The organism is Microbacterium sp. A8/3-1, assembly GCF_040267695.1.
Taxonomy (GTDB): Bacteria; Actinomycetota; Actinomycetes; order Actinomycetales; family Microbacteriaceae; genus Microbacterium; species Microbacterium luteolum.
Genome location: NZ_CP158357.1, coordinates 2,430,942 through 2,543,525, shown reverse-complemented (window position 1 = coordinate 2,543,525; position 112,584 = coordinate 2,430,942). Strand labels below are relative to the sequence as shown.

109 protein-coding genes and 1 pseudogene (2 of these 110 running past the window's edge) are annotated in these 112,584 nt (G+C 69.6%); 70 read left to right on the top strand and 40 right to left on the bottom strand.

The window, feature by feature from the left end; genetic code table 11:
* From fdhD to ABS642_RS12450, 4 genes are all read left to right on the top strand, one after another.
* Positions 1-510, top strand: partial view of a formate dehydrogenase accessory sulfurtransferase FdhD gene (gene fdhD / locus ABS642_RS12465; protein ID WP_350350309.1) — the 3' portion only. The gene continues 459 nt to the left of window position 1, outside the view; 510 of the gene's 969 nt are visible here — the last part of the coding sequence; its start codon lies beyond the left edge, outside the window; the stop codon is at positions 508-510.
* A gap of 219 nt (positions 511-729) precedes the next feature.
* Entirely contained in the window at positions 730-2,316 is a 1,587-nt protein-coding gene (locus tag ABS642_RS12460; protein WP_350350308.1) for a molybdopterin-dependent oxidoreductase, read from the top strand.
* Between the two features lie 40 nt (positions 2,317-2,356).
* Positions 2,357-2,845 (top strand): MogA/MoaB family molybdenum cofactor biosynthesis protein, encoded by a 489-nt coding sequence (locus tag ABS642_RS12455; protein WP_350350307.1) that lies wholly within the window; start codon positions 2,357-2,359, stop codon positions 2,843-2,845.
* Entirely contained in the window at positions 2,842-3,270 is a 429-nt protein-coding gene (locus tag ABS642_RS12450) for a molybdenum cofactor biosynthesis protein MoaE (RefSeq protein ID WP_282214882.1), read from the top strand. The genes ABS642_RS12455 and ABS642_RS12450 overlap by 4 nt, the downstream gene beginning before the upstream one ends.
* Before the next feature lie 12 nt (positions 3,271-3,282).
* Here the strand turns inward: ABS642_RS12450 and ABS642_RS12445 are convergent, their stop codons facing one another.
* From ABS642_RS12445 to ABS642_RS12430, 4 genes are read right to left on the bottom strand one after another with little or no spacing between them, the layout of a single operon-like run.
* A complete protein-coding gene (locus ABS642_RS12445; protein ID WP_282214881.1) occupies positions 3,283-3,516 on the bottom strand; it encodes a MoaD/ThiS family protein in 234 nt (77 codons plus the stop codon).
* Entirely contained in the window at positions 3,513-4,007 is a 495-nt protein-coding gene (moaC, locus tag ABS642_RS12440) for a cyclic pyranopterin monophosphate synthase MoaC (protein ID WP_350350306.1), read from the bottom strand. The genes ABS642_RS12445 and moaC overlap by 4 nt, the downstream gene beginning before the upstream one ends.
* On the bottom strand, positions 4,004-5,239 hold the full coding sequence (gene glp, locus ABS642_RS12435; protein ID WP_350350305.1) for a gephyrin-like molybdotransferase Glp: 1,236 nt from the start codon (positions 5,237-5,239) through the stop codon (positions 4,004-4,006). The genes moaC and glp overlap by 4 nt, the downstream gene beginning before the upstream one ends.
* A complete protein-coding gene (locus ABS642_RS12430; RefSeq protein WP_350350304.1) occupies positions 5,236-6,021 on the bottom strand; it encodes a HesA/MoeB/ThiF family protein in 786 nt (261 codons plus the stop codon). Before ABS642_RS12430 ends, glp begins: the two co-directional genes overlap by 4 nt.
* 88 nt (positions 6,022-6,109) lie before the next feature.
* Here ABS642_RS12430 and ABS642_RS12425 point away from each other — a divergent pair, with 88 nt between their 5' ends.
* The 7 genes from ABS642_RS12425 (at position 6,110) to ABS642_RS12395 (ending at position 11,601) form a co-directional block, all read left to right on the top strand.
* A complete protein-coding gene (locus ABS642_RS12425) occupies positions 6,110-6,844 on the top strand; it encodes an SDR family NAD(P)-dependent oxidoreductase (RefSeq protein ID WP_350350303.1) in 735 nt (244 codons plus the stop codon).
* A gap of 209 nt (positions 6,845-7,053) precedes the next feature.
* Positions 7,054-7,446, top strand: a complete 393-nt coding sequence (locus ABS642_RS12420) for a TOBE domain-containing protein (protein WP_350350302.1) — start codon at positions 7,054-7,056, stop codon at positions 7,444-7,446.
* 3 nt (positions 7,447-7,449) lie between these two features.
* On the top strand, positions 7,450-8,238 hold the full coding sequence (gene modA / locus ABS642_RS12415; RefSeq protein WP_350350301.1) for a molybdate ABC transporter substrate-binding protein: 789 nt from the start codon (positions 7,450-7,452) through the stop codon (positions 8,236-8,238).
* Entirely contained in the window at positions 8,235-9,023 is a 789-nt protein-coding gene (modB, locus tag ABS642_RS12410) for a molybdate ABC transporter permease subunit (RefSeq protein WP_350350300.1), read from the top strand. The genes modA and modB overlap by 4 nt, the downstream gene beginning before the upstream one ends.
* On the top strand, positions 9,020-10,180 hold the full coding sequence (locus tag ABS642_RS12405) for an ABC transporter ATP-binding protein (protein ID WP_350350299.1): 1,161 nt from the start codon (positions 9,020-9,022) through the stop codon (positions 10,178-10,180). The genes modB and ABS642_RS12405 overlap by 4 nt, the downstream gene beginning before the upstream one ends.
* A gap of 19 nt (positions 10,181-10,199) precedes the next feature.
* Complete coding sequence (moaA, locus tag ABS642_RS12400; RefSeq protein ID WP_282214871.1) at positions 10,200-11,282, top strand: GTP 3',8-cyclase MoaA; 1,083 nt, start codon at positions 10,200-10,202, stop codon at positions 11,280-11,282.
* Positions 11,283-11,337: 55 nt separating this feature from the next.
* Positions 11,338-11,601: a hypothetical protein gene (locus ABS642_RS12395; protein ID WP_282214868.1), complete on the top strand. Its 264-nt coding sequence runs from the start codon at positions 11,338-11,340 to the stop codon at positions 11,599-11,601.
* Positions 11,602-11,607: 6 nt separating this feature from the next.
* Here the strand turns inward: ABS642_RS12395 and ABS642_RS12390 are convergent.
* Both ABS642_RS12390 and ABS642_RS12385 read right to left on the bottom strand, forming a co-directional pair.
* Positions 11,608-12,821, bottom strand: a pseudogene (locus tag ABS642_RS12390) (amidohydrolase).
* A 133-nt stretch (positions 12,822-12,954) separates the two neighbouring features.
* Positions 12,955-13,596 (bottom strand): TetR/AcrR family transcriptional regulator, encoded by a 642-nt coding sequence (locus ABS642_RS12385; RefSeq protein WP_350350298.1) that lies wholly within the window; start codon positions 13,594-13,596, stop codon positions 12,955-12,957.
* A 128-nt stretch (positions 13,597-13,724) separates the two neighbouring features.
* On the opposite strand from ABS642_RS12385, the gene ABS642_RS12380 reads away from it, so the two are divergent.
* The 10 genes from ABS642_RS12380 to ABS642_RS12335 all read left to right on the top strand — a co-directional run bounded on the left by ABS642_RS12380 (position 13,725) and on the right by ABS642_RS12335 (position 24,508).
* On the top strand, positions 13,725-15,389 hold the full coding sequence (locus ABS642_RS12380) for an ABC transporter substrate-binding protein (protein ID WP_350350297.1): 1,665 nt from the start codon (positions 13,725-13,727) through the stop codon (positions 15,387-15,389).
* A gap of 131 nt (positions 15,390-15,520) precedes the next feature.
* Entirely contained in the window at positions 15,521-16,345 is an 825-nt protein-coding gene (locus ABS642_RS12375) for an ABC transporter ATP-binding protein (protein ID WP_350350296.1), read from the top strand.
* Positions 16,342-17,139 (top strand): ATP-binding cassette domain-containing protein, encoded by a 798-nt coding sequence (locus ABS642_RS12370; RefSeq protein ID WP_350350295.1) that lies wholly within the window; start codon positions 16,342-16,344, stop codon positions 17,137-17,139. The genes ABS642_RS12375 and ABS642_RS12370 overlap by 4 nt, the downstream gene beginning before the upstream one ends.
* The gene (locus ABS642_RS12365) at positions 17,136-18,221 is read left to right on the top strand and encodes an ABC transporter permease (RefSeq protein WP_350350294.1); all 1,086 of its coding nucleotides are present in this window, start codon (positions 17,136-17,138) and stop codon (positions 18,219-18,221) included. The genes ABS642_RS12370 and ABS642_RS12365 overlap by 4 nt, the downstream gene beginning before the upstream one ends.
* Position 18,222: 1 nt before the next feature.
* Complete coding sequence (locus tag ABS642_RS12360) at positions 18,223-19,299, top strand: ABC transporter permease (protein WP_350350293.1); 1,077 nt, start codon at positions 18,223-18,225, stop codon at positions 19,297-19,299.
* The gene (locus ABS642_RS12355; RefSeq protein ID WP_350350292.1) at positions 19,299-21,545 is read left to right on the top strand and encodes a glycoside hydrolase family 3 N-terminal domain-containing protein; all 2,247 of its coding nucleotides are present in this window, start codon (positions 19,299-19,301) and stop codon (positions 21,543-21,545) included. The genes ABS642_RS12360 and ABS642_RS12355 overlap by 1 nt, the downstream gene beginning before the upstream one ends.
* Positions 21,546-21,672: 127 nt before the next feature.
* Positions 21,673-21,999 carry a ferredoxin gene (gene fdxA, locus ABS642_RS12350; protein WP_350350291.1) on the top strand — a complete coding sequence of 109 codons (327 nt, stop codon included), beginning with the start codon at positions 21,673-21,675 and terminating at the stop codon, positions 21,997-21,999.
* The gene (locus ABS642_RS12345; RefSeq protein WP_350350290.1) at positions 21,996-23,360 is read left to right on the top strand and encodes an FAD-dependent oxidoreductase; all 1,365 of its coding nucleotides are present in this window, start codon (positions 21,996-21,998) and stop codon (positions 23,358-23,360) included. Before fdxA ends, ABS642_RS12345 begins: the two co-directional genes overlap by 4 nt.
* Positions 23,357-23,866 carry a flavin reductase family protein gene (locus ABS642_RS12340; RefSeq protein WP_350350289.1) on the top strand — a complete coding sequence of 170 codons (510 nt, stop codon included), beginning with the start codon at positions 23,357-23,359 and terminating at the stop codon, positions 23,864-23,866. The genes ABS642_RS12345 and ABS642_RS12340 overlap by 4 nt, the downstream gene beginning before the upstream one ends.
* A 12-nt stretch (positions 23,867-23,878) precedes the next feature.
* Positions 23,879-24,508, top strand: a complete 630-nt coding sequence (locus tag ABS642_RS12335; RefSeq protein WP_350350288.1) for a superoxide dismutase — start codon at positions 23,879-23,881, stop codon at positions 24,506-24,508.
* 103 nt (positions 24,509-24,611) lie between these two features.
* On the opposite strand, the gene ABS642_RS12330 is transcribed toward ABS642_RS12335, so the two are convergent.
* Positions 24,612-25,619 (bottom strand): LacI family DNA-binding transcriptional regulator, encoded by a 1,008-nt coding sequence (locus tag ABS642_RS12330; RefSeq protein ID WP_350350287.1) that lies wholly within the window; start codon positions 25,617-25,619, stop codon positions 24,612-24,614.
* Between the two features lie 92 nt (positions 25,620-25,711).
* Complete coding sequence (locus ABS642_RS12325) at positions 25,712-27,373, bottom strand: glycoside hydrolase family 13 protein (protein WP_350350286.1); 1,662 nt, start codon at positions 27,371-27,373, stop codon at positions 25,712-25,714.
* A 150-nt stretch (positions 27,374-27,523) separates the two neighbouring features.
* Here ABS642_RS12325 and ABS642_RS12320 point away from each other — a divergent pair, with 150 nt between their 5' ends.
* Together ABS642_RS12320 and ABS642_RS12315 are read left to right on the top strand one after the other, a co-directional pair.
* Positions 27,524-27,952 (top strand): DUF1761 domain-containing protein, encoded by a 429-nt coding sequence (locus ABS642_RS12320; RefSeq protein WP_350350285.1) that lies wholly within the window; start codon positions 27,524-27,526, stop codon positions 27,950-27,952.
* 119 nt (positions 27,953-28,071) lie between these two features.
* Positions 28,072-29,337 (top strand): hypothetical protein, encoded by a 1,266-nt coding sequence (locus ABS642_RS12315; RefSeq protein WP_350350284.1) that lies wholly within the window; start codon positions 28,072-28,074, stop codon positions 29,335-29,337.
* 7 nt (positions 29,338-29,344) lie between these two features.
* On the opposite strand, the gene purQ is transcribed toward ABS642_RS12315, so the two are convergent.
* From purQ to ABS642_RS12300, 3 genes are all read right to left on the bottom strand, one after another.
* Positions 29,345-30,052 (bottom strand): phosphoribosylformylglycinamidine synthase subunit PurQ, encoded by a 708-nt coding sequence (gene purQ, locus ABS642_RS12310; protein WP_282214852.1) that lies wholly within the window; start codon positions 30,050-30,052, stop codon positions 29,345-29,347.
* Positions 30,049-30,306: a phosphoribosylformylglycinamidine synthase subunit PurS gene (gene purS / locus ABS642_RS12305; protein ID WP_350350283.1), complete on the bottom strand. Its 258-nt coding sequence runs from the start codon at positions 30,304-30,306 to the stop codon at positions 30,049-30,051. The genes purQ and purS overlap by 4 nt, the downstream gene beginning before the upstream one ends.
* Positions 30,307-30,463: 157 nt before the next feature.
* Positions 30,464-31,003 carry an adenine phosphoribosyltransferase gene (locus tag ABS642_RS12300; protein WP_282214850.1) on the bottom strand — a complete coding sequence of 180 codons (540 nt, stop codon included), beginning with the start codon at positions 31,001-31,003 and terminating at the stop codon, positions 30,464-30,466.
* A 240-nt stretch (positions 31,004-31,243) separates the two neighbouring features.
* Between ABS642_RS12300 and ABS642_RS12295 the strand changes: the two genes are divergently transcribed.
* The 5 genes from ABS642_RS12295 (at position 31,244) to ABS642_RS12275 (ending at position 37,136) form a co-directional block, all read left to right on the top strand.
* The gene (locus ABS642_RS12295) at positions 31,244-32,554 is read left to right on the top strand and encodes an ABC transporter substrate-binding protein (protein ID WP_350350282.1); all 1,311 of its coding nucleotides are present in this window, start codon (positions 31,244-31,246) and stop codon (positions 32,552-32,554) included.
* A 90-nt stretch (positions 32,555-32,644) separates the two neighbouring features.
* Entirely contained in the window at positions 32,645-33,685 is a 1,041-nt protein-coding gene (locus ABS642_RS12290) for a sugar ABC transporter permease (RefSeq protein ID WP_350350281.1), read from the top strand.
* Positions 33,682-34,569 carry a carbohydrate ABC transporter permease gene (locus tag ABS642_RS12285; RefSeq protein WP_350350280.1) on the top strand — a complete coding sequence of 296 codons (888 nt, stop codon included), beginning with the start codon at positions 33,682-33,684 and terminating at the stop codon, positions 34,567-34,569. Before ABS642_RS12290 ends, ABS642_RS12285 begins: the two co-directional genes overlap by 4 nt.
* 5 nt (positions 34,570-34,574) lie before the next feature.
* Entirely contained in the window at positions 34,575-36,005 is a 1,431-nt protein-coding gene (locus ABS642_RS12280) for a GH1 family beta-glucosidase (protein ID WP_350350279.1), read from the top strand.
* Positions 36,006-36,140: 135 nt separating this feature from the next.
* On the top strand, positions 36,141-37,136 hold the full coding sequence (locus tag ABS642_RS12275) for a LacI family DNA-binding transcriptional regulator (RefSeq protein ID WP_350353435.1): 996 nt from the start codon (positions 36,141-36,143) through the stop codon (positions 37,134-37,136).
* Between the two features lie 164 nt (positions 37,137-37,300).
* Here ABS642_RS12275 and ABS642_RS12270 read toward each other — a convergent pair whose 3' ends face one another.
* Complete coding sequence (locus tag ABS642_RS12270; protein WP_350350278.1) at positions 37,301-38,365, bottom strand: hypothetical protein; 1,065 nt, start codon at positions 38,363-38,365, stop codon at positions 37,301-37,303.
* Positions 38,338-39,210: a DUF1266 domain-containing protein gene (locus ABS642_RS12265; protein ID WP_350350277.1), complete on the bottom strand. Its 873-nt coding sequence runs from the start codon at positions 39,208-39,210 to the stop codon at positions 38,338-38,340. Before ABS642_RS12265 ends, ABS642_RS12270 begins: the two co-directional genes overlap by 28 nt.
* A gap of 123 nt (positions 39,211-39,333) precedes the next feature.
* On the opposite strand from ABS642_RS12265, the gene ABS642_RS12260 reads away from it, so the two are divergent.
* Positions 39,334-40,002, top strand: coding sequence for a TetR/AcrR family transcriptional regulator (locus ABS642_RS12260; RefSeq protein WP_350350276.1), 669 nt, complete (start codon positions 39,334-39,336; stop codon positions 40,000-40,002).
* On the opposite strand, the gene ABS642_RS12255 is transcribed toward ABS642_RS12260, so the two are convergent.
* Positions 39,999-41,327 carry a solute carrier family 23 protein gene (locus ABS642_RS12255; protein WP_350350275.1) on the bottom strand — a complete coding sequence of 443 codons (1,329 nt, stop codon included), beginning with the start codon at positions 41,325-41,327 and terminating at the stop codon, positions 39,999-40,001. The genes ABS642_RS12260 and ABS642_RS12255 overlap by 4 nt on opposite strands.
* Before the next feature lie 195 nt (positions 41,328-41,522).
* Positions 41,523-42,410, bottom strand: coding sequence for a phosphoribosylaminoimidazolesuccinocarboxamide synthase (locus ABS642_RS12250; RefSeq protein ID WP_350350274.1), 888 nt, complete (start codon positions 42,408-42,410; stop codon positions 41,523-41,525).
* A 50-nt stretch (positions 42,411-42,460) separates the two neighbouring features.
* Here ABS642_RS12250 and ABS642_RS12245 point away from each other — a divergent pair, with 50 nt between their 5' ends.
* The 8 genes from ABS642_RS12245 to ABS642_RS12210 all read left to right on the top strand — a co-directional run bounded on the left by ABS642_RS12245 (position 42,461) and on the right by ABS642_RS12210 (position 48,728).
* Positions 42,461-43,009, top strand: a complete 549-nt coding sequence (locus ABS642_RS12245; RefSeq protein WP_350350273.1) for a GNAT family N-acetyltransferase — start codon at positions 42,461-42,463, stop codon at positions 43,007-43,009.
* A gap of 72 nt (positions 43,010-43,081) precedes the next feature.
* The gene (locus ABS642_RS12240) at positions 43,082-43,705 is read left to right on the top strand and encodes a PadR family transcriptional regulator (protein WP_350350272.1); all 624 of its coding nucleotides are present in this window, start codon (positions 43,082-43,084) and stop codon (positions 43,703-43,705) included.
* A gap of 104 nt (positions 43,706-43,809) precedes the next feature.
* Positions 43,810-45,252 carry a DHA2 family efflux MFS transporter permease subunit gene (locus ABS642_RS12235; RefSeq protein ID WP_350353434.1) on the top strand — a complete coding sequence of 481 codons (1,443 nt, stop codon included), beginning with the start codon at positions 43,810-43,812 and terminating at the stop codon, positions 45,250-45,252.
* Between the two features lie 173 nt (positions 45,253-45,425).
* On the top strand, positions 45,426-45,659 hold the full coding sequence (locus ABS642_RS12230; RefSeq protein ID WP_350350271.1) for a DUF4160 domain-containing protein: 234 nt from the start codon (positions 45,426-45,428) through the stop codon (positions 45,657-45,659).
* Positions 45,643-45,879, top strand: a complete 237-nt coding sequence (locus ABS642_RS12225; RefSeq protein WP_282214835.1) for a DUF2442 domain-containing protein — start codon at positions 45,643-45,645, stop codon at positions 45,877-45,879. Before ABS642_RS12230 ends, ABS642_RS12225 begins: the two co-directional genes overlap by 17 nt.
* Before the next feature lie 41 nt (positions 45,880-45,920).
* Positions 45,921-46,463, top strand: a complete 543-nt coding sequence (locus ABS642_RS12220) for a GNAT family N-acetyltransferase (protein WP_350350270.1) — start codon at positions 45,921-45,923, stop codon at positions 46,461-46,463.
* A 70-nt stretch (positions 46,464-46,533) separates the two neighbouring features.
* Positions 46,534-48,003 carry an amino acid ABC transporter substrate-binding protein/permease gene (locus tag ABS642_RS12215; protein ID WP_282214833.1) on the top strand — a complete coding sequence of 490 codons (1,470 nt, stop codon included), beginning with the start codon at positions 46,534-46,536 and terminating at the stop codon, positions 48,001-48,003.
* Complete coding sequence (locus ABS642_RS12210) at positions 48,000-48,728, top strand: amino acid ABC transporter ATP-binding protein (RefSeq protein WP_350350269.1); 729 nt, start codon at positions 48,000-48,002, stop codon at positions 48,726-48,728. Before ABS642_RS12215 ends, ABS642_RS12210 begins: the two co-directional genes overlap by 4 nt.
* Positions 48,729-48,916: 188 nt before the next feature.
* On the opposite strand, the gene ABS642_RS12205 is transcribed toward ABS642_RS12210, so the two are convergent.
* From ABS642_RS12205 to ABS642_RS12190, 4 genes are all read right to left on the bottom strand, one after another.
* A complete protein-coding gene (locus ABS642_RS12205) occupies positions 48,917-50,263 on the bottom strand; it encodes an MFS transporter (protein WP_350353433.1) in 1,347 nt (448 codons plus the stop codon).
* 11 nt (positions 50,264-50,274) lie between these two features.
* On the bottom strand, positions 50,275-50,748 hold the full coding sequence (locus ABS642_RS12200; RefSeq protein ID WP_350350268.1) for a helix-turn-helix domain-containing protein: 474 nt from the start codon (positions 50,746-50,748) through the stop codon (positions 50,275-50,277).
* Positions 50,749-50,897: 149 nt separating this feature from the next.
* On the bottom strand, positions 50,898-52,175 hold the full coding sequence (gene purD / locus ABS642_RS12195) for a phosphoribosylamine--glycine ligase (RefSeq protein ID WP_350350267.1): 1,278 nt from the start codon (positions 52,173-52,175) through the stop codon (positions 50,898-50,900).
* Between the two features lie 169 nt (positions 52,176-52,344).
* Complete coding sequence (locus tag ABS642_RS12190) at positions 52,345-53,025, bottom strand: CoA pyrophosphatase (protein WP_350350266.1); 681 nt, start codon at positions 53,023-53,025, stop codon at positions 52,345-52,347.
* 68 nt (positions 53,026-53,093) lie between these two features.
* Here ABS642_RS12190 and ABS642_RS12185 point away from each other — a divergent pair, with 68 nt between their 5' ends.
* Positions 53,094-53,465 (top strand): sterol carrier family protein, encoded by a 372-nt coding sequence (locus ABS642_RS12185; protein WP_350350265.1) that lies wholly within the window; start codon positions 53,094-53,096, stop codon positions 53,463-53,465.
* 90 nt (positions 53,466-53,555) lie between these two features.
* Here the strand turns inward: ABS642_RS12185 and ABS642_RS12180 are convergent, their stop codons facing one another.
* From ABS642_RS12180 to ABS642_RS12170, 3 genes are read right to left on the bottom strand one after another with little or no spacing between them, the layout of a single operon-like run.
* Positions 53,556-54,335: a heme ABC transporter ATP-binding protein gene (locus ABS642_RS12180; protein ID WP_350350264.1), complete on the bottom strand. Its 780-nt coding sequence runs from the start codon at positions 54,333-54,335 to the stop codon at positions 53,556-53,558.
* Positions 54,326-55,414, bottom strand: coding sequence for an iron ABC transporter permease (locus ABS642_RS12175; protein WP_350350263.1), 1,089 nt, complete (start codon positions 55,412-55,414; stop codon positions 54,326-54,328). The genes ABS642_RS12180 and ABS642_RS12175 overlap by 10 nt, the downstream gene beginning before the upstream one ends.
* Entirely contained in the window at positions 55,411-56,517 is a 1,107-nt protein-coding gene (locus ABS642_RS12170; protein WP_350350262.1) for an ABC transporter substrate-binding protein, read from the bottom strand. Before ABS642_RS12170 ends, ABS642_RS12175 begins: the two co-directional genes overlap by 4 nt.
* Before the next feature lie 161 nt (positions 56,518-56,678).
* On the opposite strand from ABS642_RS12170, the gene ABS642_RS12165 reads away from it, so the two are divergent.
* Entirely contained in the window at positions 56,679-60,056 is a 3,378-nt protein-coding gene (locus ABS642_RS12165) for an HtaA domain-containing protein (protein WP_350350261.1), read from the top strand.
* A 152-nt stretch (positions 60,057-60,208) separates the two neighbouring features.
* Positions 60,209-60,523: a potassium transporter Trk gene (locus ABS642_RS12160; RefSeq protein WP_350350260.1), complete on the top strand. Its 315-nt coding sequence runs from the start codon at positions 60,209-60,211 to the stop codon at positions 60,521-60,523.
* A gap of 11 nt (positions 60,524-60,534) precedes the next feature.
* Here the strand turns inward: ABS642_RS12160 and ABS642_RS12155 are convergent, their stop codons facing one another.
* Positions 60,535-61,140 carry a zinc-binding alcohol dehydrogenase gene (locus ABS642_RS12155; RefSeq protein ID WP_282214823.1) on the bottom strand — a complete coding sequence of 202 codons (606 nt, stop codon included), beginning with the start codon at positions 61,138-61,140 and terminating at the stop codon, positions 60,535-60,537.
* Positions 61,141-61,226: 86 nt separating this feature from the next.
* On the opposite strand from ABS642_RS12155, the gene purM reads away from it, so the two are divergent.
* The 4 genes from purM to ABS642_RS12135 are packed head-to-tail and all read left to right on the top strand — an operon-like array spanning position 61,227 to position 66,591.
* Positions 61,227-62,357, top strand: a complete 1,131-nt coding sequence (purM, locus tag ABS642_RS12150; protein WP_282214822.1) for a phosphoribosylformylglycinamidine cyclo-ligase — start codon at positions 61,227-61,229, stop codon at positions 62,355-62,357.
* 6 nt (positions 62,358-62,363) lie between these two features.
* Positions 62,364-63,836 (top strand): amidophosphoribosyltransferase, encoded by a 1,473-nt coding sequence (gene purF, locus ABS642_RS12145; RefSeq protein WP_350350259.1) that lies wholly within the window; start codon positions 62,364-62,366, stop codon positions 63,834-63,836.
* A complete protein-coding gene (locus tag ABS642_RS12140) occupies positions 63,833-65,134 on the top strand; it encodes an MFS transporter (RefSeq protein WP_350350258.1) in 1,302 nt (433 codons plus the stop codon). The genes purF and ABS642_RS12140 overlap by 4 nt, the downstream gene beginning before the upstream one ends.
* A gap of 53 nt (positions 65,135-65,187) precedes the next feature.
* Positions 65,188-66,591 (top strand): DUF222 domain-containing protein, encoded by a 1,404-nt coding sequence (locus ABS642_RS12135; protein ID WP_350350257.1) that lies wholly within the window; start codon positions 65,188-65,190, stop codon positions 66,589-66,591.
* A 65-nt stretch (positions 66,592-66,656) separates the two neighbouring features.
* On the opposite strand, the gene ABS642_RS12130 is transcribed toward ABS642_RS12135, so the two are convergent.
* Complete coding sequence (locus ABS642_RS12130) at positions 66,657-67,457, bottom strand: MOSC N-terminal beta barrel domain-containing protein (RefSeq protein WP_350350256.1); 801 nt, start codon at positions 67,455-67,457, stop codon at positions 66,657-66,659.
* Between the two features lie 58 nt (positions 67,458-67,515).
* Between ABS642_RS12130 and ABS642_RS12125 the strand changes: the two genes are divergently transcribed.
* Positions 67,516-67,851: an L-rhamnose mutarotase gene (locus tag ABS642_RS12125; RefSeq protein ID WP_350350255.1), complete on the top strand. Its 336-nt coding sequence runs from the start codon at positions 67,516-67,518 to the stop codon at positions 67,849-67,851.
* A 64-nt stretch (positions 67,852-67,915) separates the two neighbouring features.
* Here ABS642_RS12125 and ABS642_RS12120 read toward each other — a convergent pair whose 3' ends face one another.
* Complete coding sequence (locus ABS642_RS12120; protein WP_282214816.1) at positions 67,916-68,101, bottom strand: DUF3073 domain-containing protein; 186 nt, start codon at positions 68,099-68,101, stop codon at positions 67,916-67,918.
* 147 nt (positions 68,102-68,248) lie between these two features.
* Here ABS642_RS12120 and ABS642_RS12115 point away from each other — a divergent pair, with 147 nt between their 5' ends.
* Positions 68,249-68,797, top strand: a complete 549-nt coding sequence (locus ABS642_RS12115; protein WP_282214815.1) for a universal stress protein — start codon at positions 68,249-68,251, stop codon at positions 68,795-68,797.
* A 30-nt stretch (positions 68,798-68,827) separates the two neighbouring features.
* Here the strand turns inward: ABS642_RS12115 and ABS642_RS12110 are convergent, their stop codons facing one another.
* From ABS642_RS12110 to ABS642_RS12095, 4 genes are all read right to left on the bottom strand, one after another.
* Positions 68,828-69,400: a hypothetical protein gene (locus tag ABS642_RS12110; RefSeq protein ID WP_350350254.1), complete on the bottom strand. Its 573-nt coding sequence runs from the start codon at positions 69,398-69,400 to the stop codon at positions 68,828-68,830.
* 110 nt (positions 69,401-69,510) lie between these two features.
* A complete protein-coding gene (locus ABS642_RS12105; RefSeq protein WP_282214813.1) occupies positions 69,511-70,143 on the bottom strand; it encodes a PadR family transcriptional regulator in 633 nt (210 codons plus the stop codon).
* Positions 70,140-70,982, bottom strand: a complete 843-nt coding sequence (locus ABS642_RS12100) for a DUF4097 family beta strand repeat-containing protein (protein ID WP_282214812.1) — start codon at positions 70,980-70,982, stop codon at positions 70,140-70,142. Before ABS642_RS12100 ends, ABS642_RS12105 begins: the two co-directional genes overlap by 4 nt.
* Positions 70,983-71,139: 157 nt before the next feature.
* Positions 71,140-71,715, bottom strand: coding sequence for a hypothetical protein (locus ABS642_RS12095; protein WP_350350253.1), 576 nt, complete (start codon positions 71,713-71,715; stop codon positions 71,140-71,142).
* Between the two features lie 153 nt (positions 71,716-71,868).
* On the opposite strand from ABS642_RS12095, the gene ABS642_RS12090 reads away from it, so the two are divergent.
* The 3 genes from ABS642_RS12090 to ABS642_RS12080 all read left to right on the top strand — a co-directional run bounded on the left by ABS642_RS12090 (position 71,869) and on the right by ABS642_RS12080 (position 73,966).
* Positions 71,869-72,648, top strand: coding sequence for a MerR family transcriptional regulator (locus ABS642_RS12090; RefSeq protein ID WP_350350252.1), 780 nt, complete (start codon positions 71,869-71,871; stop codon positions 72,646-72,648).
* 120 nt (positions 72,649-72,768) lie between these two features.
* Positions 72,769-73,146, top strand: coding sequence for a hypothetical protein (locus ABS642_RS12085; RefSeq protein ID WP_350350251.1), 378 nt, complete (start codon positions 72,769-72,771; stop codon positions 73,144-73,146).
* A 4-nt stretch (positions 73,147-73,150) separates the two neighbouring features.
* Complete coding sequence (locus tag ABS642_RS12080; protein ID WP_350350250.1) at positions 73,151-73,966, top strand: nitroreductase family protein; 816 nt, start codon at positions 73,151-73,153, stop codon at positions 73,964-73,966.
* Between the two features lie 9 nt (positions 73,967-73,975).
* Here the strand turns inward: ABS642_RS12080 and ABS642_RS12075 are convergent, their stop codons facing one another.
* Positions 73,976-75,505 (bottom strand): FAD-dependent oxidoreductase, encoded by a 1,530-nt coding sequence (locus ABS642_RS12075; protein WP_350350249.1) that lies wholly within the window; start codon positions 75,503-75,505, stop codon positions 73,976-73,978.
* 86 nt (positions 75,506-75,591) lie between these two features.
* Between ABS642_RS12075 and ABS642_RS12070 the strand changes: the two genes are divergently transcribed.
* From ABS642_RS12070 to ABS642_RS12025, 10 genes are all read left to right on the top strand, one after another.
* Positions 75,592-75,990 (top strand): CrcB family protein, encoded by a 399-nt coding sequence (locus ABS642_RS12070; RefSeq protein WP_350350248.1) that lies wholly within the window; start codon positions 75,592-75,594, stop codon positions 75,988-75,990.
* A complete protein-coding gene (locus ABS642_RS12065) occupies positions 75,987-76,346 on the top strand; it encodes a CrcB family protein (RefSeq protein WP_350350247.1) in 360 nt (119 codons plus the stop codon). The genes ABS642_RS12070 and ABS642_RS12065 overlap by 4 nt, the downstream gene beginning before the upstream one ends.
* A gap of 136 nt (positions 76,347-76,482) precedes the next feature.
* Positions 76,483-77,754: a sugar ABC transporter substrate-binding protein gene (locus tag ABS642_RS12060; protein WP_350350246.1), complete on the top strand. Its 1,272-nt coding sequence runs from the start codon at positions 76,483-76,485 to the stop codon at positions 77,752-77,754.
* 4 nt (positions 77,755-77,758) lie between these two features.
* Positions 77,759-78,718: a sugar ABC transporter permease gene (locus ABS642_RS12055; protein ID WP_350350245.1), complete on the top strand. Its 960-nt coding sequence runs from the start codon at positions 77,759-77,761 to the stop codon at positions 78,716-78,718.
* A complete protein-coding gene (locus tag ABS642_RS12050) occupies positions 78,711-79,604 on the top strand; it encodes a carbohydrate ABC transporter permease (protein ID WP_350350244.1) in 894 nt (297 codons plus the stop codon). The genes ABS642_RS12055 and ABS642_RS12050 overlap by 8 nt, the downstream gene beginning before the upstream one ends.
* A gap of 3 nt (positions 79,605-79,607) precedes the next feature.
* Entirely contained in the window at positions 79,608-80,663 is a 1,056-nt protein-coding gene (locus tag ABS642_RS12045) for a LacI family DNA-binding transcriptional regulator (protein ID WP_282214801.1), read from the top strand.
* 43 nt (positions 80,664-80,706) lie between these two features.
* Entirely contained in the window at positions 80,707-81,888 is a 1,182-nt protein-coding gene (locus tag ABS642_RS12040) for a Gfo/Idh/MocA family oxidoreductase (RefSeq protein ID WP_350350243.1), read from the top strand.
* A complete protein-coding gene (locus ABS642_RS12035; RefSeq protein WP_350350242.1) occupies positions 81,885-82,844 on the top strand; it encodes a DMT family transporter in 960 nt (319 codons plus the stop codon). Before ABS642_RS12040 ends, ABS642_RS12035 begins: the two co-directional genes overlap by 4 nt.
* A 78-nt stretch (positions 82,845-82,922) precedes the next feature.
* Positions 82,923-83,522, top strand: a complete 600-nt coding sequence (locus tag ABS642_RS12030) for a TetR family transcriptional regulator (RefSeq protein WP_282214798.1) — start codon at positions 82,923-82,925, stop codon at positions 83,520-83,522.
* Positions 83,523-83,537: 15 nt separating this feature from the next.
* On the top strand, positions 83,538-86,708 hold the full coding sequence (locus ABS642_RS12025) for an efflux RND transporter permease subunit (protein WP_350350241.1): 3,171 nt from the start codon (positions 83,538-83,540) through the stop codon (positions 86,706-86,708).
* A 105-nt stretch (positions 86,709-86,813) separates the two neighbouring features.
* Here ABS642_RS12025 and ABS642_RS12020 read toward each other — a convergent pair whose 3' ends face one another.
* Complete coding sequence (locus ABS642_RS12020; RefSeq protein WP_350350240.1) at positions 86,814-87,710, bottom strand: aldose 1-epimerase family protein; 897 nt, start codon at positions 87,708-87,710, stop codon at positions 86,814-86,816.
* Positions 87,711-87,986: 276 nt separating this feature from the next.
* On the opposite strand from ABS642_RS12020, the gene ABS642_RS12015 reads away from it, so the two are divergent.
* Positions 87,987-90,251: a DEAD/DEAH box helicase gene (locus tag ABS642_RS12015; protein WP_350350239.1), complete on the top strand. Its 2,265-nt coding sequence runs from the start codon at positions 87,987-87,989 to the stop codon at positions 90,249-90,251.
* A 202-nt stretch (positions 90,252-90,453) separates the two neighbouring features.
* On the opposite strand, the gene ABS642_RS12010 is transcribed toward ABS642_RS12015, so the two are convergent.
* Positions 90,454-90,993, bottom strand: a complete 540-nt coding sequence (locus ABS642_RS12010; protein WP_350350238.1) for a YaeQ family protein — start codon at positions 90,991-90,993, stop codon at positions 90,454-90,456.
* Positions 90,994-91,030: 37 nt separating this feature from the next.
* The gene (locus ABS642_RS12005) at positions 91,031-92,149 is read right to left on the bottom strand and encodes an Rv2578c family radical SAM protein (protein WP_350350237.1); all 1,119 of its coding nucleotides are present in this window, start codon (positions 92,147-92,149) and stop codon (positions 91,031-91,033) included.
* Positions 92,150-92,284: 135 nt separating this feature from the next.
* Here ABS642_RS12005 and ABS642_RS12000 point away from each other — a divergent pair, with 135 nt between their 5' ends.
* The 3 genes from ABS642_RS12000 (at position 92,285) to ABS642_RS11990 (ending at position 96,094) form a co-directional block, all read left to right on the top strand.
* A complete protein-coding gene (locus tag ABS642_RS12000) occupies positions 92,285-93,217 on the top strand; it encodes a M15 family metallopeptidase (RefSeq protein ID WP_350350236.1) in 933 nt (310 codons plus the stop codon).
* A 151-nt stretch (positions 93,218-93,368) separates the two neighbouring features.
* The gene (locus tag ABS642_RS11995) at positions 93,369-94,532 is read left to right on the top strand and encodes an acyl-CoA dehydrogenase family protein (protein WP_282214791.1); all 1,164 of its coding nucleotides are present in this window, start codon (positions 93,369-93,371) and stop codon (positions 94,530-94,532) included.
* Positions 94,533-94,753: 221 nt separating this feature from the next.
* Positions 94,754-96,094, top strand: coding sequence for a DUF222 domain-containing protein (locus ABS642_RS11990; protein WP_350350235.1), 1,341 nt, complete (start codon positions 94,754-94,756; stop codon positions 96,092-96,094).
* A gap of 53 nt (positions 96,095-96,147) precedes the next feature.
* Here ABS642_RS11990 and ABS642_RS11985 read toward each other — a convergent pair whose 3' ends face one another.
* From ABS642_RS11985 to ABS642_RS11965, 5 genes are all read right to left on the bottom strand, one after another.
* The gene (locus ABS642_RS11985) at positions 96,148-96,765 is read right to left on the bottom strand and encodes an ECF transporter S component (RefSeq protein ID WP_350350234.1); all 618 of its coding nucleotides are present in this window, start codon (positions 96,763-96,765) and stop codon (positions 96,148-96,150) included.
* Positions 96,762-97,637: a siderophore-interacting protein gene (locus ABS642_RS11980; protein ID WP_350350233.1), complete on the bottom strand. Its 876-nt coding sequence runs from the start codon at positions 97,635-97,637 to the stop codon at positions 96,762-96,764. Before ABS642_RS11980 ends, ABS642_RS11985 begins: the two co-directional genes overlap by 4 nt.
* Positions 97,638-97,647: 10 nt before the next feature.
* Positions 97,648-98,433, bottom strand: coding sequence for an energy-coupling factor transporter transmembrane component T (locus ABS642_RS11975; protein WP_350353432.1), 786 nt, complete (start codon positions 98,431-98,433; stop codon positions 97,648-97,650).
* 44 nt (positions 98,434-98,477) lie between these two features.
* Complete coding sequence (locus ABS642_RS11970) at positions 98,478-100,148, bottom strand: ABC transporter ATP-binding protein (RefSeq protein ID WP_350350232.1); 1,671 nt, start codon at positions 100,146-100,148, stop codon at positions 98,478-98,480.
* Between the two features lie 98 nt (positions 100,149-100,246).
* On the bottom strand, positions 100,247-100,789 hold the full coding sequence (locus ABS642_RS11965; protein ID WP_282214785.1) for an ECF transporter S component: 543 nt from the start codon (positions 100,787-100,789) through the stop codon (positions 100,247-100,249).
* 212 nt (positions 100,790-101,001) lie between these two features.
* Between ABS642_RS11965 and ABS642_RS11960 the strand changes: the two genes are divergently transcribed.
* The 7 genes from ABS642_RS11960 (at position 101,002) to ABS642_RS11930 (ending at position 110,623) form a co-directional block, all read left to right on the top strand.
* Entirely contained in the window at positions 101,002-104,187 is a 3,186-nt protein-coding gene (locus ABS642_RS11960) for a S8 family serine peptidase (RefSeq protein ID WP_350350231.1), read from the top strand.
* 177 nt (positions 104,188-104,364) lie between these two features.
* On the top strand, positions 104,365-106,620 hold the full coding sequence (locus ABS642_RS11955) for a carbon starvation CstA family protein (protein WP_350350230.1): 2,256 nt from the start codon (positions 104,365-104,367) through the stop codon (positions 106,618-106,620).
* 1 nt (position 106,621) lies between these two features.
* Entirely contained in the window at positions 106,622-106,870 is a 249-nt protein-coding gene (locus tag ABS642_RS11950) for a YbdD/YjiX family protein (RefSeq protein WP_350350229.1), read from the top strand.
* 18 nt (positions 106,871-106,888) lie between these two features.
* The gene (locus tag ABS642_RS11945; RefSeq protein ID WP_350350228.1) at positions 106,889-108,082 is read left to right on the top strand and encodes a histidine kinase; all 1,194 of its coding nucleotides are present in this window, start codon (positions 106,889-106,891) and stop codon (positions 108,080-108,082) included.
* Positions 108,079-108,798 (top strand): LytTR family DNA-binding domain-containing protein, encoded by a 720-nt coding sequence (locus ABS642_RS11940; protein ID WP_350350227.1) that lies wholly within the window; start codon positions 108,079-108,081, stop codon positions 108,796-108,798. Before ABS642_RS11945 ends, ABS642_RS11940 begins: the two co-directional genes overlap by 4 nt.
* Positions 108,795-109,169: a heavy metal transporter gene (locus ABS642_RS11935; RefSeq protein WP_350350226.1), complete on the top strand. Its 375-nt coding sequence runs from the start codon at positions 108,795-108,797 to the stop codon at positions 109,167-109,169. The genes ABS642_RS11940 and ABS642_RS11935 overlap by 4 nt, the downstream gene beginning before the upstream one ends.
* Positions 109,166-110,623 carry a cation acetate symporter gene (locus ABS642_RS11930; protein ID WP_350350225.1) on the top strand — a complete coding sequence of 486 codons (1,458 nt, stop codon included), beginning with the start codon at positions 109,166-109,168 and terminating at the stop codon, positions 110,621-110,623. Before ABS642_RS11935 ends, ABS642_RS11930 begins: the two co-directional genes overlap by 4 nt.
* A 16-nt stretch (positions 110,624-110,639) precedes the next feature.
* On the opposite strand, the gene ABS642_RS11925 is transcribed toward ABS642_RS11930, so the two are convergent.
* Together ABS642_RS11925 and ABS642_RS11920 are read right to left on the bottom strand one after the other, a co-directional pair.
* Entirely contained in the window at positions 110,640-111,761 is a 1,122-nt protein-coding gene (locus ABS642_RS11925) for a DUF6226 family protein (RefSeq protein WP_350350224.1), read from the bottom strand.
* 5 nt (positions 111,762-111,766) lie between these two features.
* A protein-coding gene (locus tag ABS642_RS11920) for a pirin family protein (RefSeq protein WP_350350223.1) crosses the window boundary here: on the bottom strand, positions 111,767-112,584 show its 3' portion. Its footprint extends 100 nt past the window's final position; 818 of the gene's 918 nt are visible here — the last part of the coding sequence; its start codon lies off the right edge, out of view — the gene reads right to left on this strand; it ends in the stop codon at positions 111,767-111,769.

Sequence of the window (112,584 nt, the reverse complement as noted above, 5' to 3'; positions counted from 1 at the left end):
CGCAACTTCTACACGACGAGCTCGTGCGGCGTGTGCGGAGCGGCCTCCATCGAGGCGATCGAGAAGACCTCCCGATTCGACGTGGCGGCGGATGCCGTCACCGTGGATGCCGCGCTGCTGCTCGGTCTCCCCGACAGGCTGCGCGAGGGGCAGGCCGTGTTCGAGAAGACCGGCGGCCTCCACGCCGCGGCGCTCTTCGACGCGGCGACCGGCGAGCTGCTGGTGCTGCGGGAGGACGTCGGCAGGCACAACGCCGTCGACAAGGTGATCGGCTGGGCCGCCCTCGACGACCGCCTGCCGCTGAGCGGCACGGTGCTGCAGGTGTCGGGGCGGGCGAGCTTCGAGCTGGTGCAGAAGGCGGTGATGGCCGGCATCCCGATCCTCTCCGCCGTGTCCGCGCCGTCATCACTCGCCGTCGAGCTCGCGGCCGCGTCGGGGCTCACGCTCGCGGGGTTCGTGCGGGGGAGCTCGATGAACGTCTACTCACGGCCGGAGCGCGTGCTGGTCTGATCCGGCCGCGCGACGCGGGCACCGGCTCGAGGCGTGCACAACTCAGGAGATTCTTCCGGAATCTGCCCCAGAAGGGTCCGTTTCGGGCCATGCCCGAGCTTTTCTCCTGAGTTGTGCACGCGAGAACACGGAGCGCACTCCGGAACTCCGCTCCGATCCGTTTCCGCTCTGCCTCCGAACTACCTGCGAGCACCTTCACCGGTGGAACAGGAGACGATCATGGCGCAGCGACGCAGTGGGAAACGATTCATCGCGTGGGCCGCGCTCGCGGGCGTGATCAGCGGCGCGGTGTTCCTCGCCGTCGCCGAGCTCTTCGCCCTGATCTTCGCGCGCACGGCCAGCCCGATCCTGGCGGTCGGCGGCTTCGTGATCGACATCGTGCCGCAGCCCTTCAAGGAGTTCGCGATCGCCACGTTCGGGGAGTACGACAAGATCGCACTGCTCGCGGGGCTGGGCCTCGCGGTGGTCATCGCCTCGGCGATCGCCGGCGTCCTGCAGCTCGTGAAGGCTCCGTTGGGCGTCATCGCCCTGGTCATCGCCGGCGTGCTCTCCACAGCCGCCATCGTGACGCGTGCCGGAGTCACTCCGCTCGCCTTCCTGCCTCCCGTGCTCGGCACGATCGTCGGGTCGCTGATCCTCGTCCTGCTGGTCCGGCGTCTCCGCGCATGGCGTGCGGCGGCCGCCGTGGCGGACGACTCCGCGAGCGCGGTCCCCGAGAATCCGGCCGCCCCGAAGGGCATCGACCGCCGTCGCTTCTTCGCCCTCGCTGCCATCGCCGGGGTATCCGCCGTCGTCGTGGGTGTCGCCTCGCGCGCCGTGACCATGGCCGTCGGCTCTGTCGAGTCGATCCGCAACGCCCTCAAGCTCCCGGCGCCGAAGTCGACCGTGACCGTGCCGCAGGGCGCAGAGCTCGACATCAAGGGGCTGAGCGAGCTGTTCACGCCGAACAAGGACTTCTACCGCGTCGACACCGCGCTCACCGTCCCCACGATCGACCCCGAGACCTGGCGTCTCGTGATCGACGGCATGGTCGACCAGCGCGTGGAGCTGTCGTTCCAGGACATCCTCGACATGGGCCTCGACGAGTATGCGATCACGCTCACCTGCGTCTCGAACGAGGTCGGCGGAGAGCTCGTCGGCAACGCGATGTGGCTCGGCGTCCCCCTGCGCGACGTGCTGAAGAAGGCCGGCGTCAAGTCCGGCGCCGACATGGTGCTCTCGAAGAGCGTCGACGGCTACACGGCCAGCACGCCGCTGGCCGCCCTGACCGATGACAACCTCGATGCGATCCTCGCGGTCGGGATGAACGGCGAGCCCCTGCCGCTCGAGCACGGCTTCCCGGTGCGCATGGTCGTGCCCGGGCTGTACGGCTACGTGTCGGCGACCAAGTGGCTCACCGAGCTCAAGGTCACGACCTTCGCCGACGATGAGGCCTACTGGACACCCCGTGGGTACAGCGCCGAGGCCCCGATCAAGTTCTCGTCGCGGCTCGACACCCCGAGCATCGGCGAGGCGGTGCCGGCGGGCAAGATCCCGATCGCGGGAGTGGCCTGGGCGCAGTCGGTCGGCATCGAACGGGTCGAGGTGAAGATCGACGAAGGCGATTGGATGCCGGCCACCATGTCGACTCCCATCAACGATGACACCTGGGTGCAGTGGTTCATGGAGTGGGACGCGACCCCCGGCACGCACTACGTCGCGGTCCGTGCCGTCAACAAGAACGGCGACCTGCAGATCGAGGAGCGCGCACCGATCGCCCCCGACGGCTCGACCGGGTGGCAGCGTTCGCTGATCCGCGTCACCTGATGCCGGTGCGCGGACGAGCGCCGGGACCTAGGGTGGAGCCATGACCTCGCTCCCCGCTCTCGTGATCACGGTCTCGGACCGGTCGTCTCGGGGAGAGCGCGAAGACCGCGGCGGACCGATCGCCGTCGGGCTCCTGCGGGATGCCGGCTGGCACTGCCCGGACGCCGAGATCATCCCGGACGGCGCCGATTCGGTGGCGGATGCGCTCCGCAGGGCATCCGCACGCGGCATCCGGCTCATCGTCACCACCGGCGGCACCGGCGTCGCGCCGCGAGACCAGACGCCCGAGGGCACGCGCCGGGTGATCACCCGCGAGCTCCCCGGGATCGCCGAGGAGCTGCGGCGCAGCGGACTCGCGGACACCCCGCTGTCCGTGGTGTCGCGGGGACTCGCCGGCATCATCGACCCCGCCGGGGCGCTGGTCGTGAATCTTCCCGGTTCCATGCGTGCCGTGGCATCCGGGGTGCCCGTGATCCTCGGCGTCGCCGGGCACATCGTCGACCAGCTCGAGGGCGGAGACCACTCATGAACGACGTACGACTGGCGGCGATGAGCGAGGAGCTCCTCGACCTCGACGCGCATCTCCGGGCTGTGGAGGACCCGCGACTCGGCGGCGTGACCACCTTCGTCGGGCGGGTGCGCGACAACGACCCCGATGCTCAGACGCCGGTGGTCGGCCTGGAGTACAGCTCCCATCCGGATGCCGAGGCGACGCTGCGCCGTATCGCCGAGCAGGCCGGCGGCGATGCTTCCGCCGTGGTGGCCGTGAGCCACCGCGTCGGGCGGCTGGAGGTCGGCGATGCGGCCGTCGTGATCGCGGTCGCCTCCGAGCACCGCGCCGAGGCCTTCGAGGTGTGCCGCGCGGTGATCGAGGACATCAAGCGCGACCTGCCCGTGTGGAAGCGGCAGCTCGAATCCGACGGGACGACGTCGTGGAAGGGCATCGGCGGCTGACGCCGAGCTGTCTCAGCCTCCGGCGAAGGGCGGGAGCACGTCGATGAGCTGGGCGTCGTCGAGCGGCCGGTCGTCGTCGGCCCGCACGCCGTCGACGAGCACGGCGCACCGCGGCAGGATGTCGGTGAGGGCCGGATGCTGCGCCACGACCGCCGCGCGGAGAGCGAGCAGCGTGCGCTCGTCGCGTTCCTCGGCATCCGTGCCCGCGGCCTCGGCGGCGGCGGCGAAGTAGCGTACGCGGGTCATCGTGCGTCTCCTGGCGCGTCTTCGCCGGGACGGACCCAGTCGCCGGAGCGTCCGCCCGACTTCGCGACGATGCGCACGTTCTCGATCACGACCGCGCGATCGATGCCCTTGATCATGTCGACGATCGCGAGGGCCGTCACCGACACGGCCGTCAGGGCCTCCATCTCGACGCCGGTGCGGTCGGCGGTGCCGACGGTCGCCTCGATGAGCACACCGTCGTCGACGATGTCGAGCTCGATGCTCGCGCGGTGCACGCCGATGACGTGCGCCAGGGGGAGCAGCGTGGGCGTGGACTTGGCGGCCTGGATGCCGGCGATGCGCGCGACGGCGAGGACATCGCCCTTCGGAGCGGTGCCGTCGCGGAGCGCCGCGATCACTTCGGGGCTGCAGCGCACGAAGCCGCGTGCGGATGCCGTGCGGACGGTCGGCTGCTTCGCGGTCACATCGACCATGTGGGCGCGGCCGGCCGCGTCAAGGTGAGGGAAGCTCATCCGACCAGCATGACATCGATAGCGTCGCCCACGGAAACGGCCTGGACCTCGGCCGGGACGATCGCGAACGCCTGCGCTCGAGCGAGCCCGCCCGCCAGGTGCGACCCCGAGCCCCCAGATGTCGCGGGGCTCACGGTGCGGGCGACGAGATCGACCACGGCAGGGAGGAACTGACGACGGCCCGGAGGGGTGGTCCAGGCGACGTCGGCGGTGAACGACGCGTGCGGGCGGTGGGTGGCGGCGCGACCCTGCATCGCGAGCAGAGCGGGGCGCACGAACACCTCGAACGACACCGCGACGCTCACCGGATTGCCGGGGAGGCCGAAGACGAGTGCTCCGGCATCCAGCACGCCGAAGGCCTGCGGCTTGCCCGGCTGCATCGCGACGCCGACGAACTCGACCTCGCCCTGTCCGTCGAACGCGCCGCGCACCGGTTCGTAGGCGCCTGCACTCACACCGCCCGTGAACACGATCACGTCGGCGCCGAGGGCCGTGGCCTCCGCGGTGACCGCGCGGACGGCATCCGCTTCGTCGGGCACCCGGGCGACGAGGACGACCTCGGCATCGGCATCCGCCACCAGCTGTTCGAGCAGGGGGCCGTTGGAATCAGGGATGCGTCCGCGGGCGGCGGGTTCTCCCGGCGCGAGCAGTTCGCTCCCGGTCGAGACCACGGCCACGCGCGGAGCGCGCGTCACGGTCACCTCGGCGATCCCGGCGGCGACGGCCGCGGCGATCTGGAACGCGCCCAGGCGCTCGCCGGCGAGCACGACGTCGTCGCCCGCCTGCAGATCCGCGCCGCGCCGGCGTACGAATGCGCCGGGCTTCGCCGGCGCCCGCAGCACGCGGACCTCGCCCAGGGAGTCGGCGAGACCGCCCTCCGTGTCCTCGAACGGGACGATCGCGTCGGCATCCGTGGGAGCCGGGGAGCCGGTCATGATGCGTGCGGCCTCGCCGGGGCCGAGCGGCGGGTCGAGAGACACCCCGGCCGGAAGGTCTGCGACGACGCGGAGAGTGATCGGGTTCGCCTCGGATGCCGCGTCGACGTCGGCGGCGCGCACAGCGAAGCCGTCCATGGCGGAGTTGTCGAACAGGGGGATGTCGTGGGCGGCGACGGCCGGATCCGCGAGAGTGCGCCCCGAGGCATCCCGCACCGGGCGGGTCTCGGCCTCGAGCACGTGCACGGCGTCGAGGACACGCGTGAGCTGGTCCTCGACCGAACGCAGGGCGGTCATGCCGACACCGCCTCGGTCGTCGCGGATGCCGGACGGATCGCGATCTCGTGCTGGCGTGACGAGAGCGCATCGATCATCGCGAGCCGGCCGAGCAGGGGCTTCCCGGCTCCCGTGACGAGCTTGATCACCTCGCCGGCCAGCATCCCGCCGACCTGCACGCAGAGCGCACCGAGTACACCGACCTGGGCGCAGCTCGGCGGCTCGCCCTCGGTGCCGATCGGGAAGAGGTCGGCGAGCACCACGGGCTCGCCCTCGGGCGGGTTCGACCAGAAGACGGTCGCCTGAGCGTGCCATTCCTGCACGGCTCCCCACACCAGCGGGACACCGAGTGCCTCGGCCGCGGCGGCGACGTCGCGGCGGGTGTCGAACGAGTCGCTCGTGTCGACGACCACATCGGCACCGGCGAGCAGACGTTCGGCGTTCGCGCCGTCGAGGCGCTCCGGGAACTGCGTGACGACGGTCTGCGGGGCGAGGGCGCTGATCGCCCGCTCCGCGGACGCGGTCTTCCGCGTGCCGATGTCCTCGACCCGGTGCGCGAGCTGGCGCTGCAGGTTGGTCAGCTCCACGACGTCGTCGTCGATCACGGTGATCGATCCGATGCCGGCCGCGGCGAGGGCGAGCAGCACGGGCGAGCCGAGCCCGCCGGCGCCCACGACGGTGACGCGGGCGGCGTTCAGGCGGCGCTGGCCCTCTTCGCCGATGCCCGCGAGCACCGCGTGCCGGGCGGTGCGGACGAGCTCGGTCGGCTCCAGAGCGGATGCGGGGGCGACGAGAGGTTGCATGGCTTCAGCGTAGGCCTCGTCGTGCGCGCGTGTGGAGGGTGCGTGCTCCTCCGACCCTCGTCCGCGTCATCGGGGTGAGGATGGTGTCATGGCACGCATCCTCGTCACCGGCTCGACCGACGGTCTCGGCCGCGCGACGGCAGCAGCACTTCTCGACCAGGGTCACCAGGTGATCGTGCACGCGCGCAGCGCGGAGCGGGCCGCGGCGGTCGCCGAGCTGACCGACCGTGGTGCCGACCGGATCATCGTCGACGTGGCCGATCGGCAGGCCGTGATGGATGCCGCGGCGGAGCTCGACGGGGGAGAAGCCATCGACGCCGTCATCCACAACGCCGGCGTGATCTCGGGCCCCGGTCTGCTGCCGGTGAACGTCGTCGCGCCGTACCTCTTCACCGCGCTGCTGGGCACCCCGACCCGCCACGTCTACCTCAGCAGCGGGATGCATCGCGGCGGGTCGACCGACCTCGCGGGCCTCGACTGGGACGGCGACCGTGTGACCGCCAGCTATTCCGACACCAAGCTGTTCGTCACGACGCTCTCCGCGACGGTCGCCGATCGGTGGGCACCGCGGGTCTCCGCCAACGCCGTCGACCCCGGCTGGGTGCCGACGAAGATGGGCGGTGCCGGCGCACCCGACGACTTCGACCTCGGCCACGAGACCCAGGAGCGTCTCGCGACCGATCCGCACCTCGCGGTCACCGGTGGCTACTGGCACCACGGCGAGCAGCGGCAGCCCCATCCGGCCGTCGCGGATCCGGCGTTCCAGCAGGACCTGCTCGCCGCACTGGCCGACGCGACGGGTGTCGAGCTGCCGACACGGTAGGGCGCAGTCGCGGCAGTGATGATCAGCCCTCGGCGTCGACCGACGTTTCGCGGAGCCCCTGACGAATCCCGGACCGTTCCGTGGATATCGGTCCGCGAAACGTCGGCTTTTCCGCGAATCATCACCACTGCGATCCGCCGCGAGACCGCGAGTTACGCAGAATCGGATGGATATGACTACACACTCCGCAACTGCGGTAGATTCGCCCCATGCAGACCTATCGGATCGCCCGTGCCGCGCGACTCCTCGGAGTGAGCGACGACACCGTCCGGCGCTGGATCGATCATGGGCTCCTCCCGGTGACGGATGCCGTTCCGGCCGAGATCCCCGGCGACGCGCTCGCCGCCCGCGCGGTCGCCCTCGCCGAGGAGGCGAAGGCTGCGGACGACCTCCTGTCCAGTGCCCGCAACCGGTTCATCGGCATCGTGACGCGCGTGCAGATCGACGGGCTCATGGCCCAGGTCGATCTCCAGGCGGGTCCCCACCGGGTCGTCTCGCTGATGTCGGCCGAGGCGGCGCGCGAGCTGCAGCTCGAGGTCGGCTCGCTCGCCACCGCCTCCGTCAAGGCGACGCAGGTCGTCGTCGAAGTCCCGAAGGTCTGACACATGAATCGCACGTTCCGCCGCTCCGCCACCGCACTCCTTGCGGCCGCCGCGCTCGCCCTCACGGGGTGTGCGGGCGCCGCCGGATCCGCGCCGTCGACCTCGCCGACCGAGACGACGACGGAAAGTACCCTGAGCGGTGAGCTCACCGTCTACGCCGCAGCGTCGCTGTCGGGCGCCTTCGACGCGATCGCCGAGAAGTTCACGGCCGAGAATCCGGACGTCAAGGTCAGCCCGGTCTACGACGGCTCCTCGACGCTGGTCACGCAGATCCTCGAGGGCGCTCCGGCCGACGTCTTCGCCTCCGCCGACGAGGCGAACATGGACAAGGCGAAGGATGCCGCGATCGACCCGGCGCTCTTCGCCTCGAACACGCTGGTCATCGCGGTTCCCGCCGGCAACCCCGGAGAGGTCACGACGCTCGCCGACCTCGCCGACGTCACCACGGTGCTGTGCGCCCCCGAAGTTCCCTGCGGCGCGGCATCCGCGAAGCTCCTCAGCGCCGCCGGCGTCACGGTCGAGGCGGCGAGCCTCGAGCAGAACGTGACCGCGGTGCTCACGAAGGTCGCGGCATCCGAAGCCGACGCGGGTCTGGTGTACGCGACGGACGTGGTCGGCCGCGACGACATCGAGGTGATCGTGCCTGAGGGCGCCGACGACGTTGTGAACCACTATCCGATCACCGCGCTCGCCGACGCCCGCAACCCGGACGCCGCCGAGGCGTTCGTCGCCTTCGTGCTCTCGCCCGCCGGTCAGAAGATCCTCGCGGACTTCGGCTTCGGAAAGCCATGAGCGCGGGCGGTGCGCAGGGATACGCGCCCCGCGCGCTCGCCGTCCCCGCGCTGATCGGGCTGGCCTTCCTCATCCTCCCGCTCGCGGCGCTCGTCGGCCGCGTGCAGTGGTCGACCTTCATCGCCGATGTGACGTCGGAGGCCGCGCTCTCGGCCCTCGCGCTGTCTCTCGGGACCGGACTCGTCGCCACACTGCTGTGCATCATCGTCGGGGTGCCGCTTGCGTTGTACATCGCCCGCTCGGGACCGCGCCTCGCCGCTGTGCTCCGCGCCGCGGTGACGGTCCCGCTCGTCCTGCCGCCGATGGTCGGCGGCGTCGCGCTGCTGTACCTGTTCGGTCGCGCCGGATGGCTGGGTGGCCTCGGGCTGTCGTTCAGCACGCCCGCGGTCGTGCTCGCGCAGACCTTCGTCGCCCTGCCGTTCCTGGTGCTCGCGGTCGAGGGCGCCGTGCGCACGTCCGGCGTCGACTATGAGCGCACCGCCGCGGCGCTCGGCGCGGGGCGGTGGACGATCCTCCGCCGCATCACCCTCCCGCTCGCGGCGCCGGGCATCGTGGCGGGCGTCGTGCTCTGCTTCGCCCGTGCCATCGGCGAGTTCGGGGCCACGGCGCTGTTCGCCGGCAACCGTCCCGGCGTCACCCAGACCATGCCCCTTGCGATCTACACCGCGTTCAACGGCGCCGGAGTCTCGCAGGGTGCGGCTGTCGCCCTCGCGCTGCTGCTGCTCGCCACCGCCATCGCCGTGCTGCTCCTGGTGCGCGGCTGGCGACCGGGAGCGGCGCGATGAGCGGGCTGAGCGCTCACATCGTCGTGGCTCGTGAGCACTTCGCCGTCGACATCGCCCTGGATGTCGCGCCCGGCGAGACCGTCGCGGTGATGGGGCCGAGCGGCGCGGGCAAGTCGACGCTCCTCCAGGCGCTCGCGGGTCTCGAACCGCTGACAGCCGGGGAGATCTCGGTCGGGGAGCGCGTCGTCGATCGTGTGGAGGCGCCGCGCGTGCGCACGGAGCCCAAGAATCGGGGCATCGTGCTGCTCGGACAGGACGCCCGGCTCTTCCCGCACCTGACCGTGCGCGAGAACGTGGCCTTCGGTCCCCGTGCGGGCGGTGCCGACGCCCGCGCCGCGCGCGACGCCGCCGACGAATGGCTCATCCGCGTCGGCCTTCCGGGAGCAGGAGACCGGATGCCGCGAGAGCTCTCGGGAGGAGAGGGCCAGCGGGTCGCGGTGGCACGTGCGCTCGCCGCGTCTCCGCGCGCCGTGCTCCTGGACGAGCCGCTCGTCGCGCTCGACCCGGAGACGGCGGGAGAGATCCGTCGGATGCTGCGCGACCAGCTCGCCGGGACCACGACGATCGCGGTCACGCACGATGCGGCGGATGCCGTGGCGCTGGCCGAGCGCCTGATCGTCATCGAGTCCGGTCGCGTGACGCAGAGCGGTCCCGTGCGCGAGGTACTGGCGGCACCGGCATCCGGTTTCGTCGCCTCGATCGCCGGCGTCAACCGGGTCGTCGGGGTCGCGCGCGGCGGCGGGTGGTCGAACGGCGAGCTGCACCTGACGAGCACGGATGCCGCGTCGCGCGCGCTCGCCGCGACGGACGGTGCGCCACTGGTCGCGGTGTTCCGCCCGCAGGATGTGCGGGTCGTCGACGCCGCGACAAACCCCGACGCGTGCCGCACGCAGATCACGCGGCTCGAGTCGACGCTCGCCGGGATCCGCGTGCACACTCCGTTCTGCCAGGTCGACGTCTCGCTCGCCGACGCGACGGGACTCGCACCGGGGGATCCGCTGCAGCTGCGGGTCGACCCGGCGGGCGTGCGCTTCGTGGCGGGCGCTGACGATCATCGCCGGCTGCTCGACAGATCGCTGGCCGTCGCTGGCAATGTGCCGGTCGTCGCCGTCCCGCCTACCCTCGACGGCGGATCGCGGGTTAGTCTCGGAGGATGACTACGCGCGAGGTGGAGCGATGACGGCCGTACCGGTCGTGATCGGCGTCCGCACGCCCGACGTCACGACCGCCAGCGGTGCTGTCCCGACGAGCGGTGCGCTCGTCGACACTCACGGCCGTGTGCACCGTGATCTCCGCATCTCGCTGACCGATCGCTGTTCGCTGCGCTGCACCTACTGCATGCCCGAGCAGGGCAACGAGTGGCTCGCGCGCGCCAGCATCCTCTCCACCGACGAGATCGTCGAGGTCGCCGAGGTGGCGGCCGCGCTCGGCATCCGCACGTTCCGGCTCACCGGAGGCGAGCCGCTGCTGCGCGCCGACATCGTCGACGTCGTCCGTCGGATCGCCCGCATCGAGGGGGAGGACGGCCCGGTCGAGGTCGCGATGACCACGAACGGCATCAGCCTCGCGAAGAAGCTCCCCGACCTCATCGCCGCCGGCCTCACGCGTCTCAACATCAGCATCGACACGGTCGATCGCCAGCGCTTCGCCGACCTCACCCGACGCGACCGCATCGAGGACGTGTTCGAGGGCATCGCCGCCGCCGCGGCATCCGAACTCCGTCCGCTCAAGCTCAACGCCGTCGCGATGCGCGGTGTGAACGACGATGAGCTGCCCGATCTCGTGGCCTTCGCGATGGGCGTCGGCGCGCAGCTGCGCTTCATCGAGCAGATGCCGTTGGATGCCGGGCACACGTGGGACCGCTCCACGATGGTGACCCGTGAGGAGATCCTCGAGAAGCTCGGCGAGCGCTGGCAGCTCGACCCGGTGCCCGGGCGCGGAGGAGCTCCGGCCGAGAAGTGGCGGATCGACGGCGGCCCGCACGAGGTCGGCGTGATCGCCTCGGTGACCGCTCCGTTCTGCGGCGCCTGCGACCGCCTGCGCCTGACGGCCGACGGTCAGTTCCGCAACTGCCTGTTCTCGAACGCCGAGTACGACCTCACCGCGGTGATGCGGAGTGAAGGATCGGTGCCGGGTCACCGCGCCGACGCCATCGCCGCGTTGCTGCGCTCCTGCGTGCACGGCAAGCTGCCCGGCCATGCGATCAACGATCCGTCGTTCCTCCAGCCCGCGCGCGGCATGAACGCCATCGGCGGCTGATCCGCCACCGGTCGCGCTCTTGCGGTCGACGGGTGACTCCTGGGAGCATCACCTGGTGAGTGCAGCGAATGTCGATACCGAGAGCGTCGTCGACGTCGGGTCTCTGGCCGGCATCGATCGCGAACCGCAGCGCTGCGAGTGCGACCACGGCGACGAGACCGGCTACGCCCCCTGCGGACGCAAGGCCAAATGGCGTGTCACGATCGACTGCGTGTGCGGCGAGGGTCATCCGCGACGCGTCGAGATCCTGTGCTCGCGGTGCATGCGGACGGCGCGACAGGAGTACGGACGCGAGGCGATCACGGTGCGACGCCTCTGACGACGCTCAGCCGAGGAACTCGCGCGCAGCCGAGGACAGAGCGGTCACGCCGACCTCGATGGTCGGGTGGATCTCCGGCGCGAAGTACGGCGAGTGGTTCGTCGGGATGTCCTTGTCCAGGCGCCCGCGGCGGCGGCCTCGGCGAAACGCGTCGGGTCGACTCCGCCCCAGAACCAGAAGACCAGGGGGACTCCGGCATCCCGTGCGAACCACGAGACGTCCTCGCTGCCGGTGAACATCCCGGGATCGATGACGGATGCCTCGCCCAGTGCCCGCTGCAGGGCCGCGGTCACCCGTGCCGTGGCATCTTCGTCGTTGATCGTGGCCGGCAGCGTGTGCAGCGTGTGGATCTCGGGCTCGCGCTCGGCGCCGGAGGCGAGGGCCTCGGCGCGCACGATGCGCTCGACGCTCGCGAGCACCTTCTCGCGGGCCTCCTCGTTCGGATAGCGCAGGCTCAGCTCGAGTGTCGCCTCTGCCGGGATGATGTTGTTCTTCAGGCCGGCGTGGATCGAGCCGACCGTCACGACGCCCACGCCCTGCGGGTCGATCTCGCGGGAGGCGATGGTCTGCAGCCGCATCACGGTGGCCGCGGCCATCACGACCGGGTCGATCGTGGAGTGCGGGCGGGAACCGTGCCCGCCCCGGCCGTGCAGGATGACCGTGAGGCCGTCGGATGCCGCCATCTGGGTGCCGCTGCGCACGCCGATGATCCCGGCGGGGAGCGGGGTGACGTGCTGGCCCAGCACGACGTCGGGCTTCGGGTAACGGTCGAGGATGCCGTCATCGAGCATCGCCCGCGCACCGGCGCCGTACTCCTCTGCGGGCTGGATCAGCACCACGAGCGTGCCCGTCCAGTCGGCCTTCTCGGCGACGAGCTTCTCGACCGCGCCGATCATCGCGGTGACGTGCATGTCGTGCCCGCAGGCGTGCATGACCGGGACGGTGTTCCCCGAGGGGTCCACGCCCTTGGCGGTGCTCGCGTAAGCCAGGCCGGTCTGCTCCTCGACGGGCAGGGCATCCATGTCTGCGCGCACCCAGACGACCGGGCCTGCGCCGTTCTCGAGAACTCCGACGACGCCGGTGACCCCGACGCCCTCCTCGACCTCGAGGCCCAGATCGCGCAGGTGAGCAGCGGCGATGCCGGCGGTGCGCGTCTCCTGGAACGAGAGCTCGGGATGCTGGTGCAGGTCGATGTAGAGCACTTCGAGGTCGATCGTCATGGCCCCGAGCCTACTCGGGGATGCATTGTGCCGACCCGGCCCCTTCTGCTCGAGCCAGCCCTCTGTGGCGCGCGATAAGGGGGTGGCTCGCAGGAAAAGGGCCGGGTCGGCGGAGTATTCGAGCGGAACCTGGTCAGCCCTCGCGGGAGTACGTTCCCAGCTCCGGTCCCGGGTGCAGGACGCCGTTCACGATCGCCCGGATCGCGAACTCGCTCGCCCCACCGAGTTCGATGACGCCGGGGTGCAGGAGCCACTGCAGTTGCAGGCCGTCCATGACTGCGAGGATGCCGGCGGATGCCGCGGCGATGCTCTCCGGATCGTCGACGCCCTCCTGTGCGCAAAGCTCGTGGAACGCCGCGGTCACCTCGCGGCGCAGGGTCGTGTATCGCTCCTCGAAGTACTCGCGGCCCGGGTGGTCGTCGGTGACGGACTCCGAGGAGAGCACCGTGTACGCCTGCACGATGCCGGGGCGCTTCTCGTTCGCGAAAGCCGTGCGCACGAGGTGGAGGAAGAGTTCGGGCCCGCCGGGGATGTGCTTCTTCTCGAGGGCGGCCACATCCGCCTGGTCGCGGTAGGAGAGCACCTCGAGCAGGAGCTTCTGCTTGGAGCCGAAGTGGTGCAGCACGCCGGCGTGGGTGATGCCGACCTGCTCGGCCACATCGGCGAGAGTGCCGTTGGTCGACCCCTTGTTGCCGAAGATCTCGACCGCGGCCTTGAGGATCTGCTCGCGCTTGGCACGGGTCGACGGACGCACCTTCGACTCGTCGTCCACCACGCTGATCCCCTTCGTCGGCCGTGCACTTGCCATCTTACTTACCAGTGGGTAACCTCACCAATACTTACTTTCTCGCCAGTAAGTGAATGTCCCCCACGCAGCACAACGACCGTGCCCAAGGAGAAGCAATGAAGCTCAGGAAATCCCTGATCGCCGTCACGGCGATCACCGCCCTCGGAATCTCGGCCCTCGCCGGCTGCTCCGCCGGCGGGAACGACGACGCCGGCTCGGGCGAGTCGGCCGCCCTCACGATCGCGAAGCCCGACGGCGCGATCACCACCGAGTCGAACAACCCGTTCGTCGGCGACTCGTCCGCCTCGAAGTACGGCTACGGCAAGGTCATCTTCGAGACGCTCGGCCTCGTCAACCAGACCGGCGACCGCGAAGTGACCCCCTGGCTGGCCGAGAGCATCGAGTGGAACGACGACTACACCGCCGTGACCGTGGTCCCGCGCAAGGACGTCACCTGGAGCGACGGCGAGCCGTTCACCGCCGACGACATCGTCTTCACCTACGAGCTCGTCTCGACTCCGTCGCTCGACACTGCAGGTCTGCAGTTCGAAGGCGCGACGGTCGAGGGCGACGCCGTGACCCTGACCTTCGGGCAGTCCAAGTTCGTCAACCAGGCCCGTGTGCTGCACGTGCCGATCGTCCCCAAGCACATCTGGGAGAACCTCGACGAGCCGGCCACCGACCCCGTCAAGGGCGACGACCTCGTCGGCACCGGCCCCTACGCGCTGTCGAACTGGTCGACCGAGTCGGTCACCCTCGAGGCGCGCGACGACTACTGGGGCGGCGACCTCGCCGTGCCCGAGCTGCACTACGTCTCCTACGGCGACAACACCGCGCTGACCACCGCGCTCGCCCAGGGCGAGGCCGACTGGGCCCAGGCGTTCATCCCGCAGATCGAGGAGCAGTTCCTCTCCGCCGATCCCGAGCACAACAAGTTCTGGGCCGCCCCGACCACCGGGTCCGCGACGCTCTTCATGAACCTGCACCAGAAGCCGTTCGACGACCCCGCGTTCCGTCAGGCTCTCGCCTGGGTGATCGACCGCGACGCCTACGTCGACATCGCCCGCGAGGGCGCCAGCGAGCCGGTCTGGTCGGTCACCGGACTCTCCTCGATCCTCGAGGACGAGATCCAGCCCGAGTTCCAGGGCGAGGAGTACTCGGTCGACGCCGAGAAGGCCCGCGGCGTCCTGAAGGACGCCGGCTACACGTGGGACGGCGACGCGCTCATCGATCCCGACGGCACGCCCGTCTCCTTCACGCTCTCGGTTCCCTCCGGGTGGAGCGACTGGAACACCGCGCAGGAGCTGATCGCCGAAGACGTCTCGGACTCCATCGGCGCCGAGGTGAAGATCGACATGCCCGACTGGGGCGGCTGGCAGGGCCCGCGTGACGACGGCACGTTCTCGGCCATCATCCACTGGCTCGAGGACAGCGGTACCGCCTACGGTCTCTACACGTCCACCATGGACCCGCGTTGGATCTCACCCGACGGCATCGCCGGATTCAACTTCGGACGCTTCGAGGACCCGGCGGCCACCGAGGCACTGAACACCTACGCGAACGCCGCCTCCGACGAGGAGCGCACGGCTGCGCTCGACACCATGCAGAAGATCTTCGTGGATCAGGTTCCGGCGATCCCGCTGGGTGCGCACCCGCTGCTCGGCGAGTTCAACACGCGGAACTACGTCGGCTGGCCGTCGGAGGAGGACCCGTACGCATCGGCCGACCCGACGCAGCAGAACATCGTGCAGATCCTCACGAAGCTGAAGCCCGCCGAGTAAGCATCCGATGGGGAGGCCCGGTCTCGCGCCTCTTGACGGGGCTTCGACAGGCTCAGCCATCCAGCACTGGGTCCCTGAGCTTGTCGAAGGGCCGGCGCCTCCCCCTCTGATCGATGAAGGAACACACACCCATGTCAGACCCTCTTCTCACCGTGCGCGACTTCTCGGTCGTGTACGACGTCGATCCTCCGGTCGAGGCGGTGACCGATGTCACGCTGGAACTCCAGCGCGGCGAGATCCTCGGACTCGCCGGCGAGAGCGGATGCGGCAAGACCACGCTCGCGTACGGCGTGCAGCGCCTGCTGCGTGCGCCGGCCGTCATCACCGGTGGCGACGTCGTCTTCCACGATGCTTCCGGCGACGACGTCGATATCAACGCCCTCGACGTCGACGCGATGCAGCGCTTCCGCTGGGACAAGGTCTCGATGGTCTTCCAGGGCGCGATGAACGCCCTCAACCCGGTCGACACGATCGGCTCGCAGCTCGAGGACGTGTTCGAGATCCACCGCCCGGGGATGAACCGGCGTCAGCGCCGGGCCGAGGCCGAGGAGCTGCTCGAGCTCGTCAAGGTCGGACGCCAGCGCATGCGGTCCTTCCCGCACGAGCTCTCCGGCGGCATGCGGCAGCGCGTGATGATCGCGATGGCCCTCGCCCTGCGGCCCCAGCTCATGGTGATGGACGAGCCGACCACTGCGCTGGACGTGCTGGTGCAACGGGAGATCATCAAGCAGATCTCGCAGCTGCGACATGAGTTCGGCTTCTCGGTGATCTTCATCACCCACGACCTCCCGCTGCTCCTCGAGATCAGCGACCGGATCGCGATCATGCGCGAGGGGCGCATCATCGAGCTCGCGAGCGCCGAGGAGATCTGGCGGCGTCCGCAGCACGAGTACACGAGGACCCTGTTGTCGTCGTTCCCCCGGCTGACCGGGGAGAGAGGGGTGCTGGTCCGATGACCACGCTCGAATTCCGCGGCGTCACGAAGAGCTACAACGTCCGCGGCGCTGGTCGCATCAAGGCGCTCGACGACGTGAGCTTCACCCTGACCTCGGGTCGCACGATCGGCCTGGTCGGCCAGTCCGGGAGCGGCAAGTCGACGATCGCGAAGATCCTCACGCAGCTGGAGACCCCGACCAGCGGCGAGGTGCTGCTCGACGGGCAGCCCATCCCGCGCCGCGGGAAGGGACTGCGCCGCTACCGGCAGCAGCTGCGCATGGTCTTCCAGGACCCGTTCGCCTCGCTCAACCCGTACCACTCGATCCGCTACCACCTCGAGCGGCCGATCCGCCTCGACGCGGTCGTGCCGAAGAAGGACACCGACGCCGAGGTCCGCCGATTGCTCGCCCGGGTGCGCCTCGATGCGGATGCCGTGATCGACCGCCGCCCGCACGAGCTCTCCGGCGGCCAGCGTCAGCGCGTCGCCATCGCCCGCGCGCTCGCCTCGCGACCGTCGCTGCTCGTCGCCGACGAGCCCGTGTCGATGCTCGACGTCTCTATCCGTCTCGGGGTGCTCACTCTGCTCGCGGATCTGCAGCGCGAGGAGGGTCTCGGCGTGCTCTACATCACCCACGACCTCGCCACCGCCCGCCACTTCAGCGACGAGATCATGGTGCTCAACCAGGGGCAGGTCGTCGAGTACGGCACCGCCGACGACGTCATCCTGAACCCCCAGAACCCGTACACCCGCGAACTGCGCGCGGCGTCTCCCGATCCGGAGAAGCACTTCGCCTCGACCGGAGGTGCCCTGTGACCACCGCATCGCCCCACCTCGACGAGGATCTCGTCGCGAACGACGCCCTCGAAGTCGGCACCACCGCGACGACCGCCGAGCGCGCGCGACGACCAGTGCCCTGGCGCTTCTTCGCCGGTCGCGCGGCGTTCTACCTCTTCACCCTCTGGGCCGCCCTCACGATCAACTTCTTCCTGCCGCGTTTCATGAAGGGCGACGCGGTCAGCTCGTACCTGGCGCGCAACCGCAACGTGAGCCCGGAGGCCGCCGACTCGCTCCGCATCCTCCTGGGCATCGACACCGACAAGTCGATCTGGCAGCAGTACCTCGAGTACTGGGGCATGCTGTTCCGCGGCGACCTCGGCATCTCGACGCTTCACGGGCTGCGGCCGGTCGGCGAGGTGCTGTCGGCCGCCCTGCCCTGGACGCTCGGGCTGGTCGGGCTCGCGACGATCATCTCGTTCGCGATCGGCACGATCGGCGGGGCGATCGTCGGGTGGCGGCGCGGCAGCAGGCTCGACGCGCTGATCCCGATCACGACGTTCTTCAACACGATCCCGTACTTCTGGCTCGGCCTGATCGCGATCGCGGTCTTCTCCTCGACGCTGAAGTGGTTCCCCTCCTCCCACGCCTACGACAAGGGGCAGTCGCCGGAGTGGAGCTTCGACTTCATCGGCCAGGTGATCATGCACGGCACGCTGCCGGCGCTGACCATCATCATCGCGTCGCTCGGCGGATGGATGCTCGGCATGCGCAACATGATGCTGACCGTGCTCGACGAGGACTACATCACCGTCGCGCAGGCGAAGGGCATGCCCAACCGTCGCGTGCTGTGGGCCTATGCCGCCCGCAACGCCGTGCTGCCGCAGATCCAGAGCTTCGCGCTCTCGATCGGCTTCATCGTGGGCGGCACGATCGTGATGGAGATGGTCTTCAGCTACCCCGGCGTCGGCAAGCTCCTGCTCGACGCCACCAACGCCAAGGACTATGCGCTCATGCAGGGCGTGTTCCTCGTGATCACGCTCTCGGTGCTCGTCGCGAACATCCTCGCCGATGTCGTGTACGCCTACCTCGATCCGCGCACTCGTCAGACGGAGGCCTGAGATGACCGTTCCCACCACCGCCGGAACCACCGCGCCCGACGGGTCGCCGGTCGCATCGGGGATGCCGGAGACGGCGACCCTGCGCGCGCCGGCATCCGTCCCTCCGGAGCAGCGCACCTTCCGCTCGCAGCTCGCGCAGGCGTTCGCGATGTTCCGCAACCGCAAGTCGATCGCCGGGCTCATCATCCTCGGTGTCTTCGTGCTCGTCGCGATCCTCGCCGATTGGATCGCCCCCTACGGTGCGACCCAGAAGGACCGCTCGGCGCTGCGACAGCCTCCGTCGTTCGAGCACTGGCTCGGCACCACCCACATGGGCGAGGACGTGCTCAGCCAGATCATCTTCGGCACGCGCGGCGTGATCGTCGTCGGCTTCCTCTCCGCCGCCATCGCCACGGTCATCGCGATCACGATCGGGGTCATCTCGGGCTATGTGCGCGGCTGGAAGAGCGAGTCGCTCTCGGCCCTGACCAACGTGTTCCTGGTGATCCCCGGCATCCCGCTGATCATCATCATCGCGTCGCAGTTCGAGAACCCGCCGCTGATCGTGATCGCCGCGGTCCTCGGCCTGACCGGCTGGGCATGGGGCGCGAGAGCGCTGCGCGCCCAGACGATGTCGCTGCGCAACCGCGACTTCATCCAGGCGGCGCGGGCCAACGGCGAGCCCCTGCGCCGCATCATCACCGTCGAGATGCTGCCGAACCTCATGGCGCTCATCGCGTCGAGCTTCGTCGGCACCGTGACCGCCGCGATCCTTGGTCTCACGACGCTCGCCTTCATCGGCGTGATCCCGGTCAGCAACCTGAACTGGGGCACGATCCTGTTCTGGGCGCAGCAGAACGGTGCATTCCCCCGGCTGTGGTGGTGGTACGTTCCTGCAGGTCTCTGCATCGCCATCATCGGCGTCGCGCTCTCGCTCATCAACTTCGGCATCGACGAGTACGTCAACCCGCGGCTGCGCTCGGCGGGCGAGCGGGCCAGGGCCATGAAGAAGAAGGGGCTGAACGTGAACGAGGCGGTCACCGCCGTGCGCAGCATCCCGACCTCCCCGAAGACCACGAAGACACAGAACACGAAGTGATGACCTCTCCCACGCTGACGACCACCCTCCCGTACCAGAACCCCGCGCTGCCGATCCCCGAGCGTGTCGCCGACCTCCTCGGTCGCATGACGCTGGAGGAGAAGATCGGGCAGATGCTGCAGCTCGACGCACGCGACGATCTGGACGACCACATCCTGCGCCGCCTGGCCGGGTCGATCCTGCACACCTCGCCGGAGCGCATCCTGCGGGCGAACGAGCTGACCGCCGAGACCCGCCTGCGGATCCCGCTGCTCGTCGCCGAGGACTGCATCCACGGCCACTCGTTCTGGCCGGGCGCGACGATCTATCCGACGCAGCTCGGCATGGCTGCGTCGTGGGATGCCGAGCTGCTCGAGCGCGTCGCCCGCGCCACGGCGGAGGAGGTCGCCGTCACCGGCATCCACTGGACGTTTTCGCCGGTGCTCTGCATCTCGCGCGACCTGCGCTGGGGGCGGGTGAGCGAGACGTTCGGCGAGGATCCGTTCCTCATCGGCGAGCTCGCCAGCGCCATGGTGCGCGGCTATCAGGGTGACGGTCTCGACGATCCCACCGCGATCCTCGCGACGGCCAAGCACTTCGCCGGCTACTCCGAGACGCAGGGCGGACGCGATGCGAGCGAGGCCGATATCTCGCGGCGGAAGCTCCGGTCCTGGTTCCTCCCGCCGTTCGAGCGCGTGGCCCGTGAGGGTTGCCGGTCGTTCATGCTCGGCTACCAGACCATGGACGGCGTGCCGATCACGACGAACGAGTGGCTGCTCAGCGACGTGCTGCGCGGCGAGTGGGGGTACACCGGGACCCTCATCACCGACTGGGACAACGTCGGGCGGATGGTCTGGGAGCAGCGCATCCAGCCCGACATCGCGCACGCGGCGGCGGCGGCGGTGCGGGCCGGGAACGACATGATCATGACGACGCCCGGGTTCTTCGAGGGCACGCTGGATGCCGTGGCGCAGGGTCTCCTCGCGGAGGACGCCTTCGACGCCGCAGCCGCGCGGATCCTCACGCTGAAGTTCGAGCTGGGGCTCTTCGAGGACCCGCGGCTTCCGGGGACGGAGCTGGATGCCGTCGTCGGCAGCGCCGCGCACGCGGAGCTCAACCTCGAGATGGCCCGCCGCTCGATCGTGCTGCTCGAGAACGACGGCGTGCTGCCGCTCGACGCCACGGCCCCGCTCCGGGTCGCGGTCGTGGGTCCCCTCGCCGACGACGCGCAGACGCAGCTCGGCGACTGGGCGGGAGGGTCGGGACAGGCCGGCTGGCTCGACGGGCAGCCGCGCGAGATGATCACGACCGTGCGCGACGGGCTTCAGGGCGTCGACGGCTGGAGCGTCGTGTACGCCCGTGGCGCCGACATCCTCACGCTCGAGGAGGACCCGCAGGGCGCGTTCTTCCCGGATCACCAGCCGCGACCGCCGGTGGTGAAGCCGTGCGCGCCCGATGAGGCTCTGATCGCTGAGGCCGTGGCTGCGGCATCCGCCTCCGACGTGGTCGTCGCCGTGGTGGGAGACCGCATCGAGCTCGTGGGAGAGGGGCGCTCGACCGCGACCCTCGAACTCATCGGCGGACAGAACGCGCTGCTCGACGCGCTGATCGCCACCGGGAAGCCGGTCGTCGTGGTGCTGCTCGCCTCGAAGCCGCTCGTGCTCCCGGCATCCGTGCAGCAGGCGGCGGCCGTGATCTGGGCCGCGAACCCGGGGATGCAGGGCGGGCGTGCGCTCGCCGAGATCATCGCCGGCGCGGTGGACCCCTCGGGGCGCCTGCCGATCTCCTTCGCGCAGCATGTGGGCCAGCAGCCGACGTACTACAACCAGATCCGCGGGCAGCACGGCGATCGGTACGCCGACCTCACCCAGTCGCCCGCGTGGGCGTTCGGCGAGGGCCGCTCGTACACGACGGTCGCGTACTCCGATCTCGTACTTGAGGAGACGGTTCTCGGCGTCACCGACACGATCGTCGGTCACGTCACGGTGTCGAACACAGGGGAGCGTCCCGTGCGCGAGACCGTGCAGGTGTACGTGCGGGATGCCGTGACCAGCGTGAGCTGGACCGACAAGGAGCTCAAGGCGTACCGGCAGGTCGACATCGAGCGGGGGGAGTCGGTGCGCGTGCGGCTGGAGCTGCCGGTGGCCGACTGCACGATCGTGGATGCCGCCGGCATCCGTCTCGTCGAGCCGGGGGCGTTCGAGCTGCTGGTGGGACCGTCGTCGCGGGACGAGGTGCTGCTCTCGGCGGGCTTCGCCGTCTCCTGAGCTCGGCGTTCGCCGACGCTCCTCGATTTGACCTCAACTGCGCTTGAGGTTTTAGGTTGGTCATGTGGCCCCGACGAGGGCCGATCGACCCGAACGAGGATGGCGTGACCCGAACGAAGACCACTCGATGACCTATGTCATCGCCCTGCCGTGCGTCGATCTGAAGGACAAGGCCTGCATCGACGAGTGCCCTGTCGACTGCATCTACGAGGGTGAACGCTCGTTGTACATCCACCCGGACGAGTGCGTCGACTGCGGGGCCTGCGAGCCGGTGTGCCCGGTCGAGGCCATCTTCTACGAGGACGACCTGCCCGATGAGTGGCAGGACTACTACAAGGCCAACGTCGAGTTCTTCGACGAGATCGGATCGCCGGGAGGCGCCGCCAAGACGGGGATGCTGTCGTTCGACCACCCCGTCGTCGCCGCCCTTCCGCCGCAAGGAGCGCACGCATGACCATCGCCGAACCACGCATCGCCATCGTCGGGGCAGGACCTGCCGGCATCTACGCCGCCGACATCCTGCTCGGGCGCGTGCCGCACGCCTCGATCGACCTCTTCGAGAAGCTCCCTGCACCGTACGGGCTGGTCCGGTACGGCGTCGCCCCCGACCATCCGCGCATCCGCAAGATCACCGACGCGCTGCACGACGTGCTCGTGAATCCCCGCATCCGGCTGCGCTGCAATGTCGAGATCGGCGTCGACGTCACAGTCGATGCGCTTCGCGCAGCCTACGACGGAGTGATCATCGCGACGGGTGCCGACCTCGACGTCGCACTCGACATCCCCGGCATCGACCTGCCGGGATCGTTCGGTGCGGCGGAGTTCGTCGCCTGGTACGACGGGCACCCGGACACGGCGCGCACCTGGCCGCTCGCGGCCGAGTCGGTCGCCGTGCTCGGCGCCGGCAACGTGGCGCTCGATGTCACCAGGATCCTCGCCAAGCACGCCACGGCGCTGGCGCGCACCGACACCCCGGACGCGGTGCTCGACGGTCTCGCCGCGAGCCCGTTGCGCGATGTGCACCTCTTCGCTCGACGTGGTCCTGCCGACGTGCGCTTCTCCGCGATGGAGCTGCGCGAACTGGCCGAACAGGACGACGTCGATGTGATCGTCGACCCCGAGGAGCTCGCTCTCGACGCGCACGCCGAGCGGATGGTGGCGCAGTTCACGCAGCGCCGCATCATCGTGCGCACCCTGACCGAATGGGCCGCGCTCGATCCCGCGAACCGCACGGGCTCGCGTCGCATCCACCTGCATCTGCGGCAGCGTCCGGTCCGACTGCTCGGCACGGACAGGGTCACCGGGATCGAGATGGAGCGCACGGCATCCGACGAGCTGGGCCGCATGGTCGGCACCGGGGAGCTGCTGCGCTACGACGTCGGGGCCGTCTACCGTGCTGTGGGATATCGGTCGACGCCGGTTCCCGGAGTGCCGTTCGCCGCGGATCCGGGCGTCGTTCCCCACATCGAGGGCCGCGTGGTGGATGTCGACGGATCGCCCATTCCACGGCTCTACGCCACGGGCTGGATCAAGCGGGGTCCGGTCGGCCTCATCGGCTCGACCAAATCGGATGCCGCCCAGACGGTCGGCTACCTCGTCGACGATCTCGTGGCCGCCGACGATGTACGCGAGGCCCGCGGCGATGATCCGATCGCCGACCTCGCGCACGCCGTCGATCTCGACGGCTGGCTGCGGATCGACGCCGCGGAACGCGGCGCCGGAGCCGAGCGAGGACGCGAGCGCACCAAGATCGTCGATCGCGCGGAGATGCTCGAACATGCCACGCAGGGACAGAGGATGGAGGTCGCTCGATGACCACGGCACTCGTGCCCACGCCGGTCGGCGAAGGGCTCAAGGCGGCATTCCGCACGCACCCCGCCGGGGTCGCGATCATCACGGCGAACGCCCCGGATGGTCCGGTCGGGCTCACGGCGTCGAGCGTCGCCTCGGTGGCCGTCGATCCCGCCGCGATCGTGTTCTCGGTGACCCGGGCGACCGGCAGCGCCGGCGCGATCCTCGCGGCGGACTCCTTCGTCGTGCACCTGATCGACGACGACCACTCCGCTCTCGCGCAGACCTTCGCGGTCAGCGGGTCCGAGCGGTTCACGACCGAGCAGGGATGGGCGACGCTGCCGACCGGTGAGCCGCACCTCGCGGAAGCCAGGGTCGCGCTGCGGTGCCGCCCCATCCAGACCGTGCCGGTCGGCTCGTCGACCGTGGTCATCGCCGAGGTGCTCGAGGTGCTTCCCGGAACCGCCGGGCGGCCGCTCGTCTACCTCGACCGCCGCTTCCACCCTCTGCCGCACGACACCCATCTCTGAAAGGAAGACACCATGTCCGCTCTCTACACGCTCCCCGAGCTCCCGTACGACTACTCCGCGCTCGAGCCGCACATCTCCGGCAAGATCATGGAGCTGCACCACTCGAAGCACCACCAGGCCTATGTCACCGGCGCGAACACGGCCCTCGAACAGCTCGCGACGGCACGCAGCGCCGGCGACCTCGCGAACGTGAACAAGCTCGAGAAGGACCTCGCGTTCAACCTCGGCGGCCACGTCAATCACTCGGTGTTCTGGCAGAACCTCTCGCCCGAGGGCGGCGGGGCTCCCGAAGGCGAGCTCGAGGCCGCGCTCGTCGACGCGTTCGGGTCGATCGACGCCTTCCGCGCGCACTTCACCGCCACGGCACTCGGCGTGCAGGGCTCCGGCTGGGCCGTGCTCGCCTGGGATTCCGTGGGCGCGCGGCCGGTGATCTTCCAGCTCTTCGACCAGCAGGGCAATGCACCGCTCGGCGTCACGCCGCTGCTGCAGCTCGACGTGTGGGAGCACGCCTACTACCTCGACTACCTCAACGTGCGCGCCGACTACGTGAAGGCGTTCTGGGAGCTCGTGAACTGGCCCGACGTGCAGCGTCGGTTCGCGGCTGCACGCACGGCGACGAAGGGCCTCATCGTCGCGTCGTGAGCTCCCGCCTCCTGGCGAACCGGCCCTCTTCGTGCGACCCGGCCCGTTTCGGACGTCCGCAACGGGCCGGGTCGTGCAGAAGGGGCCGGGTCGGCAGGGCAGGTCAGAGGAGGCGCGCCGTCGTCCCGCGTACGTTCAGCTCGTAGGGCAGGGCGGCGGGGATGCGCACGGCATCCGGCTCCGAGAGCTTCGCGAGCACGGCATCCGCTGCTCGCTCCCCCTGGCCGAGAGGGAACTGGTCGACCGTCGTGAGGCGGAAGAACTCGCCCAGCTCATGGCCGTCGATGCCGACGATCGACAGGTCGTCCGGCACCCCGAAGCCCAGGTCGCGAGCGGCGAGGAGCGCGCCGATCGCCATCTCGTCGGATGCGGCGAACACGGCGGTCGGGCGGGGCCCCGGACGACCCAGCAACTGCTTCGCCGCGCGGTGGCCGCCCTCCACCGTGAAGTCCGCAGGCTCCAGGAACGCCGGGTTCAGGGGGATGCCGGCCTTCGCCAGCGCCCGCTCGAACCCCAGCCGTCGGTTGGTCGGGATGTGGAAGTCGAGGTCGAACTCGGGGTTCGCCCCGATGTGCGCGATGTCGGTGTGACCGAGGCCGATGAGGTGCTCGGTGGCCAGCTGCGCCACGGCGACGTCGTCGACCGTCAGTGTGTCGAGCTTCGGGTTCGGCCCGCCGATCGCGATGACGGGCAGCCCGAGCTCGAGCAGGTACTGCGTCTCGTCCTCGTCGAGCTCGATCGACACCGCGATCACGGCATCCACCCGCTGACGGCGCAGGAACGTGTCGAACACGTGCCGGCGCACATCCTTGTCGGCGGTGATGTTGTAGAGCGTGATGTCGTAGCCCTCGCGCATCAGGGCGGCGGAGACCCCGGACAGCACGGTGCTGAAGAACCACCGGTCGAGGAACGGCACCACGACGCCGATGTTCCGCGTGCGCCCCGAGGCCAGGCTCGAGGCCCGCGAGGAGACGACGTAGCCCAGCGTCTGCGCCGCCGCCTGCACGCGCTCCCTGGCCGACGCGGAGACCTGCCCGCGGCCGCTCAGCGCACGCGAGACGGTCGCCGTGGAGACGCCGGCGAGCCGGGCCACCTCATCGATGCTCGCCATGCGGTTCCTCCGTCGGATCCTGTTCCGGTCGCGATATCTGTCGGCTCACGGGCGGTGGAGCGGCAGATATCGCGACCGGAACGGAAGGGTGATCAGGCCGTCGTGTACCAGGCGGCCGTGTCGACGGGCAGCGAGGTGCCGTCGAACGGCTGGCTCGACAGGACGACGGTCGCGCCGGCGGGCAGTTCGAGCGGTGCGGTGCCGAGGTTCGCGACCACGTGCACGTCGCCGCGGCGGAAGGCCACGGCATCCGCTCCCGCGTCCTCCCACACGAGCGAGCCGCTGCCGAAGCCGTGCTCGCGTCGTGCCGCCAGCAGCTCCTTGTAGAGCGACAGCGTCGACGTCGGGTCGGCCTCTTCGACATCGCGGGCGTACGTCGCCCAGCTCGCCGGCTGCGGCAGCCACGAGGCGCCGGTGTCGTTGAACCCGAAGGCGGTGCCCTCGGCGGTCCAGGGCAGCGGCACGCGGCATCCGTCGCGTCCGTAGCGCTCGCCGTTCGTGCGGAACCAGGTCGGGTCCTGACGGAACGCGTCGGGGATCTCCATCGCCTCGGGAAGGCCGAGCTCCTCGCCCTGGTAGAGGTAGGCGGATCCGGGCAGGGCCAGCATCAGCGTGGTCGCCGCGCGGGCGCGCGCCAGTCCGATCGCGGTGTCGGGCTTGTCCGGGGTGTTCGGTCCGATCCCCTCGCCCTGCGGGTTCTCGGCCGTCAGCGCGAGGCGGCTCGCGTGACGAACGACGTCGTGGTTCGAGAGCACCCAGGTGCTCGGGGCGCCGACCGCGCCGAACGCGTCGAGCGATTCGCGGATGACGTCTGCGAGCTCCTTCGCGTCCCACGGGGTCATGAGGTACGGGAAGTTGAAGGTCTGGTGCATCTCGTCGGGGCGCACCCAGAGCGCGGTCTGCTTCAGCGTCGGCATCCAGGCCTCACCGCACAGCGCGCGGTCGCCGTCGTACTCGGCGAGCACTTCGTGCCAGTCGCGGTAGATGTCGTGCACGCCCTCCTGGCCCCAGTACGGCACGTTCGCCTCGCCGCCGCCCATCGAGTCGGCGTCGGCCGGGGGTGTGTAGTCGGGCAGGCCGTCGGCCTTGATCATGCCGTGCGCGACGTCGACGCGGAACCCGTCGACACCGCGGTCGAGCCAGAAGCGCAGGATCGAGCGGAACTCCTCGCGCACCTCTTCGTTGTTCCAGTCGAAGTCGGGCTGCGTGGGGTCGAAGATGTGCAGGTACCACTGGCCGGGTGTGCCGTCGGCCTCGACGATGCGCTCCCACATGCCGCCGCCGAACACGGACTCCCAGTTGTTCGGCGGGAGCTCGCCGTTCTCGCCCTTGCCGTCGCGGAAGATGTAGCGCGCGCGCTCGGGGCTGCCCGGCGCGGCCTTCAGGGCTTCCTGGAACCAGGCGTGCTGCGCCGAGGAGTGGTTCGGGACCAGGTCGACGACCACGCGGATGCCGCGGGCATGGGCCTCGGCCAGCATCTCGTCGAAGTCGGCGAGGGTGCCGAAGAGCGGGTCGACGTCGCGGTAGTCGGCGACGTCGTAGCCGGCGTCGCGCTGGGGGCTCGTCATGAAGGGGCTGAGCCAGATCGCATCGACGCCGAGGTCCTTCAGCGAGTCGAGCCGCGCGGTGATGCCCGGCAGGTCGCCGATGCCGTCGCCGGAGGCGTCCGCGAAGGAGCGGGGATAGATCTGGTAGATGACGGCGCTGCGCCACCACTCGGAACCGGGGGCTGCGATCTGTTCAAGCTGTGCCATGGGACGAGACTAGTGCAAACGCTTACATTCCCGCCAGATCGGCGATCGAATCGGTTCGGAGCAGGAGAGCGGATGCGCGCGCCGTCGGTGCTTGCAGGAGTCCGGCCGTCCGAGGAGTAGCCTGACGGCATCCGATTCGAGGAGGCAATGATGGTTCCCGAGATCAACTACTGGGCGGTTCTGCTGGCCACGGCGTCGAGCATGCTCGTCGGCTCGATCTGGTACGCCCCGAAGGTGTTCGGCACGCGCTGGTCGAAGCTCGCGAACGTCGACATGGATCGGCCGGCCGCGACGGCGATGTGGCCCATCATCACCACCGTCATCGTGAGCTTCCTCACCGCGTGGGCGCTCGCCGGAGCATCCGCCATCTCCTGGCACTTCTACGGCGGCCCGTTCTTCTGGGGCACGATCGTGACGGGCGTGACGCTCTGGGCCGGATTCACGGCCGCCCGCTTCATCACGCACGACGCCTTCGAGGGGCGCTCGACCAGACTCACCACCCTGAACATCGCGCACGAGCTCGTCACGGTGCTGGTGATGGCCGTGATCATCGGCGTGTGGCCGCCCGCGCTCGCATAGTTCGACGTGCGGAGAGTGAACACTAGACTTTCGCCGCTTCCCCGGATGGCCCCGAGGGGCGAGGCTTTTCCTGCGACTTCCTGGTCGTGCGATGCGCCCGCTTCCGACCGAGGGGTCCCATGTCCGGTTCTCCGCGCCGATACGCGCCCTGGGCGATCATCACCGTGCTCGTCGCCGCGACCGTGTTCGCGGGGGCGGTGCCTGCCGTGTCGGCCGGCGTCACGTCGGCCGATGAGCCCACGCCGACGGTGAGCGCCCTCGATCCGGAGCAGTCCGTCGCTCTGGCCTACGAATTCCTCGACGCCCGCGTCGACGAGTTCTGCGACGGCGCCGGCCACTGCCTCCCCCGGAGCTACCAAGGCGGGTTCTTCACCACTCCGAGTTGGGATTTCACGCCGTCGTTCGTCTACGACGACGCGCTGGTGGTGATCGCCTACACGTCCCGCGGCCTGCCCGCCGACCTCCGTCGCGCGCAGGCGATCGGCGACACCCTGCTGTTCGTGCAGGCGGAGGACCCGATCGGTGACGGCCGCGTGCGCACGTCGTACGAACCGCACGGCATCCGTCAGGGGCGAGTGGAGATCACGGGCCCCGGCACGTTCACCGGGAACCAGGCCTGGGTCGGCATGGCTCTCGCGCGTCTCTTCCACGCGACGGGAGAGACGAAGTATCTCGACGGGGCGCTGCGGATCGCCGACTGGATCCAGACGAACACCGCCGACATGGTCCGCGCGCCCTACGGATACACGGGCGGCCAGGTGGACGACGGCACCTCGCTGACGTGGAAGTCGACCGAGCACAACAGCGACATCTCCGGGTTCTTCACTCAGCTGGCGCAGCTCACCGGCGATGCGGAGTGGGCGGACCGGGCAGCCGTCGCCGCCGGTTTCGTCGCAGCGATGCAGAGCGCGGACGGTCACGTCGACACCGGCACGGGCCTCGACGGATCGACGATCAACACCCGTCCCGTGCCGCTGGATGCGCAGACGTGGAGCTACCTGGGCACCGGCGACCCGCGCTACGGTGCGGCGCTGGACTGGACCCTCGCCAACCTGATCGCGAACGATGGTCCGTACACGGGGCCCTCGATCAGCGACACCGACGTCTCGAAGGTGTGGTTCGAGGGCGCGGGGAACCTCGCGCTCGGGCTCCGGCTGCGCGACGGACAGGGCGATGCGGATCGCGCGGAGACCCTGCTCGACAGCATCCGGCTGGCGCAGCGCGACGCCGCGAACGGCGACGGAAAGGGGATCGTGGCGACGTCGACGGACGGCCTCGACTCCGGCTTCGGCGACCTGTACTACGCGAGCCTGCACACGGGTGCGACGGCCTGGTACCTGCTCGCAGAGGCGGGGGACAACCCCTTCCGCCTGCCGGTGGATTGAGGGAGAACTAGGCGGCGACGCGGGCGACCGCGGCGACCGCGCTCGCGAAGAAGCCGAGCCCGTCGATCCCGCTGCGCATCGCGACCGCGGTGTCGGGGCCGAAGCCCGGCTCGACCGAGTGCTCGGGGTGCGGCATGAGCCCCACGACGTTGCCCGCCTCGTTCGTGAGTCCGGCGATGTCGCGCAGGGAGCCGTTGGGGTTCACGCCGGCGTAGCGGAACGCGACCAGGCCCTCGCCCTCCAGGCGGTCCAGCGTCGCGTCGTCGGCGATGTAGCCGCCGTCCCCGTTCTTGAGCGGGATGACGATCTCCTGACCGGCGCGGAACGTGTTCGTCCAGGCCGTGTCGGAGTTCTCGACCGTGAGCTTCTGGTCGCGACGCACGAAGTGCTGGTGGTCGTTGCGGATCAGACCGCCGGGCAGCAGGTGCGCCTCGACGAGCATCTGGAAGCCGTTGCAGATGCCGAGGATCGGCATGCCCTTGGCCGCGGCATCCTTCACCTCGGCCATGATCGGCGAGAGGGCGGCGATGGCTCCGGCGCGCAGGTAGTCGCCGTAGCTGAAGCCGCCGGGCAGCACGAGGGCGTCGACGCCCTCGAGGTCGTGCGAGCCGTGCCAGAGCGCGACGGGCTCGGCGCCCGCGATGCGGACGGCGCGCTGCGCGTCACGGTCGTCGAGCGAGCCGGGGAAGGTGACGACGCCGATGCGGACGGTCATTCGACGACCTCGACGACCTCGACGCCCACCACGTCCTCGATCACGGAGTTGGAGAGCACCTCGTCGGCGACGCGCTTCGCCTCGGCGAGCAGCTCGTCGGTGACCTCGCCTTCGACCGTGAGCTCGAAGCGCTTGCCGATGCGGACGTCGGTGAAGCCCTCGACGCCCAGACGGGCGAATGCGCCGGAGACGGCCTTCCCCTGCGGGTCGAGCAGTTCGGACTTGGGCATGACGTCGACGACGATGGTGGGCATCGTGATCCTCCAGGCGGCCGCAGGCCGTAGCTATGGTCATTGAGCGACGACGCTTCGTCTCGCTTCGCTCGCTCAGTGCAGGTCTTAGCGAGGAGTCGAAACGCCGGAAGTCGCGGGAAGGCTGGCGGCCTCAGTCTACCGGCCCCGGCACCTCGTCCTACGCGGGGTCGGAGTGGAAGACCGTGTGCAGATCGCCGATGGCCGCGCGCCCGCCGAGGCCGTCGATCTCGAACAGCACCGAGATGCCGACGACGTGGCTACCGAGTCGTTCGACGAGCTCACGCCCGGCTGCGAGCGTGCCGCCCGTGGCGAGCACGTCGTCGATGAGCAGCACGCGGGATCCGGCCGGCAGATCGTCGTGCATCTCGATCGTCGCGGTGCCGTACTCGAGCGCGTAGTCGACGGATGCCGCGGGCCGCGGCAGCTTGCCCGCCTTGCGGATCGGGATCAGGCCGACCCCGGCGGCGATCGCGGCCGCTCCGGCCAGGATGAAGCCGCGCGCCTCGATGCCGGCGACCACGTCGAACTGCCCGGCGAAGGGCTCGATGATCGCCTCGGTCGTGACGCGGAGTGCTTCGGCGTCGGCGAGCAGCGGGGTGATGTCGCGGAAGACGATGCCGGGTTCCGGGTAGTCCGGGATGCTGCGGATCAGGGACGCGGCGCGGACGAGGGCGGGGGAGAGAGCGGCTTCGGGCACCGGGCAAGGCTACCTCGCGTGCATAACTCAGCAAGAATGTGGCCGATCGGCCCGCGGGACCGGCGTGTCGAGGTGCGGCGGTGAATTCTTGCTGAGTTGTGCACAGCCTCCGGCCCCGACCCGTCCTGCTTGACTTTCGTGGGAGCGCTCCCATAGAGTGACGTCTCAGTTCGTGGGAGCGCTCCCACGAATCCCTGAGCACCACACCGCACGACCCCCCCCACCACAAAGGAGTGACCTGTGAACACACGTGCCCGCACCCGGATCCTGACGGCAGCCGCCGTGGCATCCGTCTCCGCCCTCGCCCTGGCCGGATGCTCCGGCGCCGCCGGTGGCGACGCCGACGGCGGTGGCGACGAGGACGTCACGCTGACCGTCACGACGTTCGGCACCTTCGGCTATGAAGACCTCTACGACGAGTACGAGAAGGAGCACCCGAACGTCACGATCGAGGCGACGAACATCGACACCGGCGGCAACGCCCGCACCGACGCGTTCACCAAGATCGCGGCCGGCTCCGGCCTCAGCGACGTCGTCGCGATCGAAGAGGGCTGGCTCGGCGCCATCATGGACGTCTCCGACACCTTCGTCGACCTGCGCGACTTCGGCATCGAGGACCGCAAGGCCGACTGGGTCGACTGGAAGTACGGACAGGCGACGGACGCCGAGGGCCGTGTCATCGGCTACGGCACCGACATCGGTCCGAGCGGCATCTGCTACAACGGCGCCGCGTTCGAGGCCGCTGGCCTGCCCAGCGACCGCGAGTCCGTCGCCCAGCTGCTCGACGGCGACTGGGAGAACTACTTCGCCGTCGGAGCCGAGTACACGGCCAAGACCGGCAAGGCCTGGTACGACCACTCCGGTTTCGTCTGGAACGCGATGGTCAACCAGCTCGACGAGGGCTACTACACCGCCGACGGCAAGGTGAACGTCGAGGACAACGCCGAGCTGAAGGAGCGCTTCGAGCTGCTCGGAGCCGCGACCGAGGGCGGCCAGTCCGCTGCGCAGACCGCGTGGGACTGGAACGGCGGGAAGTCGTTCGTGGACGGCACCTTCGCGACCTTCGTGTGCCCGGGCTGGATGCTCGGCGTCGTGCAGGGTCAGGTCGAAGCCGGCGGCGGCGACGCGGCCACCGGCTGGGACTTCGCCGACGTGTTCCCCGGAGGGGCGGCCAACTGGGGCGGCGCGTTCCTGTCGATCCCGGAGAGCTCGCAGCACCAGGAGGCGGCCGCTGAGCTCGCCGACTGGCTGACGCAGCCCGAGCAGCAGGTGAAGCAGTCCGCCGCCGCGGGCAACTTCCCCTCGACCGTCAAGGCGCAGGAGACCCTCGCCTCGGAGGCGACGCCGAACGCGTTCTTCAACGACGCGCCCACCGGCGCGATCCTGGCCGAGCGCGCGAAGGGTGTGGTGGCGCAGTTCAAGGGCGCCGACGACTCCGTGATCCAGGAGAACGTCTTCGGTCCGGCTCTCAGCGGACTCGACCGCGGTGACACCGACACTCAGGGTGCCTGGGATGCCGCGATCAAGCTCCTGAACGAGCTCGTCGACTGACACCTCCCCCTCGACAGGCTCAGTGACCCATCACTGGGTTGCTGAGCCTGTCGAAGCACCCCGACCCAGGTTCCGGAACAAGGAAGACCCATGACTCTCACAGAAGAGCGCGCGGCCACGGCATCCGCTCCGTCGCAGAAGACGGATGCCGCGCCGAAGCGGCCGTGGCGCCACAGGCTCTCGCGCTTCGACCAGAACGCGTCTCCGTACTTCTACATCTCCCCGTTCTTCCTGCTGTTCGGGCTCGTCGGACTGTTCCCGCTGCTCTACACCGTGTGGGTGGCGGTGCACGAGTGGGACCTGCTCAAGGGCGAGGGCGACTTCGTCGGCGTCGGCAACTTCGTCGAGATCCTCGGCGACTCGATGTTCTGGAACTCGATCGGCAACACCCTGAGCATCTTCCTGCTCTCCGCGATCCCTCAGCTGGCGGTCGCGCTGGTGATCGCCTACCTCCTCGATCGGGGGCTGCGTGCACCGACGTTCTGGCGCATGAGCGTGCTCATCCCGTTCGTCGTCACGCCGGTCGCCGTCGCGATCATCTTCTCGAGCATCTTCAATGAGGCCGACGGTCTCGCCAACAACCTCCTGAACCTCATCGGCATCGCCGACCAGGAGTGGAAGCACAACACGGCGCTGTCGCACATCGCTATCGCGGTGATGGTCAACTTCCGCTGGACCGGCTACAACGCCCTCATCCTCCTCGCCGCGATGCAGTCCGTGCCGCGCGATCTGTACGAGTCGGCAGCGCTCGACGGCGCCGGAGCTGCACGCCGCTTCTTCTCCATCACCATCCCGACGATCCGTCCGACCCTGATCTTCGTGATCATCACCGCCACGATCGGCGGGCTGCAGATCTTCGCCGAGCCGCGCCTCTTCGACGTGTCGACCGCGGGCGGCATCGGCGGCAGCGACCGCCAGTTCCAGACGACCGTGCTGTTCCTCTGGGAGCTCGCCTTCTTCCGCCGTGATCTCGGCGAGGCATCCGCCGTCGCCATCCTGCTCTTCCTGCTCATCGTGGGCATCGGCGTGATCAACTTCCTGATCTCCCGCCGCATCTCCACGGGCAGCGATCCGAGGAACCGGGCCGCGCGCCGCCGCGCCCGCTCGACCCGCAAGGAGGAGGCGCGATGACCGCCACCCAGGCCCTCAGCGTGCCGGAGAAGATCCGCCGCCGCAGCGCGACCGGAGGGAACGCGGGCATCGGCAGCCGCCCCGGCTTCCTCACCTACGGTCTGCTCGCCGCGTTCATCATCGGCAGCGTGTATCCGCTGTGGTGGTCGGTGGTCGTGGCGAGCGGCACCAACGCCACCCGCGGCGAGACGCTGCCTCTCATCCCGGGCGGCAACTTCCTCGTGAACGCTGCGAAGGTGTTCGACGCGATCCCGTTCTGGCTGGCGCTCGGCAACTCCTTCCTCATCTCGGGCATCATCACGATCTCGGTCGTGACCTTCTCGACGCTCGCCGGCTACGCCTTCGCGAAGCTGCGCTTCAAGGGCCGCGACGGACTCATGATCTTCGTGATCGCGACCATGGCGATCCCGACGCAGCTCGGCATCATCCCGCTGTTCATGCTGATGCGCGAACTCGGCTGGACCGGGTCGATCGGCGCGGTCATCGTGCCGACATTGGTCACCGCTTTCGGGGTGTTCTTCATGCGGCAGTACCTCGTCGACGTGATCCCGGACGAGCTGATCGAAGCCGCGCGGATGGACGGTGCGAACCAGTTCCGCACCTTCCTCACCGTCGGCTTGCCCGCCGCCCGCCCGGCCATGGCGATCCTCGGACTGTTCACGTTCATGACCGCATGGACCGACTACCTCTGGCCGCTGATCGTGCTCTCCCCGCAGAACCCGACCCTGCAGACGGCGCTCAGCCAGCTGCAGTCCGGCTACTACATCGACTACTCCATCGTGCTTGCCGGTGCGGTGCTCGCGACCCTCCCGCTGCTCGTGCTCTTCGTGGTCGCGGGCCGCCAGTTGGTCAGTGGCATCATGGCGGGCGCGGTGAAAGGATGACCTCTATGACGCGCCCCTTCCCCTCGAACTTCCTCTTCGGCGCCGCGACGGCGGCGTATCAGATCGAAGGAGCGGCCTTCGAGGACGGGCGCACCGCGTCGATCTGGGATGCGTTCTCGAGGGTGCCGGGGGCCGTCATCGGCGGCGACACCGGAGACATCGCGTGCGACCACTATCACCGCTACGCCGACGATGTCGCCCTCATGACCGAGCTGGGCCTGCAGACGTACCGGTTCTCGACCTCGTGGTCGCGGGTGCGGCCCGACGGCGGCGCCGTGAACGCGAAGGGCGTCGACTTCTACCAGCGTCTGGTCGACGAGCTGCTCGGCGCCGGCATCCTGCCCTGGCTGACCCTCTACCACTGGGACATGCCGCAGGCGCTGCAGGATGCCGGGGGCTGGACGAACCGCGACACCGTGGACCGCTTCCTGGATTACGCCGGCACCATGCACGACGCGCTCGGTGATCGGGTGAACGTCTGGACGACGTTGAATGAGCCGTGGTGCTCGTCATTCCTCTCCTACACCGGCGGTGAGCACGCCCCCGGCCACACGAGCATCGCGGAGGGGCTGCTGGCCTCGCACCACCTGCTGCTCGCGCACGGCTCGACGGTGCGCGAGCTGCGCGGCCGCGACGCCTCGCTGGATCTCGGCATCACGCTGAACCACACGGTCGCCGACCCGGCTGATCCGGGGAACCCGGCCGACGTCGACGCCGCCCGCCGCGTCGACGGGCAGTTCAACCGCTGGTTCCTCGACCCGATCTACCGCGGTGCCTACCCCGCGGACATCATCGAGGACATCCGTGCGGTGGATGCGGATGCGGTCGCCCTGTTCGAGGCCGCGGTCCACGACGGCGACCTCGAGACGATCTCGCAGCACATCGACACCCAGGGCGTGAACTACTACCACGGCGACTTCGTGGCGGGCGCGGCTCCCGCCGAGCCGACGGTGTCGGGCGGTCCTGCGACCGAGCGGAAGGGGCGCAGCCCGTACCCCTCGAGCGACGGCATCCATTCCGTCGAGCGGGGTCTCCCGCGCACCGCGCAGAACTGGGAGGTGCAGCCGGAGGGGTTGACCCGCCTCCTCCAGCGCGTGTGGACCGAGTACGCCGAGCCCGCGGGGACCGTGCTCTACATGACCGAGAACGGCGCGGCCTATGACGACGTCGCGGTCGTGGAGGACGGCGAGACCCGCGTGCACGACGCGGAGCGCGCCGAGTTCCTGCGCCTGCACCTCGGCGCCGTGCTGGATGCCGTGGACGCGGGCGTCGACGTGCGCGGCTACTTCTACTGGTCGATGTTCGACAACTACGAGTGGGCCTGGGGCTACGACAAGCGATTCGGCATCGTGCGCGTCGACTACGACACGCAGGAGCGGAGCCTGAAGGACTCGGGCAGGGAGTACGCGCGGATCATCGCCGCGCGCACCCTCTGAGTCGACGTGCCTTCGAATCGCGCGAATGGTCGCTTCTACGCCCGAAACTCGACCATTCACGCGATTCGAAAGCTCGGTGACGGGAAGCTCCCCGCCGAACAGACAGAATAGGGCGATGGAAGAGTGCGCACGATGATGTCGCCACGGGCGACCATCGAAGAGGTGGCATCCGCCGCGGGGGTGTCCCGGTCGACGGTGTCGCGGGTGGTCAACGGCTCGACGGCGGTGAGTCCCGAGGCGCTCGCCGCGGTGCGCGCAGCCATCGACGAGCTGAGCTACGTGCCCAACCGCGCGGCCCGGTCGCTGGCATCACGGCAGACCCACGCGATCGCCCTGATCGTGCCGGAGGACACCAACCGCTTCTTCGGGGACCCGTTCTTCGCCGCCATCGTCGCGGGCATCACCGGGAAGCTCGGCGGCTCGGACTACCTGCTCAACCTGCTCATCGCCAGCGACGACCCCGGCGACAAGATGACCAGCTTCGTGCGCAACGGGGGTGTCGACGGCGCCCTGATCGTCTCGCACCACACCAGTGACGCGTTCATCGACCGGATCGCGGATGCCGTGCCGGTCGTCTACGGCGGACGCCCTGTGCGCCGACGCGAGACCGACTACGTCGTCGACGTGGACAACGTCGCAGGGGCCGAGAACGCCACCCGTCGACTGATCGACATCGGCCGGACGCGCATCGCGACGGTCTCGGGCACGCCGACCATGGTGTCGTCGATCGACCGCATGCAGGGCTTCCGGAGGGCGCTCGCGGATGCCGGGTTGCGGCCGTTCGCGGAGGAGGCCGGTGACTACAGTGAGGCCAGCGGAGCCGATGCCATGCGCCGCATCCTCGCGGGCGGTGCACCCGACGCGGTGTTCGTCGCGAGCGACCTGATGGCGCGGGGCGCGCTCACGGCCCTGCGCTCGGCCGGACTGCGGGTCCCGGAGGACGTCGCGGTGGTCGGCTTCGACGACTCCTCGGTCGCGGTGTCGACCGATCCGCAGCTGACGACGATGCGCCAGCCGATGTACCGGCAGGGCGAGGCGATGGCGGGAGTGCTGCTGGCGCGGCTCGCCGGCGAGGATCCGGCGAACACCACGATCCTGCCGACCGAGCTCGTGGTGCGCGCCTCGGCCTGAGCCGGTCGAACTCCTGCGGCCGATCTCGACTTCTGCGGCCTCATTCGCTCGGAACGGCCGCAGAAGCTCGGAATGGCCGCACAAGTGCGCGGCACGAGAGAGGTGAACACGGCTGTGGCCCTGGCGCCCCCTCCGGGCCAGGCCCACAGCCGTGGGTCTGTGGATCAGCCGAAGCCGAGCGTGCGCAGGATGCCGCCGCCGAACAGCGAGAAGGCGGTCACTCCCGCCGACAGCAGCAGCACGCCGGCGGTCCCGGCCACGGCGAGGACGGAGATCCCGCGCCCGCCCAGTCGCTGCCCGCGCAGGCCGACCGAGACGCCGGCCCTCGCCGCGATGTCGCCGGCGTCGTCGTCGCGGTACAGCGCGGTGCGTGCGGCGAAGCGGCGGTGGAACTCCTCCGCGAGAGTGATCGCGGCGGCCATGGTCTCGGCGCGATCGAATCGGGTGCTCGCCGGCAGGTAGACGTAGAGCCGGTCCGAGACGAGCTCGATCTCGGAACCCGCGCCGAGGTCGAGCACCCGTGCCATGAGATCGGGCGTGAAGATGTACAGCGCGTCCTGCTGGTAGCCCTCCGGCACGATGAGGCGGAAGGTCGAGGCGAACTCGCCCTCGAGGTCCATCCGCGCCGCTCCCCGCCCGAGGCCCAGGGTCGGGATGATGCTGCGCCGCTTGTTCGCGAGCACGATGTGCGGCACCGACGAGGGGAGCGGCAGCTCGATGAACGCGAACGGGCGCTGCACGGTCGCCCGCTCCTGACCGCGCGACACCGAGTGGTGCATGCCGAGCTCGAACGGCATCCGCTCGTCGTCGCACGCGACGACCGCGCGCTCCTGCCCGCGGAGGACGCGGGTGAACGCCGCTCCCGGCCGCCGGGTGTGCTCGAGCGAGTCGGCGTATGCCCATCCGTTCTGCCAGGCGAAGGCGGCGATCTTGACCCGGCGGCTGAGCCCGACCGAGTACCAGACGAATCCGACGGCGGCGAGCACGGTGTACCCGACGACGAACACGCCGAGGATGGGCGCGACGGCGAGGATGTCGGTGCGGCCGAGGAACCAGAGTCCCACCAGCATCGCCGCGGCGAACAGCAGCACGGCGATGAGGATCGCCACGAAACGGCGATGCGGCGGCATCCGGCAGATGCGCTCGTAGGTGAGGATGTCGCGGAATCCGGCGCTGCGTCGCAGCGGTTCCAGGTCGACGCTCAGCGGCTCCACGACAGCGTCGCCCACGGGCCGTTGCGCTTCTCGGTCGCGGCGGCCTTGAAGTCCGACCAGCCGTCGCCGAACTTCTCGAACGACTTCTCGTCGACGTTGCCGTCGCTCCAGTGCATGACCCGCCCGGCGACGTAGCTCAGGCCGAAGTCGGCCCATGAGCTGAAGCCGGGGCGCGCGTCGGCGTTGATCCGGCGGATGATCTCCCGCGCTTCGCCGACATCGCCGTGGCCCAGCGCCACGCCCCAGGTCGTCATCGCGACGGCCTGGCCCAGTGCGTAGCCGTCGAGCGTCTTCACGAACACACCGGGGGACACGATGTCCTTGCCGACGCGCTTGCGCACCTCCGACTCGATGTACTCGATCGCGGTCACGAAGCTGCGCGCATCGCGCTTGTCTCCGCCCTCCTCCACGATCGCCGCGAGCCATTCCTTCGCCTTCGGGGTGCGGCCGAGGCGCTCGGCGAGCGAGGCGCGGACGGCGAGGTAGAGCGTCCACATCTCGCGCCGACGACGGTCGGTGGTGAGGCGCTCGATGTTGTCGAGCCAGTCCTGACGCGAATGCACACCCCACTGGTCGATGAGCACGGACTTCTCCCGCGCGCCGAGACCGGAGGCGGTCGGGTCGTTCCACGGGCCGGAAGGGAGGTTCGTGATCTGCAGGAACCCGAGCGCGATCTCGTTCGCCTCGGCGTCGGCCGTGGAGAACTGCTCCGACGGCTTCACCTTGGCGTCGGGAAGGAGCCACACGACGATGAAGAACAGCACGACGACGCCGACGATCGCCCAGACCCACCACTGCTCGATGAGCCAGCCGATGATCGAGCCGAGGTCATTGAAGTCGACGCGCGCGAAGGGGTGCATTGCTACTCCTGGGAGGGGTGAATCCGTCGTCGTTCACAGATTGAACGAACATTCAGTGAGTAATCTATACGGCACGGGGAGGATTTCGAAAGCAACTGTCGCAACTCAGGAGGTGGATGCCGCATGGCGCGCTCCGACGAACGGAACAGAGCCGCGCGGGAACGCTCGCGTGAGACGCTCCTCCAGGCGGCGGTCGAGGTCTTCAGCGAACGGGGTGTGGCCGGAGCCAGCATCGCCGAGATCACCTCCCGCGCCGGCGTCGCGCAGGGTCTCGTGAACTATCACTTCGGCGGCAAGGACCAGCTGGTCGCCGCCGTGATCGACCGGTGGTTCGAGACCGTCCTCGGTTTCGCCCGCGTCGAGGGGACGCCCGACGAGGCGCTCGCCGCGGTCATCGACGGCGCCCTCATGGCGACCGCGTACGCGCTGCCGCTGCAGCGGGCCGTGCTCGCGATGCAGCAGCAGCCCGCGACGCACCGTCTCTTCGCCGAGTCCGAGGCCCGCCACGAACAGGCGGCGACGGCCGCGGAGGATGCCGTGCGCGACCTGTTCCGTGCCCGCGGCGCCGACGACCCCGCACTCGAGGAGGTCATGCTGCGGAGCACGCTCGAGGGGATCTTCGTGAAGTTCGCCGTGTTCGGACCGACGTATCCGCTCGAAGAGGCGCGGCAGTGGATGCACCGGCGGTACGGCCTGCCCGCACCCGTCACGCCGATGCCGCTGGCGCCCGTGATCGTGCGCGACGGGCAGCCCCGCCCGCGGGCGACCGGGGCCGTCTGCCCGGGCGACTAGGCCGGGTCGCCGCCGAGCGGACCCACGGCCTCGAGCGGCTTCGGGTCGTCGGCGCCCGTCTTGCGGAGACGGGCGATCAGGTTGCCGAGGTGGTAGATCAGGATCGCGGCGACGGTCGCGATGACGATGCCGCCGAGCTCGAAGCCGGAGGCCTCGTCCTTGATCATGAATCCGCCGACGGCCATGATCAGCGCGACGGCGGCCGTGTACTGGTTCACCGGGCGAGAGAAGTCGACGCGGTTGTCGACCCAGATCTTGATGCCGATCACGCCGATCAGGCCGTAGAGAGCGGTGGTGACGCCGCCGAGCACGCCGGCGGGGACGGAGTTGATGACCTCGCCGAACTTCGGTGACAGGCTCAGGAGGATCGCCGCGGCGCCCGCGACCCAGTAGGCGGCGGTCGAGTAGACCCGCGTCGACGCCATGACGCCGATGTTCTCGCCGTAGGTCGTCGTGCCGGAGCCGCCGAAGAAGCCGGCCAGGGTGGTCGAGACGCCGTCGGCGATCAGAGCCTTCCCGGTCTGCTCGTTGATGGTGCTGTCGCCGGTCATGGTCGCGACGCCGCGGACGTGCCCGACGTTCTCGGCGATCAGGACCAGCACGACCGGGAGGAACATCGCGAGAGCCGTCAGCGTGCCGGGCTCGGTGAAGTTCGGGAGGGTGAAGGTCGGGAGTCCGATCCAGTCGGCCTTCTCGACGGCCTCGAAGTTCAGCTCGCCACGGAACGCCGCGAAGATGTACCCCGCGATCACGCCGAGGAAGATCGAGATGCGGCCGAGGAACCCGCGGAAGACCACGGCGAAGATGATCGTGATCGCGAGTGTGAACGTCGCGGTGATCGGCGCCGCCGCGTAGTTGTTGTGCGCTGCACCCGCGAGGTTGAACCCGATGAGCGCGACGATCGTGCCGGCCAGCACCGGCGGCAGGAAGCGATCGACCCACTTGACGCCGACCGTGTGCACGACCACGCCGATGATCGCGAGCAGCACGCCGACGGCGACGATGCCGGCGAGCGCGGTCCCCATGTTCGCGGATGCCGTCGCCGCCGTCACCGGCGCGATGAAGGCGAACGACGAGCCGAGGTAGCTGGGCAGCTTGTTGCGGGTGACGAGCAGGAACAGGATCGTGCCGACGCCGCTGAAGAGCAGCGTCGTGGCGACCGGGAAGCCGGTGATGATCGGCACGAGGAACGTGGCGCCGAACATCGCGATCACGTGCTGGAGGCCGATCGCGATCGTGGCCGGCCAGTTCAGGCGCTCATCCGGACGCACGACGGCGCCGGGCTCGAGCGTGCGGCCGTTTCCATGCAGCTTCCACAGGGCCATGCGGGCTCCTCAGGTTCGGGGGATGGTCGCTCGGGGGTCGCGACCGGGCTGGAGCCACACTACCGATTCCTGAGTGTTCGCTGGGTGCTTCTACGGCGACTGCTTCTCGTATGCGCTCGCCATCACCCGTGACGAGCCCCTGTTGTTCAAGGGCGACGGCTCATCCACACCGATGTGCGGCGAGTCGAGTAGGGCTCACGCGCCGAGGCGCTCGATCAGCTCGCGGTAGCGGTCCGCCGTGCGCTCGACGATGTCGTCGGGGAGCGCGGGAGGCTCGCCCTGCTTGTCCCAGTTCGCGGCCAGCCAGTCGCGCACGATCTGCTTGTCGAAGCTGGCCATCCGCTCGCTCGGGGTGGTGCCCGTCTTCCAGGCCTCGGCATCCCAGTACCGGGACGAGTCGCTCGTGAGCACCTCGTCGGCCAGGCGCAGCACCCCTTCGCCATCCGTCCCGAACTCGAACTTGGTGTCGGCGAGGATCAGGCCCTTCTCCTCGGCGATCGCGGCGGCGCGGGTGTAGATCGCGAGTGAGGCGTCGCGCAGTTCGGCGGCGCGCTCGGGGCCGACGAGTTCGACCACCTTCTCGAAGGTGATGTTCTCGTCGTGCTCACCCATCGGCGCCTTGTAGGCGGGGGTGAACAGCGGCTCCGGCAGGCGGTCGCCGTTCTGCAGGCCGGCGGGCAGCGGGATGCCGCAGACGGTGCCGCTCTCCTGGTACTCCGCCCATCCGGAGCCGGTGATGTAGCCGCGCACGACGCATTCGATCGGCAGCATCTCCAACGACTGCGCGAGCATGGCGCGGTCGGCGACGGATTCCGGGATCTCGCCGTCGGCGAGATGGTTGGGCACGTCGGAGAGCTGCGCGAACCACCAGCGGCTGAGCCGGGTGAGCAGGGCGCCCTTCTCGGGGATGCCGGGGGAGAGCACGAAGTCGAAGGCGCTCACGCGGTCGGAGGCGACCACGAGGATGCGCGTGTCCGCCGGATCCTCGGAGGCATGCAGGTCGCGGACCTTGCCCGAGTAGATGTGCCGCCAGCCGGGAATGGTCCGTGCCGTGCCTTCTGATGAGGTGCTCACCCGCCCCATTATCCCGGTTCATCGCGGCTCATGTCGGCGCGGGTGCCTAGCCTGGACGGGTGAGTGACGACACCTTCACCGAGCGCCTTCGACTTGCGCGCCCCGTCTCGGGCGACCTCGACGCCCTGTTCCCGATCCAGACCGATCCTCGCGTGTGGACGCACTATCCGAGCCTCCGGCATGCTGACCCGGCGCAGACCCTCGAGATGATCGAGAGGTGGAGGCGCAGCTGGGCCGAAGCCGGTCTCGGCTCGTGGGTCGCTCGTCTGCGCGACACGAACGAGGTCGTCGGCAACGGCGGATGCACGCTGTTGGGCGGTCGGGTGTGGAACGTCGGCTACCGGATCTCGGCCGACCACCACGGTCGCGGACTCGCGACCGAGCTGGCGCGCGCCGGGATCGAGCGTGCGCGCGCGATCGATCCCGATCGTCCGATGATCGCGTACCTGGTCGAGCACAACACGGCGTCGGCGCACGTCGCCGAGAAGCTCGGCCTCGCTCTCGTGCACCGCGGACCCGACGCGGGCAACCCCGATCCATCGGTCGTTCGCCTCGTCTACGCAGACCGGCCGCTGACCCCGGCACAGCTCGACGCCGCGCTGCGGTGAACGCGACGCGGCCGCGGCTTGTCCCCGCGCGTCGCTGGGCGTATAGTCCATGTGGACTAATCGAGGTGGAACATGAAGGATGCCGTGGATCGACTCACGCCCATGGGGGTGATGGTGCTCGCGCTGCTGCGCGAGGCCGACATGCACCCCTATGAGATGGTGCGGCTCATGCGCGCGCGCCACGACGACCGGCTGATCACCATCACGAACGGCACGCTTTACCACACGGTGGCTCGCCTCCAGAAGGCCGGACTCATCGACGAACTCGGCACCGATCGCGACGGCAATCGTCCGGAGCGCACGACCTACACCCTCATGGGTGCCGGACGAGACGCCGTCATCGCGTGGGTGCGCCGTGAGCTTCCGCGAGTGGATCGCCCTGCCGAATTCCGCGTCGCGCTCGCCGAAGCGCACAACCTCGAGCGGGACGACCTCCGGGAGCTGCTGCACGAGCGTCGGACCGCGCTGTTCGCCGATCACCGGACGCACGACGACGGACTCCATTCATCCAGGGCCAAGGGCGTCCCCGAACAGGTCATGGTCGAGATCGAGCGCCAGGAGGCCCTCCTCGAGGCCGAGCTGCGCTGGCTCGACTCCCTGCTCGCCCGCCTCGACGCCGACAGCATCCCCTGGGGTCCGTCGGCTTTCTCCCCTTCAGACCGCTACCTCGCTCAGCGAAAGGCTGCACAGCAATGACCGAATCACGACAGGCCGCCGGCCCCGAGACCGGGCCGTTCGCCGCGGGGAACGCGCCGAAGAGCCCGTGGCCCGCCCTCTGGGCGCTCGTCATCGGCTTCTTCATGATCCTCGTCGACACGACGATCGTCTCGGTGGCGAACCCGGCCATCAAGGCGGCGCTCGACCCGAACACGAACAACCTCGACAACGTGGTGTGGGTCACGAGCGCGTATCTGCTGACCTACGCCGTCCCTCTCCTCATCACCGGACGCCTCGGCGATCGCTTCGGCCCGAAGAACATCTACCTCATCGGTCTCGCCATCTTCACGCTCGCCTCGCTCTGGTGCGGTCTGTCGACCTCGCTGGAAGGGCTGATCGTCGCCCGTGCGGCGCAGGGACTCGGTGCCGCCTTCATGACCCCGCAGACCATGGCGGTGATCACCCGCACCTTCCCGCCGAATCGCCGCGGCGCCGCGATGGGGCTGTGGGGCGCGACCGCGGGTGTCGCGACGCTCGTCGGTCCGCTGCTCGGCGGCGTGCTCGTCGACAGCCTCGGATGGGAATGGATCTTCTTCGTCAACCTGCCCGTCGGCGTCATCGCCTTCGTCGCCGCATGGATCCTCGTGCCGCGCCTGAAGACGCACCCGCACCGCTTCGACATCCTCGGCGTCGTGCTCAGCGCGGCCGCGATCTTCCTCGTGGTCTTCGGTCTGCAGGAGGGCGAGAAGTACGACTGGGGCGTCATCTGGGGCCCGATCTCGGTGTGGGGCCTGATCATCGCCGGCATCGTCGTGCTCGCGCTGTTCATCCTGCAGCAGTGGAAGACCAAGAGCGAGGCGCTCGTGCCGCTCGACCTGTTCCGTGACCGCAACTTCTCCGGCGCCAACGTCGCGATCGCCGCGGTGGGCTTCGCCGTGACCAGCATGTCGCTGCCGCTGATGTTCTTCCTGCAGATCGCCCGGGGGCTCGCCCCGACCCAGGCCGCCCTGCTGATGATCCCGATGGCAGTGCTCTCCGGTGTGCTCGCCCCGCTCGCCGGCCGGATCCTCGACCGCACCGACCCGCGGTTCATCCTGATCCCCGGCCTCATCGCCTTCGCGGCGGCGCTGTTCTGGTACTCGTCGCTGGTGAACATGGACACCCCGATCTGGATGTTCCTGTTCCCGTCGGCCCTCCTCGGGATCGGCAGCGCGGGCATGTGGGGACCGCTTGCGACGACGGCCACGCGGATGCTGCCGATGCGCCAGGCCGGAGCCGGCGCCGGCATCTACAACACCACGCGCACGATCGGCTCGGTCGTGGGCTCCGCCGCCATCGCGACCTTCATGCAGGCGCGGCTCGAGGCGAACCTGCCGGGCATGGGGGATGCCGCGGGTTCGATCGGCTCGGGCGGCGATCTGCCGGCGGCGGTCGCCGAAGGCTTCGCGGCCGGCATGTCGCAGGCGATCCTGCTCCCGGCCGTCGTGATCCTGGTGGCGCTCGTCGCCTCGCTGTTCCTGCGCGGAGCTCCGAAGGGCGCGCCCGCCGCACAGCCCGACGTCACGGCATCCGCACCGATCGAGTAGCTCGCGCCTCGAGAACGCACCCGTCCCTCCTGCGGGCGGGTGCGTTCTCGCGGTCGGCCAGAATCCGGCACCACTCCCGCACACGCGGCGCTCCGAGGAGCTTTTCCACCGGTCGTGGGATGTCGACGTGAGGGACCGCAGAGCAGGCGATGCAGCGACGCTAGCCTCGACCGATGCCGACGGTCATGCGCGTGCGCGGGTACCGATTCTTCTTCTACAGCAATGAGGGGTCGGAGCCGCCGCATGTGCACGTCGAACGGGCAGAATTCACTGCCAAGTTCTGGTTGAGGCCCGTAGAATCGGCGGCGAGAACAAGGTTCAGCGGTCGGGAGCTCCGTTTGCTGCATCGCATCGTCGAGCTACGGCGCGACCTGATCGAGGAGGCGTGGGATGAGTACTTCGGTTGATGACGCCGTGGCCATCGGCGTCGTGATCGACGATCAGGAATTGCACGTTCGCATCAAGGACGGACGCACGATCAGTGCGCCCCTCGAGTGGTTCCCCCGGCTCGCGAGCGCGACCCCCGCAGAGCGCCTCGATTGGCGTCTGATCGGCGCAGGGGAAGGCATCCACTGGCGTGGGCTGGATGAGGACATCGCGATCTCCGCTCTGCTCCGGGGGCGATGATCGTTTTGCGTCTCTGCCGACGATCGTGATGTCATCGGCGGATGACGATCGACCTCATCCGACCGACCACCGACCTCTTCGACAGCTGGGCCGCCGCGGTCGCCGAGTTCGGTGATGTGCACGTCGACGGTTCCGGATTGCGGTCGCCGGTCAGCCCCGACCGTGAGACTCTCGACGCTCTCATCGAGAAGGCGCTGCTGCACGCCGACACCTCGGCAGAGCTCCCGGAGGGTCTCGTGCACGAGGACCTCCTCTGGATCGTCGACGAGGGAGAGGTCATCGGCTTCCTCTCGTTCCGGCACGGTCTCAACGCCTGGCTCCGGGAGGCGGGCGGCCACATCGGCTACGCGGTGCGCGCATCGCGACGACGTCAGGGTCACGCGTCGTCTGCCCTCGCCCTCGGGCTCGACCGTGCCCGTGCGATGGGCCTCGACAGGGTGCTCCTCACGTGCGACGTCGACAACATCGCATCCGCGCGCACGATCGAGAAGGCGGGCGGCGTGCTGCAGGACGTGAGCGACCAGTCCGAGCGCGGGCAGGGGATGCTGCGGCGATACTGGATCGCCCTGCGGCCCGGCGTGTGAACGGCCGCCCGTTAGGGTGGATGATCGGCGGCTGTCCGGTCGCATCATCCGATCCCGAGGAGCATCCGTCGTGATCCGCACACCCTCCGCGCGCATGCGAGGTCTCGGCCGCACCGCCGTCGCCGCCGCGCTCACCGCGTTCGTCGCCGTCGGCGCCCTTCTCGGCGGGGCGTCGAGCGCCGTCGCCGCCGAAGACGGCGAGACCTACGTCATCGGCACCGACACCACGTTCGCGCCGTTCGAGTTCACCGACGCGAGCGGCGACCTCGTCGGCATCGACATGGATCTGCTCCGCGCGATCGCGAAGGATCAGGGCTTCGAGGTCGAGATCCGTCAGCTCGGATTCGACGCGGCCGTGCAGGCGCTGCAGGCGAACCAGGTGGATGCCGTCATGGCGGGCATGTCGATCACCGACGAGCGCAAGCAGACCTTCGACTTCAGTGACCCGTACTTCACCAGCGGCATCCAGCTCGGGGTGCTCGAGTCCAGCGACATCCAGTCCCTCGACGACCTCGACGGCGAGGCCGTGGCGGTCAAGACCGGTACCCAGGGTCAGACTTTCGCCGAGGAGAACCAGGACGAGTACGGCTTCAAGGTCACCCCCTACTCCGACACGACCGACATGGTCGATGCCGTGAAGGCCGGCCAGGCGGTCGGCTACTTCGAGGACTTCCCGGTGCTGGCCTACGGCATCCAGCAGGGCTCCGGGTTCCGCCTGGTCGGCGAACCCGAGCTCGGCGGCGAGTACGGCTTCGCGGTCAACAAGGGGATGAACCCCGAGCTCATCGAGATGTTCAACGCGGGCCTCGCGAACCTGCAGGAGTCCGGTGAGTACGACGAGATCGTCGACACGTATCTCGCTGGCGGCGAGACGTCGACGCAGGCGACCGACATCATCTCGGTCGCGGTGCAGTACTGGCCCGCTCTCATGCAGGGCCTCTGGCTGACGATCCTCGCGACCCTCGTCGCCCTCGTCGCCGCCTTCATCCTCGGACTGGTGTTCGGGTTCGGCCGCATCTCGAAGTTCGCCCCCTTCCGCTGGCTCGCGACCGCCTACGTCTTCGTCTTCCGCGGCACGCCGATCCTCGTCCAGGCGTTCTTCGTCTTCTTCGCCATCCCGCAGCTGTTCCCCGGTCTGACCTTCAACCCGTTCGTCGCCGGTGCGATCACGCTCTCGCTCAACACGGGTGCCTACATGACCGAGATCATCCGCGGCGGCATCCAGGCCGTCGATCCCGGGCAGACCGAGGCCTCGCGTTCGCTCGGTCTCGGGCACTGGAAGACGATGCAGAAGGTCGTCCTTCCGCAGGCCTTCCGCATCATGATCCCGTCGTTCGTGAACCAGGGCATCATCACCCTCAAGGACACGTCGCTGATCAGCGTCATCGGCCTGGCCGAGCTCACGTTCGTCTCGCGCCAGATCATCGCCTCCACCTATCTGTCGGCACAGGTGCTGACCATCGTCGCCATCATCTACTTCGTCGTGATCACGCTGCTGACGCTGCTCGCGAACCGCCTGGAGAGGAAGTTCAACGCATGAGCAAGATCGAGGTCCGGGGTCTGCACAAGTCGTTCGGGGACAACCAGGTGCTCAAGGGCATCGATCTCGCCGTCGAGGACGGAGAGGTCATCGCCATCATCGGCCCGTCGGGTTCCGGCAAGTCGACGCTGCTGCGCTGCCTGAACAAGCTCGAAGAGCCCACGTCGGGCCACATCGTCATCGACGGCGTGGACCTGACCGACAAGAGCGTCAAGCTCGACGAGGTGCGTCAGCGCATCGGCATGGTCTTCCAGCACTTCAACCTGTTCCCGCACATGACCGTGCTCGAGAACATCACCCTCGCGCCGATCGAGCTCGGCAGGCTGTCGAAGGCGCAGGCCCGTGAGCGTGCGCTGTCGCTGCTCGACCGCGTGGGCCTGGCGGAGAAGGCGGATGCGAAGCCGGCATCCCTCTCCGGCGGTCAGAAGCAGCGCGTGGCGATCGCCCGTGCGCTCGCGATGGACCCCGAGATCATGCTGTTCGACGAGGCGACGAGTGCGCTCGACCCCGAGATGGTGGGTGAGGTGCTGCAGGTGATCCGCGACCTCGCGTCGGGCGGCATGACCATGGTGCTGGTCACGCACGAGATGGGCTTCGCCCGCGAGGTCTCCGGTCGCACGGTCTTCATGGACGGTGGCGTCGTCGTCGAGGAGGCCCCGCCCGCCGAGCTGTTCGGCGCCCCGAAGAACGAGCGCCTGAAGGACTTCCTCTCGAAGGTGCTCTGAGGCACGGCCTCTTGGTGCCGAGCACTCCCAGTCGGTGCTCCACGCGCACAACTTCGGAGATCGGACACGGCGCACCGATGATCGGCCTCGGGTGCCCGCGTGTCGCCCCTCGATCTCCGAACTAATGCGAGTGCGAGTGCGAGTGCGAGTGCGAGTGCTGAGGCGGCGAGTGGGAAGTCGGCGGGGGACTAGTCGTCGATCGGCTGCGCGGGAGCGACGGCGGGTTCGGATGCTGTCGCTCGAGGCCCGTGGCGCCGGATCGTCGCACTGACCAGGGCCGCCACCGCGCACAACCCGGCGGCGGCGAACCACGCGAACGTGTACTGGCCGGTCTGGTCGCGCACGATCCCGGCGAGGATCGATGCGATGCCGGCGCCGATCTGGTGCGCCGCGAACACCCAGCCGAAGACGAGCGGGCCTTTCGTGCCGAACACCTCGCGGCAGAGGGCGATGGTCGGCGGGACCGTGGCGACCCAGTCGAGCCCGTAGATCACGATGAAGACGATGATGCTCGGCTGCACCTCGGCCGAGAGCAGGCTCGGCAGGAACAGCAGGCTCACGCCCCGCAGGGCGTAGTACGCGGCTAGGAGGATGCGGGGGTTGACGCGGTCGGTCAACCAGCCCGAGAACACGGTCCCGACGATGTCGAAGACGCCGACGACCGCGAGCAGGCCGGCGGCTGTCGTCGTCGCCATCCCGTGGTCGTGGGCGCTCGGGATGAAGTGCGTGCCGATCAGGCCGTTGGTGGTCGCGCCGCAGATCGCGAAACCGATCGCGAGGGCCCAGAAGGTCTTGGTGCGCGCGGCATCCCGCAGCGTGGTGAGCGCGAGTCGTGCCGCACCCCAGGCCGACCCTCGCGGAGTCGGCGCGGGCGCCGAGTACGGCTCGGTCTCCCCGTAGCGCGTGACGCCGAGGTCGCTCGGTCGGTTGCGCAGGAAGATCCAGACCAGGGGCGCGACCGCGAGTGCTCCTCCCGCAATGATCAGGGATGCTCCTCGCCAGCCGACGCCCTCGGCGGCCGCGGCGATCACCGGCAGGAAGATCAGCTGTCCGGTGGCGCTGCCCGCCGTGAGAACTCCGGAGACGAGCCCTCGCCGCGTCGCGAACCAGGTGTCGGTGATGGTGGCGGCGAACACGAGGGCCATCGATCCGGTGCCCAGCCCGATCAGCACGCCCCAGGTGAGGATCAGCTGCCCGGGCGTCGCGACGAAGACGCTGAGCGCCGCCCCGGCACCGATCACGAACAGCGCGACGACGGTGACCGCGCGGATGCCGAAGCGCTGCATCAGCGCAGCGGCGAACGGGGCGATGAGCCCGTAGAGCAGGAGGTTGATCGAGACGGCGAGCGACAGCTCCGCGGTCGTCCACCCGAACTCCTCCTCGAGCGGAACCATCAGCACACCCGGGGCCGCGCGGAACCCGGCCGCGCCGATGAGGGCGATGAGGGCGACGAGCGCGACCGTCCACGCGGGGTGGAAGCGTCGCGGCCTGGCGACGGGACCCTCGGTGGGCGGGGTGCCGGTGGGCTCCTCCACCGACTCCGCGGTCACGCCGGGTCTCCCGCGAGCAGCGCGAACGGGGCATCGCCCATGCTGCGGCGTGCCCAGCGCGTGCTGTCGGCGTCGAGCGGCGCCGCGCACGAGGCGCACCAGTCAGCGGATGCCGCGACCTCGCCGCACCGCCCGCATGTCACCGTCAGCCCCCATTCGCCCTCGGGATCGGTGGCGCGGGTGAAGCGCGCGTAGGCGTGCAGGATCGGAAGAGTCTCGCGGCCGGCATCCGTCATCCGGTAGCCGGATCGCGGGTCGTCGTTGCGGAGGAGCAGACCGGCGTCGACCATCGAGGTCAGGCGCCGGGCGAGCACCGAGTCGGCGGCTCCGGTGGCGTCGCGCAGCTGATCGAAGCGGCTCCGGCCCGAGAACAGCTCGCGCAGGATCAGCAGCACCCAGGGGTCGGCCAGCACATCGGCGGAGCGGGCGATCGGGCAGGTCGTGGAGGACCAGTCGGAGCGGAGCGGCATCCGCCTACTTTCTTGAAGAAAGCGAGCGAAGTCAACAGCGTGACCTCCGGAAGTCGGAGGATGGCAGGAATCTCGGATGATTCGGCAGGAATCCTCCGAGAAACGTGCGATCGCCCGAATTCCGGCGGAGGAGGAGCCGGGTCGGGAGACTACTCCGCGACGCGGGCGGCGATGTCGGTCCGGTAGTGCGAGCCGTCGAGGCGGATGCGCCCGATCGCCTCGTAGGCGCGGTCGCGCGCGGTGCGGAAGTCGGATGCCACGGCCACGACGTTCAGCACCCGGCCGCCGGTCGCGACCAGCGATCCGCCCGGCGCGTCCGGGCTCGCGGTCGCGGCATGCACGAGGCGCACGCCCTCGACCGCAGCGGCATCCTCGAGTCCTTCGATCGGGCGCCCGGTCTGCGGAGCCTCGGGGTAGCCCTCGCTCGCGAGCACGACCGTGATCGCGACGTCGTCGCTGAAGACCGGCTGCGGCTGGTCCTCGAGGGTGCCGGATGCCGCGGCGAACAGCAGCTCGGACAGCGGGGTCACGAGGCGGGGCAGCACGATCTGCGTCTCGGGGTCGCCGAAGCGCGCGTTGAACTCGATCACGCGGACACCGGCGGGAGTGAGGATGAGGCCCGCGTAGAGCAGGCCGATGAACGGGGTGCCTTCGGCGTCGAGCTGACGGATGACAGGGAGCGCGACGTCGCGGGTGACCTCGTCGACGAAGGCCTGCTCGCTGCCGAACTGCTCGGCGAGCCACGGCAGCGGCGAGTAGGCGCCCATACCGCCCGTGTTGGGGCCGGCGTCGCCGTCGAGCGCGCGCTTGAAGTCCTGCGCGGGGCTGAGCGGGCGGACCGTGTCGCCGTCGCTCAGGAAGAACAGCGAGACCTCGGGACCGGACAGGAACTCCTCGACCAGCACGGGACCCGAGGGGAGATAGTGCTCGGCGTGGGCGAGGGCTTCCGCGCGGTCGGACGTGACGATGACACCCTTGCCCGCGGCCAGTCCGTCGGCCTTGACCACGTACGGAGCGCCGAGCTCGTCGAACGCGGCCTCGACGTCGGCGATGGTGGAGGCGCGCACGGCGCGCCCGGTCGGCACGCCCGCGGCATCCATCACCCGCTTCGCGAACGACTTCGAGCCCTCGAGCTGCGCCGCCGCCTTGCCCGGTCCGAACACCGGCACGCCGTGCGCGCGCAGGGCATCCGCGACGCCGGCGACCAGCGGAGCCTCGGGTCCGACAACGACGAGGTTGATCGCGTGCTCGTTCGCGAACGCGGTCACCGCCGCGCCGTCGAGCGGATCGACCGTGACGGGGGTGGCGTCCTGCGCGATGCCGGCGTTGCCGGGGGAGACGAGGATCTCGTGCTCCACCTGCTCGGCTCGCAGAGCGAGGATGATCGCGTGCTCACGAGCACCGGAACCGAGGACGAGAATCTTCACCGGTCCAGCCTACCGAGGGCGGCCGTCGCGTTTCGGTGTGCGCGTGCGGCGTTCACAATTCAGTCGAATCGGGATGGAAGGTGCCTGCCGGGGGAGTTCCGGTGCGTTCCGGACGAGTTCTTGCTGAATTGTGAACACCGATGGACGCTCTCTCGCCCCGCGGTGCGGGTCAGAGCTCGATCGGCCGCTCGACCGTGCGGTCCCAGGGCTGAGTCCAACCGGCGGCGTCGAAGAGGGCGTCGAGCACCATGGCCGTGAAGCCCCACACGATCGTCCCGTCGACATCGAACGCGGGGCCTGAGAACGTCTGCCCCATCCGGTGCAGGGTCGAGGTGAAGCGGGTCTCGGGGTCGAGAAGCTGTGCGACGGGGACGCGGAACACGTCCACGGTCTCGGCGTGATCGACCGCGACGACACGGGAGGGCGACCGCCACCAGCCGAGGACAGGGGTGACCAGGTGGTTGCTGGCCGCGAGGGGGATCTCCGGCAGCGTGGCCAGCACCTCGACGCCGGCAGGGTCGAGTCCCGTCTCCTCCTGCGCTTCGCGGAGCGCGGTGGCGATGGCATCGGCATCCTGCTCCTCGCGTCGCCCGCCCGGGAACGAGACCTGACCGGGGTGCGACGACAGGGTGGCGGCCCGGCGCTGCAGCAGCACGTCGAGATCGGCGGCGACGGTCCGCTCGTCGGTCCGTGCCGGGATGCTGTCGAGCCGGCCGAAGAGCACCAGCACGGATGCCGGATGGGCGCCCATGGGGACTGCGGGGAAGCCCTTCGTCCACCCGTCGCTGCGCTGCGCGGTCGCGAGCAGCTCGGCGCGGGCGCCGTGCAGGGTGTCGGGGTCGGGGCTCATCGACTCGAGCCTATTCCTGTCCGGTGGGGTCGGGGCGAGCGCTCGACCGGAGGCGTACCCTCGTTCTCATGCCTTCCCGCAGGATCGACATCATCGACGGACGCTCGGCCCTCGACGCCGTGCGCGCCGCGGATGCCGCCGGCTCGACGCCGCAGCGCACCGATCTCGCCACCGCCGTGCGCTACCTGCTGCAGCTGCTCGACGAGAAGGCCCCGGGCAACAGCGTCGAGGTGCGTGTGCCGCCGTTCGGCGCCGTGCAGGTCATCCAGGGGCCGCGGCACACCCGCGGGACGCCGCCGAACGTCGTCGAGATGGATGCCGCGACCTGGATCGCCCTCGCGACCGGCGCCGAGGCCTGGACGGATGCCGAGACGGCCGGCCGCATCGCGGCCTCGGGTACCCGCGCCAGCCTCGTCGACGTGCTGCCCCTGCGGCCCTAGCCTGCGACGTGACCCCTTCGACAAGCTCAGGAATCCAGGACTGGGTTGCTGAGCCTGCCGAAGCATCGTCGGGTGGGACGGTCACGTGCCTCAGCGCCGCGCGACGACCAGGGGCACGCCGGTGACGGGGTGCGGGAAGACATCGACCGGCTGGCCGTAGACCTCCTCGATGCGCGCGGCCGTGAGGACCTCGGCGGGCATTCCGGACGCCACCACGCGGCCCTCCGACAGCAGCGTCACGCGATCGGCGTGCGCGAGGGCGGCGTTCAGGTCGTGCAGCACGATCGCCACGGCGACCCCGGCGTCGGCTCGTGCTCTGATCAGGCGCATCACGTCCTCGTGGTGCTTGAGATCGAGCGCGGCCGTGGGCTCGTCGAGCAGCAGGATGCCGGTGCTCTGGGCGATGACGCGGGCGAGAGCGACGCGGGCGCGCTCGCCGCCGGAGAGCGAGGTCACCGCCCGGGCGCGCAGCGCCGTCACCTCGGTCAGGTCCATCGCCGAGGCGACCGCGAGATCGTCGTCGTCCGCGGCGGGGGTGCGAGCCCAGGGCGTCCGCCCCATCCGCACGACCTGTTCGGCGCTGAACGGGAAGGTCACGGCGTTCTCCTGCAGGAGCACGGCGCGCTGCTGAGCCAGGATCCGTGCGCGCACGCCGCCGATCGGCTGATCGTCGAGGGCGACCTCGCCGGCCGCCGCGGGGACATCGCCGGCGAGCACACCGAAGAGCGTGGTCTTGCCGGCGCCGTTCGGTCCGACGAGCGCGTGGATCTCGCCGGCGCGGATCTCGATCGCGGCATCCTCGAGGATCGCGCGGCCCTCGCCGACCCGCACCGTGAGCCCGGTGCCGCGCAGCCGCACGGTCACGCCCATCCCCCCGAGCGTCGACGCGTGCGCACGAGCAGCCAGAGGAAGAAGGGCCCGCCCACGAGCGACGTGATCATGCCGATCGGCAGGTCGGCCAACGGCACGGCGGTCCGCGCGACGAGGTCGGCGACGGCGATGAGCAGCGCGCCTCCGACCGCCGACGCGATGACGAGCGGCAGGTGCGCGGGGCCGATCATCATGCGCATCAGGTGCGGCACGACGAGACCCGCGAAGCCGATGATGCCGGCGAAGGCGACGGCCGCGCACACCAGGATCGCGACCGTGACGATCACGACCATCCGCAGCAGCTCGACGTTCAGCCCGAGGTGCCGGGCGGTGCGCTCGCCGAGTGCGAAGAGGTCGAGGCTCGGCGCGACGATGAGGGCGACGACGACGCCGATCCCCACGAGTGGGGCGATCAGCTGGATGTTCGACCACAGGGCGCCGTTGAGCGAGCCGAGCTGCCAGAACACGATCTGCTCGCGGGTCGACGTGCTGCCGAGGAACGTGAAGAACGCCATGCCCGCTCCCGCGATCGCGTTGATCGCGATACCGGTGAGCAGCAGCGTCACGACCTCGGTGCGCCCGCCGGAGCGGCTGAGGAAGTACACCGCGAGCACCGCCGCGAGGCCGCCGAGGAAGGCGAAGGCCGGCGTGGTCCACATCCCGAACGTGGCAAGGCCCAAGGTGATGCTGCCCGCGGCGCCGAGGGCCGCACCCGACGAGACGCCGACGACGCCGGCATCCGCCAGCGGGTTTCCGAAGATCGCCTGCATCAGCACACCCGAGACGGCCAGGGCGGCGCCGACGAGGAGTCCGAGCACGAGCCGCGGCATCCGGATGCTGTTGATCACGCCGTAGTCCGTCGAGGCGGACGGAGCCCAGGCGGTGTCGATGCCGATGCCGTGCAGGAGCACGCCGATGAGGTCGGCGGGGGAGAGGTCGTACTGTCCGCTGGTGATCGATGCGATGCAGGTGACCGCGAGCGCGACGACCAGGCCGACCATGACCAGGACGAAGCGCAGTCCCCGATGTGCACCCGGCGTCGAGGTGACGACCTCCGAGGTCGCTCCCGCCGAGGTCACTTCTGCGGCTCGGGCGCGTACAGGGCGCGAGCGAGTGCGCTGATGACGTCGGCCGAGCGCGGGCCGAAGCTGAGGATCTCGCTGTCGGCCATGTCGATCACGCGACGGTTGGCGCCGGCGGGCGTCTCGGCGACCGCGGGGATCCGTTCGATGAGTCCGTCGATGCCGCCGACCGATTCCAGGCCGTCGGTCATCATCACGAGCACATCGGGGCGTGCGGCGACGAGCGCTTCTGCGGTCATCGGCTTCATACCCTCCCAGCCGATCTCGCCGGCGACGTCGACACCGCCGACCGCCTCGATCAGCGAATCGGCACCGGAGTCCTCACCGAAGATGTAGTAGACGTTCGCGCTGCCGCGCACGTAGAGGAACAGCATCCGAGCGCGATCCTCCTCTGCGGTGGGGACCACGTCGGCGATCTCGGCGAGGGAGGCGTCGAGCGCGAGATCGAGCCGTTCGATGAGCGCTTCGCCGTGGCTCGGCACACCGAGGGCTGCGGCGATCTCGGTGACCAGCTCGTCGGTCGTGTCGATGCGGCGGTCGCTGGAGATGACGACGACGGTGATCCCGGCGTCGCGCAGCTGCTGGCGGATCTCCTTCGGACCGATCGAGGTGTCGGTCAGGATCACGGTCGGGGCGAGCTCGAGGATCGCCTCGGCGTTGAGGGTGTGGCCGGTCTTGGTCACCACGGGAAGGTCTTCCGTGCCGGCGAAGCCGGTCGACGAGTCGCGGCCGACGACCTGGTCGCCGAGGCCGAGGGCGAACACCGTGGCGGCGATCGTGCCCGAGATGTCGATCGGGAGGATGCGATCGACGTCGGTGATCTCGACCTCACGACCTTCGCTGTCGGTCACGGTCGCCGGCAGTTCCGGCGCGGTGTCGTCGTCGACGGCCTCGATCGCCCGGCTCGACAGGCAGGCGGTCGACCCGCCCGTGACCGCGCGCACGTCGTCGACCAGTGCGAGGGACGAGAGTGGAGCGGATGCCGACGGGCAGGAGTCCGTCGCCTCGGATGGGGCTGCCGCGGTCGGACCCGGCTCGGCGCACGCGGTGAGGCCGACGGCGAGTGCAGCGGCGAGGAGGAGGGCGAAGACGCGACGCATTAGGCAAGGCTATCCTAAAACTTGACGCGCTCCGTGGGCTCCCCTACGCTCGGGACCATCGGCTTCTTAGCTGAGCCTAACCAAACCTCATCCCTTCGCCCGACTGCATTGCGGCACCGCCGGCGCGCGTGTCCGCGTGCCCCGGGGTCCGGAGAGAACCCGTGAACGACACAGCCATTCCCCTTCGAGCGAGCAGCCGCCTTCGCGTGCTCATCGCCGCTCTCGTCTCCTTCCTCCTCGTCGCTGCGGGAGCAGTGGTCGCCGCCCCCGCGCACGCCGCGGACGGCAGCGTCGGCGCGAGCGTCACGGACGCCTCGACGTCGGGTGTGACCGTGCAGGTGGAGGCATCCGGGCTCCCGGACGTCGCCGGCGCATATGCCGCGCTCATCGTGAAGGGCACCGAGGGGTCGATCTCGGCGGGCGGCGGATACGCGGCGTTCGCGATGCCGTTCCCCTCGGTCAGCGGCGGGGCGACCTCGTTCACGCTCACGGCTCCCGCCGGATCGCTGGACCGCACTCAGGCCTACGAGGTGCTGGTCTGGCAGCAGCACTCGAACCCGGACGCGACGACGATCTACGCCCGGGGCGACGTGGAGATCACCGCGGAGCAGTGGGATGCCGTCTTCGGCGTGGAGCCGGGAACCGACCCCGGGACTGATCCGGGCACGGATCCGGGGACCGATCCCGGTACCGACCCGGGAACCGACCCAGGGACTGACCCGGGGACCGACCCGGGTACCGACCCGGGCACGGATCCCGGCACCACGCCCCCGGCATCCGCTGCGCTCGAGGTCTTCCTCGACGACGGCACGACCCCGGTGGCGGACACCGTGCTCCAGGCCGGCGACACGATCGTCGTGAAGGGTTCGGGTTACGACCCGACCGCGAACGTCGGTGGACGCGGGGCTCCGATCCCGGCGAACCTTCCCCAGGGCACCTACGTGGTCTTCGGCAACTTCGCCTCGAACTGGCAGCCGTCCGGCGGCGCGGCATCCGCGACACGCTCCGTCGGTGCGCAGGGATGGGCCCTTTCGGAGTCCGTGCTGGATCAGGTGCCGGCGCAGTATCAGGGCGCGATCCGGGCGCAGTGGGTCGCGCTCGCCGATGACGGCACGTTCCAGGCCACGCTCACGCTGAAGGACGCCGCGGCCACCCCTGGTTCCTATGGCGTCTACACCTACGGGGCCGGTGGCGTCGTGAACGCCGACCAGGAGCGCAGCGTCGCCCTGAACTACGTCATCCCGCCGAAGATCGCGATCTCGGCCGCCCTCGCGACGGCCGAGCCCGGCATCACCGCATCCGTCACGGGAACGGGCTTCGGCAGCGCCACCGGCGTCTACGCGGCGCTGATCGAGACGGGCACCGAGGCGGATGTCACTGCCGGCGGCGGGTTCCTCGCGATGCAGTACGTGCGCGGGATCTCGGGCGGTGCGTTCGGGGTCGACCTGACTGCTCCGGTCGACCAGCTCGACCGCACGAAGACCTACGAGGTGATCGTGTGGAAGCAGCACACGATGCCGAATGCCGACACCATCCTCGCTCGTGGGGCGGTCGCGATCAGCGACGCCGACTGGGATGTCCTGTTCCCTGTCGAGGTGCCGACGGTCGAGACCACGGTCAAGACCGCCACCGCTGCGGATGGCCTCACGGTCACGGCCGCCGGCTCGGAGATGGGCACGAATCCCGGCGCGTACGTCGCGCTTATCGAGGCCGGCACCGAGGCGGGCGTCACCGCCGGCGGCGGCTTCCTCGCCATGAAGTACGTCCCCAGGATCAGTTTCGAGACGTTCTCCGTCGACCTCACGACGGCCGCCGTCACGCTCGACCGGACGAAGACGTATGAGGTGATCGTCTGGAAGCAGCACACCCTCCCGAACGCCGACACGATCCTCGCGCGCTCGACGGTCACGATCACCGAGGCGCAGTGGGACGCGCTGCTCGGAAAGAAGCCGGAGGAGCCGAAGCCGCCCGTGACCCCCGTCACGCCGCCGGCGAACGTCCCCGGCGGCTCGCTGCGCTGGGCGATCTCCTCGTCGTTCGCCGACTACGTCACCGGTCCGATCGCGCAGGGCTCGATCTCCGTGTCGGGCGGCGCGACGCGCTCCGGCGGACAGTTCCAGTTCGGCCAGTCCGTCGGCGGCGACTTCGACGTCGCGACCGGTGTCGGCAGCGTCGTCTACCGGGGCTCCGTGCGCTTCACCGGCCATCACGGGGTGCTCGACATCACACTCTCCGACCCGGTGATCCGCGTCACGTCCTCGAACAGTGCGACGCTCTTCGTGTCGAGCGGCGGGTCGCAGGTGGCCTTCGCGACGCTCGACCTGGGGAATGCCGTGCGCACGACGGCGAACGGTGCCGTGAGCTACACCGCGGCTCCTGCTGCGCTGACGGATGCCGGGCGCGACCGGGTTCTCTCGGGCAACTCGACCAGGCTCAACCCGGTCAGCTTCACGATCGGCTCCGCATCGGCGGCGCCGGCCGGCACGTCGGGCACGATCGCCGCGGCATCCGTCACGAAGAAGCCGACCCTCCCGGCCACGCCTCCCTCCGCCGAGGGGATCGTGATCGACGAGAAGAACCTCGCCGCGCTGGGAGCGGGCAAGGCGGCGACCGTCGCCGCCGCGGGCTTCCAGCCGAACGAGGAGGGAATCCAGGTCGTCGTCTACTCGACGCCGATGCTGCTCGAGACCGTGAAGGCGGATGCCACCGGCGTCGCGACCTGGTCGGGCACGCTGCCCGCCAGCCTCGAGGACGGGGCGCACACGCTGACGCTGCAAGGATCCGTCGACCGCGGCCTCGCCTTCACGCTGAACCGGGCGGCGACCGTGATCGGCGCCTGCACGGTCGAGGGCGCGACGCTGAAGTGGGGCTACAAGGAGTCGTTCCGCACGTACATCGAGGGCATCGCGAAGGGCGGCTGGACGCTCACCGACGTGGCGTACCAGTACCCGGACTACGTCTGGGAGTCCGGCGCCGGCTCGTTCGACGACAAGACGCTCGCCGGGCTCGTGACCTTCGGCGGAGCCATCGCCTTCACGGGCCACGAGGGTGCGCTGAACACGACGCTGGCGAACGCGCGGATCGAGCTCGCCGGCGACACCGGATTCCTCGTTTTCGACGTGACCGGCACGACGCAGGATGGCGCGAGCGTCGACCAGAAGGGCGTCCGCCTGGCGGAGTTCGCCCTGGCGGATGCCGCGGTCGTCGACGGGGCGCTGTCGCTCGATGCCGTGCCCACCACTCTGACCGCGGCCGGTGCGGCGGCGTTCGGCACGTATGCCGCGGGTGAGGCGCTCGACCCGGTCACCGCGGTGATCCCGGTGAATGCCGAGTGCGGATCAGCGGCGCCGGCCGAGGGCGAGTCCGACGCGACCGCCGCGGTCACGGCCGTGTCGGCACCGGCAGCCGCGGAGGGTGCCCCGGTGTGGCCGTGGATCGTCGGCGGCCTGGTCGTCGTCGCGCTCGCCGCCGCGGGCGGGGTGCTCATCGGCCGCCGGAGCCGCACGAGCGGTGCCGCCGAGGTGACGACCGAGGTCTGATCCGATCGGGCCGCAGCGTCACATCTGCAGGTCCGGATCACGGTTGCAGGTCGGAATCGACGATTTCGACCTGCAACCGTTCCTTCGACCGACAGGCGAGCCCGTCCGCACATCCGGTGTCGTGCCCTGCAGAACGGTGGGACAATGGAGGCATGGCCCCCACCGACACCCACCGCACCGTCGAGGCGACCGTGCGTCGCGTGCCTCGCTACGGCGTGCTCATGGGCATCGGCGTGGTCGTCGGCATCATCGCGGCCGCCATCCTGACCTGGAGCGGCAGCTTCGAGCAGTCGCAGGCGCTCGACGTCGTCTACCCGCCCGGTCAGGTCTTCGGCTTCCTGCTGCTGTGGACGGTGCCGATCGGTCTCGCGCTCGGGGGCGTCGTCGGCATCATCATGGAGCGCGTCGCGCGCCGTCACGATCGCGTCGTGAAGGTCGACCGGGAGACCGTCGTCGAGACCGACTGATCGGTCGCCGACTAGGCCAGTTCGGCGATCACCGGACGGATCGCGGCGTCGAACGCCACGACATCGCGCCGGAGCCCGTCTGTCACCGCGACCGTGAGGGCGCCGACCCACCATATGCCGCGCTGCGAGAACGGCAGCACCTGCACGTTCAGCTCGAACGAGTGCGCCCGGCGTCCGACCTCGCGCTCGAACTCGGCGATGGCGCTCGCGTAGGCGCGATACGCATCGCCGCCGGTGTGGCTCTTCATCGAGTTCACATAACGATCGTGGGCGGCCCGCGCATAGCGGAGGACGGATTCCCCGTGCGGGGCGACCGCCGCAGTGAGCTCCTCCGCTCCGGTCGCAGGCAGCGCGACGAGCGTGTCGAAGCCGTCGACGAGCTCGAGCGGCACCCCTGACGGGTGGGCGCGCGGCTCGACGGTCATGTCCCAGTAGTCCCGCCACTGCGCCTCGACGGCGGCGGACGCGTCGGTGGCATCCGGTGCCCGCACGGCGAGCTCGCGAAGGCTCGGGAGGTCCTCAGGTGCCCGGATCCCGAGCGTCTGGCGCAGCGCGAGCGCGACGAGCACCGGAACGCTCGCGTCTTCGCGGATGAGCCACTGCGGCTTGTCGGCCATGGCCCCATCGTAGGCGGGAGCGGGGCCGCCGTCCGAGCTCTGTTCCGGCGGAGAGTCGAGGTGCCCGCGGGCGGTAGGCTGGAGGCGTGGCTGCCTCCCCCACCAATCCCTATTCCGAAGCCGGCGTCGACACCGCTGCAGGTGATCTCGCCGTCGAGCTGATGAAGTCTTCCGTGCGCGCGACGCACGGCCCTGAAGTGCTCGGCGGTGTCGGCGGATTCGCCGGCCTGTTCGATGCCAGCGCGTTGCGCGACTTCCGTCGTCCGCTGCTCGCGACCAGTACCGACGGCGTCGGTACGAAGGTCGCGATCGCGCAGGCGATCGACAAGCACGACACGATCGGCCAGGACCTGGTCGGCATGGTCGTCGACGACATCGTCGTGGTGGGCGCGAAGCCGCTCTTCATGACCGACTACATCGCCTGCGGCAAGGTGTTCCCGCAGCGCATCGCCGACATCGTCCGCGGTATCGCCGAGGCGTGCGCCGCGACGGGCACGGCGCTCGTCGGCGGCGAGACGGCCGAGCACCCCGGACTCCTCGGCCCCCGCGACTACGACGTGGCCGGTGCGGCCACGGGTGTGGTCGAGGCCGACGCGATCCTGGGCGCCGAGCGCGTGCAGGACGGCGACGCGGTCATCGCCGTCGCCTCCAGCGGACTGCACTCCAACGGGTTCTCGCTCGTGCGTCACATCATCACCGGTGCCGGGATCTCCTATGGAGACAACGCGGCCGACCTCGGCACGACGTGGGGCGAAGCGCTCCTGGAGCCGACCCGCCTGTACACGCTTCCCCTGCTGCGTCTGATCGAGGGGCTGTCGGGCGGCGTGCATGCTCTCAGCCACGTCACGGGCGGCGGAATCGCGGCGAACCTCGCACGCGTGCTCCCGCAGGGCACCTGGGCCGAGGTCGACCGCAGCACGTGGTCGCCGAGCCCGGTCTTCCGCGTGCTCAGCGACATCGCCGGGTCGACGCTGGAGTCGGCCGAGGGCACCTGGAACCTCGGCATCGGCTTCCTGGCTGTGATCGCCGCAGACAAGAAGGATGCCGCGATCGCGGCGCTCGGCGCCGAGGGCATGCCCGCATGGCAGGTCGGCACGGTGCACTTCGAGGGCGGCGCGGCAGGCAGCCGCCCGGCAGGAGAGTTCGAACAGGGCGCCAAGGGCGTCGACGGTGGAGCAGTGCGCCTGGTGGGCGCCTACGCGGACGGAGCGAAGTAAGAGCCCATGTGCGGCATCGTCGGAATGGTGGGGTCCGCCCCGGTCAATCAGGACATCTACGACGCACTCCTGCTGCTGCAGCATCGCGGCCAGGATGCGACGGGCATCGCCACGGCGGAAGCCAACGGCGTCATGCACAACGCGAAGGCGCAGGGCATGGTGCGCGAGGCGTTCCGCACGCGTGACATGCGCGCGCTGCTCGGCAACGTCGGCCTCGGCCATGTGCGCTACGCCACGAAGGGCACCGCCTCGAACGAGGAGGAGATGCAGCCGTTCTACGTGAACGCCCCGTACGGCATCATCCTCATCCACAACGGCAATCTCACCAACACGCGCGAGCTGACCGCCGACATGGCAAAGCGCGACCGTCGTCACCTCAACTCGTCGAGCGACACCGAGCTGCTGCTCAACGTGCTCGCCGGTGAGCTGCAGACGACCACCTCGACCGTCGACCTCGACTCCGAGCGGGTCTTCGAAGCCGTCGCCCGCACACAGGCGCGCATCGAGGGCGCCTACGCCGTGATCGCCGTGATCGCCGGCTACGGCCTGCTCGCGTTCCGCGATCCGTTCGGCATCCGTCCCCTCATCCTCGGGCGTCGCCCGTCGACCGTCGAGGGCGCGGAGGGGCGCGACGAGTGGGTCGTCGCGAGCGAGTCGCTCGTGCTCGAGAACGGCGACTACGAGGTCGTCCGCGAGGTCGAGCCCGGCGAGGCCGTCTTCATCACGAACGACGGCGAGATGTTCAGCAAGCGGTGCGCATCGGAGGTGCACCTCGCTCCGTGCGCCTTCGAGTACGTCTACCTCGCCCGCCCCGACTCCGTCATGAACGGCATCTCGGTGTACGAGTCGCGCCTGCGCATGGGGGACCGCCTCGCCGACACGATCGCCAAGCACGTGCCGATGGACAAGATCGACGTGGTCATGCCGATCCCGGACTCGTCGCGCCCCGCCGCGATGGAGGTCGCCCGCAAGCTGGGCATCGAGTACCGCGAGGGCTTCTACAAGAACCGCTACGTCGGCCGCACCTTCATCATGCCGGGGCAGGCGGTGCGCAAGAAGAGCGTGCGGCAGAAGCTCAACGCGATGTCGACCGAGTTCCAGGGCAAGAACGTCCTGCTGATCGATGACTCCATCGTGCGCGGCACGACGTCGAAGGAGATCATCCAGATGGCTCGGGATGCCGGAGCCGCCTCGGTCACCTTCGCGTCCGCTGCGCCGCCCGTCCGGCATCCGCACGTCTACGGCATCAACATGCCGTCGCGGCACGAGCTCATCGCGCACGGGAGGACCATTCCGGAGATCGCGGAGGAGCTCGGCTGCGACCACCTGGTGTACCAGGAGGTCGAAGACCTCAAGGCCGCGATCATCGAGGGCTCCGTCCTGACGGATCTCGACATGAGCTGCTTCGACGGCCGCTACGTGACCGGCACCGTCTCCGACGAATACCTCGCCTGGGTGGAGGGGTCGCAGACCTCGTGACGTCGAGGCCGCTCTGGCAGGGGAGGGCTCTCGCGCTCGTCGGGATCGTGCTGGTCGCGTTCTCGCTGCGATCCGCCGTCGCCTCGCTGTCGCCGGTGATCGACCACGTGGCCGAGGATTTCCCCGTCTCGCCGGTCGTCGTCGGTCTGATCGGGGCCGCGCCGCCGGTGTGCTTCGCGGTCTTCGGACTGCTCACCCCGCTGTTCGAACGGCGCTTCGGCCTGGAGCGCGTCGCGGTGACCGCCATCGCGCTGATGGCGGCCGGGATGCTGCTGCGCGGGTTCGCGGTCGACTCCGTGACCCTCCTGGCGTCGACCGCGCTCGTCTTCGCGGGCGTCGGTTCCGGGAACGTGCTCCTGCCGCCGCTGGTGAAGAAGTACTTCCCCGACCGCATCGGCCTGATGATGACGGTCTACTCGACGACGCTGGCGATCTCCACGTTCCTGCCGCCGTTGGTCGCCGTGCCGGTCGCCGACTCGCTCGGCTGGCGCCTGTCGCTCGGCATGTGGGGCGTCGTCGCGGCGGTCTCGCTGCTGCCGTGGGTGACGCTGGCCCTGCGCGAGCGCCGCTCCCCGATGGCTGCGCCGGTCGAGGACGACGACATCGATCCCACCGACGGACGCCATGACATGCAGGATGCCGTGGCGGTCGCGACCGGTCCGATCTCGACCGCTCCGGCGAATCCGCGGTACTTCGCCCGGCTGTGGCGGCTGCCGCTGGCCTGGGCGCTCGCGCTCGTCTTCGGCACGTCGTCGACCATGGCGTACGTCTCGTTCGCCTGGATGCCGACGATGCTGGTCGACATCGGCGGAGTCACCCCCGCGACGGCCGGACTGCTGCTCTCCCTGTTCGCGCTCGTCGGTCTGCCGTGCTCGATGATCGTGCCGGTCCTCGTCGTCAAGTACCAGGCGACGCGTCCGCTGTTCTTCGTCGGCGTGATCGGCGGTCTGGTGGGCCTGGCTGGATTCCTGTTCGTGCCGACCGTGGCGCTGCCGCTGTGGGTCGGCATCTTCGGACTCTCGGCGATCATGTTCCCGCTGAGCCTCGTGCTGCTCAGCATCCGCGCACGCACGCCCGAGAGTGCTGTCGCGCTGAGCGGCTTCGTGCAGAGCATCGGCTACGCGATCGCCGCCGTCTTCCCCCTGCTGATCGGGATGCTGCACGAGACGACAGCCGGGTGGCAGGTGCCGATCTTCGTCGTCGCGGCCGTGCTCGTGCTGTCCATCCCCGCCGGGATCGTCGCCGGCCGTCGGCGCACGATCGAAGACGAGTGGGAGCGTCGGCGCGGTCGCTGGTGATGTCCGGTAGCTAGTATGCTGCCATATTCGAACTTATGTTCTAATCTGGGGGTATGGCACAGCGACGAACGGATTTCGACCTCGATCTCGAGGAGCGTGGTCGTGTGCTGGATGCGTGGGTGGAGAAGAAGCGGCAGATCGCGGTGCTGGAGTGCGAGGCGATGGGGCTACTCGTGGATCAGATCGGGATCCATGATGCGGATGTGGCCGGGAGTCCGTTTCATCGGGATGCGATCTACCGGTCGATGGTCGCGGAGTTCTCCGCCGCAGGGCGGATCCCTCAGGGGCCGGTCGAGTTCGCGTTCACGGACGCCCGCACGGTGAGTGGCGAGTTGCCCGCGGTGTGGGAGGCATTCGGGGCGGGGCGGATCAGTGCCTCTCATGTGCGGGAGATCTGTCGGGCGAGTGCGATCGTGTCGGAGGCGATCCGCAACAAGAAGGCGGATGCCGACCTGATGGGTTTGTACGAGGCGGCGGTGCTGGTATTCGCCGAGCGGGAGACCGCTGCCCGCACCCGGGCGCACGCGGCGCAGGTCGCGGCGGCGCTGGTCGGGGAGACGGTCACGGACCGGCATAAGCGGGCGGCGGGTGAGCGGGGTGTGACGGTCCGCTCGGTCGGTGACGGGCTGGCGTTGTTGACGGCGGTGTTGCCGGAGTGGCTTGCTGTCGCGATCGCGGACCGGTTGGCGCAGATGGCCCGACAGGTGATCCGGAACCGTGCGGGCCGTGCTTCCGCTGCCACACCGGGCGACGAGCCCCGCACCGACACCGGCTGCAACGTCAACCGCGACGAGGGCAAGATCTTCAGCGACGACACGTTCGCCACCGACCCCGAGACAGACACCGATTCAGACACGGAAGCTGTCCCCGCGGACACACGGACGTGGGATCAGGTGCAGGCGGATCTGTTCGCCGACCTCCTCCTCACCGCCGACCCGAGTGCGGTGCATGGTGACGGGCTGGACAACATCCAGGGGCGCATCCAGGTGACGATCGCCGGGACCACGCTGGCCGGGGCGGATGACCGTCCGGCGGAGCTCGACGGGCACGGGCCGATACATCCCGATATCGCGCGGGATCTCGCCGGGCGGAATACTGGCTGGTCGCGCTTGTTCCTCGATCCGGACGGGATGGTCACTCAGACCGACACGTACTCCCCGACGGAGGGGATGCGGCGGTTCCTGCGTGCTCGGGATCAGCATTGCCGGTTCCCCGGCTGCCGGATGCCCGTGCACCGGTGCGACATCGACCACAACCACGACCACGCCCGAGGCGGCAAGACCCGGATCGACAACCTCGCCCACCTCTGCCGCCGCCACCACACCCTCAAACACCCCGACATCCCCGACACGCACCAGTGGAGTGCCCACCAAGAGCGCGACGGCACCATCACCTGGCACAGCCCCCTCGGCCGCCACTACACCGACCGACCCACCCACCGCGTCATGTTCATCTGAGGCGACAGGGCGACCCGAGAGCGCGATCCGGGCTCAGCCGACGCGGCTCGCCCGCCGCGGGTGCGTCAGGCGGCGAGCACCTCGTCGCCGAGGCGCACGACACCCTCCGCGGATTCGTCCGCGGGGAGCAGCAGTCGCCCGAGGGTGGGCTCGTCCTGCGCGAACGCTTTGGTGAGGGTGGTCAGGACCTTGGCATCGCGCACGCCCGTGTCGGGGTTCGCGTGCGTCGCCAGGCAGCGCACGATGGGACCGGCCGTCCGGAACGTCACGCTGCCGATGCGCACTTCGCCCGCCCAGTCGAGCTCCGCCCACGGGGCGACGCCGTCGATGATGATGTTGGACCGGAAGCGACGGTCGTCGGCCGGAAGATCCAGCGCCTCGCTCAGAGCCCGAGTGCTGCCGTGGCTGTGCACCGACACGTACCCGCGCGCACGATCCTGGAATCTCGACGTCTCCCCGTCGCCCACGAGGACGAGAGGGAGTCGACCAGGACGCTGCAGTCGTCGACCTTCCCGAGTGGAGAGCACGAAGTCGGTGACCGCCGACACGAGCTCGGCCCGGCCGTCATCGTCGATGCCCGCCTCCGCGAGCACGCTGCCGTCGTGTTCGACCCTCAGACGCCTTGACGCATCGTCATAGCTCGTGCGCAGCGCGGCCAAAGCCGGGAAATCCTGCAGAGCGAGGCCCTTGGACTTCGGCCAGTAGTCGAGACCGCCGTCATCCTCCGGGGTGACCGCATCGGCGAAGCGGAACGCGAGCACCCGGTCGCCGGCGACCCTGCCATCCGCCTGCACCGTGAGCGATTCACGGGATTCGGGGGTGAACCCCTTGATCGGGTGACGGAAGAGAGCAACGACACGAGCCATGAAATGATTCTCGCAGGTCACATCACACGGTCGCCGGGGTCACCGGCTAGGAGGAACCATGCGGATCGCCCTGCACTCGGTCATCGCGGACGGAGCCGTCGATCAGTACCGATCGCATCACGCGCGGATCCCCGATGATCTGCGCGACCTGTTCGCCGAAGCCGGCATCCACGACTGGATCATCTGGCGGTCGGGCAGAAACCTGTTCCACCTGGTCGAGTGCGACGACTTCGACGGGGCGATGCGCATCGTCGACGCCGCGCCCGCGAACGCCGCATGGCAGGCCGATATCGGGCGCTTCGTCGAGGGCTTCCACGGCCCGGACGGGGAGGACGGGTTCCTGCCGATCGAACAGGTGTGGTCGCTGGAGACTCAGCGGTCGAGCGATTCCTGACCCCGATCGCGGACACGACGAAGCCCCCGTGGGTCGCACGGGGGCAGGACGACGGAACAGGCGGTCAGGCCTTTTCCAGCTCGTCCTCGTCTTCGTCTGCGTACTCGTCGGCCCACTTGTCGACGTAGGCGTCTTCGTCAGTCGGGTGAGCCAACTCGCGCTCGAGCGCGGAGTAGTTCACCGACGGACTGTACGCCTTGAGTTCGCGGGCGATCTTTGTGTGCTTCGCCTTCTGACGGCCACGGCCCATACGCCAGACCCCCTCACGATTTCAGCTGCGGGCTACTGAGGCCCGACGCATTTCACGACACCGGATGAAGCCGGTAAGAGTAGCATTCAGAATAGCACGCGGGTACGACCCTCTGGCTGACGCCAGGCTGGTGAACGGAGCGATCTCATGACCGACAGCACCTCCACTCCGTCCGACGAGGCCTCGCAGAACGCGGCATTGCAGAAGGCCGTCATCGTCGGCATGCAACCCGATCAGGATCGGCACGTGATCGACGAGGCTGTCCGCTTCGCCAGATTGCTCGGCGCGCCTCTCGTCGTCGCCCATGTCGACGTCACGCGATTCGTCACCTACGAGGACCCGGATGGCTATGTGCACTCCGCCCCCATCGACATCAACTTCGTCGCGGGGGTGGCCGAGTTCGAAGCCGTGCAGGCGTCAGCCGCGTCCCTGCTCGACGGCACCGGCCTCACGTGGACCGCGCGCCAGCTGGTGGGAGATCCCGCGCTGGCGATCAAGCAGCTCGCGAACAAGCTCGACGCCTCGCTGATCGTGGTCGGCACGCGCAAGCGGGGCATCGGCGAGTCGATCAGGGAGTTCTTCACCGGTTCGGTGGCGGCGCGGCTCACGCATCGGCAGCATCGTTCCGTACTTGTCGTTCCGCTCGGAGAGTCCGTGCCGGACTCGCAGAAGGAGATCTGGCCGGAGACCGTGTAGGTTCTTCCGCTCAGCGGCGCCGTCGTCCTGTCAACGGGTCCAGAGGATCGCCGGGATGAGTTCGGCGGTGGGAGCGAACGCGACCCAGCCGTCGGTGACGAGGATCCCGGAGAGCTCTGCCGGGGTGCTTCCGGGATCCGTCACCCAGGTTCCCTGTTCGGTCTCGGTCGTCCCGTAACCGTTCTCCGCCGTGAGGGCCAGGAACGTCTCGCCTTCGCCCTCGCCGAGTGCCGCCCAGGCGAAGTAGGTCACGGCGTGAGGCTGCCCCTCGTATCCCCACGGGCATTCGATCGCTGCGCCCGTCGGCTCGAATCCGAACTGCGTCCATGGTTTCGCCGCAGGAATGAGCTGCGTGGAGCGCAGGACACGGTCGACCAGGGGATCCAGCATCGTGTCGCAGCTGATGCTCTCGGGCGTCGGCAGGCCGACCGAGGTGTCGGTGGGTTCAGGGGTGGGTTCGGCGCTCGGGGTCGGCGTGGCAGAGGACTCTGCGGTCGGAGGGGCGCTCTCTCCGCCGGTGGAGGGAGCAGGACTGCATCCGGCGAGCACCAGCGCCGTAGCGATCACCACGAAGAAAGGCAGCGGCTTCGTCATCGTCCTCATGCCGTCAGGCTATGACACCTCGGCGATCTCGACGCGTGACAGGCCGTTGCTGCTCCGGCGCAGAGAGGCCCGGTGTCCGCGACGGACACCGGGCCTCTCTGACCGCCCCGTCAGTGGCCGGGGCGGAGGGTGTCGAGAGCGCGGGTCACCGCGTGCGCCGCGGCATCCAATCCGTCTTCGAGTTCGCTGACGACGGATGCCGGGAGCGAGCCGCCCTTCGCCACGTGCGTGCGCAGGTCGGTCCGCACCCGGGCGCGGAACGCGTTGACGACGGCATCCGCACGATGCAGCTCTTCGCGGCTGATGATGCGGGCGTCGTCCGAGGCGGCACGCGGTCGGCTCTTCGCGGCCGAGCGCTCGTCGTGTTCCGCCGAGGCGAGATCGGCCCGAAGGCTCTTCATGGCCTCTTGCACGCTCTGGCGCACCTCGTTCGCGATGAGCCGCACCGAGTCCGTGAGGCCGGCCTCGATGCCGGCGAGGTCGCCCTCACGCGACGCGAGTTCGGCGCGGCCGGCATCGGTGATCGCGTAGATGGTGGTGCGGCCGTCGACGGTCTTCGAGACCAGGCCCTCCTCCTCGAGCTTCGCGAGTCGCGGATAGATGGTGCCGGCGCTGGGGGTGTAGGTGCCCCCCGTGCGGTCGGTGAGCGACTGGATGATGCCGTAGCCGTGCTGGGGCGCCTCCGCGAGCAGCGAGAGAAGGTACAGACGCAGGTCGCCGTGGGAGAAGACGGCGGGGCTCATGATTCCTCCCACTCCGCGTCGTTCGTGATCGATTCGGGTGCGCGGCGGAGCACCGTGACGCCGCCCGACACCGAGTTCGCCCGGAGGTCGACGAAGCGCCCAGCGAGTTCGCCGGTCGTGCCGGTGTAGTTGCTCGGGCCGGAGGAGCTGCGCTCCACGCCGTCGATGAGCAGGCGTCCGCTGAGCGAGCGGATCACGTAGTTCGCGGCGAGCGACTCGTCGAGCCGCACCGTGGTGCCGCCCGAGACCGAGTTCACGGAGATGGTGTTCACATCGCCGGCAGCGTCCACGAGCGTCGAACCCGAGACGATGTCGACGGTCGCCTTGCGCACGGCGCCGGTGACGGCGACATCGCCCGAGACGCTGTTGGCGGTGATCGAACCGGTGAGTCCGCGCACCTGCACATCGCCGGAGACGGAGTTGACGTTGAGGTCGCCGATGAGGGTGTCGACGATGATGTCGCCGGAGACGGTGTTGAGCCGGGCGTCGTTGCGGATGCCGGACACCAGGGCGCCGGCGCTGACGACGCCGAGGTTCAGGGCGATCGAGCGCGGGACGGCCACGCTCACCTCGGCGCGGGGTCCGCCTGAGCCGAAGTTGCGGAAGACCTCGAGGAAGTTGTCCCAGCCGAGCTGCGGGTGGTCGATCTCGACCTCGCCGTCGTGGGACTCGATGCGGAGGTCCTTGGTGGTGACGCCGTGCACCTCGATGCGGATGCCGGGTTCGTCGTGCGCGACGATGTCGACCTGGCCGCCGACGAGGCCGACCTTCAGCCGGCTGATGGATTCGATGTCGATGACGCGTTCCTCGCCGGGGGCGATGAGCCACTTCTCGGTCATGTCTGCTTCTCCTGTGTCGGGGGATCGAGATATATCGTGTGTATCGAGAGTAACACGATATATCTCGATCTTGTCAACGAAAATTCCTGTGTGAATGTCGAGAGGCGCTCTCGACGGATGCGGGAGCGCCTCTTCTACGACAGGGATCGCGTGTCGATCACACCGGCGGGCCGCCGTACTGCGGCGCCATGGTCACCGTGTTGTTCGATGGGTTGAGGTCGAGGCGGCTGCCCGGACCGAGCAGCGTGACGACGTAGTCGGCGGCATCCGGAACCCAGGCGGTCCGGTTCACGACGGCGAACGAGGGCTGGATCGGGATGGTGTCGCCGTTGCCCGGAATGTCGAACGGCAGCGAGAACGTCACGGTGCGCGTGGTGCCGGAGAGCTCCGTCGCGATCTGCTGCGCCGGGAAACCGTCGATCCTCACGCTGGGGTCGTCGATCAGGCGCGTGTCGAAGCTGACGACCAGCGTCGCGTTCGCGACCGGCCCTCCCGCGCTCGTCGCGTCGTACGTGAAGGGAAGCGTGAGGTCGACAGCCTGCGTTCCCTCGGGATTCGTGCCCCCGATGCGATCGCCACCGGGCCGCGCGACGAGCTCGAGATCGATCGCGGTGCTCGCGGCCGCGAGAGGCGTGGCGACGGCGACGGCCATCACCGGGATCGACCATGCCGATGCCTGCAGAATCCTGCGGCGGCTCAGGCCGATCGTCGTCTTCTGAACGATTTCGGGCATGCGTCAGTACCTCCGGCGAGTTGGGGCGGCAGCTCATCCGGCGCCCTGAACAGGCTAGTCGCGCGAATGTGGAACAAATTCCACAAGCGCGCTTGACCTTGACGCGACGTCAACTTCTAGAGTCGAGATATCGACAACGGAAGGAGGATGCAGATGGAGCAGAAGGACTGGTCTATCCAGGAGATCGCACGACTCGCAGGAACCACGAGCCGCACGCTGCGACACTACGACGACATCGGACTGCTGCCGCCGACACGCATCGCGCCCAACGGCTACCGGCACTATGACGCCCCGGCGCTCGTGCGCCTGCAGCGCATCCTGCTGCTGCGGGACCTCGGCCTCGGGCTGCCGCAGATCGCCGGGATCCTCGCGAAGGAGAGCGCAGAGACATCCGCCCTGCAGACCCATCTCGCGCTGCTGCGCGAGGAGCAGGCCCGACTGGCGCGTCAGATCGCGTCCGTCGAATCCACCATCGACGCATTGAGAGGAGGTGAAGAACTCATGGCAGAGAACATGTTCGACGGCTTCGACCACACCCAGTACAAGGAGGAGGTCGAGGATCGTTGGGGTAAGAAGGCCTACGCCGACAGCGACCGCTGGTGGCGGGGCATGACGGATGCCGAGCGCGCCGACTGGCAGCAGCGCGTCTCCGATCTCGGGCGCGACTGGATCGCCGCCGCGGAGAGCGGTGTCGACCCGGCATCCGCCCAGGCTCAGGACGTCGCCCGTCGTCACGTCGAGTGGCTGACGAGCGTGCCCGGCACGCCTGCGGCGGTCCCCGGCGGCGACGTGAAGGGCTACGTGATCGGTCTCGGCGAGATGTACGTCGCGGACCCGCGCTTCGGCGCGAACTACGCGACGGCATCCGGCGGCACTCAGGGCGCGGAGTTCGTCCGCGACGCCCTTCGCATCTACGCGGAGGCGAATCTGTAGCGCTTCGTCCCACCCGCGGCCCCTTTGCGTACGAACCACCCCGTTGTGGTCGTACGCAAAGGGGCCGCTCGCACGCAAGGGGGTGGCTCGGCACCGGGAGGTGGGGCGTATGGTCGGGACATGAGGCAACGGGCGCAGCGCACGAACGCCGCGCCGCTGTTCGTCGCCGCGGCGATCGCGTACACCGCCAACGCCGCCCTCGGCACGGCTGTCGCGACCCGGGCCGTCGACACCTCCGAATTCCGGTGGGTGCACCACGCGCTCTACATCGCGACGTGCGCGACGACAGCAGCCGCTGCGGCCGGCGGGCTGTTCTGCGCGAGACCGCGCGGAGCGAGCCGTCGCGCAGCCCTGCTGCTCGTGCCCGCCGCCGCGCCGCTCGCCGCGATCCCGTACCTCGGAACGCACAGCCGTCGGCATCCGCTCGTCGCGCTCGCCGCCGCGCCCTTCCTCCTCGCGGGCCTCGTGTGCTCGCTCCTGCCCTCCGACCGGAAGTGAACGCATGGAACTGCTCGACGCCATCCGCCGCCGCAAGACCACGAACGGGCCGCTCCTGCCGGACCCGGTCTCCGAGGAGCACCAGCGCCTGCTGCTCGAAGCGGCCGGACGCGCTCCCTCGCAGCTGAACAGCCAGCCCTGGAGATTCGTCGTGATCGAGAGTCGCGACACCATCGAGCAGATCGCGCGCATCTCAGGCGAGAGCATGACCGAGGCGATGTCGAACGGCACCTTCTTCGAGCGGTACAAGCCGTACTTCCGCTTCAGCGAGGCCGAGATGGATGAGAAGCGCAGCGGGATGCTGTTCGACAAGCTGCCCGCCGCGCTCCGGCCCTTCACCAGCCAGGTGTTCACCAAGCGCGGGCAGACACTGATGAACACGTTCGGTGTGCCGAAGACACTGGGATCGGAGAACCGGAAGCTCGTCGCGGGGTCGCCCCTGCTTCTGGGGGTCATGCTCGATCGCAGCGAGTACCGCCCCGGCCAGCTCTCGTCGTTCTACTCGGTGTTCAGCATGGGCGCGGCGATGGAGAACATCTGGCTCACCACGGTCGAGCTCGGCATGGGCATCCAGTTCATCTCCTTCCCGATGGAGGTGCCCGGTCGGTGGGAGGAGATCATCAGCCTGCTGAAGGTGCCCGACGACCTCGAGCTGATGGCCGTGTACCGGCTCGGCTACCTGCCGCCGGACCAGCGCCGCCCGGCGATCGACTGGTCGAGCAGTCAGCGCAAGCTCGCCTCGCAGTACGTGTTCCGCGAGAACTGCGAGGTCCCGCAGCAGGGCTGGGACGACGCGCCAACACTCCCGCACGAGGCGTGACGTCAGGCGTCAGCTGCTGCCAACGCGGGGCAGCTCCGGGAGGTCCTTGAGTGCCGGGCCTTCGATGCGCGTGCCGTCCGGAGCGAACCGCGAGGCGTGCAGCGGGCAATCCCACGTGCACTCGGCATCGTTCCACTCCAGCACTCCGCCGAGATGCGTGCACACCGCGGAGACGGCGCGCGTGACCCCGTCGACGGTCGAGATCCCGACCGGGAGTCCGGCCCGGTTGGCCCGCACTCCGCTGCCCTCTTCGGGGCGCGGAACCGGGACCGATCGTGATTCGGCCCCCACCCACCCGGAGGCGGCCGCCGCCGCGACCTTGGCGCCCTCGACGGCGCCCGTCGCGAGATCGGCCGGCACGGTCAGTCGCGTGGCGATCGCGTTCATCCAGCGCGGCCGGTCGCGCCAGCCCGTGCCGAGGATCTCGGCGGTCAGCCGCAGTGCGGCGGCCGGAGCGTTCGAGAGTCCCCATTTCGCGTAGCCGGTGGCGAAGCGGATCGCGCCGAGTCCGCGCGGCATCGCTCCCACGAACGGGATCTGGTTGTGCGACGTGTAGTCCTGCGCCGACCAGCGGTGCGTCTCCTCCGCCCCGGGGAAGTGCTGCGCGGTCCACGAGACCAGGTCGTCGATCGCGGCGGCCTCGCTGTCCGAGCGTCCGACCGGGTGGCCGTTGCCGCCGACGACGAGCTGCGCCGTGTCGGCCGGCCCGTCGGTCTCCGACACGGGGCGGACGGAGCGGGTCGAGCCGTCGATCGAGAGGAAGGTGCCGGTCGGCACCTCGCCGGGCACCCGGAACGAGACGCAGTACGACCGCATCCCGCTGGTCTTGGTGAAGTAGAGGCCGCGGTCGAGGATCGGGCTTCCGGTGGCGAGCACGATGTGGTCGGCGAAGACCGGTCCGTCCGCCGTCTCGACGCGCGGCGAGGGGAGTGCGTGCACGCCCGTGGCGCGGATGCCGGTGTGCAGCGTCCCGCCCTCCTCGAGGAACTCGCCGGCGAGGGCGCGCGTGACGGTCACGGGGTCGATCGTCACCTGGTCGTCGAGCGCGACAGCGCCGGCGGCCGGGAACGGGGCCGCGTCCAGGTCGCCGGGGGTCAGCATCCTCGTCGCGAGCCCCGCCTCGCGGGCGGCCGCGTGCTGTGCCCGCAGCGTCTCGAGTCCCTCCGGTGTCTGCGCGTAGGAATGGTCGGGGCGCCAGGTGTACGGGACTCCCGCGGTCTCGGCGAACGCGAGCAGCCACTCCATGCCCTGGCGGTTGGCGTCGACGTAGGCGCGCACGAGCGCGGCAGGGTGGTGGCGGCGGATCTCCGCGAGCCGCTTGCCCTGCAGCAGCGAGAGCTTGCCGGTGTTCCCGCCCGTCGCGAGCTCGGCGATGTCGCCGGATTCGATCACGGCCACGTCGAGCCCGGCGCGGGTGAGCATCACCGCGGTGGTCAGGCCGGTGATCCCCGCTCCCACGATGACCACGTCGTGCTGGGCGCCCGGCTCGAGCGGCGAACCGAGGAGCGGGGACGTGTCGATCTTCCAGAGCGGATTCATGCGCTCAGTCAACGCCCTCGGCGGCTCGGGTCCCACTGCCTTGACATCGGGGCGCCGCGCTGCCACAGGCGACTACAGTGACGAAAGTGAACCTCCGCCGCGTCCTGCTCGTCGCCCTCGGCGGCACGGTCGGCACCGCGGCGAGGCTGGGCCTCGGACTCGTCATCCCGGATGCGGGCGGCTTCCCGATCGCGGTGCTGCTCGCGAACGTCGTCGGCGCTCTGCTGATCGGTGTGCTGGTGGCGCGCCCCCTCGACAGGCGCGGGGAGACCGCTGCTGCGGAGATTCGGCTGCTGCTCGGCACCGGTGTGCTCGGCGGGTTCACGACGTACAGCGCCTTCATGACCGGAACGGTGTCGCTGTGGGCGGATGCTCCGCTCATCGCGGCCGCCTACGCCGCCGGAAGTCTCGCGCTCGGCCTCGGCGCCGCCGCGCTGGGGCTGCGCATCGGTCGACCCCGCCCGGCCTCAGGGGCGGCGTCGTGAGTCCGCTGCTCTTCCTCGGTGCCGCGCTCGCCGGCGGACTCGGGGCGGTGCTGCGCTATCTCGCCGACCTCGGAGTCGCCCGCGTCGCCGGGCGCCGCTTCCCGTGGGGCATCCTGCTGGTGAACATCACGGGCTCCTTCGCCCTCGGTGTCGTCACGACCGCGCTGCCGGATGCCGCGTTCCTCCTCGGGGCCGGCCTCCTCGGCGGATACACGACGTTCAGCACCGCCATGCTCGACACCGTCGCCCTGTGGCGCGACGGGGAGCGTCCGGCATCCGTCGTCAACGCGATCGGGATGCTGCTGCTCGGACTCGTCGCGGCGGGACTCGGGCTGGCTCTCGGCGCTTCGATCTGACGAGAGCCGCTCACCGAATTGACGGTTGCGCTCTGCCGGGCATCCGGGTTATCGTCGTGCTAATCGTTTAACGCTAAACGGTTAACACGCGCTTTCCCCCTGCATCACGACGCAGAAACTGTCAAAGGAGACACCGATGCCCCGCACCTCCCTCCGCGCCTTCGGCGCCCTGGCCGCCACCGCGGCCGCCGTCCTCGCCCTGAGCGCCTGCTCATCCACGCCGTCCGGCGAGGGCTCGTCGGGCGGCGACGTCACCCTCAGCTACGCCATCTGGGATGAGAACCAGAAACCGGCGATGGAGGAGATCGCCGCGGCGTTCACCGAAGAGAACCCGAACGTCACGATCGACATCCAGGTCACTCCGACCAAGGAGTACTGGACCAAGCTGCAGACGGCGGCGAGCGGTGGAGCGGCCGCGGACGTGTTCTGGATGAACGGCCCGAACTTCCAGCTCTACGCGTCGAACGGCCAGCTGGCTCCGCTCGACGACTCCGCCATCGACCCCGCCGACTACCCGGAGGCCCTCGCCGAGCTCTACACCTTCGACGGCAAGCTCTACGGCGCGCCCAAGGACTTCGACACCGTCGCGCTCTGGTACAACACCGCGCTCTTCGACGCCGCCGGAGTCGAGTATCCGACCGCTGACTGGACGTGGGATGACCTCAAGGACGCGGCGAAGAAGCTGACGGATCCGGCGAAGGGCCAGTACGGGATCGCCGCGAGCCAGTACGGCCAGGAGAACTACTACAACTCGATCGCTCAGGCGGGTGGCGAGGTCGTCTCCGCCGACGGCACCGAGAGCGGATACGGGTCGGACGAGGCGCTCGAAGGCATCGAACTGTGGACGGATCTCATCGCCAGCGGTTCATCGCCGACGGCGCAGCAGCTGACCGACACCAACCCGGAGGACTTCTTCCTCTCGGGCAAGGTCGCGATGTTCCAGAACGGGTCGTGGGCTGCCGGAGCCTACGCGGACAACGCGGACATCGGCGGCTCCGTGAACGTGGCTCCGCTCTCGGCGGGACCCGAGGGGAACCAGAGCGTGATCCACGGGTTGGCCAACGTCGCCAACGCGAAGAGCCCGCATCTCGAAGAGGCGAAGGCCTTCGCCGCCTTCGCGTCCGGAGAGCAGGCGGCGAAGATCCAGGCCGAGACGGGAACCGTCATCCCCGCCTTCAACGGCACGCAGCAGGCCTGGGTGGATGCACTGCCCCAGTACGACCTGCAGGTCTACATCGACGCGCTCGACACGGCGGTGCCCTACCCGGTGTCGAAGAACACGTCCGCCTGGACGAGCATCGAGAGCGAAGTGCTGTCGCAGGTCTGGTCGGGCGCGGTCTCGCCGAAGGACGGCCTCCAGGACCTCGCCGAGCAGATGCAGGCGGCCCTGGACGCCGAACAGGAGTGATCCCATGACCGTCGTCGCGTCACCCCCGCGCGCCTCGGCAGAGCGGATGCCGGAGGCCCCGCGCCCCGGCATCCGCCGCCGCCGGCGCAACCCCGGCGCCTCCCCGTGGTGGGCGCTGGTCTTCCTCGGCCCCACGGCCCTGGGGATCACCGCGTTCTACCTGTGGCCGACGGTGCGCACCCTGATCATCTCGTTCACCAGGTCCGGGCCGTTCGGCGGCTCGGAGTGGGTCGGCATCGAGAACTACACCCGCCTGTTCCAGGATGCCGAGCTGATCGGGGCGCTGCGCAACACCGCGCTCTACACGGTGATCGCCCTGATCGGCATCCCTCTCGCCGTGGCGATCGCCGCACTCCTGAACACGACAGGGCTCAAGGGCCGCAGCGTCTACCGCACCCTCTACTTCATCCCCGTGGTCACGATGCCCGCGGCGATCGCGCTGGTGTGGCGGATGATCTACAACGGCGATTACGGCGTGCTCAACGCGGCGCTCGGTGCCGTCGGCATCGACGGTCGCAGCTGGCTCACCGACCCGAACACCGCGCTCATCGCGATCGCGGTCGTGGGCATCTGGGCCGGCCTCGGCACGAACATCGTCATCTTCCTCGCGGGACTGCAGGGCATCCCCGACACGATCATGGAGGCCGCCGACCTCGACGGCGCCGGACCCGTGCGCAAGTTCTTCTCGATCACGATCCCGCTGCTGTCGCCGTCGATCTTCTTCGTCAGCGTGATCAGCGTGATCGGCGCGCTGCAGGTGTTCGACCTCATCTACATGATGCTCGGCCGCAGCAACCCCGCGATGCCGAACACCCGCACCGTGGTCTACCTGTTCTACGAAGCGGGCTTCCTCGACAACGACCGCGGCTACGCGGCCGCCGTCGCCTTCCTCCTGCTCGTGATCATCCTGCTGCTCACCGTCGTCCAGTTCCGTTTGCAGAAGAAGTGGGTGCACTATGAGTGACGTCTCGCTCGACACGCGTGCCATCGTCGGCGCGTCCCCTCGACGGGGGCGCTCGATGGCCGGTCGCACGACCAGCCGCGGTCTCTGGATCGTGCACGTCGTGCTCCTCATCGGCGCGGTGCTGATGGTCTTCCCCTTCCTCTGGCAGCTGCTCACCTCGTTCAAGACGCTGTCCGACTCCGTGCAGGTGCCGCCGAGCCTGCTGCCGCGCGAATGGGTCTTCACGAACTTCGCCGAGGTCTTCGAGTCGATGCCGTTCGCCCAGATGTTCCTCAACTCGGTGTGGCTCACCGTCGGACGCACGGTCGGTCAGGTGCTGCTGTGCACGATGGCCGGGTACGCGTTCGCGCGCATCCCGTTCCCCGGACGCAACGCCCTCTTCGTGCTCTTCCTCTCGGTCCTGATGGTGCCGTCGCAGCTGTACCTGCTGCCGCAGTACGAGATCATCCAGGCGCTCGGCTGGCTGAACACCCTGCAGGCGCTGATCGTGCCCGGCATCTTCAGCGCGTTCGGCACGTTCCTGATGCGGCAGTTCTTCCTGTCGATGCCGGCCGAGCTCGAAGAGGCTGCGCGCATCGACGGGGCGAATCCGTGGCAGACCTTCTGGCGCATCATGGTTCCGCTCGCGAAGCCTGGCATCATCGCTCTCGTGGTGTTCACTGTGCTCTGGTCGTGGAACGACCTCCTCTGGCCGCTGATCGTGACGACCGATCCGGCGAAGATGCCGCTGTCCGTCGGGCTCTCTCAGCTGGTCGGCCTGCACGGCACCGACTACCCCGTGCTGATGGCCGGAGCGCTCCTGGCGACGCTGCCGATGCTGGTGACGTTCATGATCCTGCAGCGGCAGTTCATCCAGGGCATCGCCTTCAGCGGATCGAAAGGCTGAATCATGGCGCAGCGCGAACATTCGGCGCCCCGGCGACCGACCCTCCGCATGGTGGCCGAGCGCGCGGGGGTGTCGACGGCGACCGTGTCGTACGTCTTCTCCGGGCGATCGGGATCCACCGGCGCCGGGGTCGCCGAGGCGACGGCCGCCCGCGTGCTGGCCGCAGCGGAAGAGCTCAACTACCGACCGAACAGCGCGGCGCGGTCGATCCGCACTGGTCGCAGCGGCATGGTGCAGCTCTCGCTGCATCTGCTCAGCGACCCGTGGTCTCTGGCCGTCGCCGACGCCGTGAACGCCGAGGCGAACCGCCACGGTCTCACGACGCTGATCCTCGCCGACGGCGACTGGCACGCAGCCCTCGACCGGGTCGAGAGCGACGTCGCCTATCTCGACGGAGTCGGACTCGGCGAGGACGCGAGGCGCAAGCTGCAGGAACTCGTGCAGCGCGGTCAGCGCCTCGTGGTGTTCTCGGAGTCGCTCGAACCCGACGGCTTCGACGTCATCCGCTCGGATGCCATCCCCGGATGCGAGCTCGCGATGGACCACCTCCTCGAGCGGCACACCGCGATCGGATGCATCGCCGCCGAGGGTGCCGTGCGCCTCGCACCCGAGCAGGTCACGCGCTACACGCCCTACCTCGAGAAGCTGGCGGCGGCGGGCATCGAACCCGACCCGGACTGGACCGTCACCTACGAGGAGACACCCGCCAGCGCCTTCACCGCCGCGGTCACGCTGCTCTCGCGCGACGACCGTCCCCGCGCGATCTACGCCACGACCGACTTCGCCGCCATCGCCGCGATCAACGCCGCGCACATGCTCGGACTCCGAGTGCCGCACGACGTCGCCGTGGTGGGCGTGGGCAACACGCCCGACGCGAGCCTCGTGGCGCCGACGCTGACGACGGTCGGACCGACCGACTTCTACGAGCGCCAGGCGAGCATCATCATCGACCGCGCTCTCGAGAGCGAACCCTCACCGGGGCGACGGCACGATTTCCCCTGGACGCTCTTCCCCGGAGGCTCGACGGATCTCGACGCCCCCACCGCGCGGCCGCGCTGACGCGGCCCCGCCCACACACCTCTCACCTCACAGAAGGACCATCGTGGATCTCAAGATCGGCATCATCGGCTTCGGCGCGCGCTCGACCCTGCAGGAAGAGGTGCATCGCCCCGGCAAGGGGTCGCGCATCACGGCCGTCTGCGACCTCGCCGACCGCGCCAGGCAGGACGCGAGCGCCCTGCTGCCCGACGCGCTCGTCACGGATTCGCTCGACGAGCTCCTCGCGTCCGGTGTCGACGCGGTGATGGTGCTCACCCCCGACGACACCCACGCGGCGCTCAGCATCCGCGCTCTGGAGGTGGGGGTTCCCGTGTTCTGCGAGAAGCCGCTCGCCATCGACCTCGCCGATGCCGATGCCATGCTCGAGACGGCCCGCCGCACCGGGACGCGTCTCTACATCGGCCACAACATGCGGCACATGCCCCTCATCACCCTGATGCGCGACCTCATCCAGGCCGGTCGCATCGGCGAGGTCAAGGCGGTGTGGGTGCGCCACTTCGTCGGGCACGGCGGCGACTTCTACTTCAAGGACTGGCACGCCGACCGGCGACGCACCAACGGGTTGCTCCTGCAGAAGGGCGCCCATGACATCGACATCATCCACTGGCTCGCCGGCGCGTACACCGAGCAGGTCGCCGCGATGGGCGCGCTGAGCGTCTACGGCGACATCGACGATCGGCGCGAGCGGACGAACGAGCGCATGCGGGACTGGTTCAGCGTCGACAACTGGCCGCCGACCTCCCTCACAGGGCTCAATCCCGTGATCGATGTGGAGGACATCTCGATGGTCAACATGCGGCTCGAAGGCGGAATCCTCGCGTCGTACCAGCAGTGCCACTTCACGCCCGACTACTGGCGCAACTACACCGTGATCGGCACCGAGGGTCGGATCGAGAACTTCGGCGATGTGGCGGGCAGCGAGGTCAAGCTGTGGAACCGACGTCACGCCGGAGCCGCAGACGCCGACGAGGTGTTCATCGTCCCGGCGGTGCCGGATGCCGGGCACGACGGCGCCGACGCGCTGCTCGTCGCCGAGTTCCTGCGGTTCGTCCGCGACGGCGGCCTCACCGAGACGTCACCCGTCGCGGCACGAGAGGCCGTGGCGGCCGGCATCCTCGCGACGGTGTCCCTGCGCGGCGACGGCTCGTCGATCTCGATCCCGCCGCTGGACCCCGACCTCGCGGCCTACTTCGAACGGGGACAGGTCGAGGTCGCGCTGGTATGAGCTCGGCCGGCGGCACGCGGCCACAGCAGGAGTCATTGCTCCGGGAATCGCTGCTGCTGGTCGTGCTGCTCGCGGCGACCTGGGTGATCGCGGGCTTCGCGCTCGAAGGCGCCGGAGTCGGCGTCGTCGCGGCGGGCCGCGCGGGGTTCGCCGCGCTCGGGCTGTTCCTCCTGACGCTGCTGCCGCGCCGAGGGGGAGCACGCTCTGCCCCGCCGGATCGGACACCCGCCGGCCGGGGGTGCGCCTGGTGGCAGCTCGGCATCCTGTCCCTCACCGGGGTCACCGGGTACACCGTGCTCTCGACGGTCGCGATCTCCCTCGCCGGCCCCGCCATCCCGAGCCTCATCCTCGCCCTCTCCCCGGTCGTCACTCTCGTCGCGGAGAGCCTGCTGAGCCGAGTGCGGATGTCGCTCCTCGTGCTCGCCTCGACGACCGTCGCCATCGTCGGCGCCGTGCTCTATGTCCTTCCTCGCCTCGGCGCACCGGGCGGGGCGAGTGTCCTCGGCGTGCTGGCCGCCGTCGGCGCGATGCTGTCCATGGCGGCGTACGGTCTGCTGTTCGCGCACCTCAATCGGGGCCGACGCGGGCCGATGGCTCCGCGCATCCTGCCGATCTTCGCCCTCGGCAGCGTCCCTCTCGTGCTCTGGGCCGTCGTCGAGGTCTGGTCGGGCGGCCTGTTCGAGCCCTGGGCGATCCTGGCGCTGGCCGTGCTGGGCCTGGCCGTGTACGTGCCCGCGTATCTGGTGCAGCACCGCATCATCGCGACCGCCGGTGCCTCCCATGCGGCGCTCCTCGGGCTCGCGGTGCCGCCGGTCGTCGGACTCGCCGCCGCGGTCCTCGGCCTCGCCGCTCTGCCGCAGCCGCTGCAGGTGTGGGGGATCGTGCTCACGCTGGCGGGGATGCTCGTCGTGATCCGATCGAGGTCGCAGCGCCCGCGGTCGACGGCGTCGCGCTGAGCGGACGGCACGGCTCCCAGCATCCTCACAATCCGGAAATGTACAAACGTACATGTACGTAAGTCCAGGGGGTGCCCGATGGGGGAGAGCACGCGTCGCCGACGTGACCCTGAAGCGCGCCGCCGGGAGATCGTCACCGCCGCGGCGGAGCTGATCGTCGAGGTCGGCGCCGACGGCGTCACCCACCGCATGGTCGCGGCGCGCGCCGGCGTTCCGCTCGGCGCCACCACGCAGTACTTCGACACGCTCGACGACCTCCGCTCCGCCGCCCTCCGCGCGCTCGCGGACGAGGTCGACGCGCGCCTCGACGGTGTGCGCATCGCTCTCGCCCAGCGCGGGGTGAGCCCGGCCGTGATCGCCGATCTGATCACCGAGGGCCTCGACGACGCCCGTGCCGTGAAAGCCGATCGGGCCGTCGTCACCGCCGCGATCCACGACCCCCGCCTGCGCAAGCTCGCGCGGCATCTCTCCGAGCAGCTGGTCTCCTTCCTCGAGCCCGCCTACGGGTACGACAGGGCGACGGCCGCGATGATCTTCATCGACGGCGTCATGTGGAGCACCCAGATCCGGGAGACCACCCTGGATCGCGCGTTCATCGAGACCGTGCTCACGCAGCTCCTCGGCATGCCCGAGACTGATACCACCCCCGGTCGCACCGCAGCGTCCTCCGCACACTGAACCGAGGAATCCGCCTTGTCGAATCTCGCCGTCCTGAGCTTGAAGAACCGGGCGCTCATCGCGCTCATCACGATCGTCGCCGCGGTGTTCGGCGGGCTGGCGCTGACCAACCTCAAGCAGGAGCTCATCCCCTCGCTCGAGCTGCCCAACCTCATGGTCATGACGACGTACCCGGGCGCATCGCCCGAGGTCGTCGAGAACGACGTGTCGACGCCGGTCGAGTCGGCGATCCAGGGCGTGCCCGGCCTCGAGGGGACGACGGCGACGAGCACCACGAACGCGTCGATCGTGCAGGCGACCTTCGCCTACGGCACGAACCTCGCGACCGCGGAGCAGAAGATCCAGCAGGCCATCAACCGCATCTCGAGCCAGCTCCCCGAAGACGTGAGCCCCCAGGTGCTCGCGGTCTCGATCGACGACTTCCCGGTGATCCAGGTCGCGGTCACCGGATTCGAGGACGCCGACAACGCCCAGGCCGAGCTCCAGAGCGTCGCGATCCCCGACCTCGAGGACGTCGACGGCGTCAATGCCGCGCAGCTCATCGGCGGCGTCGGCCAGCGCATCACCATCACCCCCGACTTCGCGCTGCTCGCCGCCGAGGGCCAGAGCACGCAGGCCATCACGTCGGCGCTGCAGCAGAACGGCACGCTCTTCCCCGGCGGTGACATCACCGAGAACGGCGAGACCCTCACCGTCCAGACGGGCGCGAAGATCACGTCGGTCGACGAGCTCGCCGCCCTCCCGCTGGTCGGCACCTCGCTGACGATCGGCGACGTGGCGACGGTCGCGCAGGAGTCCGACCCGATCAGCTCGATCTCGCGCGTCGACGGCAAGGACGCACTCTCCATCTCGATCACCAAGCTCCCCGCCGCGAACACCGTCGAGGTCTCGCAGGGCGTGCTCGCCGCGCTCGACGAGATCGGCGAGGCGTTCCCGGATGCCGAGTTCACGGTGATCTTCGATCAGGCGCCGTTCATCGTGCAGTCCATCGAGAGCCTCGCGACGGAAGGTCTCCTCGGACTGGTCTTCGCGGTGATCGTGATCCTCGTCTTCCTGCTGTCGATCCGCTCCACGCTGGTGACGGCGATCTCGATCCCGACCTCCGTGCTCATCACGTTCATCGGGCTGCAGGCGTTCGGATACTCCCTGAACATCCTGACGCTCGGCGCGCTCACGATCGCGATCGGTCGTGTGGTCGACGACTCCATCGTGGTGATCGAGAACATCAAGAGGCACTACGTCGGCGATGCCGACAAGGGCGATGCCATCAGGCTCGCCGTGCGCGAGGTCGCGATGGCCGTCACGGCGTCCACGATCACGACCGTCGCGGTGTTCCTCCCGATCGTCTTCGTCGGCGACATGGTCGGCGAGCTGTTCCGGCCGTTCGCGATGACCGTGGCGATCGCCATGATCGCCTCGCTGCTCGTCTCACTGACGATCGTGCCGGTGCTCGCCTACTGGTTCCTGCGTCCCGGCAAGCCGCTGCTCGACGAGAACGGCGTGGCCATCGACCCGGAGCACCAGGATGCTCCGCCCACTGCGCTCCAGCGCGCCTACCGGCCCATCCTCGGCTGGACCCTGAAGCACTCCGCCGTCACCGTGATCCTCGCCGTCGTGGTGCTGGGCGGCACGCTCGCCGCGGCGCCGCTGATGAAGGTCAACTTCCTCGGCGACTCGGGCCAGAACACCATGACGGTCACGCAGGACCTCGGTCCGACCGCGAGCCTCGACGCGAAGTCGGAGGCCGCTACCGCGGTCGAGGACGCGCTGCTGGGCGTCGACGGCATCGAGCACGTGCAGGCATCGATCGGATCGAGCGGCTCGGCGCTGCGCGACGCCTTCTCCGGCGGGGCCGGCGTCACGTACTCGGTGCTGACCGACGGCGACGCCGACCAGGAGAAGCTGCGCGCCGACGTGCAGGACGCGATCGACGGACTCGGCGACGAGGTCGGAGACGTGTCGGTGGCGGCATCCGCGGGCTTCGGCTCGAGCGACATCGAGATCTCCGTCTCGGCGTCGAACGCCGACGACCTGCAGACCGCGACGACCTCCGTGATGGAGGAGCTCGACGGGCGCGACGGCGTCGGTCAGGTGACCGACAACCTGGCGGCATCGCTGCCGTACATCGCCGTCGTGGTCGACCGTGAGGCTGCCGCGCAGCGCGGACTGTCCGAGGTCGCGGTCGGATCCATCGTGTCGAACACCATGCGCCCGACCCAGGCCGGTTCCGTCGAGATCGACGACACCGCGCTGACGATCTACATCGTCACCCCGGCGCCGCCGACCACGATCGACGCCCTGAAGACCCTCGCGATCCCGACCCCGCTCGGCATCGTCCAGCTGCAGGACATCGCGACCGTCGAGGAGCGCAACGGCCCGACGTCCATCACCACGGAGCAGGGCCGCCGCACCGCGACGATCACCGTGCCGCCGGCATCCGACAACCTCGCGACCGCGACCGCATCGGTGACCGCGGCGCTCGCCGCGGCCGAGCTGCCCGACGGTGCGTCCGCCGAGGTCGGCGGTGTCGCCTCGCAGCAGGCCGACTCGTTCTCGCAGCTGGGCCTGGCGATGCTCGCCGCGATCCTGATCGTGTACGTGGTGATGGTCGCGACGTTCAAGTCGCTGCGCCAGCCGCTGCTGCTGCTCGTGTCGGTGCCGTTCGCGGCGACCGGTGCGATCCTGCTGCAGATCGTCACGGGTGTGCCGCTCGGCGTCGCCTCGCTGATCGGCGTGCTGATGCTGATCGGCATCGTGGTGACGAACGCGATCGTGCTCATCGACCTCGTGAACCAATACCGCGAGAAGGGTCTGTCGACGATCGAGGCGGTGAAGGCCGGTGGAGAGAAGCGACTGCGTCCGATCCTCATGACGGCGCTCGCGACGATCTTCGCGCTCACCCCGATGGCGCTCGGCATCACCGGGCACGGCGGCTTCATCTCGCAGCCGCTCGCGATCGTGGTGATCGGTGGTCTCATCTCCTCGACCGTGCTGACCCTGATCGTGCTGCCGACGCTGTACAACCTCGTCGAGGGTGCGAAGGAGCGGCGTCGGGCCCGCAAGGGCGGTGGATCGGATGCCGTGGGCGCGAGTTCCGATCCGGACGCGGTCACGGTGGATGCGAGCGGTCTGCCCGACCTGTCGCACCTGACGCGACGCGAGCTGCGCGACCGCGGGGTCGTCTGATCGCACCGTCTCCTCCGGTCGTTGAGCGAGCGAAGCGAGACGAAACGCATTCGACACGGCGTTTCGTCTCGCCTGCGGCTCGCTCAACGAACGAGAAGGCAGGAATCAGTCGAGCGTGATGCCCCAGCGCAGCGTCCAGGACTCGCCCTGGGCGAGGCGACGGATGCCGAGCCCACTGTTGAGCGCATCGGCCGGTGCCGTCATCGGTTCGATCGCGACGGCCGGGTCGTGCCCCGGGTAGTTCGTCGCGGTGTACACCTGCACGAAGTCGAAGCCCTCGCCCTGCCAGAGCGTGACCCGGCGGCCGTCCGGCGCCGTGAGTGACGTGCGCGCCCGTCCGTCGCCGTCGCGGGTCAGGTCGGTGAAGCCGGTGTCGAGCGAGGCGTCGCCGAGACGGATGCCGTCGCGCAGGGCCGCGTCGGCCGGACGGGTGCCGGTGGGCAGCATCCGCTCGTCGGTCTCGAACGCGGTCGCGGCCGGAACCCGCAGCACGAGCTCGTGCGGATCGACGTCGCCGATCGTGACGAACGGGTGGGTGCCGAGGGCCACCGGCGCGGGGTCGGCCGACCGGTTCGTGAGCACGTGGATGACCTCGATGCCGGCATCCGTCAGCAGGTAGGTGACCGAGGTCTCGATCAGATACGGGTACCCGGTCTGCGGGAAGATCGTCGCGCTGAGCGTGGCCGCGGCATCCGTCTGGTCGATCTCGTAGGCCGAGAACCGCAGCAGGCCGTGGCTCGCGTTGGTGAACTTCGGCTCGGTGATCGCGAGCTGGCGCGCGGTGCCCTCGTCGTTCCACAGTCCGTCGCGCACGCGATTCGGCCAGGGCGTGAGGACGACGCCCGAGCACGACGGCGTCGGGATGTCGAGTGGGTACGGCGTCACGAGGTCGATCCCGCCGACGCGGAGGGAACGGAGAGAGGCTCCGACCTGCGCGATCTGCGCCGTGACGTCGCCGGACTGGAGGTGCACCTGGGTGCCGGTGGGGGATTCGAAGCTCACCTCGCCATCGTACGGTCGCGGAGGACTCTCTCAGGCGCGACCTGTAGACTTCTTCGGTCGGCTTCGGACACCCGCGCACAGCGCGGACGTTTTTGTGTAAGAAGTGTGAGTCCAGGGGCCGATGGTGAGCGTCGATCGACGCAAATCAACCATCACATGAATGGCCCCGGCCGCTGACAGTCCGGAACCCTGCTCCTCCCCACGGGAGGAAGCACTCGGGTGCTCGCGCGTGCGCGCAGCGCCGTTCTCGTGCGAGAACTCAGAAGGACACCTGCTTTGCCCAAGAACAAGAAGCCCCGCGGCGGACGCCCCGCCGCCAACTTCGAGCCGCGCTACGGCGCCAAGAAGACCTCTTTCCATGACCGCCACACCACGGGCCGCGACAGTGCCCGCGACGGCGCCCGCCCCGAGCGCGGTGCACGAACGGATGCCGGCGAGCGCCGCAGCGCGCCCGTCGCAGGCGGCTACGACCGTCGCCCTGGTAGCCGCAGTGCCAGCCACCGCGGCTACCGTCCGGCTGAGGCCGAGACCGGCGCTCCGAAGCAGCGCTGGAACGCGCAGGAGCGCGCCGGGCGCGACGAGGCCCGCAGCATCCGCAACCGCGCCGAGTCGGGTCGCCGTGAGGCCCCGCACCACCGCGGCGACGAGCGTCGCCCCACCGGTCCCGGCACCTACCGCGATGAGCGCGGTGGCCAGCGCTTCGATCGTGACGAGCGTCCGCGTCGTGACGACCGTGGCGCAGGCACCCAGCGTCAGGGCTTCCGCGACAACGACCACCGTGACGGCGGCCGCCCGGTTCGCGACGACCGCCGCGGCCAGCGTCCCACCGGTCCCGGCAGCTACCGCGATGAGCGCGGTGGCCAGCGCTTCGATCGTGACGAGCGTCCGCGTCGTGACGATCGCGGAGCTGCGCCCCAGGGTCGCGGCTACGACCGCCCGAACCGCGGAGGCGCCGAGCGCCCGGAGCGCTCGTACGATGCCGATCGCGCGCGCCGCGCTTTCGACCGCGATCGCACGCAGCGTTCGTTCGATGCACCGCGCGACGATCGTCCCCGCCGTGACGACCGCACCTCGTCCGACCGCACCGAGCGCCCGCGGTACGACCGCGACGCGCGCGATTCCCGCGGTGGCGAGCGGACCCGTCCGTCGACCGGCGGCGCGTACCGCACCGAGCGCGTGCGTCCGCTGACCTCGGACACCCGCGGGCGTCCGAGCCGCAACGAGCGTCCGAGCCGCAACGACTGGAACGCGACGAGCCGTCCCGCACCCGCGGCTGCGAAGTTCGAGCCGGGCGCCGACGTCGTTCACGAGCGCCTCGAGGCGAAGTCCGTCGAGGCTGTCGAGGTCGACGGCGTGAGCTTCAGCGACCTCGGGCTGGGCTCGAACATCGTCGAGACGCTGGCAGGTCTGGGAGCGGCGTCGCCGTTCGCCATCCAGGCGGCGAGCATCCCCGCCGTTCTCGAAGGACGCGACGTCCTCGCTCGTGGTCGCACGGGCTCCGGCAAGACCATCGCCTTCGGTGCCCCGCTCGTCGAGAACGTGCTGAAGTCGCAGGCCGGCAAGCGTCGTGAGTTCGGCCGGTCGCCGCGCGCGATCATCCTCGCTCCGACGCGCGAGCTCGCGCTGCAGATCGACCGCACGATCCAGCCGATCGCCCGCAGCGTCGGCCTGTTCACCACCCAGATCTACGGTGGCGTCCCGCAGGGCCGTCAGGTCGGTGCGCTCAAGAAGGGCGTGGACATCGTGATCGGCACCCCCGGTCGCGTCGAGGACCTCATCAACCAGGGCAAGCTCGACCTCTCCGACTGCCGCATCGCGGTTCTCGACGAGGCCGACCACATGTGCGAGCTCGGGTTCGTCGAGCCCGTGCAGCGCATCCTGCGTCACACGGCCGAGGGCAGCCAGAAGCTGCTCTTCTCGGCGACGCTCGACCGTGAGGTCGCGGCCCTCGTCGACGAGTTCCTGATCGATCCGGCCGTCTTCGAGGTCGCCGGTGAGGACCAGGGGTCCAGCACGATCGAGCACCGCGTGCTCGTCATCGAGCACCGCGACAAGGCCGACATCCTCACCTCGCTCGTCGACCGCGCAGGCAAGACCCTCGTCTTCGCCCGCACCCGTGCCTACGCCGACATGCTCGCCGAGCAGTTCGACGATGCCGGCATCCCGGCGGTCTCGCTGCACGGCGACCTGAACCAGGCCAAGCGCACCCGCAACCTGGAGCGCCTGACCTCGGGTCGCGTGAATGTGCTGGTGGCGACGGATGTCGCGGCCCGCGGCATCCACGTGGATGACATCGACCTGGTCGTCCAGGCCGACGCTCCCGACGAGTACAAGACGTACCTGCACCGCTCCGGCCGCACCGGTCGCGCCGGCCGCTCGGGTCGTGTCGTCACGCTCATCACGCGCCAGCGTCAGCGTCGCATGACCGAGCTGCTCGACCGGGCCGAGATCGACGCGCCGTTCGAGAACGCGCGTCTCGACGACGACATCATCGAGGAGATCACCGGTCGCATGCCGACCGCTGCGGCTCTCACGAGCTGACCCGCTTGTTCGAGAGGCCCCGTCACCGCTTCGGCGGGGGCGGGGCCCTCTCGCGCGTGCGGGGCTCCTGCGGCACAACTTCGGAGGTTGTCCCGCGACGCGCCTGCGTCGGAGTCGAACCGGCGGTGTGTCGTCGCGGGACTCCGAAGTTGTGCGGGTCGCGGGTGTCGGGTCCGGGTCGGATGCCGTCGTGATGCGCGACCTAGGCGAGCTCGTGCTCGTGGATGCTCGAGGTCAGGCTGGTGCCGTTGAGGTCCAGGTAGAGCACCTGCTCCGTGACCGTGAGGGTCATGGTGTTGCGTCGCTCGATCAGCGCCGCCGCGGCGTCGATGAAGCCAGGGTCGAAGCTGTAGACACGGATGGCGTCGGACCGGTGGATCTTCTTCCCCGCCCACGGCGCCATGACCTTCGCGGGGTCACGGTGCGTGTAGACGACGGTGCGCTCGGCGAGGCGGCTGCCGTAGTGCAGACGCTCGGCATCGGGCGCCCCGATCTCGATCCACGCCATGATCGCCCCGGTCATGTCACGCACGATCACCGCGGGCTCCTCGGTCGACGAGATGCCGTCGCCGAAGGCGATCCCCTCCGCGTGCTCGAGGCCGTGGGCCAGGACGCGGGTGACCATGTAGGCGTCCGTCTCGGACGGATGCCGGGCGACGCGCAACGCGTAGTCCTCGTAGACGCCCCGATCGGTGTCGGCCAGTTGGACGTCGAACGTGTGCATCGTGGAGCCGGTAGCCATAACCACCGAGCCTACGCGGCTGCGGCGGCGCGACCGGTCAGAACAGCATCGGCTGCGCGGGGGATGCCGCGCCCGACCTCGTCGTCCGGAACGTGACGGCCGTGCTCGAGGAGCCGGCGCTCTGATCGCCACCCTGGCGCCAGATCGACTCGACGTGACCCTGCCCCGGACGGATTCCGCGCTGCGGATAGTCGTCTTCGTGTCGGCCGTCGAGGCCATGCATGTGGATCAGCGGACGCGCACGCTTGGCGAGCCATTGCCGGTAGCCCTTCGGGGCCTCGGCGGAGACGCCGGGGTACAGCCCGCGGTACGACGAGACGAGGTCGGGGCGCGCCTCGCCGAGCCACTGGAAGAACCACGGCTTCACTCCCGCGCGGAGGTGCAGCGCGCCGTAGATCACGCTGCGGGCTCCGGCGGTCTTGATGCGGGCCAGCGCGTCGTCGATGGCGGCGACCGAGTCGGTCATGTGGGGCATGATCGGCATCAGGAACACGGTCACTCGGAACCCGGCATCCGCCAGCGCCCGCACGGTGTCGAGCCGAGCCTGGGTCGTCGGGGCTCCGGGTTCGATCGCCTTCTGCAGGTCGTCGTCGTACATGGCGATCGACATCTGCACGTCGACGGGCACGCGCTCGGCAGCCTTCACGAGCAGCGGGATGTCCCGCCGGATCAGCGTGCCCTTGGTGAGGATCGACATCGGTGTGCCGGACGCCGCGAGCGTCTCGATGATCCCCGGCATCAGCTTGTAGCGCCCCTCGGCCCGCTGGTACGGGTCGGTGTTGGTCCCGAGCGCGACGGTCTCGTGCTGCCAGCTGCCCTTGCGCAGCTCTTTCTCGAGCACCTCGACGACGTTCACCTTGACGACGATCTGCGAGTCGAAGTCGGCGCCCCCGTCGAGGTCGAGATACTCGTGTGTTCCGCGGGCGAAGCAGTAGACGCAGGCATGACTGCATCCACGGTACGGATTGATCGTCCACGCGAACGGCATCCTCGAAGCGCCCGGAACATGGTTCAACGCGGACTTCGAGAGCACCTCGTGGAACGTCATGCCGGCGAACTCGGGGGTCGTCACCGACCGCAGCACGCTCGACCGGTCTTCGAGACCGGGGAGTGCCGCGGCATCCGTCTCTCCGAGCTTCTGACCCTGCCATCGCATGCTTCATTCGAACATGTGAACGAAGTTAACGCAAGCGAGATTCGAAGTAATGTGCCATGATCCGCGGATGGCTTGAAGGTCGATATGTCGCAACCCGTACTCGCGTGATGGCCGTGTCGGGGGAGAATGGGAGCGATGCTTTCCTCGCCGCACGCCCAGCACGCGGCTCCGCGCTCCCCGATCCGCGGTCCCGCACTGCCCATCGGTGTCGCCGTGACCGCGATCGGGATGCTGTTCTCGATCGCGTCCGCACCGATGGACACGTCGGTCGAGCCCGCGTCGATGCCGGAGCCGGTCGCGGTGGTGCAGGTGCCGACGGTGAAGGTGGGGGCGACCATCGCGGCCGATCCGTGCGCCGAGCCCTCGGTGCTGGAGTCGCTGGCGAGCGGCGACGATGCGGCGACGATCGCCGGCTTCGGCGGGGGCGAGAACTTCCGGGCTGCTGTCGTCGCGGGGAACGCGCCGTGCATCTCGCTCAGCGATCCGTCGCGGCTCTGGGTGGTCGTCAACAAGACCCGCCCGCTGGATCCGATCGAGTTCGAGCCTGCGTCGCTGGACTCGGTGCCCCTGCAGATGACGACGCTCTCCGGGCTCGTGCGCTCGGACGTCGCGGTCGCTGTCGGCCAGATGGCCGATGCGGCCTCGGCAGCCGGCATCGGGGTCATCGGGGCGAACAACGGCTACCGGTCCTACAGCCTGCAGGTGTCGACGTACGATTCGCATGTCCGCGCCGAGGGGCAGGAGGGGGCGGATGCCGGTTCGGCCAGGCCCGGCCACAGCGAGCACCAGACGGGGCTCGCGCTCGACGTGGTCGCGTGCGGAGGGGGCTGCGGAGGGCTCGACGACTTCGGCGCCACGGCGCAGAGCGACTGGGTCGCTGCGCACGCCTGGGAGTACGGGTTCATCGTCCGCTACGAGGGCGTCGGCACCCCGGTGACCGGATATTCGCCCGAGCCGTGGCACCTGCGCTATGTCGGCGTCGACATCGCTGCCGCCTATCACGCGGGCGGATTCCACACGCTCGAGGAGTTCTTCGGGCTGCCCGCGGCGCCCGACTACGCCTACTGACCCGGCCGGACTGCCGGGTTTGCGGCATCCCACAAGCGCGGTACCCAGTGTCACCTTCTGTGGGATGCATTCTCACAATGACCTGCTGTGCGTCGGCATCCGGACATAGAATCGCCGGAGCAATGAGGCACGACACGTTCAGGAGGATCGCATGGAACGCGACATCTACGAAGAGGATCACGAGGCATTCCGCGACCTCGTCAAGGATTTCGTCAAGCGCTACGTCACCAACGAGACGATCGAGAAGTGGAACGCCGACGGCGAGGTCGACCGGGCCACGATGCTCGCCGCGGGCGAGGCTGGGATCATCGGCCTGTCGGTTCCCGAGGAGTTCGGCGGCGCCGGGATGCTGCAGGACTACCGCTTCCGTGCCGTCGTGAACGAAGAGGTCATCGCGGCCGGTGCGGGTTCGCTCGCCGGCGCGTTCGGCATCCAGGACGACCTGGCCGTGCCGTACCTCGTGCACATGGGCACGCAGGAGCAGAAGGAGAAGTGGCTGCCCCGCATGGCCACCGGTGAGGTCGTCGGCGCTCTCGCCATGACCGAACCCGGTGCCGGATCCGACCTCCGTGGCATCAAGACCACCGCGAAGAAGGTGGACGGCGGCTACATCGTCAACGGTGCGAAGACCTTCATCTCCTCCGGCGCCACCGCCGACCTCGTCGTCACATTCGTGAAGACGGGCGAGGGCAACCGTCCCGACGCGTTCAGCCTCGTGCTGATCGAGAACGGCATGGAGGGCTTCGACCACGGCAAGAAGCTCCACAAGATGGGCTTCCAGGGTCACGACACCGCCGAGCTGTCGTTCAGCGACGTGTTCGTGCCCGAGGAGAACCTCATCGGCGGCGTCGAGGGCAAGGGCTTCGTGCAGCTCATGATGAACCTGCCCCTCGAGCGTCTGTCGATCGGTGTCGCCGGAGCTGCGGCCGCGCAGGCCGCGCTCGACTGGACCGTCGCGTACACGAAGGACCGCGAGGCCTTCGGCGAGCGGATCATCGACTTCCAGAACACCCGCTTCAAGATCGCCGACATGGCCACCACGGTCGACGCGCTCTGGGCCTACATCGACCGCGCACTGCTCGCCTACTCGAAGGGCAAGCTCTCGGCCGAAGAGGCCGCGAAGGTCAAGTTCTGGGCGACCGAGCGCGAGTGGGAGGTGCTCGACACCGGCGTGCAGCTGCACGGAGGCTACGGCTACATCACCGAGTATCCGATCGCCCGTGCCTTCCTCGACGCCCGCGTGCACCGCATCTACGGCGGCACGAACGAGATCATGCGTGAGATCGTCGGACGGCAGATCGCGGGGAAGCGGTAGGGCCGTGATCTGATCTGCATCGGGAGCGCACGTCCGGGGATGGTTCCTGGACGTGCGCTTCTGTCTGTGGGAGTGGTGGCGGCTCCAGAGTGATCTTCACGGTCTTCCGAACTGCATGATCGGCGGATGACGACGAGCGGGTCGCGGAGCATCGGCGATATGCCGGGAATGTGTTCGAACAAAGATTCGAATGTCGGGCCATTCGCGGGTAGAATTGGGGCATGTCGAAGCTCACCGGATTGCATGAGGCGTTCACCCGCCTCGCTGCGGTGTGGGCGGATGCCGATTGCCCCACGGACCTGTCGCGGGAGCAGCTGATCGCCGTGAATGCCGCGATGGGGCTCGTGCAGCGACGACTGGATGCCGCGCACGCCGACGTCGCCGCGCGGATCGCGCACGAGTCTCGGCGTGAGCTCGGGGCGGGGAGCCTCGCGAAGGAGCAGGGCTTCCGGACGGCGGCGAAACTGCTCGCCGCGACCGGAGGGGTGTCGATGGGAGACGCGTCCCGCCTGGTGAAGGTGGGGGAGGCCACCGCACCCCGGACCGACCTGTTGGGTGGGCGGTTGCCTGCCCGGTACGAGCTGCTGCGCGAAGCGCTGGCGTCGGGCGCTCTCGGAGTGCAGGTGACGGCGCTGATCGTCGGTTTGTTGGACCGGTGCCGCGTGGTCGCCGGGGCGGAGCGCATCGGGCTGGCGGAAGAAGTGCTCGCTGAGCGGTGCACGGGACTGGGGCTGGACGATGTCCGCAAGCTGATCGCTCGCGCCGAAGCGTGGTTGGACCCCGACGGCATGCAACCGAAAGACGACGAACGCCGCGCGAAGCGGTCGGTGAACATCTTCGAACGGGACGGGATGGTGCACCTGAACGCGGTCCTCGATGCTGAGACCGCAGCTCCGGTGGTGACCGCGATCCGCGGGTTCGTGACCGCCGCTTTCGCGGCGCGGGCCGATGCCCCGAATCCGGAGGCCCCGGATGCCGACCGGCGCACGGTGGCGATGATCCAGGCCGATGCCCTCGCGATGTTCTGCGCGCACGTCCTCGGGTGCGAGTCTCGAGTGCCGCTCGCCGGTGCCACCGTGGTGGTCAGGTTGACGTTGGACGATCTCCGCGGTGGATCCGGGGCGGCGACCGTCGATGGACTCGATCAGCCGGTGAACATCGGGGCCGCGCGGCGGATGGCCGCCGGGGCCGGGATCATCCCGTGGGTCTGCGGCGGCGGGAGCGAGGTCCTCGACTGGGGGCGGGAGAAACGCCTCTTCACCCGAGCCCAACGCCTCGCCCTCGTGGAGAGAGATGGCGGCTGCGCGATGTGCGGTCTGCCACCGGGGATGACGAAAGCGCACCACATCCGATGGTGGACGAGGGACAACGGCCCCACCGATCTCAGCAACGGGGTGCTGTTGTGCGAGACGTGCCACCACCGGATCCATGACAACGGATGGGACATCCGCATCGACGGAACCGGCGTCGCCGCGAGAGTGTGGTTCATCCCGCCCGCCTACGTCGACCCCGCCCGCACGCCTCGCACCGGCGGCCGCCATCGCTTCGACATCGCCGCATGAACGACGACTCCGGCCGTAAGAACGGCACCTCGGAATCTCCGCGCGTCGAACTCTCAGGCCTTCGGTTTCGCGGCTGGCGTGCGTGCGGAACGAGGCTGCGGAAGTCGCCCGCCGACCCCGGCGCGACGCAGACGATCCGCGATCAGGATGCCGAGAGCCGTCGCCCCGACGCAACTCGCCAGCGTGATGGCGAAGAACGCGATGCGCACACCGACAGGCATGGTCTCGAGGTTGAACGAGGCCCACGCCAGCAGCGGATACACGACGCCGACGACCACCGCGCCGACGTAGTGCAGCCACGTTCCCCAGTACCGCCAGATCACGAAGAGGAACGGCAGCTCGGTGAACGCCGCCCACCACAGGTTCGTCGCGACGCTGCCGAATCCGTAGCCCGAGAACGGCACGATCACGAGCCCGGCGAGCAGACCGACCAGCAACCCGACCAGCGGCCGGCGCAACAGCCGCAAGGCGATGACCGACGGCAGCAGCCACAGCCCCGCCAGCGCGACGCTGACGAACGGCAGACCGGGGAAGAGGATCGTCGAGATCCAGTTCGCCGGCGCCAGCAGCAGACCGCCCGCGACGCCGAGCGCCGCGCACGTCAACAGGATCGCCGTCGGGAAGGGGAAGCGTCCACGCGACCGGGGCGCGCCCGCGTCGGTGCCGCTCATGCGAGGGGCTCCGCAGCTGCCTCGCGTGCGGCCTTCGACGTCGGAGAGGCCGCACCGATCTTCCAGTACCCGCAGAAGCTCACCGCGTTCTTGTCGACACCGCGCTCGCCCACGAGATGCTTGCGCACCCCCGAGGCGAGAGCCTGCTCGCCCGCCGCATACGCGTGGAACGGCGCCTCCGGCAGAGCCGTCCGGCCCAGCGTCTCCAACGCCAGAGAACCCGGTGCGGCCTCATGCGGCCGCACGATCCAGACGACCTCGAGCCCCGCGGGATGCGGGAACGACAGTGCGTCCTCCCGCGTCGGCACCTCGATGATCGCGAGGCCGGCGGCATCCGACGGCAGCGAAGCGCTGATCGAGGCGATCGCCGGCAGCGCCGTCTCGTCGCCGACCAGCAGAACGCGATCCGTCCCGCGCTGCGGGTTGAAAGTCAGCCCCTCGTCGATGATCAGCACATGCTCACCCGGCCGGCACGTCTCCGCCCACCGCGACGCCGGACCGGCCGTGCCATCGGCCGCAGAGCCGTGCAGCACGAAGTCCACGTCGATCTCCGCCCCGGCATCCGCGGTCGCCGCGCGATACGCCCGCACGCTGTAGTTGCGCATGACAGGCCGCTCGCCGTCGGGGATCCGCAGGAACTTCAGATACCCGAACATCTTGTTCGCCTTCGCCGGCACCCGATCCAGACCCGCGTCGCCGCCGATCGGCAGGAACAGCCGGAACCACTGGTCGAAACCCATCGGCCGGAACTTCTCGATCTCGCCGCCGCCGAGCGTCACCCTGATCCAGTGCGCCGACAGCTGTTCGCTGCGCAGCACCGTGAGGTGGATGAGCTCGGCCGACTCGGGCTTGACCAGCTTGCTGTATGCCATACGACGCCTTTCAGGAAAGCTGCCAGGGGAAGAACGCGACGAAGATCGCCGCGGATGCCGCGAGACTCGCGACCGTGAAGATGACGTCGCGCGCACGGAACGGCACCAGATGCCGTTCGGTCCGCGTCGAGTGAGCGCCGAACGCGCGCGAATCCATCGCGAGCGCCACCCGCTCCGCATGCCGGATCGCACCGGCCAGCAGCGGCACGATGTACCCCCACCCGCGAGCGATCCGCGCGAACGGACCCCGGCCGCCGTGATGCCCGCGCACGCGATGCGCCGCACGGATCACCGCCAGCTCGTGCCCGAACCGCGGCACGAACCGGAACGCCGCCAGCGCCGTGTACCCGATCCGATACGGCACACGCAGCTGCTGCACGCTCGCCCGCACCAGATCGGGGCCCGTCGTCGTGAGCCCGCCGATCAGCGCGAGGGCGATGATCGCACCGAGGCGCAGCGCCGTCGCGAACCCGATCTCGAGGGCGCCTGCGTAGAGCGTCCACCCGCCGATGCGCAGGAAGGGCGCGGTGTCGGCGACGAGCGAGGCATCCACCCAGAGCGAGAACCCGACGCCGATCGCCAGCATCCCGACCGGCAGGGCCAGCAGCATGAGCGCGAGCAGCCGCCCCGTCAGCCGCGCACCGATCAGGATCACCGCGTACGCCAGCACGAGGAACGAGGCCGGCGTCGCGAGATCCCGCACGAAGATGAGCAGCACCATCGCCGGCGCGAAACCCACCACCTTCGCGAGCGGATTCAGGGCGTACAGGAACTGGTGGCGCGACGAGGCCGTCATCGTCGCGTACGGATCGAAGGGCGCGGACGTGGGGGTCGTGGCGGTCACGGTGCCGCCTCCAGACCGGCGGATGCCAGGACCCGCTGCAGCGCGGGCAGGCGCAGTCCCGCGTCCGCGAAGACCTGCTCGTCCCGGAAGAGTGTCGACGTAGGGCCCGCCGCATGAACGCGCCCGTCCCTCAGCACCACCGTGTGCGTCGTGTGCTCGGCGACGAGCTGCAGATCGTGCGTGACGATCACGATCGTCGTACCCTCGGCGCGCAGACTCTGCAGCAGCGTGAGCAGCTCGGATGCTCTGGCACGATCCTGACCGAACGTCGGCTCATCCAGCGCCAGCACCCGAGGGCGTGTGATCAGCGCGGTGCCGACCGACAGGCGCCGCTTCTCGCCGCCCGACAGCAGGAACGGATGCACGCCCGCCTTGTGCTCGAGCCCGAATCGCGCGAGCATCTCCTCCACGCGCGCCGTGATCTCCGCATCCGGAACGCGCCGCAGGCGAAGTCCATGCGCGAGCTCGTCGAACACGGTGTGCGCGATGAACTGGTGCTCCGGATTCTGGAACACGAAGCCGATGCGCGAAGCGAGATCCCGCGGAGACGCCGACCCCGGATCCATGCCGTCGACGCTGACCTGGCCCTTCGGCGGCGGCACGACCCCCGCCAGCGCCTGGATCAGCGTCGTCTTGCCGGCGCCGTTCGCGCCGACGATCGCGGTGAGACTCCCCTCCGCAAGATCCAGATCGATGCCATGCAGGATCTCGGTCCGTCGCCGCCGCACCGTCAGCCCTCGCGCGCGGATGATCGCCGGAGCGGCATCCTCGGTCGTCGTGCGCGTCGAGCGAGCAGGGCGAGACGAGACGTCCGCTGCGGGCAGCGAACGGGCCAGCTCCTCCGGCGACAGCGGCAGCGGATCGAACCGGTGACCCTGCTCCCGCAGCCGCAGTGCGGCCAGCGTCGCCGTGGGCAACCACACGCCCATCGTGACGAGTTCCTCGGCATGCGTCCGGATGATCTCCGCCGCCGGCCCGTCGAACACCACGCGTCCCTCGCGGTCGAGCACGATCGTGCGTGTCACGAAGGCCATGGCCGCATCGAGGTTGTGCTCGACGAGCAGGATCGCGCGATCGCCCGCCGCCACCACATCGGTGAGTGCGGCGTACACGTCGTCGATTCCCTGCGGATCGAGATTCGCCGTCGGCTCGTCCAGCACGATCAGCGGCGACCCCATCGCCAGCGCGCAGGCGATCGCGAGACGCTGCCGCCCGCCGCCGGAGAGGTGGTCGGGGTTGTCGTCGCGACGCTCCCACAGCCCGACGCGGCGCAGCGCGTCCTCGACCCTGGCACGCACCTCCTCCAGCGGGAGCAGCAGGTTCTCCGGCCCGAACGCGACCTCGTCGTACACGGTGCCCGTGACGATCTGCGCATCCGGATCCTGGAACACCATCGCGACCTGTGTGCTCAGCGTCGCTGTGTGCGTCGACCCCGTGTCGAGCCCACCCGCCTCGACGGTGCCCGTCATGGTCGCCGGCACCGCATGGGGGATGAGCCCGTTGAGGGCGAGCGTCAGCGTCGACTTGCCCGAACCCGACGGCCCGAGTACCAGCACGACCTCCCCGGCGGCGATGTCGAACGTCACGTCGCGCGGCGACGGGTGCGCGGCATCCGCGTGGGTGAGAGAGAGCTCACGCACGCGGAGCAGAGGCGCGGATGAGCGCACGGCGGAGTCCCGAGGTCGGCGGATCGAACGCTTCTAACTTAGCTGAGCCTTACCTGATCCGCCATCGAGCGAAAACGCGCGATCGGCACCGCGGAGATTCAGCGCTGCGCGACCCCGGCCCGCCGCAGCGCCGCCCCGATCGCCAGCCCGACGGCCGTCCACGCGATCGGTCCGAGCACCGAGATCACGAGGTACAGGACCTGGGCCCACAGTGGCAGCGCCCCGAGATGCGCGGCGAAGAACACGACCACCGCGACGAGCACGCCGATCACGGCCGCCGAGACGAAGAACCGCCAGGCGCCCCATGCCCGATAGCGGGTGAGGGCCGCGACGCCCTCCTGGATCGCCCCGAACAGCAGCGCCGTGCCGAGGAACCGCAGCGCCCACGCCGGGTTGAAGGCACTCGCGACGAGCGCGGCGATGACGTGGGTGATCAGCGCAACCAGCGGCCGACGCAGGACCTCCTGAGCGATGATGCCGGGCAGCACATGCGAACCCAGCAGCAGCCCGTAGGCGAACGGGGCGGCGAGCAGCACGACCGGTGTCAGCAGCCCCGCGATCCCGCCGATGATGCCCGTGGCGACGCCGATCGCCGCGCAGACCAGCAGCAATCTGGTCGAAAGGACGGGGGTTCGGGCCACCTCCCCAGCCTAGTTGCGCCACCGCCGAGCAGCGCCGCCGAGGGCCGGCAAAAAGGGCGAACCATCGCCGCCCCTTCGACCAAAGTCCCCCCTGTGGCCCTTCGTCTATGTTTCCGCCATTCCCCTGGCGTGGCCTTCGACCCCGGACTACTTTGAGCGGCATTGCGGCAACGACGCCGCACGAAGATCATCGAGCATCGGGAGAAAAGCGCATGGGTCGAACACCCCTCCGCATAGCAGCAGCCACCACCCTGGCCACGCTGTTCATCGCATCGACGGCAACCGCAGGCTACGCGGCGGAGGAGGTGACGCACCCCGTCCCCGTCGCCGGCACGCCTGGGCACTACATCGTCGTGATGAAGTCCGATCCGCTCGCCAGCTACGAAGGCGACGTTGACGGCCTCAAGGCGACCAAACCCGCCGAGGGCGAGCAGCTCGAGACGCAGTCGCAGGATTCCCAGCGCTATGTCGAGCACCTCCAGACCGAGCAGACCGACCTCGCCACGCAGGTCGGCATCACCCCGGACACGACCTACCAGGTCGTCCTGAACGGCTTCAGCGCCGATCTCACCGGCGAGCAGGTCGACGAGCTCCGCGCCTCGAAGGACGTGTTCGGCGTCTACCCGGATGAGATCCGGCACCCCGACGCGCAGACCTCGACCGACTTCCTCGGACTCGGCGACGACCGCAAGGGTCGCGGCGGCGTCTGGCAGCAGACCGGCGGCGTCGACAAGGCCGGCGAAGGCGTCGTGGTCGGCGTGATCGACACGGGCATCGCTCCCGAGCATCCGTCGTTCGAGGGCAAGAAGCTCAAGAAGCAGAACAAGCAGCAGAACCGCCACAAGGGCGGCCAGCCGTACACCGACGGCACCTACGTCTACTTCGACAAGTCCGACGGCGGGCAGTTCCAGTCCGAGATGGTCGAGGGCCAGGACTGGGACAAGCGCGACTACTCCTCCAAGCTCATCGGCGGCCAGTACTTCTACGCCGGTGCGGAGGCAGCCGGTTTCGACTTCCAGTACGACTACCTCTCGCCGCGCGACGGCGACGGCCACGGCTCGCACACCGCGAGCACGGCGGCCGGGAACTTCAAGGTCAAGGCCCAGATCGAGGACGTGAAGTTCGGCACGATCTCGGGCGTCGCCCCCGGCGCGAAGGTCGCGGCCTACAAGGCCTGCTACGTCGGACCCGACACCACCGTCACCACCGACGACATCTGCGCGCTCAGCGACCTCGTCGCTGCGATCGACCAGGCCGTCGCCGACGGCGTCGACGTGATCAACTACTCGATCGGCGGCGGAGCGGCCAGCACCGTGCTCGCCCCCGAGGACCTCGCGTTCTTCAACGCGGCCGCCGCGGGCGTCTTCATCGCCGCCAGCGCCGGCAACGACGGTCCCGACCCCGTCACTGCCGACCACGCCTCGCCGTGGTACACGACGGTCGCGGCATCCACCATCCCGACCTGGGAGGGCACCGTGCAGTTCGACGGGTTCGCGCAGGCCGGAGCCTCGGTGAGCGTTCCGTTCGGCACGACCGTGACCGGCCCGTCGATCGCCGCAGCGGATGCCGCAGCCGACGGCGCCGTCGACGCGCAGGTCTGCCTGCCGGGCACCCTCGATCCGGCCAAGGTCGCAGGTCACATCGTGGTCTGCGATCGAGGGAACAACGCGCGTGCCGAGAAGTCGCAGGTCGTGAAGGATGCCGGTGGCATCGGCATGGTCCTGGTGAACGTGCCCGGTGGCGCGGACTCCCTCGACAACGACTTCCACGCGGTGCCGACCGTGCACCTCGGGTCCGTGCATCGGGAGGCCGTGCTCGCCTACGTGCAGAGCGGCACCGACCTGCCGATCTCGCTGGTCGGCGAGAACACGACGGGTGTGACGACGCCGACGCCGCAGATCGCCGGCTTCTCGAGCCGCGGTCCGATGCTCGCCGACGGCAGCGACGTGCTGAAGCCGGATGTCTCGGCTCCCGGCGTCGCGATCCTCGCGGCGACGAACAACGCGCCGGGGGAGAAGCCGACCTTCGGCATCCTCTCCGGCACGTCGATGGCCTCGCCCCACGTCGCGGGTCTCGCCGCCCTGTACCTCGGGGAACGCCCGAAGGCGACGCCCGCCGAGGTCAAGTCGGCGATGATGACCACCGCCTACGACACCGTGCTGGCCGACGGATCGCCGAACACGAACCCGTTCGAACAGGGGGCGGGTCACGTCGACCCACGGCGCTTCTTCAACCCCGGCCTGCTCTACCTCAACGGCGTCAAGGACTGGGCCGCCTTCCTCGACGGGAAGGGTCTCTCGGACTTCCCGGGGATCGAGCCCATCGACGGCAGCGACCTCAACCAGGCGTCGATCTCGATCGGCTCTCTGGCCAGCGAGCAGACCGTGACCCGTTCCGTCACTTCGACCGAGAAGGGCGTCTTCACGGCGCAGGCCTCGGTCCCCGGACTGAACGTCCAGGTCTCGCCCCAGCAGCTGACGTTCGACAAGGCGGGGCAGACGAAGACGTTCACGGTGACGTTCGACAACGCCGACGCACCCGTCGAGCAGTGGACGACCGGGTCTCTCGTCTGGACGAGCAAGAAGAACACCGTCCGCTCTCCGATCGCGGTGTTCCCGGTGACGGCGGATGCTCCGGCAGAGGTCGCCGGCACCGGCGTCGACGGCAGCACCACCGTGGAGATCACCCCTGGTCTCGACGGGGATCTGCCGCTGAACCTCTCCGGGCTCACTCCGTTCGAACTGCTCGCCGACCCGGATAACCCGGTCGAGGGGCACTCGGGTGACGAGAACTCCGGCGACGCGAACAAGGACGTCTCCTGGATCGTGGACGTACCGGAGGGCACCACGCTCTCGCGGTTCGACCTCGACTCGTCGGATGACGACGGCAGCGATCTCGACCTCACCGTCTACCGCGTGGTGAGCGCCGACGACCTGCAGTACTACGAGCGCTGGCGGTCAGCGACCGGTTCGGCGGACGAGCAGGTCACGATCCCCGCCCCCACAGCCGGCACCTACCTCGTGGTGGCGAACGTCTACTCGACGACGGGGCCGATGACGTGGGACATGACCTACGCCAACGTCCTGCCCGCCGACGAGGGCACGCTCACGGCGACGCCGAACCCGATCGCCGCGCTCCGCGGTGTGAAGACGAGCTACCAGCTCGGCTGGACCGGTCTCACCGCCGGCACCCGCTACCTGGGACTCGTGCAGTACGGCGACTCGGCTGTCCGCACGATCCTGACGGTCGACGCCCCGGCGGCGAAGGCCCCGGAGAAGGAGGTCCCGCCGACGGAAGCCCCGCCGACGGAAGCCCCCGAGACGCCGGCCCCGGAGACGACGGCGCCGCCGACCGAGGCACCGCCGACGGAGGTTCCCGAGACACCGAAGCCGGAGTAAGCCCCCACAGCACAGCGCCCCGCGGTCGACAGACCGCGGGGCGCTGTGTGCGTCCGGGCATCCGTTCATCGCGTCGTCGCCGCCGCTCGTCGCAGCATCCGTTCGATGACCCTCCGCCGGCGCCGGGGCTTTCCTAGCGTGGGGGAACGCAACGACGCGTATCCCGAGGAGACCCCCATGACCGCACCGGGCAGCACCGAACCCGTCATCGTCACCGACCCGAAACTCCCCTCCACAGCTCTCTCCGACGAGCACCATGAGAAGGCGAATCGCTGGACCCTGCCGAAGATCGTCCTCTGGGCGGCGATCGCCCTGCTGGGGGCCGTCGCGTGGACCATGCTCGCGATCGTCCGCGGCGAGACCGTGAACGCGATCTGGTTCGTGTTCGCTGCCGTGTGCACGTACCTGATCGGCTACCGCTTCTACTCGAAGGTGATCGAGAAGTACATCACGCGTCCCGACGACCGTCGCGCCACTCCGGCCGAGGTCAAGCAGGACGGCAAGGACTACGTCCCCACTGACCGGCGCGTGCTCTACGGCCACCACTTCGCCGCGATCGCCGGCGCCGGCCCGCTCGTCGGTCCCGTGCTCGCCGCGCAGATGGGCTACCTCCCCGGCACGATCTGGATCATCGTCGGCGTCGTGCTCGCCGGTGCCGTGCAGGACTACACGGTCCTCTTCTTCTCGATGCGCCGCGGCGGTCGCACGATCGGCCAGATGGCGCGACAGGAGCTCGGCCGCATCGGCGGCACGGCGGCGATCATCGCCTCGCTGCTGATCATGCTGATCATCGTCGCGATCCTCGCGCTCGTCGTCGTCAACGCCCTCGGCGAGAGCCCGTGGGGCGTGTTCTCGGTCGCAATGACCATCCCGATCGCGATCTTCATGGGCATCTACCTGCGCTTCCTGCGCCCGGGCAAGGTCACCGAGGTCTCGATCATCGGGTTCGTGCTGCTCATGGCCGCGATCATCGGCGGCGGTCAGGTCGCCGCGACCGACTGGGGTCAGGCGATCTTCCACCTCGACCGCACCACGATCGCGTGGGGCATCATCATCTACGGCTTCATCGCCGCGGTGCTCCCGGTCTGGCTGCTGCTCGCACCTCGCGACTACCTGTCGACGTTCATGAAGATCGGCGTGATCGTCATGCTCGCCGGCGCGATCATCCTGGTCCGTCCCGAGATCACGGTCCCCGCGATCAGCATCTTCGGTGAGAACGGCATGGGGCCGGTGTTCGCCGGCCCCCTCTTCCCGTTCCTGTTCGTGACGATCGCCTGCGGAGCGCTGTCGGGGTTCCATGCCCTGATCGCTTCCGGCACGACGCCGAAGCTCATCGAGAAGGAGCGCCAGACGCGCTTCATCGGCTACGGCGGCATGCTGATGGAGTCGTTCGTCGCGATCATGGCGCTCGTCGCCGCGATCTCGATCGACCAGGGCATCTACTTCGCCATGAACGCTCCGACGGCGGCGACAGGAGGCACGGTCGAAGGGGCCGTCGCCTTCGTGAACTCGCTGGGGCTGACGGGGGTGAACCTCACACCCGAGATGCTCACCGGCACGGCCCAGGCGGTCGGCGAGGAGTCGATCGTCTCGCGCACCGGTGGCGCCCCGACGCTCGCGCTCGGCCTCGCGCACATCATGCAGCAGGCTCTCGGCGGGCAGGCGCTCATGGCGTTCTGGTACCACTTCGCGATCATGTTCGAGGCGCTGTTCATCCTCACCGCGGTGGATGCCGGCACGCGTGTGGCCCGCTTCATGCTGCAGGACTCGATCGGCGCCTGGTTCCCCAAGTTCCGTGACGTCTCGTGGCGTCCCGGCGTCTGGATCTGCACCGCGATCATGGTGGCCGGCTGGGGAGCGATCCTCATCCTCGGCGTGACCGACCCGCTCGGCGGCATCAACACCTTCTTCCCGCTGTTCGGCATCGCGAACCAGCTGCTCGCCGCGATCGCGCTCGCCGTGGTGCTGGCGATCGTGGCCAAGCGTGGCCGCAGCTACTTCAAGTGGCTGTGGATCATCGGGCTGCCGCTCGCGTTCACGGCGGTCGTGACCATCACTGCGTCGTTCTACAAGATCCTCTCGCCGGTACCGGCGATCGGCTACTGGGCGAACCACTTCAAGTACGTCGCGGCTCGTGACTCGGGCGACGACTCGCTCGGCGCTCCCGAGGTGCTCGAGGCGGTCATCCGCAACACCGCCGTGCAGGGCACGCTGTCGATCATCTTCGTCACGCTCGCGATCATCGTCATGGTCGCGGCGGTGATCGTGACGATCACCGCGATCCGCAACGGCGGCGGCGAGAACACCGAGGAGGAGCCCGTGGCCTCGCGACGCTTCGCCCCGGCCGGATTCCTGCCGAACGCCGCGGAGCGCGAGCTCGAGAAGCAGTGGGAGCCGATCCTCGCCGACGACCGCAAGGCGTCGAGTCACTGAGATGGTCGACACCATGAATCCAGCGGATGCCGCGACCACCCACCCCCTGCGCACGCTCGTTCGTGCCGCAGGGCGGGTCGGCCGCGGCATCCGCTGGTACATGACGACGCTGATGGGCGACACGGCGTACGCGACGTACGTCGCCCACCATCGCCGCGCGCATCCGGGCGAGGAGCCGATGACGGAGCGGCAGTTCTGGCGGCAGAAGATGGACGACCAGGATCGCAACCCCGGTGCCAGGTGCTGCTGACCTGCCTAGGCTGAACGCATGACCGACGTCGTTCTCGCTGCCGTGCTGGGCGTGCTCGGCGGGATCGTCCTGACGGTGCTGCTGCTGCTCGCCCGCCGCCTCGCGCGCGGCGCGACCGATCTCGGCAGCGATGCCGAACAGGCGGCGCTGAACGCCCTGCACCATGCGAGCCTCGCGGCTCCGCATCTGCGCGCAGGACTGTCGGCGCCCGATGTCGTGAAGGCCGCGCGGCATCTGCGCGTGCTGCTCGGCAGCGCCGCCGTGGCGATCGTGAGCGCCGACGGCACGGTGTCGTTCGACGGCCCGTCCGACGGACTGGAGTCGGCGGCGCTCCGCATCGCGACGCAGGTCGAGGAGTCCGGCCGACGGCAGGTCTTCCCCGCTCCCGGACCCGACGACGATCTGGAGGCGGTCGGCGCGCCGATCCTCGTCGACGGCCGTGTCATCGGCGTGGTGGTGGCGTTCGCAGCGCCGGTGCGCGCGGCGCTCGTGCGAGCGGCGGAGGAGGTCGCGGACTGGTGCGCGGCGCAGGTCGAGCTGGGCGGCCTCGACGCCTCTCGCACGCAACTGGCCGAGGCCGAGCTGCGGTCGCTGCGCGCGCAGATCTCGCCGCACTTCATCTACAACGCGCTCACCGCCATCGCGTCCTTCATCCTCACCGACCCCGCCCGCGCCAGGGAGCTGGTGCTCGAGTTCGCCGACTTCACCCGCTACTCCTTTCGCCGCCAGGGCGAGTTCACCACGCTCGCCGAGGAGCTGGGCAGCATCCACTCCTATCTCGAGCTCGAGCGCGCACGTTTCGGCGACCGGCTTCGTGTGACCCTGCAGATCGCACCGGAGACCCTCGCCACGGTCATCCCTTTCCTCTCGGTGCAGCCGCTGGTCGAGAACGCCGTGCGGCACGGGCTGGAACCGGGCGAAGGTGGCGGCGAGATCCGCATCCTCTCTCGCGACGACGGCACGCACACCGAGATCGCCGTCGAGGACGACGGCGTGGGAATGGACCCGGAGGGGCTGCGGGCCACGCTCACCGCGGGAGACGACGGCGTGCACGTGGGCCTCCGCAACGTCGACACCCGCCTGCGCCAGCTCTACGGCGCCGAGGGCGGTCTGGTCGTCGAGACCAACACCGGCGCGGGTACTCTGGTGCGCATGCGGGTCCCGAAATCGCAGCCGCTGCATGATCCGCTGCGCGACCAGGTGAGCCCATGATCGACGTGCTGGTCGCCGACGACGAGAAGCCGGCGCTCGACGAGCTCGTCCACCTGCTGCGCACCGACGATCGCATCGGCGACATCCTCACGGCGGGCAGCGGGGCGGATGCTCTGCGGCAGCTGTCGGAGCGGGCCGTGCGGATCGCGTTCCTCGACATCCACATGCCGGGGCTGACCGGCACAGAGCTGGCACGCGCCCTGCTCGGCCTCGCCCAGCCACCGGCCGTCGTCTTCGTCACGGCCGATGACGCCCGCGCCGTCGAGGCGTTCGAACTGCGGGCGGCGGACTACCTGCTCAAACCCGTCCGCGCCGAACGGCTGCGGCAGGCCGTCGATCGGGTCGTCGAGCTGGGCGAGACCGCGAGATCGGGCGATGACGAGATGCTCCCGATCACGGTCGGATCCGCCGTGCGCTTCGTGCGCCGGAGCGACGTGCGCTGGGTGCAGGCGCAGGGCGACTACTCCCGACTGCACACCGGCGACGGCGCGGGGCATCTCGTGCGCATCCCGATCTCCGAGCTGGAGGTGCGGTGGGCGGATGCCGGCTTCCTCCGCATCCATCGCTCGTCGCTGGTCCGCACCGCGGCCGTGACCGAGGCGCGTCTCTCCGGGGCTGACCCCGCGGTCTCGATCGGCGAGCTGTCGCTTCCGGTCAGCCGACGCCTGGTGCCGGCGGTGCGCGAGGCCCTGGTGCGGGGCGAGGGATCCGGGTGAGCGAGACCCCGAAGCGCGTGCGGGTGACGGCCGACCTCCCCGTGCGGCGACCGTCCCCGTCGACCCGCGGCATCGCGCTGCCGGGTTCGCCGGTGGACGAGGCGGATGCCGTCTACGCGCGCGCCCTGATGCGCAGCCAGCTCCGCCTCGCGCTCGGGACCGTCGCCGGCTTCGTGCTCGTGGTGGTCGCGTTGACGCTCACGATCGCGCTGATCCCCGAGATCGGCCGCGTGCTGGTCTGGGGGCTGCCGCTGTCGTGGCTGCTGCAGGCCTACGCGTTCTACCCGATCATCCTCGTGTTCGCGGTGCTCTACGTGCGCACCGCGGCCCGCAACGAGCGGCGCTACCGGGCGCTGCGGGACCGCGAGTGAACGCCGTCCTCGACCTGGTCGGCGTCGCGCTGGTCATCGTCGCGACGCTGCTCATCGGCGTGTACGGGCTGCGGATCTCGCGCACGACCGGCGACTTCTTCGTCGCCTCTCGTACGGTGCGGCCGGTGTGGAACGCCTCGGCCATCAGCGGGGAGTACCTGTCGGCGGGCACGTTCCTCGGGTTGTCGGGGCTCGTGCTGCTCGACGGCGCCCGGGGGTTCTGGTTCCCGATCGGCTACGCGGCGGGGTACCTGCTGGTGCTCGCGTTCGTCGCCGCGCCCCTCCGCCGGAGCGGCGCGTACACGATCCCCGACTTCATCGAGGCGCGGCTGGAGTCGGGCGCCGCGCGGCGGGTCACGAGCATCGCGGTGCTCATCATCGGCTGGCTCTACATCGTGCCGCAGCTGCACGGTGCGGGGATCACCCTGCTCGTCGTCGCCGGCGTGCCGGAGTGGGTGGGCGCCGTCACGGTCGCGGTGCTCGTGGCCGCTGCCGTCGCCGCCGGCGGCATGCGCGCGATCACCTACGTGCAGGCGTTCCAGTACTGGCTCAAGCTCACGGCGCTCCTCGTCCCGGTGGTCTGCATCGCCTTCGCGCTGAGCGGCGGGCCGCACGATTTCGATCCGGCGCTCGTCTTCCCTGCCGAGGCAGGGCCCTCCGGGTTCGATGCGTACGAGACGGCATCCCTCCTGCTCGCCCTGCTGCTCGGGACCATGGGGCTCCCGCACGTGCTCGTGCGGTTCTACACGAGTCCCACCGGGGTCTCGGCGCGCCGCACGACCGTGATCGTGATCGTGATGGTGAGCGCGTTCTACGCGGTGTCGAGCACCATGGGGCTGCTGGCGCGCATCGCGGCGCCCGACCTCGCCGTGCCCGGCATCGCCGACACGGTCGTGCTGCTGCTGCCCTCGCGCGTCTTCCCCGGTGTCTTCGGCGAACTGCTCACCGCGCTCATCGTGGCCGGTGCGTTCGCCGCGTTCCTGGCGACATCGGCGGGGCTCGTCGTGTCGCTCGCCGGCGTGATCAGCCAGGACGTGTTCTCCGGCTCGGTGCGATCGTTCCGGTTGTCGGCGGTGCTGTGCGCCCTGGTCCCGCTCGCCGTCGCGCTGCTCACTGCGCCCGCGGGTCTCGGCTCGAGCGTGGGTGTGGTGTTCGTGGTGGCGGCCTCGACGCTGTCGCCGGTCGTGCTGCTCGGCGTGTGGTGGCGGGGGCTCACGGCACGAGGGGCGGTGGCGGGGATGCTGTCGGGCGGCCTCGCTGCGGGGCTCGCGCTGCTCGTGCACGCCGTGATCGGAGGAGTCGGGGTCGCCGCCCCGTACCTGGCGCAGCCGGCCGCGTGGACAATCCCCCTCGCGGCGGCGGTCACGGTCGTGGTGTCGCTCCTCGATCCCCGCGGACCCTCGCCGCGCACCGAGCGCTTCCTCGCGCGGGTGCACACGCCGGAGCGCGGCTGAAGCGGGCGGGCGATTCTCAGGGCCGGGCGTCGCGCAGCGACCAGGCGGGCCACCAGCCGTCGGCGAGACGCCCGAGGATCTCGGCGGCGCGGTCCAGCCGCTCCGGCGAGATCGACGGGCCGGGATCGCCGCTGCTCGACCGCCCGCCGTCGGCGGTGAGGATCCGGGTGTGCAGCGAGCGCTGCCGCCCGACGGGGAACACTTCCCGTAGTCCTCCGGCGGCGATCGCGAGCAGGGTCTCCTCCAGCTGGTCGGCCACGGTCTCCGCGGATTCATCGCAGGCATCGCAGGTGCAGACGGGCACGATGTCCCGGAACAGCGCTCCGGCTTCGATGCCGACCGACTCGGCGGTCGCGCTGATCGTGATCGCCGCGCCCGTCGTCGGCCGCAGGTGCACGACGCGCGCGTCCGATTCGCCGTCTCGGCGGTCGACGTCGACGACGTACGAGGTCTCGAGGTAGTCGACCAGAGCTTCGACGACCGTCAGCACCGGGGCGAAGCGCTCGGGATGCGAGACCCGCGAGTAGGCATCGTCCGGCGGGGATCCGCCGACCCAGCGGGATCCGTAGTCGATGACCCGGCCGTCGTCTTCGACGAACTCCGGGAGAGCGAGCGCCGGACGCGCGAAGGGCGCAGGAGGGAAGACGAGCTCGACGTCGGCGTCTTCCTCCGTGAGGGTCGAGAGCTCCTGATGGTCGCGGTCGGCCTGCGGCCAGGAGGCGATCATCTCCAGGAACGGCTCACGCTGATCCGGGCGCTCCACGATCGTTCGCAGCAGGCCGGCGACCGTCACCGACCTCGTCGAGGTGCCCACCTCGGGTTCGCTCGCCATCCACCACGTCGCCGCCGGATGCGCGACGGCGATCGCGTTCCCCAGGAACCGCGCCGCCGCATCCGCGGTCTCGGAAGAAGCGAGGACGGCGGGGTGTGCGGCCACGAAATCCCACAGCGCGGCGAGATCGGCGGCGAGGACGGCAGGGTCCGCGCCGGCGTCGCGGGCGAACGTCTCGAAGCGTTCGAAGCCCTCCACGAATCGCGGAGGAGGCGCGGGGTCGGCGCTCGACCAGATCATCAGGCCGGATTCCTTGGCATCCGGCATCCGCGCCAGTGCGCCGGGGAAGACGTCCGACGTCGCCATCGGGTTCAGATCTTCCGGCCCCGCGGCATCAGCCGCACGTCGGGCAGAGGCGGAGCGGGGATGCGCACGTCGTGCCCGTCGACGGTCCCGAAACGAGCGGATGCCGCCTCCCAGTCCTCCCGCGCCGCGACGATCTCGTCGTGCGAGCGGCCGGCGAAGTTCCACCACATCACGATCTCGTCCTCGAACGGTTCTCCGCCGAGCAGGAACAGGAGGGCGCCCTCGGTCGACGAGATTTCGACGTGATCGCGGGAATCGCCCAGGTACAGCAGCTCGTTGCGCTCCAGCGGATGCTCGGACACGAGGGCATCGCCCTCGACGAGCATGAGTGCATGCTCCCAGTCCGACGCCATCGGCAGCCGCACGCGGGAGCCCGGCGCGAGCACGATCTCGGCACCGACGATCGGGGTGTGCACCGTCGCCGGCGATGAGACACCCGCGAACTCGCCGAGCACGACCGTCGCCGTGGCATCGGCTCCGGCATCCGCCGTCAGGGTCACCGTCGGCAGCTCCGTGTGCCGCTCGAATCCTCCCGCGCCGTGGCGGGCGGAGTCCGGCAGCACGACCCAGAGCTGCAGCGCGTCGAGGGGGATCGGGCTCTCGCCGATCGAGTACTCCGAGTGCGAGATGCCGTTGCCGGCTGTCATCAGGTTCAGCTGGCCGCGGCGCAGGTCGGCGTCGCTGCCGAGGGAGTCGCGGTGCCGGATCTCGCCGACGAGCGGCCAGGTCACGGTCTGCAGACCGATGTGCGGGTGCGGCTCGACGCGCATCTTCGTGTCGGCAGGGCCGAACCGGTCGAGGAAGCACCAGGCGCCGATCGTCG

What these genes read in the sequence shown, in the direction of transcription:
- ABS642_RS12255 (WP_350350275.1), bottom strand. Translation starts at nt 41,327, where the DNA reads ATGGCCCTGTGGAAGCTGCATGGAAACGGCCGCACGCTCGAGCCCGGC.
- ABS642_RS12115 (WP_282214815.1), top strand. Translation starts at nt 68,249, where the DNA reads ATGACCGACAGCACCTCCACTCCGTCCGACGAGGCCTCGCAGAACGCG.
- ABS642_RS12290 (WP_350350281.1), top strand. Translation starts at nt 32,645, where the DNA reads ATGACTCTCACAGAAGAGCGCGCGGCCACGGCATCCGCTCCGTCGCAG.
- ABS642_RS12035 (WP_350350242.1), top strand. Translation starts at nt 81,885, where the DNA reads ATGAGCTCGGCCGGCGGCACGCGGCCACAGCAGGAGTCATTGCTCCGG.
- ABS642_RS11975 (WP_350353432.1), bottom strand. Translation starts at nt 98,433, where the DNA reads ATGACGGCCTCGTCGCGCCACCAGTTCCTGTACGCCCTGAATCCGCTC.
- ABS642_RS12380 (WP_350350297.1), top strand. Translation starts at nt 13,725, where the DNA reads ATGAAGCTCAGGAAATCCCTGATCGCCGTCACGGCGATCACCGCCCTC.
- ABS642_RS12355 (WP_350350292.1), top strand. Translation starts at nt 19,299, where the DNA reads ATGACCTCTCCCACGCTGACGACCACCCTCCCGTACCAGAACCCCGCG.
- ABS642_RS12060 (WP_350350246.1), top strand. Translation starts at nt 76,483, where the DNA reads ATGCCCCGCACCTCCCTCCGCGCCTTCGGCGCCCTGGCCGCCACCGCG.
- ABS642_RS11950 (WP_350350229.1), top strand. Translation starts at nt 106,622, where the DNA reads ATGGTCGACACCATGAATCCAGCGGATGCCGCGACCACCCACCCCCTG.
- ABS642_RS12455 (WP_350350307.1), top strand. Translation starts at nt 2,357, where the DNA reads ATGACCTCGCTCCCCGCTCTCGTGATCACGGTCTCGGACCGGTCGTCT.
- ABS642_RS12030 (WP_282214798.1), top strand. Translation starts at nt 82,923, where the DNA reads ATGGGGGAGAGCACGCGTCGCCGACGTGACCCTGAAGCGCGCCGCCGG.
- ABS642_RS12095 (WP_350350253.1), bottom strand. Translation starts at nt 71,715, where the DNA reads ATGCCCGAAATCGTTCAGAAGACGACGATCGGCCTGAGCCGCCGCAGG.
- modA (WP_350350301.1), top strand. Translation starts at nt 7,450, where the DNA reads ATGAATCGCACGTTCCGCCGCTCCGCCACCGCACTCCTTGCGGCCGCC.
- ABS642_RS12275 (WP_350353435.1), top strand. Translation starts at nt 36,141, where the DNA reads ATGTCGCCACGGGCGACCATCGAAGAGGTGGCATCCGCCGCGGGGGTG.
- ABS642_RS12325 (WP_350350286.1), bottom strand. Translation starts at nt 27,373, where the DNA reads ATGGCACAGCTTGAACAGATCGCAGCCCCCGGTTCCGAGTGGTGGCGC.
- moaA (WP_282214871.1), top strand. Translation starts at nt 10,200, where the DNA reads ATGACGGCCGTACCGGTCGTGATCGGCGTCCGCACGCCCGACGTCACG.
- purQ (WP_282214852.1), bottom strand. Translation starts at nt 30,052, where the DNA reads ATGACCGTCCGCATCGGCGTCGTCACCTTCCCCGGCTCGCTCGACGAC.
- ABS642_RS12425 (WP_350350303.1), top strand. Translation starts at nt 6,110, where the DNA reads ATGGCACGCATCCTCGTCACCGGCTCGACCGACGGTCTCGGCCGCGCG.
- ABS642_RS12160 (WP_350350260.1), top strand. Translation starts at nt 60,209, where the DNA reads ATGGCCCCCACCGACACCCACCGCACCGTCGAGGCGACCGTGCGTCGC.
- ABS642_RS11925 (WP_350350224.1), bottom strand. Translation starts at nt 111,761, where the DNA reads ATGGCGACGTCGGACGTCTTCCCCGGCGCACTGGCGCGGATGCCGGAT.
- ABS642_RS12155 (WP_282214823.1), bottom strand. Translation starts at nt 61,140, where the DNA reads ATGGCCGACAAGCCGCAGTGGCTCATCCGCGAAGACGCGAGCGTTCCG.
- ABS642_RS12130 (WP_350350256.1), bottom strand. Translation starts at nt 67,457, where the DNA reads ATGGCTCGTGTCGTTGCTCTCTTCCGTCACCCGATCAAGGGGTTCACC.
- ABS642_RS12200 (WP_350350268.1), bottom strand. Translation starts at nt 50,748, where the DNA reads ATGCCGCTCCGCTCCGACTGGTCCTCCACGACCTGCCCGATCGCCCGC.
- ABS642_RS12105 (WP_282214813.1), bottom strand. Translation starts at nt 70,143, where the DNA reads ATGAGCCCCGCCGTCTTCTCCCACGGCGACCTGCGTCTGTACCTTCTC.
- ABS642_RS12335 (WP_350350288.1), top strand. Translation starts at nt 23,879, where the DNA reads ATGTCCGCTCTCTACACGCTCCCCGAGCTCCCGTACGACTACTCCGCG.
- ABS642_RS11960 (WP_350350231.1), top strand. Translation starts at nt 101,002, where the DNA reads ATGGGTCGAACACCCCTCCGCATAGCAGCAGCCACCACCCTGGCCACG.
- ABS642_RS12080 (WP_350350250.1), top strand. Translation starts at nt 73,151, where the DNA reads ATGGAACTGCTCGACGCCATCCGCCGCCGCAAGACCACGAACGGGCCG.
- ABS642_RS11995 (WP_282214791.1), top strand. Translation starts at nt 93,369, where the DNA reads ATGGAACGCGACATCTACGAAGAGGATCACGAGGCATTCCGCGACCTC.
- ABS642_RS12055 (WP_350350245.1), top strand. Translation starts at nt 77,759, where the DNA reads ATGACCGTCGTCGCGTCACCCCCGCGCGCCTCGGCAGAGCGGATGCCG.
- purS (WP_350350283.1), bottom strand. Translation starts at nt 30,306, where the DNA reads ATGCCCACCATCGTCGTCGACGTCATGCCCAAGTCCGAACTGCTCGAC.
- modB (WP_350350300.1), top strand. Translation starts at nt 8,235, where the DNA reads ATGAGCGCGGGCGGTGCGCAGGGATACGCGCCCCGCGCGCTCGCCGTC.
- ABS642_RS12420 (WP_350350302.1), top strand. Translation starts at nt 7,054, where the DNA reads ATGCAGACCTATCGGATCGCCCGTGCCGCGCGACTCCTCGGAGTGAGC.
- ABS642_RS12340 (WP_350350289.1), top strand. Translation starts at nt 23,357, where the DNA reads ATGACCACGGCACTCGTGCCCACGCCGGTCGGCGAAGGGCTCAAGGCG.
- ABS642_RS12315 (WP_350350284.1), top strand. Translation starts at nt 28,072, where the DNA reads ATGTCCGGTTCTCCGCGCCGATACGCGCCCTGGGCGATCATCACCGTG.
- ABS642_RS12345 (WP_350350290.1), top strand. Translation starts at nt 21,996, where the DNA reads ATGACCATCGCCGAACCACGCATCGCCATCGTCGGGGCAGGACCTGCC.
- ABS642_RS12330 (WP_350350287.1), bottom strand. Translation starts at nt 25,619, where the DNA reads ATGGCGAGCATCGATGAGGTGGCCCGGCTCGCCGGCGTCTCCACGGCG.
- ABS642_RS12210 (WP_350350269.1), top strand. Translation starts at nt 48,000, where the DNA reads ATGAGCAAGATCGAGGTCCGGGGTCTGCACAAGTCGTTCGGGGACAAC.
- ABS642_RS12405 (WP_350350299.1), top strand. Translation starts at nt 9,020, where the DNA reads ATGAGCGGGCTGAGCGCTCACATCGTCGTGGCTCGTGAGCACTTCGCC.
- ABS642_RS12445 (WP_282214881.1), bottom strand. Translation starts at nt 3,516, where the DNA reads ATGACCCGCGTACGCTACTTCGCCGCCGCCGCCGAGGCCGCGGGCACG.
- glp (WP_350350305.1), bottom strand. Translation starts at nt 5,239, where the DNA reads ATGACCGCCCTGCGTTCGGTCGAGGACCAGCTCACGCGTGTCCTCGAC.
- ABS642_RS11990 (WP_350350235.1), top strand. Translation starts at nt 94,754, where the DNA reads ATGTCGAAGCTCACCGGATTGCATGAGGCGTTCACCCGCCTCGCTGCG.
- ABS642_RS12135 (WP_350350257.1), top strand. Translation starts at nt 65,188, where the DNA reads ATGGCACAGCGACGAACGGATTTCGACCTCGATCTCGAGGAGCGTGGT.
- ABS642_RS12100 (WP_282214812.1), bottom strand. Translation starts at nt 70,982, where the DNA reads ATGACCGAGAAGTGGCTCATCGCCCCCGGCGAGGAACGCGTCATCGAC.
- ABS642_RS12450 (WP_282214882.1), top strand. Translation starts at nt 2,842, where the DNA reads ATGAACGACGTACGACTGGCGGCGATGAGCGAGGAGCTCCTCGACCTC.
- fdxA (WP_350350291.1), top strand. Translation starts at nt 21,673, where the DNA reads ATGACCTATGTCATCGCCCTGCCGTGCGTCGATCTGAAGGACAAGGCC.
- ABS642_RS12045 (WP_282214801.1), top strand. Translation starts at nt 79,608, where the DNA reads ATGGCGCAGCGCGAACATTCGGCGCCCCGGCGACCGACCCTCCGCATG.
- ABS642_RS12430 (WP_350350304.1), bottom strand. Translation starts at nt 6,021, where the DNA reads ATGCAACCTCTCGTCGCCCCCGCATCCGCTCTGGAGCCGACCGAGCTC.
- ABS642_RS12050 (WP_350350244.1), top strand. Translation starts at nt 78,711, where the DNA reads ATGAGTGACGTCTCGCTCGACACGCGTGCCATCGTCGGCGCGTCCCCT.
- ABS642_RS12085 (WP_350350251.1), top strand. Translation starts at nt 72,769, where the DNA reads ATGAGGCAACGGGCGCAGCGCACGAACGCCGCGCCGCTGTTCGTCGCC.
- ABS642_RS12370 (WP_350350295.1), top strand. Translation starts at nt 16,342, where the DNA reads ATGACCACGCTCGAATTCCGCGGCGTCACGAAGAGCTACAACGTCCGC.
- ABS642_RS12005 (WP_350350237.1), bottom strand. Translation starts at nt 92,149, where the DNA reads ATGCGATGGCAGGGTCAGAAGCTCGGAGAGACGGATGCCGCGGCACTC.
- ABS642_RS12460 (WP_350350308.1), top strand. Translation starts at nt 730, where the DNA reads ATGGCGCAGCGACGCAGTGGGAAACGATTCATCGCGTGGGCCGCGCTC.
- ABS642_RS12265 (WP_350350277.1), bottom strand. Translation starts at nt 39,210, where the DNA reads ATGCACCCCTTCGCGCGCGTCGACTTCAATGACCTCGGCTCGATCATC.
- ABS642_RS11985 (WP_350350234.1), bottom strand. Translation starts at nt 96,765, where the DNA reads ATGAGCGGCACCGACGCGGGCGCGCCCCGGTCGCGTGGACGCTTCCCC.
- ABS642_RS11940 (WP_350350227.1), top strand. Translation starts at nt 108,079, where the DNA reads ATGATCGACGTGCTGGTCGCCGACGACGAGAAGCCGGCGCTCGACGAG.
- ABS642_RS12170 (WP_350350262.1), bottom strand. Translation starts at nt 56,517, where the DNA reads ATGCGTCGCGTCTTCGCCCTCCTCCTCGCCGCTGCACTCGCCGTCGGC.
- ABS642_RS12225 (WP_282214835.1), top strand. Translation starts at nt 45,643, where the DNA reads ATGAGTACTTCGGTTGATGACGCCGTGGCCATCGGCGTCGTGATCGAC.
- ABS642_RS11945 (WP_350350228.1), top strand. Translation starts at nt 106,889, where the DNA reads ATGACCGACGTCGTTCTCGCTGCCGTGCTGGGCGTGCTCGGCGGGATC.
- ABS642_RS12235 (WP_350353434.1), top strand. Translation starts at nt 43,810, where the DNA reads ATGATCCTCGTCGACACGACGATCGTCTCGGTGGCGAACCCGGCCATC.
- ABS642_RS12075 (WP_350350249.1), bottom strand. Translation starts at nt 75,505, where the DNA reads ATGAATCCGCTCTGGAAGATCGACACGTCCCCGCTCCTCGGTTCGCCG.
- ABS642_RS12250 (WP_350350274.1), bottom strand. Translation starts at nt 42,410, where the DNA reads ATGGGGCGGGTGAGCACCTCATCAGAAGGCACGGCACGGACCATTCCC.
- ABS642_RS11980 (WP_350350233.1), bottom strand. Translation starts at nt 97,637, where the DNA reads ATGGCATACAGCAAGCTGGTCAAGCCCGAGTCGGCCGAGCTCATCCAC.
- ABS642_RS12360 (WP_350350293.1), top strand. Translation starts at nt 18,223, where the DNA reads ATGACCGTTCCCACCACCGCCGGAACCACCGCGCCCGACGGGTCGCCG.
- ABS642_RS12110 (WP_350350254.1), bottom strand. Translation starts at nt 69,400, where the DNA reads ATGAGGACGATGACGAAGCCGCTGCCTTTCTTCGTGGTGATCGCTACG.
- ABS642_RS11955 (WP_350350230.1), top strand. Translation starts at nt 104,365, where the DNA reads ATGACCGCACCGGGCAGCACCGAACCCGTCATCGTCACCGACCCGAAA.
- ABS642_RS12090 (WP_350350252.1), top strand. Translation starts at nt 71,869, where the DNA reads ATGGAGCAGAAGGACTGGTCTATCCAGGAGATCGCACGACTCGCAGGA.
- ABS642_RS12240 (WP_350350272.1), top strand. Translation starts at nt 43,082, where the DNA reads ATGAAGGATGCCGTGGATCGACTCACGCCCATGGGGGTGATGGTGCTC.
- ABS642_RS12190 (WP_350350266.1), bottom strand. Translation starts at nt 53,025, where the DNA reads ATGAGCCCCGACCCCGACACCCTGCACGGCGCCCGCGCCGAGCTGCTC.
- purF (WP_350350259.1), top strand. Translation starts at nt 62,364, where the DNA reads ATGTGCGGCATCGTCGGAATGGTGGGGTCCGCCCCGGTCAATCAGGAC.
- moaC (WP_350350306.1), bottom strand. Translation starts at nt 4,007, where the DNA reads ATGAGCTTCCCTCACCTTGACGCGGCCGGCCGCGCCCACATGGTCGAT.
- ABS642_RS12010 (WP_350350238.1), bottom strand. Translation starts at nt 90,993, where the DNA reads ATGGCTACCGGCTCCACGATGCACACGTTCGACGTCCAACTGGCCGAC.
- ABS642_RS12000 (WP_350350236.1), top strand. Translation starts at nt 92,285, where the DNA reads ATGCTTTCCTCGCCGCACGCCCAGCACGCGGCTCCGCGCTCCCCGATC.
- ABS642_RS12230 (WP_350350271.1), top strand. Translation starts at nt 45,426, where the DNA reads ATGCCGACGGTCATGCGCGTGCGCGGGTACCGATTCTTCTTCTACAGC.
- ABS642_RS12220 (WP_350350270.1), top strand. Translation starts at nt 45,921, where the DNA reads ATGACGATCGACCTCATCCGACCGACCACCGACCTCTTCGACAGCTGG.
- ABS642_RS12280 (WP_350350279.1), top strand. Translation starts at nt 34,575, where the DNA reads ATGACGCGCCCCTTCCCCTCGAACTTCCTCTTCGGCGCCGCGACGGCG.
- ABS642_RS12120 (WP_282214816.1), bottom strand. Translation starts at nt 68,101, where the DNA reads ATGGGCCGTGGCCGTCAGAAGGCGAAGCACACAAAGATCGCCCGCGAA.
- ABS642_RS12125 (WP_350350255.1), top strand. Translation starts at nt 67,516, where the DNA reads ATGCGGATCGCCCTGCACTCGGTCATCGCGGACGGAGCCGTCGATCAG.
- ABS642_RS12260 (WP_350350276.1), top strand. Translation starts at nt 39,334, where the DNA reads ATGGCGCGCTCCGACGAACGGAACAGAGCCGCGCGGGAACGCTCGCGT.
- ABS642_RS12185 (WP_350350265.1), top strand. Translation starts at nt 53,094, where the DNA reads ATGCCTTCCCGCAGGATCGACATCATCGACGGACGCTCGGCCCTCGAC.
- ABS642_RS12375 (WP_350350296.1), top strand. Translation starts at nt 15,521, where the DNA reads ATGTCAGACCCTCTTCTCACCGTGCGCGACTTCTCGGTCGTGTACGAC.
- ABS642_RS12320 (WP_350350285.1), top strand. Translation starts at nt 27,524, where the DNA reads ATGGTTCCCGAGATCAACTACTGGGCGGTTCTGCTGGCCACGGCGTCG.
- ABS642_RS12180 (WP_350350264.1), bottom strand. Translation starts at nt 54,335, where the DNA reads ATGGGCGTGACCGTGCGGCTGCGCGGCACCGGGCTCACGGTGCGGGTC.
- ABS642_RS12285 (WP_350350280.1), top strand. Translation starts at nt 33,682, where the DNA reads ATGACCGCCACCCAGGCCCTCAGCGTGCCGGAGAAGATCCGCCGCCGC.